94 protein-coding genes, 1 other RNA gene, 5 pseudogenes and 2 riboswitches (2 of these 102 cut by a window edge) are annotated in these 115,343 nt (G+C 36.4%); of the genes and pseudogenes, 83 read left to right on the forward strand and 17 right to left on the reverse strand.

Translation table 11 applies throughout. From position 1 onward, the window contains the following. From GF867_RS02315 to GF867_RS02365, 11 genes and pseudogenes are all read left to right on the forward strand, one after another. A protein-coding gene (locus GF867_RS02315; RefSeq protein ID WP_153831512.1) for a GntR family transcriptional regulator crosses the window boundary here: on the forward strand, window positions 1-15 show its final stretch. Its footprint begins 699 nt before the window's first position; only the last 15 of its 714 coding nucleotides appear in the window; its start codon lies beyond the left edge, outside the window; its stop codon occupies window positions 13-15. Window positions 16-573: 558 nt separating this feature from the next. Next, complete coding sequence (locus tag GF867_RS02320) at window positions 574-1,116, forward strand: DUF948 domain-containing protein (RefSeq protein WP_153831513.1); 543 nt, start codon at window positions 574-576, stop codon at window positions 1,114-1,116. A gap of 15 nt (window positions 1,117-1,131) precedes the next feature. Beyond that, window positions 1,132-1,548 carry a YtxH domain-containing protein gene (locus tag GF867_RS02325; protein ID WP_153831514.1) on the forward strand — a complete coding sequence of 139 codons (417 nt, stop codon included), beginning with the start codon at window positions 1,132-1,134 and terminating at the stop codon, window positions 1,546-1,548. A gap of 282 nt (window positions 1,549-1,830) precedes the next feature. Continuing rightward, window positions 1,831-2,829: a catabolite control protein A gene (gene ccpA / locus GF867_RS02330; RefSeq protein WP_153831515.1), complete on the forward strand. Its 999-nt coding sequence runs from the start codon at window positions 1,831-1,833 to the stop codon at window positions 2,827-2,829. Between the two features lie 361 nt (window positions 2,830-3,190). Next, window positions 3,191-3,388 (forward strand): IS3 family transposase, encoded by a 198-nt coding sequence (locus tag GF867_RS14300; RefSeq protein ID WP_366927737.1) that lies wholly within the window; start codon window positions 3,191-3,193, stop codon window positions 3,386-3,388. Window positions 3,389-3,393: 5 nt separating this feature from the next. Next, a complete protein-coding gene (locus GF867_RS02340; protein ID WP_153831516.1) occupies window positions 3,394-3,630 on the forward strand; it encodes a hypothetical protein in 237 nt (78 codons plus the stop codon). An 8-nt stretch (window positions 3,631-3,638) separates the two neighbouring features. Then, window positions 3,639-3,827 carry an IS3 family transposase gene (locus GF867_RS02345; RefSeq protein WP_153831517.1) on the forward strand — a complete coding sequence of 63 codons (189 nt, stop codon included), beginning with the start codon at window positions 3,639-3,641 and terminating at the stop codon, window positions 3,825-3,827. 80 nt (window positions 3,828-3,907) lie between these two features. Further along, window positions 3,908-4,042 (forward strand): annotated as a pseudogene (locus GF867_RS13930) (adenine deaminase C-terminal domain-containing protein); the annotation flags it as partial. Next, window positions 4,039-5,352 (forward strand): annotated as a pseudogene (locus GF867_RS02355) (amidohydrolase). The pseudogenes GF867_RS13930 and GF867_RS02355, both read left to right, overlap by 4 nt. Window positions 5,353-6,074: 722 nt before the next feature. Further along, window positions 6,075-6,995: a peptidase U32 family protein gene (locus GF867_RS02360; protein ID WP_153831519.1), complete on the forward strand. Its 921-nt coding sequence runs from the start codon at window positions 6,075-6,077 to the stop codon at window positions 6,993-6,995. Between the two features lie 17 nt (window positions 6,996-7,012). Continuing rightward, the gene (locus tag GF867_RS02365; protein ID WP_253940704.1) at window positions 7,013-8,278 is read left to right on the forward strand and encodes a peptidase U32 family protein; all 1,266 of its coding nucleotides are present in this window, start codon (window positions 7,013-7,015) and stop codon (window positions 8,276-8,278) included. A 346-nt stretch (window positions 8,279-8,624) separates the two neighbouring features. Here GF867_RS02365 and GF867_RS02370 read toward each other — a convergent pair whose 3' ends face one another. Next, the gene (locus GF867_RS02370; RefSeq protein ID WP_253940705.1) at window positions 8,625-13,322 is read right to left on the reverse strand and encodes a transglycosylase domain-containing protein; all 4,698 of its coding nucleotides are present in this window, start codon (window positions 13,320-13,322) and stop codon (window positions 8,625-8,627) included. Window positions 13,323-13,356: 34 nt separating this feature from the next. Then, entirely contained in the window at window positions 13,357-14,328 is a 972-nt protein-coding gene (gene trhO / locus GF867_RS02375; protein ID WP_153831521.1) for an oxygen-dependent tRNA uridine(34) hydroxylase TrhO, read from the reverse strand. 246 nt (window positions 14,329-14,574) lie between these two features. Between trhO and GF867_RS02380 the strand changes: the two genes are divergently transcribed. Next, window positions 14,575-15,939: an MATE family efflux transporter gene (locus GF867_RS02380; protein WP_153831522.1), complete on the forward strand. Its 1,365-nt coding sequence runs from the start codon at window positions 14,575-14,577 to the stop codon at window positions 15,937-15,939. A gap of 206 nt (window positions 15,940-16,145) precedes the next feature. Here GF867_RS02380 and GF867_RS02385 read toward each other — a convergent pair whose 3' ends face one another. Then, window positions 16,146-16,703: a folate family ECF transporter S component gene (locus GF867_RS02385; RefSeq protein WP_153831523.1), complete on the reverse strand. Its 558-nt coding sequence runs from the start codon at window positions 16,701-16,703 to the stop codon at window positions 16,146-16,148. Window positions 16,704-16,739: 36 nt separating this feature from the next. Next, a riboswitch (THF riboswitch) is annotated at window positions 16,740-16,839 on the reverse strand. A gap of 43 nt (window positions 16,840-16,882) precedes the next feature. Then, window positions 16,883-17,446 (reverse strand): 5-formyltetrahydrofolate cyclo-ligase, encoded by a 564-nt coding sequence (locus tag GF867_RS02390; protein WP_153831524.1) that lies wholly within the window; start codon window positions 17,444-17,446, stop codon window positions 16,883-16,885. Between the two features lie 129 nt (window positions 17,447-17,575). On the opposite strand from GF867_RS02390, the gene GF867_RS02395 reads away from it, so the two are divergent. Both GF867_RS02395 and GF867_RS02400 read left to right on the forward strand, forming a co-directional pair. Beyond that, window positions 17,576-18,475 carry a diacylglycerol/lipid kinase family protein gene (locus GF867_RS02395; RefSeq protein WP_172973933.1) on the forward strand — a complete coding sequence of 300 codons (900 nt, stop codon included), beginning with the start codon at window positions 17,576-17,578 and terminating at the stop codon, window positions 18,473-18,475. A 90-nt stretch (window positions 18,476-18,565) separates the two neighbouring features. Beyond that, window positions 18,566-18,970 carry a DUF2187 family protein gene (locus GF867_RS02400; RefSeq protein ID WP_153831526.1) on the forward strand — a complete coding sequence of 135 codons (405 nt, stop codon included), beginning with the start codon at window positions 18,566-18,568 and terminating at the stop codon, window positions 18,968-18,970. A 127-nt stretch (window positions 18,971-19,097) separates the two neighbouring features. On the opposite strand, the gene GF867_RS02405 is transcribed toward GF867_RS02400, so the two are convergent. Beyond that, the gene (locus GF867_RS02405; RefSeq protein ID WP_153831527.1) at window positions 19,098-20,078 is read right to left on the reverse strand and encodes a hypothetical protein; all 981 of its coding nucleotides are present in this window, start codon (window positions 20,076-20,078) and stop codon (window positions 19,098-19,100) included. A 126-nt stretch (window positions 20,079-20,204) separates the two neighbouring features. Between GF867_RS02405 and GF867_RS02410 the strand changes: the two genes are divergently transcribed. The 5 genes from GF867_RS02410 to GF867_RS02430 all read left to right on the forward strand — a co-directional run bounded on the left by GF867_RS02410 (window position 20,205) and on the right by GF867_RS02430 (window position 26,405). Continuing rightward, the gene (locus tag GF867_RS02410) at window positions 20,205-20,624 is read left to right on the forward strand and encodes a ribonuclease HI family protein (RefSeq protein ID WP_153831528.1); all 420 of its coding nucleotides are present in this window, start codon (window positions 20,205-20,207) and stop codon (window positions 20,622-20,624) included. A gap of 494 nt (window positions 20,625-21,118) precedes the next feature. Further along, window positions 21,119-21,994: a prephenate dehydratase gene (locus tag GF867_RS02415; protein ID WP_172973934.1), complete on the forward strand. Its 876-nt coding sequence runs from the start codon at window positions 21,119-21,121 to the stop codon at window positions 21,992-21,994. Between the two features lie 28 nt (window positions 21,995-22,022). After that, window positions 22,023-22,910, forward strand: a complete 888-nt coding sequence (locus GF867_RS02420; RefSeq protein ID WP_153831530.1) for a prephenate dehydrogenase — start codon at window positions 22,023-22,025, stop codon at window positions 22,908-22,910. Between the two features lie 271 nt (window positions 22,911-23,181). Then, the gene (locus GF867_RS02425; protein WP_253940706.1) at window positions 23,182-25,647 is read left to right on the forward strand and encodes an ABC transporter substrate-binding protein/permease; all 2,466 of its coding nucleotides are present in this window, start codon (window positions 23,182-23,184) and stop codon (window positions 25,645-25,647) included. A 17-nt stretch (window positions 25,648-25,664) separates the two neighbouring features. Continuing rightward, entirely contained in the window at window positions 25,665-26,405 is a 741-nt protein-coding gene (locus GF867_RS02430; RefSeq protein WP_153831532.1) for an amino acid ABC transporter ATP-binding protein, read from the forward strand. 1,227 nt (window positions 26,406-27,632) lie between these two features. Here the strand turns inward: GF867_RS02430 and GF867_RS02435 are convergent. The 3 genes from GF867_RS02435 to gpsB form a co-directional block, all read right to left on the reverse strand. After that, the gene (locus GF867_RS02435) at window positions 27,633-28,760 is read right to left on the reverse strand and encodes a THUMP domain-containing class I SAM-dependent RNA methyltransferase (RefSeq protein WP_153831533.1); all 1,128 of its coding nucleotides are present in this window, start codon (window positions 28,758-28,760) and stop codon (window positions 27,633-27,635) included. Between the two features lie 119 nt (window positions 28,761-28,879). Continuing rightward, window positions 28,880-29,247, reverse strand: an RNA gene (rnpB, locus tag GF867_RS02440) — RNase P RNA component class B. Between the two features lie 19 nt (window positions 29,248-29,266). After that, window positions 29,267-29,623: a cell division regulator GpsB gene (gpsB, locus tag GF867_RS02445; protein WP_153831534.1), complete on the reverse strand. Its 357-nt coding sequence runs from the start codon at window positions 29,621-29,623 to the stop codon at window positions 29,267-29,269. Window positions 29,624-29,949: 326 nt separating this feature from the next. Here gpsB and GF867_RS02450 point away from each other — a divergent pair, with 326 nt between their 5' ends. The 6 genes from GF867_RS02450 (at window position 29,950) to dtd (ending at window position 36,066) form a co-directional block, all read left to right on the forward strand. Then, window positions 29,950-30,444, forward strand: a complete 495-nt coding sequence (locus tag GF867_RS02450; protein WP_153831535.1) for a DUF3013 family protein — start codon at window positions 29,950-29,952, stop codon at window positions 30,442-30,444. Between the two features lie 63 nt (window positions 30,445-30,507). Continuing rightward, complete coding sequence (gene prmA, locus GF867_RS02455; protein ID WP_153831536.1) at window positions 30,508-31,458, forward strand: 50S ribosomal protein L11 methyltransferase; 951 nt, start codon at window positions 30,508-30,510, stop codon at window positions 31,456-31,458. Beyond that, window positions 31,458-32,219 carry a 16S rRNA (uracil(1498)-N(3))-methyltransferase gene (locus tag GF867_RS02460; RefSeq protein ID WP_366927729.1) on the forward strand — a complete coding sequence of 254 codons (762 nt, stop codon included), beginning with the start codon at window positions 31,458-31,460 and terminating at the stop codon, window positions 32,217-32,219. The genes prmA and GF867_RS02460 overlap by 1 nt, the downstream gene beginning before the upstream one ends. Window positions 32,220-32,254: 35 nt before the next feature. Continuing rightward, complete coding sequence (gene deoC, locus GF867_RS02465) at window positions 32,255-32,932, forward strand: deoxyribose-phosphate aldolase (protein ID WP_153831537.1); 678 nt, start codon at window positions 32,255-32,257, stop codon at window positions 32,930-32,932. 480 nt (window positions 32,933-33,412) lie between these two features. Next, complete coding sequence (locus GF867_RS02470) at window positions 33,413-35,602, forward strand: RelA/SpoT family protein (RefSeq protein ID WP_153831538.1); 2,190 nt, start codon at window positions 33,413-33,415, stop codon at window positions 35,600-35,602. 17 nt (window positions 35,603-35,619) lie between these two features. Then, window positions 35,620-36,066, forward strand: coding sequence for a D-aminoacyl-tRNA deacylase (gene dtd, locus GF867_RS02475; RefSeq protein ID WP_153831539.1), 447 nt, complete (start codon window positions 35,620-35,622; stop codon window positions 36,064-36,066). 43 nt (window positions 36,067-36,109) lie between these two features. Here dtd and GF867_RS02480 read toward each other — a convergent pair whose 3' ends face one another. Then, window positions 36,110-37,522: an N-acetylmuramoyl-L-alanine amidase gene (locus GF867_RS02480; RefSeq protein WP_172973935.1), complete on the reverse strand. Its 1,413-nt coding sequence runs from the start codon at window positions 37,520-37,522 to the stop codon at window positions 36,110-36,112. Window positions 37,523-38,006: 484 nt separating this feature from the next. On the opposite strand from GF867_RS02480, the gene hisS reads away from it, so the two are divergent. The 3 genes from hisS (at window position 38,007) to GF867_RS02495 (ending at window position 42,453) form a co-directional block, all read left to right on the forward strand. Further along, window positions 38,007-39,332 carry a histidine--tRNA ligase gene (gene hisS, locus GF867_RS02485; protein ID WP_153831541.1) on the forward strand — a complete coding sequence of 442 codons (1,326 nt, stop codon included), beginning with the start codon at window positions 38,007-38,009 and terminating at the stop codon, window positions 39,330-39,332. Beyond that, window positions 39,332-41,113: an aspartate--tRNA ligase gene (gene aspS, locus GF867_RS02490; protein ID WP_153831542.1), complete on the forward strand. Its 1,782-nt coding sequence runs from the start codon at window positions 39,332-39,334 to the stop codon at window positions 41,111-41,113. The genes hisS and aspS overlap by 1 nt, the downstream gene beginning before the upstream one ends. Before the next feature lie 437 nt (window positions 41,114-41,550). Continuing rightward, window positions 41,551-42,453: a deoxyribonuclease IV gene (locus tag GF867_RS02495; protein WP_153831543.1), complete on the forward strand. Its 903-nt coding sequence runs from the start codon at window positions 41,551-41,553 to the stop codon at window positions 42,451-42,453. A gap of 45 nt (window positions 42,454-42,498) precedes the next feature. On the opposite strand, the gene GF867_RS02500 is transcribed toward GF867_RS02495, so the two are convergent. Then, complete coding sequence (locus GF867_RS02500; protein ID WP_153831544.1) at window positions 42,499-43,326, reverse strand: pyruvate, water dikinase regulatory protein; 828 nt, start codon at window positions 43,324-43,326, stop codon at window positions 42,499-42,501. A 59-nt stretch (window positions 43,327-43,385) separates the two neighbouring features. On the opposite strand from GF867_RS02500, the gene GF867_RS02505 reads away from it, so the two are divergent. The 19 genes from GF867_RS02505 (at window position 43,386) to GF867_RS02590 (ending at window position 62,455) form a co-directional block, all read left to right on the forward strand. Next, a complete protein-coding gene (locus GF867_RS02505) occupies window positions 43,386-43,844 on the forward strand; it encodes a Fur family transcriptional regulator (RefSeq protein WP_246167963.1) in 459 nt (152 codons plus the stop codon). A 203-nt stretch (window positions 43,845-44,047) separates the two neighbouring features. Continuing rightward, the gene (rpsU, locus tag GF867_RS02510; protein ID WP_006417488.1) at window positions 44,048-44,221 is read left to right on the forward strand and encodes a 30S ribosomal protein S21; all 174 of its coding nucleotides are present in this window, start codon (window positions 44,048-44,050) and stop codon (window positions 44,219-44,221) included. A gap of 53 nt (window positions 44,222-44,274) precedes the next feature. Further along, window positions 44,275-44,382, forward strand: coding sequence for a GatB/YqeY domain-containing protein (locus GF867_RS13935; protein ID WP_253940707.1), 108 nt, complete (start codon window positions 44,275-44,277; stop codon window positions 44,380-44,382). Window positions 44,383-44,399: 17 nt separating this feature from the next. Next, window positions 44,400-44,474, forward strand: coding sequence for a GatB/YqeY domain-containing protein (locus GF867_RS13940; RefSeq protein ID WP_253940715.1), 75 nt, complete (start codon window positions 44,400-44,402; stop codon window positions 44,472-44,474). Window positions 44,475-44,853: 379 nt separating this feature from the next. After that, window positions 44,854-45,813 (forward strand): PhoH family protein, encoded by a 960-nt coding sequence (locus tag GF867_RS02520; RefSeq protein WP_153831546.1) that lies wholly within the window; start codon window positions 44,854-44,856, stop codon window positions 45,811-45,813. Window positions 45,814-45,847: 34 nt separating this feature from the next. Further along, window positions 45,848-48,094, forward strand: coding sequence for an HD family phosphohydrolase (locus GF867_RS02525; RefSeq protein ID WP_153831547.1), 2,247 nt, complete (start codon window positions 45,848-45,850; stop codon window positions 48,092-48,094). A gap of 20 nt (window positions 48,095-48,114) precedes the next feature. Beyond that, the gene (gene ybeY, locus GF867_RS02530; RefSeq protein ID WP_153831548.1) at window positions 48,115-48,654 is read left to right on the forward strand and encodes an rRNA maturation RNase YbeY; all 540 of its coding nucleotides are present in this window, start codon (window positions 48,115-48,117) and stop codon (window positions 48,652-48,654) included. After that, complete coding sequence (locus GF867_RS02535; protein WP_153831549.1) at window positions 48,638-49,054, forward strand: diacylglycerol kinase family protein; 417 nt, start codon at window positions 48,638-48,640, stop codon at window positions 49,052-49,054. The genes ybeY and GF867_RS02535 overlap by 17 nt, the downstream gene beginning before the upstream one ends. A 70-nt stretch (window positions 49,055-49,124) precedes the next feature. Beyond that, window positions 49,125-50,033 (forward strand): GTPase Era, encoded by a 909-nt coding sequence (gene era / locus GF867_RS02540; protein WP_153831550.1) that lies wholly within the window; start codon window positions 49,125-49,127, stop codon window positions 50,031-50,033. A gap of 27 nt (window positions 50,034-50,060) precedes the next feature. Beyond that, window positions 50,061-50,852, forward strand: a complete 792-nt coding sequence (gene recO / locus GF867_RS02545; protein ID WP_153831551.1) for a DNA repair protein RecO — start codon at window positions 50,061-50,063, stop codon at window positions 50,850-50,852. Between the two features lie 364 nt (window positions 50,853-51,216). Next, on the forward strand, window positions 51,217-52,116 hold the full coding sequence (gene glyQ, locus GF867_RS02550) for a glycine--tRNA ligase subunit alpha (protein ID WP_311453576.1): 900 nt from the start codon (window positions 51,217-51,219) through the stop codon (window positions 52,114-52,116). 12 nt (window positions 52,117-52,128) lie between these two features. Beyond that, window positions 52,129-54,180 (forward strand): glycine--tRNA ligase subunit beta, encoded by a 2,052-nt coding sequence (gene glyS, locus GF867_RS02555; RefSeq protein ID WP_153831553.1) that lies wholly within the window; start codon window positions 52,129-52,131, stop codon window positions 54,178-54,180. Window positions 54,181-54,213: 33 nt separating this feature from the next. Beyond that, window positions 54,214-55,518, forward strand: a complete 1,305-nt coding sequence (obgE, locus tag GF867_RS02560; RefSeq protein ID WP_153831554.1) for a GTPase ObgE — start codon at window positions 54,214-54,216, stop codon at window positions 55,516-55,518. Window positions 55,519-55,529: 11 nt separating this feature from the next. Next, window positions 55,530-57,380 carry an acyltransferase family protein gene (locus tag GF867_RS02565; protein ID WP_253940708.1) on the forward strand — a complete coding sequence of 617 codons (1,851 nt, stop codon included), beginning with the start codon at window positions 55,530-55,532 and terminating at the stop codon, window positions 57,378-57,380. A gap of 137 nt (window positions 57,381-57,517) precedes the next feature. Further along, complete coding sequence (rnz, locus tag GF867_RS02570; RefSeq protein ID WP_153831556.1) at window positions 57,518-58,450, forward strand: ribonuclease Z; 933 nt, start codon at window positions 57,518-57,520, stop codon at window positions 58,448-58,450. A gap of 13 nt (window positions 58,451-58,463) precedes the next feature. Next, complete coding sequence (locus GF867_RS02575) at window positions 58,464-59,264, forward strand: SDR family NAD(P)-dependent oxidoreductase (RefSeq protein WP_153831557.1); 801 nt, start codon at window positions 58,464-58,466, stop codon at window positions 59,262-59,264. Continuing rightward, a complete protein-coding gene (locus GF867_RS02580) occupies window positions 59,261-59,557 on the forward strand; it encodes a LapA family protein (RefSeq protein WP_153831558.1) in 297 nt (98 codons plus the stop codon). The genes GF867_RS02575 and GF867_RS02580 overlap by 4 nt, the downstream gene beginning before the upstream one ends. Before the next feature lie 37 nt (window positions 59,558-59,594). Next, entirely contained in the window at window positions 59,595-61,946 is a 2,352-nt protein-coding gene (gene recJ, locus GF867_RS02585; protein ID WP_153831559.1) for a single-stranded-DNA-specific exonuclease RecJ, read from the forward strand. After that, on the forward strand, window positions 61,943-62,455 hold the full coding sequence (locus GF867_RS02590) for an adenine phosphoribosyltransferase (RefSeq protein WP_153831560.1): 513 nt from the start codon (window positions 61,943-61,945) through the stop codon (window positions 62,453-62,455). Before recJ ends, GF867_RS02590 begins: the two co-directional genes overlap by 4 nt. A gap of 171 nt (window positions 62,456-62,626) precedes the next feature. Here GF867_RS02590 and lexA read toward each other — a convergent pair whose 3' ends face one another. Beyond that, window positions 62,627-63,241, reverse strand: a complete 615-nt coding sequence (gene lexA / locus GF867_RS02595; RefSeq protein ID WP_153831561.1) for a transcriptional repressor LexA — start codon at window positions 63,239-63,241, stop codon at window positions 62,627-62,629. A gap of 89 nt (window positions 63,242-63,330) precedes the next feature. On the opposite strand from lexA, the gene GF867_RS02600 reads away from it, so the two are divergent. The 4 genes from GF867_RS02600 (at window position 63,331) to GF867_RS02615 (ending at window position 67,724) form a co-directional block, all read left to right on the forward strand. Then, window positions 63,331-63,606 (forward strand): DUF896 family protein, encoded by a 276-nt coding sequence (locus GF867_RS02600; protein WP_153831562.1) that lies wholly within the window; start codon window positions 63,331-63,333, stop codon window positions 63,604-63,606. Between the two features lie 101 nt (window positions 63,607-63,707). Then, window positions 63,708-63,920: a YneF family protein gene (locus GF867_RS02605; RefSeq protein ID WP_153831563.1), complete on the forward strand. Its 213-nt coding sequence runs from the start codon at window positions 63,708-63,710 to the stop codon at window positions 63,918-63,920. 262 nt (window positions 63,921-64,182) lie between these two features. Then, window positions 64,183-65,937: an ABC transporter ATP-binding protein gene (locus GF867_RS02610; protein WP_153831564.1), complete on the forward strand. Its 1,755-nt coding sequence runs from the start codon at window positions 64,183-64,185 to the stop codon at window positions 65,935-65,937. Beyond that, window positions 65,937-67,724 (forward strand): ABC transporter ATP-binding protein, encoded by a 1,788-nt coding sequence (locus GF867_RS02615; protein ID WP_153831565.1) that lies wholly within the window; start codon window positions 65,937-65,939, stop codon window positions 67,722-67,724. Before GF867_RS02610 ends, GF867_RS02615 begins: the two co-directional genes overlap by 1 nt. A 193-nt stretch (window positions 67,725-67,917) precedes the next feature. On the opposite strand, the gene GF867_RS02625 is transcribed toward GF867_RS02615, so the two are convergent. Then, entirely contained in the window at window positions 67,918-68,700 is a 783-nt protein-coding gene (locus GF867_RS02625) for a tyrosine-type recombinase/integrase (protein ID WP_153831566.1), read from the reverse strand. A 463-nt stretch (window positions 68,701-69,163) separates the two neighbouring features. Here GF867_RS02625 and GF867_RS02630 point away from each other — a divergent pair, with 463 nt between their 5' ends. From GF867_RS02630 to GF867_RS02645, 4 genes are all read left to right on the forward strand, one after another. Beyond that, entirely contained in the window at window positions 69,164-70,075 is a 912-nt protein-coding gene (locus GF867_RS02630) for a phage tail spike protein (protein WP_153831567.1), read from the forward strand. A gap of 3 nt (window positions 70,076-70,078) precedes the next feature. Further along, window positions 70,079-72,133 carry a glucosaminidase domain-containing protein gene (locus GF867_RS02635; RefSeq protein ID WP_153831568.1) on the forward strand — a complete coding sequence of 685 codons (2,055 nt, stop codon included), beginning with the start codon at window positions 70,079-70,081 and terminating at the stop codon, window positions 72,131-72,133. 15 nt (window positions 72,134-72,148) lie between these two features. Then, window positions 72,149-72,553, forward strand: coding sequence for a BppU family phage baseplate upper protein (locus GF867_RS02640; protein ID WP_153831569.1), 405 nt, complete (start codon window positions 72,149-72,151; stop codon window positions 72,551-72,553). Between the two features lie 138 nt (window positions 72,554-72,691). After that, entirely contained in the window at window positions 72,692-73,429 is a 738-nt protein-coding gene (locus GF867_RS02645; protein ID WP_153831685.1) for a reverse transcriptase domain-containing protein, read from the forward strand. Window positions 73,430-73,518: 89 nt separating this feature from the next. Here the strand turns inward: GF867_RS02645 and GF867_RS02650 are convergent, their stop codons facing one another. Further along, complete coding sequence (locus GF867_RS02650; protein ID WP_153831570.1) at window positions 73,519-74,220, reverse strand: ferredoxin--NADP reductase; 702 nt, start codon at window positions 74,218-74,220, stop codon at window positions 73,519-73,521. A 367-nt stretch (window positions 74,221-74,587) separates the two neighbouring features. Between GF867_RS02650 and purC the strand changes: the two genes are divergently transcribed. The 10 genes and pseudogenes from purC to GF867_RS02695 all read left to right on the forward strand — a co-directional run bounded on the left by purC (window position 74,588) and on the right by GF867_RS02695 (window position 84,117). Then, entirely contained in the window at window positions 74,588-75,310 is a 723-nt protein-coding gene (gene purC / locus GF867_RS02655) for a phosphoribosylaminoimidazolesuccinocarboxamide synthase (protein WP_153831571.1), read from the forward strand. Between the two features lie 3 nt (window positions 75,311-75,313). Further along, complete coding sequence (gene purS / locus GF867_RS02660) at window positions 75,314-75,574, forward strand: phosphoribosylformylglycinamidine synthase subunit PurS (protein ID WP_153831572.1); 261 nt, start codon at window positions 75,314-75,316, stop codon at window positions 75,572-75,574. Window positions 75,575-75,576: 2 nt separating this feature from the next. Further along, a complete protein-coding gene (purQ, locus tag GF867_RS02665; protein ID WP_153831573.1) occupies window positions 75,577-76,260 on the forward strand; it encodes a phosphoribosylformylglycinamidine synthase subunit PurQ in 684 nt (227 codons plus the stop codon). Continuing rightward, window positions 76,257-78,488 carry a phosphoribosylformylglycinamidine synthase subunit PurL gene (gene purL, locus GF867_RS02670; RefSeq protein WP_153831574.1) on the forward strand — a complete coding sequence of 744 codons (2,232 nt, stop codon included), beginning with the start codon at window positions 76,257-76,259 and terminating at the stop codon, window positions 78,486-78,488. Before purQ ends, purL begins: the two co-directional genes overlap by 4 nt. After that, entirely contained in the window at window positions 78,464-79,915 is a 1,452-nt protein-coding gene (gene purF, locus GF867_RS02675; RefSeq protein ID WP_153831575.1) for an amidophosphoribosyltransferase, read from the forward strand. Before purL ends, purF begins: the two co-directional genes overlap by 25 nt. Continuing rightward, window positions 79,914-80,018: pseudogene (locus tag GF867_RS13670) on the forward strand (hypothetical protein); the annotation flags it as partial. The gene purF and the pseudogene GF867_RS13670, both read left to right, overlap by 2 nt. Window positions 80,019-80,030: 12 nt before the next feature. Further along, a complete protein-coding gene (gene purB / locus GF867_RS02680; protein WP_153831576.1) occupies window positions 80,031-81,326 on the forward strand; it encodes an adenylosuccinate lyase in 1,296 nt (431 codons plus the stop codon). Between the two features lie 337 nt (window positions 81,327-81,663). Next, window positions 81,664-82,218: pseudogene (locus GF867_RS02685) on the forward strand (family 1 glycosylhydrolase); the annotation flags it as partial. Window positions 82,219-82,338: 120 nt separating this feature from the next. Beyond that, window positions 82,339-82,824 (forward strand): annotated as a pseudogene (locus GF867_RS02690) (aldo/keto reductase); the annotation flags it as partial. A 166-nt stretch (window positions 82,825-82,990) separates the two neighbouring features. Next, window positions 82,991-84,117 (forward strand): IS3 family transposase gene (locus tag GF867_RS02695; RefSeq protein ID WP_153831578.1). Its coding sequence is split into 2 segments (ribosomal slippage): window positions 82,991-83,240 and window positions 83,240-84,117, totalling 1,128 coding nucleotides; the frame shifts between segments, so codons are not numbered across the junction. 270 nt (window positions 84,118-84,387) lie between these two features. Here GF867_RS02695 and GF867_RS02700 read toward each other — a convergent pair. Beyond that, entirely contained in the window at window positions 84,388-85,029 is a 642-nt protein-coding gene (locus GF867_RS02700; protein WP_153831579.1) for a lysophospholipid acyltransferase family protein, read from the reverse strand. Between the two features lie 97 nt (window positions 85,030-85,126). On the opposite strand from GF867_RS02700, the gene GF867_RS02705 reads away from it, so the two are divergent. From GF867_RS02705 to GF867_RS02775, 15 genes are all read left to right on the forward strand, one after another. After that, complete coding sequence (locus GF867_RS02705; protein ID WP_153831580.1) at window positions 85,127-85,921, forward strand: glutaminyl-peptide cyclotransferase; 795 nt, start codon at window positions 85,127-85,129, stop codon at window positions 85,919-85,921. Window positions 85,922-85,973: 52 nt separating this feature from the next. Continuing rightward, window positions 85,974-87,119 carry a tRNA guanosine(34) transglycosylase Tgt gene (tgt, locus tag GF867_RS02710; RefSeq protein ID WP_153831581.1) on the forward strand — a complete coding sequence of 382 codons (1,146 nt, stop codon included), beginning with the start codon at window positions 85,974-85,976 and terminating at the stop codon, window positions 87,117-87,119. 97 nt (window positions 87,120-87,216) lie between these two features. Continuing rightward, complete coding sequence (gene yajC, locus GF867_RS02715; RefSeq protein WP_153831582.1) at window positions 87,217-87,558, forward strand: preprotein translocase subunit YajC; 342 nt, start codon at window positions 87,217-87,219, stop codon at window positions 87,556-87,558. 913 nt (window positions 87,559-88,471) lie between these two features. Then, window positions 88,472-91,099: a bifunctional acetaldehyde-CoA/alcohol dehydrogenase gene (adhE, locus tag GF867_RS02720; protein WP_366927738.1), complete on the forward strand. Its 2,628-nt coding sequence runs from the start codon at window positions 88,472-88,474 to the stop codon at window positions 91,097-91,099. Between the two features lie 254 nt (window positions 91,100-91,353). After that, a complete protein-coding gene (locus GF867_RS02725; protein WP_153831583.1) occupies window positions 91,354-92,574 on the forward strand; it encodes an ATP-binding protein in 1,221 nt (406 codons plus the stop codon). 62 nt (window positions 92,575-92,636) lie between these two features. Beyond that, window positions 92,637-95,315 carry a bifunctional acetaldehyde-CoA/alcohol dehydrogenase gene (gene adhE / locus GF867_RS02730; RefSeq protein WP_153831584.1) on the forward strand — a complete coding sequence of 893 codons (2,679 nt, stop codon included), beginning with the start codon at window positions 92,637-92,639 and terminating at the stop codon, window positions 95,313-95,315. A 41-nt stretch (window positions 95,316-95,356) separates the two neighbouring features. Then, window positions 95,357-95,436: riboswitch (Fluoride riboswitch) on the forward strand. A gap of 56 nt (window positions 95,437-95,492) precedes the next feature. Next, window positions 95,493-96,677, forward strand: coding sequence for a cation:proton antiporter (locus GF867_RS02735; RefSeq protein ID WP_153831585.1), 1,185 nt, complete (start codon window positions 95,493-95,495; stop codon window positions 96,675-96,677). Window positions 96,678-96,745: 68 nt separating this feature from the next. Then, on the forward strand, window positions 96,746-97,861 hold the full coding sequence (gene dinB, locus GF867_RS02740; protein WP_153831586.1) for a DNA polymerase IV: 1,116 nt from the start codon (window positions 96,746-96,748) through the stop codon (window positions 97,859-97,861). 4 nt (window positions 97,862-97,865) lie between these two features. Continuing rightward, window positions 97,866-98,681, forward strand: coding sequence for a ZIP family metal transporter (locus GF867_RS02745; protein WP_153831587.1), 816 nt, complete (start codon window positions 97,866-97,868; stop codon window positions 98,679-98,681). Window positions 98,682-99,579: 898 nt separating this feature from the next. Further along, window positions 99,580-100,695 (forward strand): glycine cleavage system aminomethyltransferase GcvT, encoded by a 1,116-nt coding sequence (gcvT, locus tag GF867_RS02750; RefSeq protein ID WP_153831588.1) that lies wholly within the window; start codon window positions 99,580-99,582, stop codon window positions 100,693-100,695. 15 nt (window positions 100,696-100,710) lie between these two features. Continuing rightward, the gene (gcvH, locus tag GF867_RS02755; protein ID WP_153831589.1) at window positions 100,711-101,094 is read left to right on the forward strand and encodes a glycine cleavage system protein GcvH; all 384 of its coding nucleotides are present in this window, start codon (window positions 100,711-100,713) and stop codon (window positions 101,092-101,094) included. Window positions 101,095-101,125: 31 nt separating this feature from the next. Then, complete coding sequence (gene gcvPA / locus GF867_RS02760) at window positions 101,126-102,475, forward strand: aminomethyl-transferring glycine dehydrogenase subunit GcvPA (protein WP_366927733.1); 1,350 nt, start codon at window positions 101,126-101,128, stop codon at window positions 102,473-102,475. After that, window positions 102,475-103,935, forward strand: coding sequence for an aminomethyl-transferring glycine dehydrogenase subunit GcvPB (gcvPB, locus tag GF867_RS02765; protein WP_153831590.1), 1,461 nt, complete (start codon window positions 102,475-102,477; stop codon window positions 103,933-103,935). Before gcvPA ends, gcvPB begins: the two co-directional genes overlap by 1 nt. A 123-nt stretch (window positions 103,936-104,058) precedes the next feature. Then, complete coding sequence (locus tag GF867_RS02770; protein ID WP_153831591.1) at window positions 104,059-105,387, forward strand: DRTGG domain-containing protein; 1,329 nt, start codon at window positions 104,059-104,061, stop codon at window positions 105,385-105,387. A gap of 13 nt (window positions 105,388-105,400) precedes the next feature. Beyond that, window positions 105,401-106,372: a DHH family phosphoesterase gene (locus GF867_RS02775; RefSeq protein WP_153831592.1), complete on the forward strand. Its 972-nt coding sequence runs from the start codon at window positions 105,401-105,403 to the stop codon at window positions 106,370-106,372. A 59-nt stretch (window positions 106,373-106,431) separates the two neighbouring features. Here the strand turns inward: GF867_RS02775 and zwf are convergent, their stop codons facing one another. Then, the gene (gene zwf / locus GF867_RS02780; protein ID WP_153831593.1) at window positions 106,432-107,868 is read right to left on the reverse strand and encodes a glucose-6-phosphate dehydrogenase; all 1,437 of its coding nucleotides are present in this window, start codon (window positions 107,866-107,868) and stop codon (window positions 106,432-106,434) included. A gap of 203 nt (window positions 107,869-108,071) precedes the next feature. Here zwf and GF867_RS02785 point away from each other — a divergent pair, with 203 nt between their 5' ends. Next, on the forward strand, window positions 108,072-109,400 hold the full coding sequence (locus tag GF867_RS02785) for an FAD-dependent oxidoreductase (RefSeq protein ID WP_153831594.1): 1,329 nt from the start codon (window positions 108,072-108,074) through the stop codon (window positions 109,398-109,400). 99 nt (window positions 109,401-109,499) lie between these two features. Further along, window positions 109,500-110,852: a DEAD/DEAH box helicase gene (locus GF867_RS02790; protein ID WP_153831595.1), complete on the forward strand. Its 1,353-nt coding sequence runs from the start codon at window positions 109,500-109,502 to the stop codon at window positions 110,850-110,852. A 24-nt stretch (window positions 110,853-110,876) separates the two neighbouring features. Here the strand turns inward: GF867_RS02790 and GF867_RS02795 are convergent, their stop codons facing one another. Beyond that, window positions 110,877-111,731 (reverse strand): DUF1189 family protein, encoded by an 855-nt coding sequence (locus GF867_RS02795; protein ID WP_253940716.1) that lies wholly within the window; start codon window positions 111,729-111,731, stop codon window positions 110,877-110,879. Window positions 111,732-111,815: 84 nt separating this feature from the next. After that, on the reverse strand, window positions 111,816-114,461 hold the full coding sequence (locus GF867_RS02800; RefSeq protein ID WP_153831597.1) for a YfhO family protein: 2,646 nt from the start codon (window positions 114,459-114,461) through the stop codon (window positions 111,816-111,818). Window positions 114,462-114,698: 237 nt separating this feature from the next. Here GF867_RS02800 and GF867_RS02805 point away from each other — a divergent pair, with 237 nt between their 5' ends. After that, window positions 114,699-115,343, forward strand: the 5' end (the start) of a protein-coding gene (locus GF867_RS02805) for a peptidoglycan D,D-transpeptidase FtsI family protein (RefSeq protein WP_153831598.1). It continues 1,473 nt past the right edge of the window; the window shows 645 of its 2,118 coding nt (coding positions 1-645); it begins with the start codon at window positions 114,699-114,701; its stop codon lies beyond the right edge, outside the window.

Below are 115,343 nucleotides of genomic sequence, written 5' to 3' on the forward strand. Positions count from 1 at the left end.
TTAACACGTGAATAATTATTATGAATTGCATAGAACATTAAACGTTGAAAGACCCAAAGGTAAGTAGTGCTATTATAAAGATATAGCTACTTACCTTTTTCTTTATTAAAGTGATCATAAATGTAAAAATTGATTAATTCAATTAAGAATATTCATAAACAACACAGAAAAAATTTACATTAATCACATAAGGAAGTATAAGTTTGATATTGATGCAGCAAACTTTATGCTTAGCTTAGTATTCAAAAAATGTCTGTATTATCAATTGAAACCGAGAAAAGGAATTTAATGGACTCGAATGTAATTCAGTTTTTGATGTACTAACAAAATATAAAACAAACGTATAGGATTATTATTTATATTAATAGCTAAAACATAGAGTAAGTAAGCATGATTTCAAAAAGTATGTTATTCTTGTAAACGTCTCAATTTTTCTGAGAATTAAAATTGACAGATGAATGATAAAACAAATTAAAGTCAATATAGAGTAGTATTTTGTCGATTATATTTGTGATAGTTAAATTTAAATGGTATATTTATATTATGAAAACAGTAAAGGAGTGATTTTCTAGCATGACTATTGGCGAAATTGCAGGCTTAATTGCTGCGTTATCTTTTGCTGTCTTAGTTGGCTTTATAAGTATCAATCTTTCACGTTTATCAAAGATCATGAAAGATATCAGTGATACAGTTCAAAGGTTAAACTCAACAATTGATATTGTGACTAAAGATGTCGACAATCTATCAATTGAAGTGGAAGGCTTGTTGAATAAAGCAAATACGTTAGTGGATGATGTTAATGGTAAACTAAGTAAAACGGATCCGTTGTTTACAGCAATTGGCGACCTGGGTGTGACAGTTTCTGATGTAAATCAATCAACGAAACAATTAACATCTAATTTAGTGAGTGGCGTAAGTAAGAAGAAAAGCTCACCTTTAGAACGTTTTATTAAATCTACTCGTACAAAAACTAAAACACAAACAAATAATAGTTCAAATGATACTGTACAAAATGAGACGAGCATAAATATTTCTGATGCAATTCAAGAATCTGATTTAGTTTCTTTAACAAAAACTAAACCATCTTCTACTGCTGGTGAAATTAGTTTAAAATAGAAAGGGTTGTTGAACTTGAGTAAAAATAATAGTGGATTTTTTTTAGGAGCACTATTTGGTGCGGCTGTAGCAGGCGTTACGGCACTATTGTATGCGCCTAAGTCAGGTAAAGAATTAAGAGCAGATTTACAAGATGAATTAGACACTTTATTAGAGCGTGCTTCAGACTATTCTGATTATGCTGTAGAACGTGGTGTTGAAATGTATGATGCAGCTTCAGAAGCCACAGAAGACATTAAAGTAAATCTAAAAGAATCAGCACAAAACTTTAAATCACAAATGAATGACTTATCTAAAGAAGCATCAGAAGAGTGGACTAAAGTTAAGGATGAGTTGAAAAATTCAAAAGAAGTTGCTGAAGAAGAAGCGGAAGATTTAGCAGAGACAGTATCAGAAGCAGTTGATAATGTAACAGACGAAATTAAAGATTAATTTTTTATTCTTTTATGATTAATCGTTGTAGCTTATTAAGTCTTCAACGATTAATCATTTTTATATTCTTTATTAAATCAAGCATTTTCTAAAGAGGAATTAGATAAGTTGCTATAAAAATGGCAACTTTTTATAAATAAATAGCAACGCGTTTTATAAAATAATATTTTCAAACAAACATTGTTAATTAAATGTTTAAATGTAACTAAAACGCTTGCAAAAAATAATTTACTATGATAAATTATTTTTGAATATATGATTTTCTGAAAGCGAGGATTAATTATGGAAAAACAAACCATCACAATTTATGATGTGGCCAGAGAAGCTGGCGTTTCAATGGCGACTGTTTCGCGTGTTGTGAATGGTAACCCAAATGTGAAGCCAAGTACACGAAAAAAAGTATCGGAAGTAATTGAACGATTAGACTACCGTCCTAACGCTGTTGCTCGTGGCTTAGCAAGTAAAAAAACTACAACAGTTGGTGTTATTATTCCAAACGTCACAAACTTATTTTTCTCTTCATTAGCAAGAGGGATTGATGATATTGCTTCAATGTATAAATATAATATCATCTTAGCAAACTCAGATGAAAACTCTGAAAAAGAATTACAAGTTTTTAATACATTATTATCAAAACAAGTGGATGGCATCATTTATATGGGGCATAACATTAGTGATGAAATGAAAAAAGAAGTTCAAAGAACAAACACACCGGTAGTTTTCGCGGGAACTGTATTAACTGAGGAAGATTTCTATACGGTTAATATTGATTATCGTGAAGCTGCAAAAGAAGTAGTAGGGGAATTACTAGAAAACAAACGTCGAGTTGCATTGGTAACAGGACCAAACGAATATGTTATTAACCGTAGTCATCGTAATGTAGGTTACCTTGATGCCTTGAAACAATACGGTCAAGAATTAGACGAAGATTTATTATTCCAGAAAACATATGCTTATAAAGACGGTGAAAAACTAGTTGATCAATTATTAGAAGTTGATGCAACGGCTGCGTTTGTATCGCAAGATGAAGTTGCTGTAGGAATTTTAAATGCTTTACAAGATCGTGGTATTAAAGTACCAGAAGAATTTGAGATTGTTGCAAGCAATAACTCACCGATTACTCAATATGTACGCCCACAATTAACGAGTATCCAATTTCCATTATACGATGTTGGTGCTGTGTCAATGCGTCTGTTAACTAAAATCATGAATAGTGAAGACATTGATGAAAAACAAATTATTTTACCTTACAAAATGATTAAACGAGGAACGACTAGATAAGAAGGGTGCGGATACCTGTGAAAAATACTTTACAAAAATTGCAAGTTTACTTTGCTTTGTTGGTACTTTTATACCAGGCTTTTCAATTAGTTAAGTCACTTCAACGTCAAACTCAAAATAAATAAAAAAAGTTCCTAGCTAATTTTAATTGGCTAGGAACTTTTTTACTATAAGGAATATTGTGTTTTATTTTGATTTATCAAGCGTTGATATGCTCCCCCTAAGTAGACATTAGTGTGGTCGATCTGGTTACTTTAAATGGTTGAACTGGAAACCAAGTCAAACACCAACCCGTCTATAGAAACTTATAACGCTCATTCAAGAAGTATATATGGATGAGGGCATCTAAGGTTACCGTCGCATAATTATCTGTTTAAATCACTATAAACAAGCAAACGTAAACCATAAATGTGTGTATCGTCTTATGAAGTTAACGGGACTACAGGCTGTTATCCGTCGTAAACGATACAATTATAAGAAGGGTCAATCCTACCATGTTCCGGCTAATAAATTAAATCGTAAATTTGATAAGGCTTACAAACCATGCATGTACTTTTAGCAGATATGGCAGAATTTAATTATGGGAAGGATCGTAAAGCTTATTTAAGTGCCATTCTTGACTATGGTCAAAACAAGATTGTTGGCTATCAGCTTTCGACGAGGCAAAAACAAGCACTCATTATAGACACTTTTGAGCAAGTTGTGAGTGATATCATTTCAGAATCACAATGGTTCATACCTACCGTGGATACCAATACACTTCCCGCTCTTTTAAACAATTCGTGGAGAATAAAAAATTAGAATAGAGTATGTCTCGCGCAGGAAAATGCATAGATAACGGCCCTATGGAGAATTTTTTTGGGGTGATTAAGGTCGAGATGTATTACCGTAAGCATTACAAGACCTTTGAAGATTTAGAAACTGAGATCAAGCGTTACAATATGTTTTACAACACTGAAAGAGTGACGCTTAAAATGGGATTGAAAATTCCAGCATAAATTACCTTGAGAGAATGAATCACGCATGGTACAAATTTTTTTGTTTATTTACCTGTCTAATTGACAGGGGGCAGTTCAGTTATAAGAATACAAATGGAACCATATCTTTTTCTACTTTATCCTTACCAGTTTCACCTCAAATAAAAATTACTGATTTTGGAATGATGGATGTTCATAATCATGAACTAATACCGATAGTGGAGCGATATTTATGAGAATATTAATTAAGAACGTATGGATTTTAACAATGGATTCAGTGTATAAAAATGGCTATCTTATAATTGAGGATAAAACAATTCTATCCTTAGGTGATATGAAGCAATGTCCTGACGTCCAAGTCGATAGAGTAATTGACGGTCAAGGGGGATTGTTAATGCCTGGTATGATTAATACACACACTCAGGCGGGGATGATACCTTTCAGGTCACTGGGAGATGACATACCCGACCGTTTAACGCGTTTTCTGTTTCCTTTAGAATCACAAGCAATGACGGCTGAACTTGCCTATCATAGTACGAAAGTTGCAATTGCAGAAATGCAATTAGCAGGAATTACTACTTTCTATGATATGTATTATTTCAAAGAGTCGGTAGCTCAAGCGACAGCAGAGATGAACTCCCGTGCGATATTAGCTGAGACAGTATTGGAAGATGGTTGTGATAGTGATGAGAAATTTAGCGGCTTAAAGATAGCGGAAGAATTTATAAAGAAATGGTCTCATCATTCACTGATTACGCAGGCGATTGCGCCACATACTCCTGACACAAAGTCGACTGAATCATTAAAAGAAGCGGTTAATTTATCGACTCAATATGGCGTTCCACTATCAATACATTTAAGTGAAATGATGTTTGAAATTGAGAAATATGCTCAAGAATATCAACAAACACCGGTTGAATACTTAGAAGCAATTGATTTTCTAAGTAATAAATTATTAGCAGCATATTTGATTTTTGTCAAAGACGAAGATTTAGATATTCTGGCCAAGTATAATGTTTCTGTTGCACATTGTATAGGCGCCAATACTAAATCAGCGAAAGGTGTAGCACCTTTGCAACAAATGATGGACAAAGGATTGAAGGTTGGTTTAGGAACAGATGGTCCAAGTAGTGGGAATACATTAGACTTATTTACACAAATGAAATTACTGGCCAATTTCCATAAAACCTATACACATAATCGATCGGCTTTTCCTTCTCGTGAAATCGTCCGTTTAGCAACATTTGGAGGAGCTGAAGCTCTTGGTATGGAAAAGCTAGTTGGATCTCTAGAAATAGGTAAAAAAGCTGATATTACGTTGATTAAGACTGATTCGATTAATATGTTTCCAATTCACGATCCGTATGCAGCAATTGTTTATTCAGCGAATGCCGCAAATGTTTGTGAGGTTTAGATTGATGACAAACATATCGTTAGTCAAAAGCGCCTTAATAATCACTATGAAGTGACACTTACGAAAAACCTCTCTGAAGCAATGACACTTTTCAAACAAAAAGCAGAAAACATCTTACAGAATATGGATTGAAATGAAGAGGCATGACAAAAATCTATGGAAGTTAATGCTAAGTTTAAATAACATTTAACAATTTCTCCAATAAAAAGGTGGGAAAATGTAGATAGAATCAGACATCTTATTCTAATCAAATATGAGCAATTCTTGTTGGAGAGGCATGAACCTAAAAAGGATGACTAGCAAACAGAATAGTTTGATTCAGAAAATCATGCAGTTGGATAAAAATAAAATCCAAGGACCACATGTGAAGACCAAAAGCCTAGGATAGGTGATGCAGATTCAATAGTAGTTGCCTATTTTGATTTGAACGGAGATAATTTAGAGCAATCAACTGAATCGATTGTCGAAAAAGATAGTAATGAAACAGTCTTATAAATTATTAAAATTCTATAACTGATGCAATATTCAGCTAGTAAACTATTATCAGCTGTATGGTTATATAGCTTTAGAGACAGATGATATTATCTCCTAAGAATTTGTGAAAATCATTTAACTGCTAAGTTAGAATTCTCAGAGGTAACTAGTTTGTTAATCGACAGCGTAATATGTACGTGCACTTATAAACTTGTTAGCGATATAAAACTTAGGAACACGAGCCAAATCGAAATGGGATATCAGACAATTTGTACTACTTTTTTTGCTTTATTAAGAATATTATTGTTATCCACTTGTGAAAATGAGATCAAAGAGATAAAATAATAGTTGAAATTTAAAGTAATGAAAGAGGTAAAAAAATGATTGAGTTGATTGCAACAGCTGAATCACTAACCCAAGGTATAGAGTTGCTCAAAAGTGGAGTAGATCGGGTAGTGGTGGGTGAAGAAGTATTTGGATTACGTGTTCCAGGCTATTTGTCTTTTGAAGAGATATTAGAATTGACGAATTTAGCGCACCGTTTAGAAAAGAAAATTATTGTAGCCGCAAATGCCATTTTACATAATGATAAAATTGACAAGGCGCGTCCTTTTTTAAGAAAACTTAAAGAAATCGGAGTAGACCAACTTTTAGTTGGTGACACCGGACTTATTCAAATCATGAAGGAAACGGAATATTATATTCCTTATATTTACGATGCTTCAGTCTTGGTAACGAGTCATGGCCAAATAAATTTTTGGAAAAATTATGGTGCTATTGAAGCAATGGTAGCTAGGGAAGTGCCTTATGTTGAGTTAGAAAAATTAGCACCAGAAGTACAAATTCCGATTATTGTTCAAGTTTATGGCGCGCAATGTATTCATCAAAGTAAACGTAATCTTCTTGATAATTACTTTAGATATATTGAAAAAGAGCCGATAGATTTCTCGAAACGTCATTTGTTTTTGTCAGAGCCTACAAAGAAACAGACACATTACTCGATTTATCAAGATAGTCATGGAACGCATGTCTTTGCAAATAATGACATTAATTTAATTAAACACTTAGATATGCTTTTCAATATAAAAGCTAATATTTGGTATCTTGATGGAATTTACACGCCAGGGAATAACTATGTAGAAATCGTTAAACAATATTTGAATGCTCGCGAGTTATTAGAAAATTATGAGTGGTCTGAGCATAAAGTTGAGCATCTATCTAATAGAATTAATGAACTACACCCTGTTAACAGGGAATTAGCTACGAATTTCTTCTTATATTCAGCGGAAAAAGTAAAGTAATGAAAGGAAATAATCTGATGTTAAAACAATTAAAAAAACCTGAATTATTGGCCCCAGCAGGTACTCTTGAAAAATTGAAAACAGCCATTCATTATGGGGCTGATGCGGTATATATTGGTGGCGATGCCTATGGTTTAAGAAGTAGGGCAGGGAATTTCTCGTTTGAGGAGATGGCTGAAGGAGTGGCTTTTGCACATGAAAGAGGTGCAAAAGTATATGTTGCAGCTAATATGGTTACGCATGAAGAAGATCAAATAGGTGCAGGTGAATTTTTCAGAACTATTCGTGACATAGGTATTGATGCAATCATTGTCTCTGACCCTACGCTAATGCAAATTGCTGCACTGGATGCACCAGGATTAGAAATACATCTATCAACTCAGCAGTCTGCAGTAAACTATGAGACGCTAAATTTTTGGCAAGAGGTTGGTTTAACACGTTGTGTATTGGGACGTGAAGTATCAATGGAAGAAGTTGCGGAGATCAGAAAGAAAACAACTGTAGAAATTGAAGCTTTTATTCATGGTGCGATGTGTATTTCTTACTCTGGACGTTGTACACTTTCCAATCATATGGCCTTTCGAGATGCTAATCGAGGGGGGTGTTGCCAATCATGTCGTTGGAAATATGGCTTATTTGAGATGACAGAGTTTGGAAATAAAACGATGGTTGGGGCAGGTGAAGAGGGGATTAATGAACCTTTCTCTATGAGTGCAGTCGACTTATCTATGATTGAACATATACCTGATATTATAGAAAATGGCATTGATTCTTTAAAAATTGAAGGACGTATGAAATCAATCCACTATGTGTCGACAGTATGTAACGTTTATCGTCAAGCCATTGATAGTTACTTAGCTGACCCTGAATCTTATGAATTAAAAGATGAGTGGTTAGACGAATTATGGAAGGTAGCACAAAGAGAATTAGCGACAGGCTTTTTTTATGGAGCACCAACTGATAAGGAACAATTATTTGGACCGCGTAGACGAATGCCGAAATATTCATTTGTTGGAGAGGTAATGGCATATAACCCAGATACTCAAATTGCAACAGTTCGTCAAAGAAACAAGTTTAAAGTGGGCGATACAATTGAATTTTATGGACCAGGTATGCGTCATCATGAAGAGAAATTAGAAGCTTTGTGGAATGAGGAGGGTGTGTCTATCGAAGTTGCTCCGCATGCAATGCAAATTATAACTATGGAAGTCTCACAAGCGGTACAAATAGGTGACATGATTCGTAAATCATTATTAAGTGTACCTAGAAAAGTTAAAATATAGTAAGTGCAAAATGGGCTATGTGCGAAAGATAATGGTCAATCCATCTTGGAAGTATTTCAAAGCCAAACAACGTATGCATTTCTCTAACACAGAATGTCAAGCCATGTATCAGCACATAAAAATAGATGGTGAAACATAAGAGGCAAAGAAAAAGTCAGTCAGGAGATTAGTATCGTTTTAATGGCATGAAACCTCCATAAGCTATCACTGAAGCTCAAAAAAATAAACTAACTAATGAAAAACAAAAGATCTAGCGATTAAGAAGATGTGATTGCCTTCTATCGTTAGATCTTTTGTTCTATATCATCTTATAAAAGGGACTTATGACACAGTCCCTTTTTAATAATTATGCAGCAGGCGGAGTATCTTCAGTAGTTGATTCGTCAGAATTTTCCTCAGATGTTTCATCGCTTGAACTTTCTTCTGATTCACTTGAACTAGAAGAACTTTCTTGCTGTTGTTGCTGTTGTTGCTGTTGTTGCTGAATTGCTTGAACAATGCCAGCCCAGAACGTTTGATGGTCTGAATCAGTTGCATTAAACATAAAGTTATAACTTAATGCAGGTGCAGGATTGGATGTTTTAAATAAATCCTCATAAGTTGGTGAGGTGATTTGATAAGTTCGGTTATTAACCTGAACACTACCTGGCAATGTACCTGTGGACTGTAAAACAGTTTGAGCTTGTACAGTTTCAGGTTGCGTGAAGGTTTGATCGATACCGAACATTTCAGGTCGTAAAGCATATAAGTCATTTACGATATTTCCCCAATAAGTTTGGCTTCGAACTGCTTCACGGTCAAAACCATCATTTAAGTCAAAAACATATTCTGCGTATTGACTATCGTAGCCAATCCAAGAGCCAACTGTAATGCTTGGTGTTGACCCCATAAACCAAATATCTTTGGAATTTTCACTAATACCTGATTTTGAAATCCAGTCACCACCAAAGTTAAGTGTAGCTGCTGCTGTTTGACCAGAACCACCATTCATTGTATCTCTTAACATATCGATCATTAAGTAGTTACTGTCCTGTGAGAAAACCTCAACCGGTGCTTCATCTTGTTGGAAAACGACATTTCCAAATACATCTTCAATTCGTTCAATATAATAACCATCAACATATTGACCATTATTAGCAAAAGTAGAGAATGCTCTTGTTTGTTCAAATACTGTTGGACCTGTCAGGACACCACCTAACGAGAAAGGTAAGTTCTGTGTATCAGATTCTGTATAGGAATCAACGGTATTAAAGCCCATTTTCTCTAAATAATCAATGATTGGCACTTTACGATTTAAAAGTTGTTCGTAAATTCTAACTGTCGGAATATTATCAGACTTCATTAATGCAGTTCGAGCTGAATAGAATGTACCACTGACAACACCACCATAGTTAGTAGGTGCATATTCATTTCCGTTACTTAAAGTGTAAACGTAAGCTGTATCTGGGATGATTGTCGATGGGTTGATTAAATTCTCTTGGATAGCAGGACCATATACAGCCAGAGGCTTAATGGTTGAACCAGGTTGACGTCTCATATTAAATGCATGGTCAATTTGATTATTCTCGAAATCTGTACCTGATACAAAACCAAGTACTTTACCAGTCGCATTCTCAATTACAACAATTCCTGTTTGAACATCCTCTATGTAATAAGTTTCTGCGCCTGTTTCTGGATTAACAAATACTCCGTCGTAAGTAGCCCCTAAATTAGAATTATGGGTAATAGCTGAAACTTGTAATTGATCATAGATTTCTTTATCAATAGTTGTATATACTTTGTAACCGCCAGTTCTTAATTGTTCTTCAGCTTCAAAGTAATACTCATTGTACCAATCGACATCTTCATAAACTTTCTTCCAGTCGAAGCTATCCTCTTGAATGTTTAATAACATTAATTGTTCGATAGCTCCGCCCATCATAGCGTTATATAAATAGGATTGTCTTTGTTCATCACGAGTTTCTTGTGGCATGAAATCTTGAGTAATATCATAAGCAATGGCTGCTTCATATTCATCTTTATTTATCTTTTCTTCACGGTACATTCTATACAATACTTCTTTCATACGCTCAATACCAGGTTCGAAATCTTCAACAAAATTCCCTGTCTGATCGTAAGGTGTGTAAGTGTATGGATCTTGTGGCAAACCTACTAAGAAGGCAGCTTGTGGTAATGAAACTTCACTAGGTTCAACCCCGAAAATTCCTTCGGCAGCTTTCATAATACCTGCTACATTATCCCCATTATTGTTTCGACCGAAAGGTGAAACGTTAAGATAAGCCGTAATAATTTGATCTTTGGTGAAATAATTTTCTAAGCGTAGAGCTAATAGAATTTCATTTGCTTTCCGGAAAAAAGTGACATCAGGACTTAACAATTGTTGCTTCACTAGCTGTTGAGTCAATGTAGAACCACCAGTACCATCACTAGTCAGAATTGTTTCGATTACAGCACGGAAAATTGCCTTAGGCATGACACCCGGATGATTATAAAAATCTTCATCTTCAGTTGCAACTAAGCCATCTATGATATAATTCGAAATTTCATCAATATTCGTAATAGTTCTGACAACATCTGCTCTTACGTTTGCAATGGGTTCACCACTCGCATAATAAAGCGTACTTTGTTGTTCTAAACGATTAATAGCAGAGGCCATATCTTCCTGGCTTGGTGGTTCTGTTTTAGACACTAAGTTTGCAAAGTAACCAAATCCAGCACCAGCTGCCATTGCACCACCAAGGACACCAATAAGAACAAGATATAGTATAAGGCGCTTCACGACGTTAAACGTTATATTGATACCAAAGAATACTTTTTCTTTTTTAGAGAAAGAGTCTAGAGAATAGATTTCTTTTTTTGTTTCTTTGTTTTTACGTTTATAAACAGGAATCACTTGTGGAACTGTACTTGACTTTGTTTCATCATTTAATTTAGTTACCGCTGATTCAACATCTACAGGTTCATGAATAACAGTGAAATGAGCATTTTCATTATCAGTTGCCATTACTTGAACTTCGCTTAATTCAATTGTCTCGCCTAAATCTGGTTTAGATTGATCAATTTCTTCAATAGTTGAATTCAAATTACTGATTTCGTGATCAGAATTTAAAGAAGCATCAATGAGTGTTTCCGCGTCAGCTTCAGTACCAGTAGGATTAATATTTAAACTTAAATCTTGAATGTTTTCATCTTCTGACGGAATATCCTCTGAAATTTCTTCATCGGGTTCAATCTGAACAGTTTCAACTAAACGATCTTCTTCTTGTGTTTCAACAAGGGAATTAACTGGTATATCTTCTACTAGTTTTTCGACCTTATTAATTTCATCAAGTTGTTCACCTGAAGAACTTGATTCAAATAGAGAAGGGGAAGTATCAAGAATAATTTCGTTCAAACGATTTTCATTTTCATGAATGTTATTTGGAACGGTGTGTTCAACTGAGCTATCGTCATCCATCTGAGCATTATCTTGAATTGTGTCCTCAAAAATCGGGTCATTTATATCTTCAATAATGGTGTTATCAATATTGTCATCAACCTGAATATCATCAGTCTCTGTATGAATGTCTGCTTCAATATTAGCGTCAGAATCTAAAGTATCTGTAAAAGAAATTTTATCGTTCGCTTGATAATTTTCAATATCTGAATCAGATTGAGTAGTTTTTTTACGATTAAAATCTTTTAACCAATCCGAATAACTTTGCTTATATGATTGCTCGACTTCTTCAGAACTTGTCATTTGTTCAAGTTCTTGCACACGCAAACGACGACGTCTTTCACGTTCTCTACGTATCTCTTCGGGAGAAGGTAAGTCACTTGAATATTGACGACTACGGCGAATTCTATCAGACTGAGAGTCTGTATTAAACATAAATTGATTTTCATGAATAGAATTATGATCAGCGATTTCGTCATTAACAGATAAAGGATTGATGGATTTGCTTAACGGAACATCAGGCGCAGTCTCTAATAAATCTGTGTCGTTATTTTGAGATGAAGCACCTTTAGGTGATTCATCAAAGGATATCGGCTCACTCATTTCAGCTGTAAACGCCTTTTGAATAGGCATCTGCTCATCAAAAGAAGTCGATTTGCGATTAAATGGATTTATTTTTTGATACCACTTAGAGTTAATTTCATCATTAGACTCTTTCGAGTTTATCTGAACTTCGACATCACTTGCTCCTGATTCTGGTGTCGTTTGAGGTTGCTCTTCTTTTTCTACAAAAGTAGGGGAGAGTAATTCGTCCGACACAGGAGTAACAGTATTTGTTTCCACTTCAGTAAGCTCTGATATAAAGTCTGATTGAACTGAGCTAGGTGTTGTAAATATATTTTTTAATGCATTAACACCTGTTAAATCATCTGAAACTAAATTAGGATCAATTTCTTTAGAAGAAAGTTCAGACTTATCTTTACTCCAAGGTTGAGTACGTATGCTTTCTCTCTGATTCGTATCTAGAACATCGTTTTTCGTTGAATTTTCAAAAGAATGTGTCAGATAATCACGCTTATCAACGGGTGTTGATGAGCGATCAAGCTTAGTCGACTTAATCTTCTCAATCTGTTCAGCATCTTGATAAACGCCAGCTTTCTGATTGAATTTCTTTGTCGCATCTGATTTGTAAGGATTAGCGACAGGCGCTTCAAAATTATCAAAATCAGCAAAAAGCGAGCGAACACGTCGAATTGAGCGGTCTAACATGAGTGAAGATTTGGCTGCTTCACCTTGAATGGCTTCTTCAGAATTTTCTTCAAGATCATCCAGTTCTGTTTGACGACTAATTTTTGCTAACTCTTCTTGTTCTCGCTTAGCACGTTCAAAATTTGCTTCTTGTTCTTCTTTAAACTTATCGTAGAAACCCTCCCATTTAGAAGGACTCTCACTAATATCTTTATCTTGTTGATTGCTTGTTGCTTTTGGCGATGAATGACTATCGTCATTATTACCAACGGGCAAATCAAAAGAAACATCGTAAAAAGAATCGTCTTGCTTGTCTGGGTATTGCTTATCTTTATCATTAGAAGAATATTTTTTAGTCATTCATTCACCTCCTTTGACTTAATAATAGGGTAGATTATGCAGTTTCGATATCAGTTAATGATTCACCGATTGAGCTTAAACGTAATTCCCATTCTTCAGTTGAGAGGTTATTTTCTGCAATATAACGATTGCGTGGGTGGCGACGACATTCAGGTGAACAACCACGAACATATTTAGCTTCGTTTTCTTCAGATGCTAAAATTTGCTCATTACATTCAGGATTGCCACAGTTAACATAACGTTCACATGGAGTACCATCGAACCAATCTTTACCAACGATTGTTGGATCTTTATGGTTAATGTCTACAGCAATACGTTCGTCAAATACGTACATTTTACCATCCCATAATTCTCCTTGAATTTCAGGGTCTTTACCGTATGTTGCGATTCCGCCGTGTAATTGACCAACATCCTTGAAGCCTTCGCGAACTAACCAACCAGAGAATTTCTCACAACGAATCCCACCAGTACAGTAAACAACAACTCGTTTTTCCATGAATTTCTCTTTGTTATCAATTACCCACTGTGGTAATTCACGGAAGTTACGAATGTCAGGACGTACAGCGCCACGGAAGTGACCTAAGTCATATTCGTAGTCATTGCGTGTATCTAATACAATTGTATCATCGTCTAATAAAGCTTCTTTAAATGCTTTAGGGTCAAGATACTCACCAGTAGTTTCTAGAGGATTGATATCTTCTTCTAAATCTAAGCTAACGATTTCTTCACGGGGACGAACGAAGATTTTTTTGAAAGCCATGATATCTTCTTCATCTTCCTTAAACCATAAATCTTCAAAGCCAGGTAATGAATGAACGTAATCTTTATAAGCTTCAGTTTGTTCAACCGTACCTGAAACAGTTCCATTAATTCCTTCTTTCCCAACTAATATACGGCCTTTGATACCGATACGCTTACAGTTGGCTAAGTGTTCCTGTGAGAAAGCGACTGGATCTTCAATGTTTGTGTACTTATAGTAAAGTAATACTCTAAAAGGTTTTGACATAATAAAATTCCTCCTTGTAGTTGCATGCTACAATTATTTAAAATCTAACTCTAATATTATACTTAAAAACTCTAAAAGTCTCAATAGACGAGCTTTTTTCATCAAAATTTAAAGAACAGAACACAATTCATTAATATAATAATTTTATTACCAGGATATGACAAAAGATTGTGCTTGCATTATTGTGTTTTAGGCATTGATAGCTTATACTGTTCTTTGTTTACCAAATAAGAAAGTGGGTGTTTTATGAAAGGTATGACTAAAGGTTCGCCATTAAAAAATATTGTGCTTTTTTCAATTCCTTTAATCATCGGAAATTTTTTCCAGCTATTATATAATATGGTCGATTCCTTCATTGTAGGTCGTACACTTGGCGTTAATGCGCTTGCAGGTTTAGGCGCCTCTGGAAGTTTAATGTTTTTTATATTAGGTTTTTCGCAAGGTTTCACATCTGGTTTATCGATTCCAACTGCTCAAGCATTTGGTGCAGAAGATTATCCAAAAGTTAAACGGAGTGTTTTTATTAATTGGTTGTCTTCTATTTTGATTGGTTTAATTTTAACCTGTATCAGCACTTATTTTTTAAGAGATATCTTGCTTTTCATGAATACACCTACCGAAATTATTGACTATACCTATGATTATTTAAAAATAATCTTCGGCGGTATGTTGATGACGATTCTATATAATATGCTAAGTAATTTAATGAGAGCATTAGGCGATAGCCGTACACCGCTTTACTTCTTGGTAGTCGCGATGTTAACCAATATCGTATTAGATTATATCTTTATTGTATACTTCCATTGGGGGACGTTTGGTGCTGGCGTTGCGACAATAATTTCACAAGGCGTTTCAGTTGTATTGTTAATGTGGACAATAAGACGAAAATGGCCCCTCTTACAAATCGATTGGAAGCATCTTAAAGTCGAGAAAGAAGAGTTGGTGCATCACTGGAAAATTGGCTTGCCGATGGCTTTTCAAGCTTCAATTATTGCCATTGGATCTTTATCCGTTACCTTTGCATTGAATCAATTGGGTCCTTTAGCAGTAGCAGGATTTACAGCTTCGCAAAAAATTGACCAAGTGGTTAACTTAAGTCTTATGTCTTTTGGAGTTGCGATGGCAACATATGTTGGTCAAAACTATGGAGCACATCAGTTTGATCGAATTAAACAGGGCGTTCGTTCCGTAACATTTTTAACTTTAACTGTCGCAATTTTCGCAGGGATTTTCTTAATTTTCTTTGGAGGTAACTTAGTAACTATTTTTGCTGATGGGAATTCTCAAGCTGATATTTATGCATATGGCCAGCAATATTTCCGATTTACAGCACCATTTTACTGGTTATTGAGTTTATTGTTTATCTATCGTTACACTTTACAAGGATTAGGTGATAGTTTTATTCCAACTGTCGCCGGTATAATGGAATTGATTATGCGTGTTATCGCAGCCTTTGTGCTCAGTCAATTTATGGGATTCAATGGTATCGTATTAGCAAATCCGCTCGCTTGGCTAGGGGCACTATTGCCATTATCTTTTGCCTATCATAAACGCAAGAATAGACTGGCTGAACAAGCTCAAAAAGATATTGTTCAATTACAAGAGTCATAATAGAGTGAGTATTTAATGAAAAGACCTTTCGAGCCAATGTCAAATCGGCTTGAAAGGTCTTTTGAATTTGATAGATGAATAAGATATATGTTGATTTTAAAACCATTTTTGTGAATTTCGGCAATTAAACGATTGAAAATGTAGTGATTAAAAATAAGCTATAAGGGCCTAAGAGATAGTTCAAGCCCTTTTAGCCTTTTGAATTGTTAAAATTGATATTTTTGAAGTAATTTTTTGATAGTAGGGTTCATCAAGATTAAACCTAATAAAATCGTGTTTAATGGTAATGATACAAGGTTCTTAACGACTCTTAAAGGTAGAAACGCCATCCATGCGCGATCAAACATTATTTTAATCCATAATGAGTTAAGGCCTAAGTTAATAATGATTGTGACTAATAGCACTGCAATGAAAATTCTTTTCCTTGAGATGGTTTGACGCCACAAAACTTTGCCGTAAAAATAACCACCCAAAGCAGCACTTAAGACGAAGCCCAGAAAGAAATTTTGACCATGTAGTAGGGAAGTGATTAAGTCATTAGCGACTGAGACAATTAAAGCATACCAAGGACCAAACAATATACCACTTATGGCGGTTCCGATAAATCCAAAACCAATTTCGGCATAGGAACCAAACTTCATTGAAGGCACATAACTTAATACGATTCTTGCTGCTAACACAATTGCTAGCAAAGTTAATTGATGCGTTTGCAATTTACCAGGCTTAGTATAGCGAATCGACGGACGACTAGTGTTGTTATTCATTTTTTACTCTCCTTAGACACGAGAGCTACATTAATATGCAGCGAATGCAAAGATTAATCGCAAGTCCTTACCGAGACTTTTCGTTCGCTAGCAACATTCCATCTAGCAACACTTTACGCAAATCTTCTACTCTGTCAATTATTATTTGAATCTATTATAAAACTAATCCTAAGAATAATCTAGGTTAGCTTTATTGAATATAGATTATTTTCAGTAATTATACATGGTATCACTTGATCGTATTGATTCATAGGAATATCATTCACCATCAACTTTTCAAAATACGGCAATATTTTGACAGCAGAAGTTTTCGCTAAGAAGCGATCATAAAAACCACCACCATAACCTAAACGATGTCCCTGTGCATTACAGGTAACACACGGAACAATAATCAAGTCTATTTCTGAGGGAGCCATTTCAGGACTTGTGGCCAAAGGTTCAGGAATACCAAACGAACTTACTGTCATTTGATCACCATGATTATAATAATGAGCACGCATATCACCTTTGCCATGAATGCGTGGAAGGGCAATTTTTTTATTCTGACGAAATGCTTCAGAGATAATCTTACTCGTATCTAATTCACGATTGACACCATGGTAGATAAATATGTTGTTCGCCGCGTGGAAAGCTTCGCAATTTATAACTTTATCAACAATGCTTTTATTAGCAGCTAATAAGTATTCTGTTGATAAACTTTCTCTTCTTTTGAATATATCGTGTCGTAATGTCTTTTTATCCACTCTGATTGCCTCCTTAATTCTTTCTTTCTCTCATAATAGCCCTTTGTTATCAAAAAATCAAAAAGTCGTGCAACATCTGCAAAATATGCTACTATTAAGTTAATGAAAGTTATAATTGGGGGTGCCAACATGTTAAATAATGTTTTAATTATACCGAATCCAGGCTCAGGAAAAGGAAAAGCTGTTGAATATGCTGAAAAATTAAGTAAGCTTTTAGAGGAGACTTATCAATCTCAAACAACGGTTAAACCGACTACAGAGGTAGGGGATGCACGAAATTGGGCTGCTAATGCAATAGCAGATGGATTCGATACAGTAATATGTTTAGGTGGAGACGGAACGGTTAATGAAACAGTTGATGGACTTTTACAAAATGAAGAAGTTCCTCTCTTCGGCTTTGTACCTTTGGGAACGGTCAATGATTTGGGACGTGTGTTAGGCTATGATATGCAACCTGAAAAAGCAATTGAACAATATCGAAAAGTTAAGACTGTTCCATTAGATGTTGGTCAAATAAATGAGACGACACATTTTATTAACGTTATTGCGATTGGTGCTTTACCTGAATCTGTCATGCATACGGACTCTCAAGATAAAAACAAACTTGGCGTCTTGGCTTACGTCCGTGATGGCGTGAAAGCTTATTTCAAAAAAGATCTCTATCAGCTCGAAATTACAGATTCATCAGGTAATAAACGCGAACTTGAAACAGATTTAGTGCTAGTTGCTTTAACAAATAGTGTTGCTGGTGTTGAGAGTATGATTCCCCATGCTAGTTATGATGATGGACTCATTCATTTATTGGCACCAAAAGAAAATTTAGCAGTGACAACATTTTACACTTTATTTGAAGGGGGCATTCAACCTGAAGAGACTGACAGTATGTTTGTATTTTCTGACAATCGCATTCAAATTAAAGATTTAATAGGTAAAAAAATTGAGAGTAATGTGGATGGGGATCAAGGCCCTAATTTGCCTCTTGATATTAAAGTTTTAAAACATCGTTTACAGGTTATTGTACCGGAATAGTTGGTATAATGCGTATTGTTTCACTTGATGAATGGAAGTATGATATAATGATACATGTAGCGTATAAGCCAACAGAAAAGAGGGGAAGCGATGGCAGCGAAGCTATCTAAGGATCAACGTGCCTTAATTGAAAAAGAATTAAGACGTGGAACGAGTAAATCAAGAATTGCGACCTTATTAAACGTTGATTATGACGAAGGGTTGGAAATGATTGAGAAAGTTAAAGCCTCAATTCGACCAGACATTGGAGATAAAATTACATTTACTTTCCGCGGGATGGATATGACTGGAATAATTGTTAAATTATTAACCAATAGTGCTGTTGTTGAGATTTATTGGGATAAATCAGATAAAACTCTCCATGACATCATTGAAGAAAGAACAATTGTCAATTTCAAAGATATTATTGATTTTGTGACTTTACCACCTCAAGATGAGGATGAAGGACTTATTTTAGATTCACAACCAATTGTAAGCGATATTGACGAAGCATAGGAATAAATTAATACTGAAATAAATAATACATAATACATAATAAATAATAAATAATAAATAATAAATAATAAATAAGAAGAGTGTATCTAGTCGACAATAGTTGTTACCGGATACACTCTGTTTTTGTTTAATGACTAGGCGGTGTGAGTAGCACGAATAATTCTTCGTTGGCTAATTGATAATAGTCGAAGAGTGTTTCGTCTAAAGTAGCTGTGTCTGCTTCTTCTTCAAGTCCGTTTTGAACTAAGAAAATATCTAACCATTTTGAAGCTGAAGAAATAACTTCCTTTAAAAATGGATAATAAATCATGACATGCATCGTGAATTGTTGACTAATATCATTTACCAAATGAGGATTGTGTGTATCACAATATTGTTGAATGGCCCATAAGCCTTTTTGGTAAGTGGAATCTTCGCGATAGGGCTTTAAATCGGGTATTGAAAATGAAAAATCTTTTCCAAACCAACGATATTCAAATGTATCCTCAATTTTCTGATTAATTAAGTAATGTAATAAGTCGGATTTAATATAGTGTAAAACTTGATCACTCTTTAATAGTGTACGAACCAACATCTCAATGTCGACGTAAGGCATGTCGTAAAGAACTTTGATTCGTGATAAAAGATAAAAACTACCTTTTTCTAACAACTGATCTAAAAGTTGTTCGCTAGTTTGTTTATCAACCGCTTTACGAACAGAATTTTCAAATAAATTTTGATCGTTTAATTCATTAATGGATTTAATCAAATGTTCTGTAGCCCAACCTGATTGATGCGCAATTTCTTTAAGTTGATATAATGCTAAGAGTGCAGTTTGGCTCTCATATATTACCGGAAGCGATAAGCCGTAGAGAAAACTTAATTCCTCATCAACATAAATATCCTCTTGATTAGGATAATAACTTTCCCATAGAGTTTGGAGTTTATCTTTAATCTTAAAGGATAAATAGAGTTTGACTAATTCATTGAAGACGATAAAATTAGGTTGAAGCTGATAACTTTTTTCCAATAAATCTGCAGCTTGTAGATACTCTTTTTGTTCGATTAAATTTTGAGCTTTACGATAATAACTTTCTGCATTATTAGGCATTTCAAATACATCAGACATTTAGATGCCCCCCTTTATAAAATATACACGTAAATCTTCAAATAGTTCGCATCCAAGGCGTCACAAGAAAGACTATTTGAATCACAATTAATCATACCATAATAAAAAAAGGATGGAGATAAAATATTGCTTAAAATTTATATTGATGCGGCATTTCAGTCAAAAACTCGAACAGCGGGCCTTGCAATTATCATCAATGACGATGGCCAACAAACCCCTTACAAAATAAGAATTGAAGATGTTTACGACAACCACCAAGCTGAATTTTTTGCTTTGGATCAGGTTTTGAAACTGTTAGAAGTTAATGAACAGTTAGATGAAACTCTGTTTATACATAGTGATAGTAAAATTGTAGTGCAATCAGTCCAGAAGTCGTATGTAAAGGAAGAACATTATCGTGAAATACTGAAAAGAATTCTTATGAGTCTTGAAAAAGCACCTTTAGCCTTTGTTAAATGGATTCCCGAAAAAGAAAATCGTGGTGCTGATCAGTTAGCTAAACAAGCCTTACATCAACAAGGAAAGTTAATGAGTTGGATAGAGTAAATTGTGGTGATTTCAATGTTAGATAACACATTATAAGTAAAGTCATTTACGCTAAATCGATAGCCCCTCTAGTACAGTTACTAAATTAGTAACTGTACTAGAGGGATTTTTTATATTGTAAGGGATTAAACGTTTATATTATTTTACCAAGCTCTGTGCTTCGCCAAACTTATTGTTTTCTTAGGTGGTGGTCGCTTTCTTTATTAATAGTCAGAGCAAGCTATGCCGATTGCCTTTTATACCACTGTGAAAACAATTCTCTGAGTTACGTTGAGTATTCCAACAAAAGCAAAGCGATATAATCAAATAAAAACTACTAACCGGAATTTGATGTACTCGGACTCGTCCTAGGTTGTCTGATACTTATTGAGACGAAGAAAAATGTAATATAAAAGTTGCAATAGCTAGCCTAATACAAAAAAAAATGTTAAAGTATCAAATGTTAATGAAATTTTAATCTAAATATTATTATTCTAATTTTAAGGAGTAAAATGATGAAAATTGGTATTCAAGGAATTGCAGGCTCATATAGTGAAATGACTGCAAGGGATTATATAAATACTCTATTAACTAAGCAATTACATACAAATTGTGACTTGGAAAATGACTTCGAAGTAGTCATGTATTCAAATTTTTGCGAGACGACTCAAGCGCTAGTTGATGAAGATGTAGATTTAATCGTGGTACCGGTTGAAAACTCAACAACAGGTGCTATCACAAAATTATTGGATCAACTTCGATATAAACCAGTAATGGGAATTGCTGAAGCTTATCAACCTGTCAGCCATAATCTCTGGGGAGTCGCTGGTAGTACGATTGAAGAATTGACAACTGTATATTCTCATCCGGAGGCATTGTCTCAATGCACCAGTTTTTTTGAACAACATCCATATATTGAAGCTAAAGCGCATGATGATACCGCAAGAGCTTCATTACATGTTCAAGAATTAAAAAATCCTAAGGTGGCAGCTATTTCGAGTGCGAGAGCTGGAGAATTATACGGCTTGACGCCATTATTAAAAGATTTTCAAGATGAGAAAAGTAATATGACACGTTTTTATACTTTAGAAAAGTATCAAACGAGTAAACGTTATGAGGGAAATGTATTAGCTTTTTATATTGAAACTCGTCATGAGCCAGGAGCCTTATTAAAATTGTTACAAGTTTTTGATATTTATAATGGAAATTTACTAAGTCTAACCGCTCGTCCAATCCAGAATCAACCTTTTACGTATGGATTCTTTTTGGAAGTTACCGCAGATAAAATGATAGTAAGTAACGAAATTTTGATTCAAACACTTAAGCAAGTGGCAGAACATGTACAGTTATTGGCACAATTTGATCAGGTTAAACGACCGAATCGTACTTAGTGCATATGAACTAAAAAAGGAGTAGATTATGAAACAAATTGCGATTGTTGGTTTAGGTATTATTGGTGGATCATTTGCTAAAGCATTAGCTAATCGTTTGCCAGGGCGTTATCAGGTGTCGGCAATTGACATTAACCAAGACACTTTAGACGAAGCTAAAAAATTGGGCTTTATTGAAAAAGGAGAAACAACTAATAAAAGCATCCTACAGAATGCAGATATTGTGATTATTGCGCTTTATCCTAATTTGGTGACTGAATTTGTAGTAACTCACCAAGAAGATTTTAAAGAGGGAGCTTTAATTGTTGAAACCTCTGGCATCAAAAAAAGCATTATGCAAGAATTATTGCCACTTATTCCTGAGCAAGTAGAATTCATTTTTGGTCATCCAATGGCAGGACGTGAAAGTCAAGGCTTTGCCTTTGCTGATGATCGTGTCTTTCTGCATGCTAATTATGTCATAACGCCTTCTGATAAAAATAAGGCAGCATCCATCGAGTTTTTCAGTCAATTATTGAAAGATCTAGGCTTTGGTAGAATTACCATCTCTTCACCTAAAACTCATGATTTGATGATTGCCTATACGAGTCAATTAACCCATTTGATTGCTGCAGCTTTAATTAATAGTGATAGTACAGGGCAAAACACGGTTGAGTTTATTGGAGATAGTTTTAGAGAATTAACACGTATTGCCAAAATGAATGAAAAACTTTGGTCTGAGCTGATGTTGAATAATCGCGAACCTTTGTTGGAAGTGATTGAGTCTTTTGAGAAGCAATTAGCTAATTTAAAACAAGCTATTTTGACAAATGACAAAGAAGCACTTGAACAAGAATTTATTCATTCGACTCAGAAACGTTTAGCTTTGGAATCAGCGGATCAAGCACATGAATTTGCAAAAGAACGCGGCAAATAATTATAAAGTGAGATCATCAATATTTTATACATACAAGAAAAAGAGGTTATGACTATGCCATGGAATAATCAAACAAGTAAAAAAAACGTTGTATAGCTTTTATAGATAGAATTTATATCTATGAAGGCAATCGTTTTGTGCGCGCCCATAGATTTTCAATGCAATCTAAGTGGCCTAAATAACCTTTGAAGGAGCCAGTTAGATAGGACTAATGGCTCTTTTTTGGTTTGAGGAAATACTTAAGAATAATAACTCTGAAAGAAGGATAACAATGAGAATGAAGCATAAATTACGGTTCAGTATAAACATGGTCTTTTTAACGATTTTAATTTTAATGGGTGGCTCTGGTTTTGGGAATCATCGGGTAAATGCTCAAGAAACCGTTAAAGTTGGGGTTTCAGCACAATCAAAACCCTATAATTATTACGATGAAAATAATCAATTAACTGGGTTTGAAATTGAACTTTTGGAAGAAATAGACCAACGACTTGAAGAGTATGTATTTGAATACAGTACGACAGAATTTGCCTCACTTTTTGCGGGCTTAGATGCAGGAACATTTGATATTATTACGAATAATATTGGTGAAAAGACTGAGAGACGTGACAAATATCTTTTCTCTAAATATCCTTATTTAATTACGCATAATGTGATTATCACTAGACCGGATGAGGGGGAAGTCGTGACTTTGGCCGACTTAGCAGGCAAATCAATCGGATTAGTGGCAGGGTCTTCTCAAGCTATTTTCTTAGAACAATATAATGCTGAACACCCTGATCAACTCATTAAATTAGAATATATTGATGCCGATGCTTCTACGATTATTCGAGAAGTTGAGTCTGGTCGCTATGATGCGACCATTTATTCAACAACTTATCTAAACGATGTAAAAGATACATTTGGAATTAACTTAAGTGGACACCCCATTGAGGATGAAGATGCGATACAACCCCCTGGCACATATGCTTTATACCGTGATGATGCAAAAAGTTTAACCCTTAGAAATGCAATTGATGAAGTTTTGGCAGAAATGCGTGAAGATGGCTTTTTAGCTACATTAAGCGAGAAGTATTTCGGTCAAGATGACACAAAATTAACGACAGACATTCTTGAAAAGAATGATTTGATTGAAGCAGAAAGAGTAGCACTTAATGGAGAGAATTCGGATGAAGTAGAAAAGAACTATGTTGTCGGAACATCAGGGCAAACAAAACCCTTGAATTTCTTCAATGATAACAACGAATTGGTAGGTTTGGAAATTGACATCATTCAAGAAATTGATAGAAGATTAGATGACGTGAGTTTTAGCTTTGAATTAACAGAATTTGCATCGCTTTTCGCTGGTTTAGACGCTGGAAGTTTTGATTTGCTAGCGAACAATTTAGGGGAAAGCGGTGATCGTCGAGAACGATTTTTATTCTCGCTATACCCGTATGTTATCACGCACAATGTAATCATTACTGGGCAAGATGCTGACGATGATTTAAAGATTGAAGATTTCGCCGGTAAAAGTTTTGGTGTTGTGCCTGCATCGCCTCAATCTTTATTCTTAGAAGCATGGAATGAAACTAATCCAGAATCAGCAGTTAAAATTGAATATGTGGATTCGGATCCCTCAACCATTATTCGAGATGTATACAATGGTCGATTTGATGCGACAATTTATGCAACGACATATTTATATGATGTAGAGCAAACGTTTGGCATTCAGTTAAAAGCCCATCCAATTGAGAATGAAGACGAAATACGACCACCAGGCTCATACTTTATCTATCGTACAACGGATGTTGAACTAAGAGATATGATGGATGAAGTTCTAGCAGAAATGCGTGAAGATGGCACTTTAGCGACCATTAGTGAGAAGTATTTAGGTCAAGATGATACTCAACTAACAGAAATAATTCTCGATAAAAATAATGAGATTGAAGCCGAAAGATTAGAACAAGCAGTTAAAGAAAATGATGAAATCATTGAAGAGAATACGAACTCATCGAATGGGAAAATATTTGCACCAGAAGTCATTCCGCAAATAATACCTGCTATTCTCGATAAATTGCCAATTACGTTGTTAATGACAGTTGTTTCTGCGTTCATTGGCTTAGTACTTGGCTTTGCCATAGCTTTAGTTAAAATTCGCGAAATCCCTATTTTGTCTCAAATTTTTAGTGTCTTCGTTTCCTTTATGCGTGGAACGCCTCAATTAGTGCAACTATTCTTAGCTTTCTATGGATTTCCGCTTATTGTTCGTTGGTTAAATCAACAAATGGGTTGGGGAATCGATGTAAATGGCATTCCGGCCTTACTATACGTATTTGTGGCATTAGGGCTAAATGAAGCAGCTTATAATTCAGAAACATTCCGTGCGGCTATCCTGTCAGTCAATAAAATTGAAATCGAAGCAGCGAAGTCGATTGGATTAACAAATGGTCAAACGATGCGTCGTATTATTCTGCCTTCTGCTTTAATCGTGGCGATTCCAAACTTAGGAAACAGCTTAATTAGCTTACTAAAAGGGACATCATTAGCCTTTACTGTGACAGTTATTGATATCATGGGACAAGCGCGAATTATTGCAGGATCAAATCTACGTTTCTTTGAGGCATATATAGCAGTAGCGCTCATTTATTGGTTGATTTGTATTGTTATTGAGCAACTCATCAAGCGATTAGAAAAGCGCCTTAATGTAGATCAAAAAGAAGTAGAACATATTGAGACAATTCAAACTGAAAACAGATAAGAGAAGGGGGTAACACGATGCTGAAATTAGAAAACTGGTCAAAATCATTTAACCAAAATACTGTATTAAATAATATCAATTTAGAAGTACCAACTGGCAATGTTCTGTCGATTATTGGTTCAAGTGGATCTGGAAAGTCAACCTTATTGAGAACTGTGAATTTCTTAGAACCTGCTGATCAAGGAATCATTCAAATTGGCACAACTACCAAAGATGTAGCAGAAATTAATCAGCAAGAAATATTAGCTTTAAGAAGACAAACAGCGATGGTCTTTCAAAACTATGCCTTATTCTCTAAAAAAACTGCATTAGAGAACGTTATGGAGAACTTGTTAATGGTAAAGCGTATGACTTTATCAGAAGCTAAACCTATTGCAGAACATTATTTAGAAATAGTAGGGATGAAAGATCGCATGAATTACTATCCTAATAAACTATCTGGTGGACAACAACAAAGGGTTGGGATTGCGAGAGCACTAGCGATTGAGCCGGAAGTAATTTTGTTTGATGAGCCGACATCAGCTTTAGATCCAGAGCTTGTTGGAGGAATATTAGATTTAATTATGAAAGTTGCTCATGAAAAAACAACGATGTTATTAGTAACACATGAAATGAACTTTGCTAAACAAGTATCTGACCATGTTATCTTTTTAGATAAAGGAAATATTGCTGAGGAAGGAACACCTACACAGATTTTTGATCATCCACAAAACGAAAGAACTCGTCAATTTATTAGAGGATTCGACTCAATTCAATAACTTAAAAAAACTTTCGGGCCATTCTTTAAGAATTGTTCGAAAGTTTTTTTGTATAAGGTTTTATAAGTTTTATGTTGATTTACCAATCTTTGTATTTCGCTCAGCTGATTGTTTTCCAAGGCGGAGGTCGCTTCCAAAGCCTCACTGACGTTCGTGCTTTTCCAGCTCAATCGGCTAGGCTCTGTCTAATTCGCTTTGCTCATAGACAGAGCAAGCTACGCCGATTGCCCCTTGTACCGCTATGGAAAACAATTCGCTGAGCTACGTTAAGTATTCCAACAAAAGTAAAGCGATATAATCAAGTTATACTGCTAAACAGAATTTAAAGTCCTCGGACTCGCCCGAGGTTTTCTAATTGTAGTATATGAGGTTATAAGGTTTTTGTTGATTTGTCACGCTTTGATATGCTTCGCTCAGCTTATTGTTTTGTAAGGCGGTGGTCGCTTTTAAAGTCTCACTGACGTTCGTGCTTTTCAGCTCAATCGACTAGGAACTGTCTAACTCGCTTCGCTCATAGTCAGAGCAGCTGCGCCGATTGACCTTTAAACCGCTAACTCGCTGAACTACGCATAGTGTTCCAACAAAAGTAACGCTTTATTATCAAGCTGATGCTATTAAACGAAATATAAAGACTTCAAACTAGTCTGAGGATTCCTTATTTACTTGTTGCTTTACTTATAAATTAGGAGGAAGAAGTGTCTAGGGAGATGATTGCGAAAATAAAATCATGTTGGTGGGGAATTTAAAAATTGTGAGAGTGAGCGGAATGTTGAAGGTGCTAAGTTGCGGGTATCCAGTTTGTAGCGAACCAAGTTAAAAGGATTATCGACCAACTAACCTCGATTGTATTCGAAGTTTCATTATGGGGTGATTGAAGCTGTTAGTTTCTGCATAATCTATTTGATAGAGCAAATATGGGGAAAACAAGTATTTGGTCATTGGTGGCTCCTCGCTGATTGAACGACGTGCTTTTAAGGTGGAGAAAGTCCCATACACGAAAAACGAGGGTCAAAAGTCGCTAAAATAGCTATTTTCCTTCTTTTTTTATTTTTCTTGTTTCGGTTAGCAAATGAAGAAACGTCAAATAAATATGATTGAAAAAACGGAAAGCAGATAAAAAGTGCCCCTTATTTAAACAGGGCACTTTAATTATTTTATATAGCTTGTAGTAACTTTTGATCAAAGATAAGCCTTGATAAAGCAACGTTTTCACGCGTTAGTATTTATCTATTTACGTTTTCCCCAGTATTGGTAATAGTCTACTTTTAATGCACCATTATAAAGCTTACGTTTTTTGGTTGCACGTTCACCGTAGTACTCTTCGAAGTTTTCATCACTTGTTAGAATGTACTTACTCCAAGTAGGCATTTTGCGATAGACTTCACCCATTTGACGGTAAAGCTCATGAACTTTTTCTTCGTCCAACAAACGGTCACCGTAAGGTGGATTTGAAATTAAAATTCCGAAATCTTTAGTTGGGACATAGTCACTTAATTGCATTTGTTTAAATGTGATGCTGTCGTGAACGCCAGCTTCTAGTGCATTCGTTTTAGCAATTTCAATCATGCGGTGATCAATATCAGTGCCGTATAAATCAAGCTCAACATCGTAATCTGCAGCTTCTTCAGCTTCATTACGTACTGTTTGCCATACTTCGGGGTGTAACATGTGCCATTCTTCAGCCGCGAAAGAACGGTTGAATCCAGGGGCAATGTTATGTCCGATGAGTGCAGCTTCGATTAGAATTGTACCAGAACCACAAGTAGGGTCATAAAGAGGGCGATCTGGATGCCAAGTGGTCAGTTTAATTAATGCAGCAGCCATATTTTCTTTTAATGGAGCGCCACCTTTATCAACCCGATAACCACGTTTAAATAAACTTGAACCACTAGTATCTAATGATAAGATGACGTGGTCTTTTAAAATGGAAACTTCGATTGGATATTTGGCGCCTGTTTCTGGTAAGTTTTGACGACGGTGATAGTAATCCATTAAACGTTTTGAAATTGCTTTTTTTACAATTCGTTGACAGTTAGGCACACTGTATAAAGTTGATTTAACGGATTTGCCACTAACTGGGAATTCAGCATCTAAGGGTAGAATATCTTCCCAAGGTAGGGCGTAAGTTTGATCAAATAGAGATTCAAATGTTTTTGCTTTGAATTCACCGTAAGATATTTTGATACGGTCAGCAGTTCTTAACCATAAGTTAGTAAACGCAATATCGCGTGCATCTCCTTCGAAACGAACACGACCGTTCTCCGTTTGAGTTTGATAACCATGATCTTTTAATTCGCTTGCTACTAATGATTCGATACCAGCAGCAGCAGTTGCGATTAGAGAATATTTCTTCATATAGCTTCCTTTCATTTGGGAATAAATAGTAATGTCTTTTAAAATAGTTTGCGTTATATATCGTTAAAAGTCCAATAAAAAAGACTCTTTTTCAGAGTCTAAAAGCCTATGTAGTGAGTTTCGATAAGCCATGTTTTGTCAATTGTTAAGAATAGGCAGCTTAACAAAAGGGTAATCATCTATCTACAATTACTTGTCTCTTTCTCTGTTAAATTCCATTGAAAAAGTGCCCCTACCGAATGTTTGGGTTGCTCGCTCGAGGGGTTTACCCGTTCCACCTTAATGTTTCCATTAAGAATCGTCACTGTGGCACCTTAGGAAGTACTCCATCATAGCTTGCGCCTTAGATGTTTTCTTCGCCGTTAGCATCTCAAGGATACTACCTCAGCTTATTGTTTCGCTGAGCACGAACACTACAAGCATCTCAGCTTGTGCGAGCATGGACTTTCCTCAGCTAAATCTAGTTTAGCCGCGATTACCTGAAACTCACTAATTGATTATTTAACTTAATATTTTGTTACTTCTGAATAGTCGATTGTATTATCTGTGTTGTTGATTTTTGAACCAAAAACATGTTTTTCTAAATTTGATAAACGTTTTAGGATATCAAAGTTAGTGACGCCACTTCCAGGAGTGGTTGGTACATTTTTCTTAGCAAGGGCTAATTGTTTTGTTAACTCGTCCACTTTACTAATTAATCGTTCGTTCTCGTTTTTTAAGTAAACAACGTCTTTTTGGTAAGAGTCGTAATCGCGAATAATGTTATCTAAATACTCATCCACCTCAGCGGTATTATAACCACGCATTGTTTTAGTGAATTCTTTTTGTAAAATATCTTTTGCTGTTAGGTTTTTTTCAGCCATTTTGGTCACCTCATAAATTTTATTCTATGTTATGAAAAATATTCATCATCTATATAATCAATTTGTTTCTATTATGCCCTGATGGCAACTATTACAGTGTACTACCATTCTCAACAAATATCAAAAGAAATTATGATAATTAAGAGCTTTTTAACAATTTACTTTGTATATTTCATTATGACACGCTAGGAAATATTTTTAAAGCGAATGGATGTTCTAAATATAGTGTACTATATTTTGTTAGAGAATCTGAAGTCGTTAGGAGTTTTAATTGAATTTTATTAATTACTCCTTCATAATATGATTGCAAAGTAGGTGAAGATATTATGGAAAGAAATAACTTGTTAGTTGTTGTAGATAAATTAATCAAAGAAAATTATTTTCATTGTGAATGGGGAATCGAATGGCGCGAACAACGTCATTATTTAGAGCTTATTTTTCAATTTAATCTACCCAATCCCAACCATTTTGAATTAATTGATATTTATGGTAATCAATACAATCAAAATCCAGTCCCATTTGAAGTAAGAGCGATTATTTATGACGAGGAATTGATTAAAGTTGAGGGGAAACACTATTTAAAGACGGTTCCGGTTAGTCGTGATACTGGGATTATGTATGGAGAGTTGTTTGCCTTAATACGTTATTTAAAAGTCCTTACTGCGGAGGTTCCGTTGAAATGGACTGAGTATTTAGCGAACATCCCAACTACTCGCTTCTCGATAGAATGGCGTGAAGATGAATTTCAGAAAATGAGAGAAACTTTAGTGAACACATCTCGATATAGTGAAAGCCAAGTATTCTTTCCACAATTTAATTAACTACAGCTAGAATCTAAATATAAATAGTCTGAAAAAAAGACAACTTGAAAAGGGGAGAATGCTTTGACTGAAATTTTATGGCAAAAGGTTATTGTATCGGTTGATACGGTAGATACACAATTAATTGATTGGATTAGTTATTTATTATTAGAGCAAGAAGCACAGGGGACAGAAGTGAACTACGCGTATGGTTATTTAGAAAATCATCCGGACTTATTTGGTGAAATGCCTCAAGAAATTTCAGATGAAATGCTAAAAAAAGATACTGAAATTATTGGATACTATTCTGAAGAGCAAGTAATCGACTTAGAAACGTTAGACAAAGCTATTAAAGATGCTTTGTCAGAAGTGCAATATTCAATTAAATTAGAGTCTTTTGAAAACGAAAACTGGCAAAAAAATTGGATGCAACATTATCATGTACAACGTGTAAGTCGTTTTATTACGATAGCGCCTATTTGGGAAAAGTATGAAGGAAGTAAAGACGAAAAAGTGATTCGATTAGATCCAGGTTTAGCTTTTGGAACTGGAACGCACCCCACAACACAGTTAGGTGTTCAAGGGTTAGAGATGTATATACGTGGTGGTGAAACGGTTTTAGATGTAGGAACGGGTTCGGGAATATTAGCTTTTGCTGCAGTGGCATTGGGAGCAGAAAAAGTTGATGGCTTTGATTTAGATCCGCAAGCGGTCGAAAGTGCAATTCAGAATAAAGATTTTCAAGCAGATATTGATATTTCTAATGTAAACTTTGCGGTTAATGATTTATTAGTTGGTGTGACCCAAGAAGCAGATTTAATTGTCGCGAATATTTTGCCACATATATTGGTTAATATGTTTGAGGATGCGAGAAAATTACTTAAAGACGATGGTTATCTGTTGTTAGGCGGAATTATTGAAGATCAAGCTACTAAATTAGAAGCTTCACTTAAAGAGCATGGCTGGAAAGTCGTTCAAAAGAATATTCTTAATGGATGGGTTGGTTATGTAACTGAAAAGGAACGTGATGAATAGTGCAACAATATTTTATCGACAAATTAGAAGTGTCTTTAAAAGAACGCATACCTTTATCTGAATTAGATAGTCATCATTTTCTTAATGTAATGAGAGCTAAAATAGGTACAGAAATAAAAGTAGTTGATAGAAAAGGTTTTGCCTATGTGGCACAGTTGGTCGAAATTAACGAACAAATAGCTTTACTTGAGATTGTTCGGTCTGTTGAAGCCATTTCAATCGAATTGCCAGTTAATGTGACGATTGCTTGTGGTTTATCGAAAAACGATAAAGTAGACACGATTGTGCAGAAAGCTACAGAATGTGGGATGAATGTATTTATCCCTTTAGCGTTGAAACGTGACGTAGTGAAATGGACAGGGAACAAAGTTAAGGCTAAAGTGGATCGTTTGGCAAAAATATCTAAGGCAGCTGCTGAACAGAGTCATCGTCTTGTAGTACCAGAAGTAAGTGATTTACAAACGTTGGATCAATTGATAAAAACAGCAGATAGTTTTGATGTAAAGCTTATAGCTTATGAAGAAACGGCTAAAGAAGGCCTCCACTCTCAATTAGCAGAAGTCTTTCGCCAATTGGAACCTAGTCAGAAAGTATTGATGGTATTCGGTTCTGAAGGTGGTTTGGAGAGCAAAGAAGTAGAAAAGTTAGAGGCCGCTGGTTTCTTAGCGTGTAGTTTAGGACCCAGAATTTTACGTGCCGAAACTGCACCAATTTATTTCTTAAGTGCCTTGAGTTTTGCTTTAGAATTAGTTAAGGTATAATAGCAATATAATATTTATATGGAAGAGGTATTTTTATGGAATTAAGTAAATATATTGATCATACTTTGTTGAAAGCAGATGCGACAGTTGATCAAATCAAAACATTATGTGAAGAAGCGGCTGAATACAATTTTATGTCTGTATGTATTAATCCAGTTCATATTCCACTGGCTAAAGAGTTATTAGCGGATAGCGATGTAAAAGTTTGTACAGTAATTGGCTTCCCTCTAGGAGCTAATGCTACTGCAGTTAAAGCTTTTGAAGCTAAAACGGCTGTAGAAGACGGTGCAGATGAAGTTGATATGGTCATCAATATTGGCGCAGCAAAAGCTGGTGACTGGGAAACTGTTGAAAAAGATGTGCGTGCAGTTGTTGAAGCAGTACCAGAAGAAGTGGTTGTTAAAGTGATTATTGAAACTTCTTTATTAAATGATGAAGAAAAAACATTAGCTTCACAAGCAGCTCAACGAGGCGGAACAGACTTCGTTAAAACTTCAACAGGCTTTTCAACTGGTGGAGCAACATTAGAAGACGTTACCTTAATGCGTCAAGCTGTAGGACCTGATTTGGGTGTTAAAGCAAGTGGAGGCGTATCTAACTATGCTGAAGCAATGGCAATGATTGAAGTAGGGGCAACACGTATTGGAGCTTCTAAAGGTATCGCAATCGTAACGCAAAAACCAGCAGAAGTTACTTCAGACGATAACTATTAATTAATTTAAAAGATACAATAAGAAAGACAGTCTAACTGAAATAGTTGGGCTGTCTTTTTCATAGTATAAGGTTTTATAAGTTTTATGTTGATTTATCAAGCTTTATACTACGTTCAGCTGATGGTTTTCCAAGGCGGTGGTCGCTTTCAAAGCCTTCGCTAGCGCTTCATACTTTTCCAGCTCAATCGGCTAGGGTGTGTCTAATTCGCTGCGCTCAAAGTCACACCAAGCTACGCCGATTGCCCTTTATACCGCTATGGAAAACAATTAGCTGATCTACGTTAAATATTCCAACAAAAGTAAAGCGATATAATCAAATTATACTGCTAATCAGAATTTAAAATCTTTGGACTTGTCCGAGGTTTTCTTATTTCCTATTTTATCTTGATGATCCTATTGATTGATAAGAACAATGTTTGTATTTAAAAAGCAATATAGTGTATAATAATTCTAATTAATTGTAGTAAAGGATGAAAGCTAATGGCTCGCAATCAAGAATTAACAGCACAAGAAGTAATTGATATTTGTGCAAGTTATATGAACGAAAAGAATACTAATTATGTTAAGAAAGCACTCGACTTTGCTACTATGGCGCATGAAGGTCAAGTTCGACTTTCTGGAGAAGAATATATTAACCATCCCATTCAAGTGGCGGGTATCCTTGCTCAACTTCAAATGGACCCTGATACTGTTGCAACTGGTTTTCTTCATGATGTTGTTGAAGATACAGAGTATACCTTAAAAGATATTACCAATGAATTTTCAGAAACCGTTGCATTATTAGTGGATGGTGTAACAAAATTAGGGAAATTTAAATTTCAAAGTAAAGAAGAAGCCTTAGCTGAAAATCATCGGAAAATGCTGTTAGCCATGGCTAAAGATATTCGAATTGTGATGGTTAAATTAGCTGACCGTTTGCATAACATGCGTACGTTAAAGTACCAAAAGGAAAGTAAACAAATTGAGAAATCTCAAGAAGCGATTGAGATTTACGCGCCATTAGCTGATCGTATCGGTATGAACTTAATTAAATGGGAATTGGAAGATATTGCCTTGCGTTATATTAATCCAAGCGAGTATTATCGAATTGTCCGTCTTATGGATAGCAAACGTGACGAACGTGAGAAATATATACAAGAAGCGATTGTCGATATCAACGATGCGGTGGAAGAATTAGAGATTACCGCAGAAGTCTATGGTAGACCGAAACATATTTATTCAATTTATCGCAAAATGGTTGATCAGAATAAAGACTTTGACAATATATATGACTTGTTAGCAATTCGTGTCTTGGTTAGTACCATTAAAGATTGTTATGCCGTTTTGGGTGCCATTCATACTAAGTGGAAACCAATGCCAGGCCGTTTCAAAGATTATATTGCGATGCCGAAAGCCAACATGTATCAATCCATTCATACGACTGTGATAGGACCTTATGGTAAACCAGTTGAGATTCAAATTAGAACGTTCCAAATGCACGAAGTTGCTGAGTACGGGGTGGCAGCTCACTGGGCTTATAAGGAAGGTAAAACTGAAAAAGTTAATACTCAAGATAATATTCAGAAACAGTTGAACTGGTTTAGAGATTTAGTAGAACTTCAAGATGAAGCCCAAGACGCGAGTGAATTCATGAATTTTGTTAAAGAAGATATCTTTAAAGACCAAGTTTACATCTTTACGCCCAAAGGCGATGTGTATGAATTACCAAATGGTTCAGGCCCTATAGACTTTGCTTACCATATTCACTCTGAGATTGGGAATAAAACGATTGGTGCTAAGATTAATGGGAATATTGCTCCTTTGAATTATAAATTAAAAAATGGCGATATCGTTGAAATTTTGACAAACCCAAGTTCAAACGGACCTAGTCGAGATTGGTTAAGCTTCACTCAGACTAGTAAAGCGCGGAACCGTATTAAACGATTCTTTAAACTAAAAGATCGTGATCAGAACTCAGAACGTGGACAACAATTAATCGAAAAAGAACTCAAAGAGAGTAATAATAGTATTAAGTTAATTACCAAAAAACAAAATGAAAAAAATCTACTTGAAAGATTTAATTTTAATAGTTTAACTGATTTATATGCAGCCGTTGGTTTAGGGGAGTTATCTGTTTCGGCAGTATTGAATTTCCTAGGTATACTCCCAGAAAGAGAACCAGAGAAAATACCGACGCAAAATGAATCCCATCAGGCACAACGCAGTAGAACTGTTCATGAAAGTGGAGTGGTAGTTGAAGGTGTAGATAACTTGATGATTCGTTTGAGTAGATGTTGTAGTCCGGTGCCGGGTGATGAAATTGTTGGTTATATCACACGAGGACGAGGGATTTCTGTTCACCGAGCAGACTGTGCAAACTTACAAAACGAACCCGATTTAAAACAAAGAACGATCCATGTAGAGTGGGATATTGCTGATGAGTTAAGTACAGAGTATGAAACAGAATTATCTATTACAGGTTTTGATCGAACGGGATTAATCAATGACGTCCTACATGTTGTCAATCATACGGTTAAAAATCTTCGTAACGTGAATGGAAAAGTTGACGCTAATAGTACAGAGGTAGTTGTCATTAAAGTTGCGATTTCAAATGTTAATCAACTAGAAAACTTAATGACAAAATTAAAAAATATTCCAGATGTATACGAAGTATCCCGAGTTAAATCTTAATCTGAAAGGGCGTTTATATGCGAGTTGTTATTCAAAAAAGTCTTGAAAGTTCTGTTATCATTGATAAGCAAATGGTAGGGAAAATTGACAAAGGCTTTGTCTTGTTAGTAGGTGTGACACACGAAGATACTCAGGCGGATGCAGAATATTGTGCGCGAAAAATTGCTAAAATGCGTTTGTTTGAAGATGAGAATGATAAAATGAATTTATCATTGGCTGAGGTAGAAGGGCAAATTCTGTCAATTAGCCAGTTCACGCTGTTTGCTAATACTAAAAAAGGGAATCGTCCAAGTTATACTGAGGCTGCACGACCAGAGTTAGCAGAAGAATTATATGATTATTTCAATGAACAATTAAGAGGTCATGGATTTGAAGTTGAAACAGGAAGATTCGGAGCTATGATGCAGGTGTCGATTTTAAACGACGGCCCCGTAACAGTTTTAATTGATTCAAAAAATCCATAATATACAAAAACGCCAACTTATCGTTGGCGTTTTTTATATGTTGTTATCTAAGTTGTGAAACTTGATCAAAGTAATTGATTAAGCCTTGTGTGATTGCTTGTGCAATATTTTGGTGATAATTATCATTAAAGATATATTGAAGATCATATTGATTACTCATATAACCAAGCTCTAATAGAATGCTTGGTCGAGTATTCTCACGTAGAACATAATAATTTCCAAACAAAATACCAATGTTTTCTAAAGGCAATGGGGCAATCTGATCATTGACTGACTGAGCAAGTAACTCATCAGATTCATGGTAATAATAAGTTGTTGTACCACTCCAAGTGGTGTCTTCAGATCCATCAAAATGTAAACTAATAAAGGCATCGACTTGATTCAAGTTGCTAGCAGTTACTCGATCTTCTAATTCGATAAATTGATCATCAGGTCGAGTTAACATTACGGTTGCGCCTTGAGCTTCTAAAGCTGCTTTAAGCGCCATAGCAGTATCAAATGTTGCATCTTTCTCGAAGGAATCATTAATACTAATGGCTCCCGAATCTTCACCACCGTGTCCAGGGTCAATCATGATCGTCGCTTCTGACAAGCTGTTTGCACTTGGTAAGCCGATATGTCCTATTGAATATGTAGAGATTGAAACTCTTGTTGAATCAACGTAAGCTCTAATTCCAGTACTGTCCTCAACTAAGTAGAACTCATTACCTAAATCATCTTCAGCCGAGTCAATTAATGTGAGTTGTTCGCCATAAATTGCATAAGCAATTGGCTCAGCATAAAAACTTGGACTGTCTAGCAGTGGTTCTTCATTAGAACGAATACTTACAACAGCCTCAGCCTCAGCTCTTTGTCGCTCGATCTCATTCTTGTCATATGGGGCTTCTTCTTCAATCTCTTCTTCTGAATCAGGTACTACACTTTCCGAAACCAAATTAACTAAACGTGTCGGAATGTAACCATAGACCCCATCAAAAGTAACACTTAACCAACCATTATCTTCAGCTTGAACATGTAAATATGAACCCGGTTCAATATTCTGAATAACTTTTGAAGATTCATCGGTTGAAGAATAGAGTGGGGTGTTAATTAAAATTTGAGCAGCTAAATCTTGGTCGTTTTCCAAAGTTGTATTCTCTAATAACCATTTGGGAATCCAGCCTTCAGTTTTACCGTTTACTCTGACCTTATACCAACCATTTTGTTCTTGTTTTAAATTAACTTCGATGCCTTGATCAAGTTGAATAATTGCTTGAGCATTCGTTGCAGGTCTAGTTCGTAAAATGACATTTTCTCGTTCGATTGAGAGTGTACTGTCAGTTAGTAGAAAAGTTATACATAATGCACTAACTGAAAGAATTACGAATGTCATAAATGGAGGGAAAAACTTGCGAGAAAATAATAATTCAAAAATACGACGAACTGATTGTATATAAATCCCTCCTTCGTTTAACATTTTTATAAAAAACATAAACTTATTATATAAACTTATGACTATTAATTCAAACCTGTTTATCATCTGTTATCTAACAGTAATATAACTGAGAAGTAGATGATATAAAAAGTTTTTTACCTTTAATAGTAGTGTGCACATCAAGCCGAAATATTAGTCCTAAATTTCCTATAAATACGAATGATTAAAATTCACTGAGAAAAAACACTTGACTTTAGGCGTGAAAATCAGTAATCTATACACAGTTAATAGTTCATTCGATGAAGTAGACAAGTAATTAAGACATTTTTAGAGAGCTAACCCCTTAGGCTGAAAGGGCGCAAGACTTAATGAAGACACTACCGAGAAGAGTAATGCAAAGTTACTCCGTTTACCGCGTTAAGGTTTGAGGTAATGTAAATTACAAAAATAGGTGGTACCACGCAAATTCCGCGTCCTATGACAATTATTTGTCATAGGCGCTTTTTTTATATCCAGGAGGGAAATTATGACAATTCAAAAAATGAAAGGGACAGAAGATATTCTGCCTCAAAATTCATATAAATGGCAATTTGTAGAAGATTCAGCAAGGGCTGTATTTGATACGTATCAATTTAAAGAAATCCGCACACCGATGTTTGAAGCATATGAGCTGTTTAGTCGTTCTGTCGGCGACACAACTGATATTGTGTCGAAAGAAATGTATGATTTTAAAGATAAGGGTGATCGTCGTTTAGCACTTAGACCTGAGGGAACAGCGCCAGTTGTTAGATCTTATGTTGAGAACAAATTATTTGGACCTGAGCATCCGCAACCATTAAAAGTATATTATATGGGGCCAATGTTCCGCTATGAAAGACCTCAAGCGGGTCGTCAACGTCAATTTAATCAAATTGGTATTGAGGTTTTTGGGAGTACAAATCCAGCTACCGATGCTGAGGGTATCGCACTAGCTTGGGATTTCCTACAGGAATTAGGGCTTGAAAAATTATCAATTCAATTAAACTCATTAGGTAGACCAGAAGCAAGAGCTGCTTATCGCCAAGCATTAGTTGAATACTTTACACCATTGCAAGATCAATTAAGTGCCGATTCTCAAAGACGTCTGACTGATAATCCATTAAGAATCATTGATAGTAAAGATCCTAAAGATAAAGAGTTGGCTAAAAACGCACCAATTATTTTGGACTTCTTAAGTGAAGAAAGCAAACAACACTTTGAGCAAGTTCAGGCAATGCTAACAGCTTTGGATATTCCATTTGAAATTAACCCAACAATTGTTCGTGGCTTAGACTACTATCAAGATACTATCTTTGAGATTGTAGTAGAAGATGAAACAATCGGTTCACAGTCAACTGTATGTGGTGGTGGACGTTACGATGGATTGGTAGAACAATTAGGCGGACCTCAAGCACCAGGTTTTGGCTTTGGTATGGGAGTAGAACGATTAATGTTGTTACTTGAAGATCAAGAAGTAGAAATCCCAGCTGAGGAACCAGTAGACGTTTATGTTATGGGCTTAGGTGAAGCGAGTAATATTATGGCTTTACAAATTGTTCAAGCAGCACGTTCTGAAGGATACTTGGCTGATAGAGATTACATGGGGCGTAGTATGAAGTCTCAGTTTAAAACAGCTGCTAAATTAAATGCAAAATTGATTATGACCGTTGGTGACAACGAAGTTGAGCAACAAGTGGTTCAAGTGAAGAATCAAGAAAATGGTAAAAAATCAACCGTTAAATTATCGGAAGTTTTGGATGATTTTGTTGGGGTATACCGTCGAGCAACGGTAGATACAAGTGAAATTGATAAGTATTTTGGAGGAGAATTTTAATGAGTAAACAACGAACAGTTTATTGTGGCTTAGTTAATGACGAATTAGTCGGCCAAACAATTACGTTAAAAGGTTGGGTTCAAAAGCGTCGTGACTTAGGTGGCGTAATTTTTGCTGATGTCCGTGACCGTGAGGGCTTTTGTCAAGTTGTCTTTAATGCTGAAAACCTAAGTGCAGAAGAAATGGAAATGGCAGATAAATTACGTAGTGAATATGTTGTTGAAGTGACAGGTGTACTAAACGAACGTGATGGTGCACAAATCAATCCAAAAATACCAACTGGTCGTTTTGAATTGTTTGCTGAATCTTTAACGGTATTAGCAAAATCTAAAACTCCACCAATTTATATTGAAGATGATTTAGATGCAGATGAAGAAGTGCGTTTACGCAATCGTGTATTAGATTTGCGTCGTCCGAAAATGTTTAACAACTTTAAATTAAGACATCAAGTAACGCGTTCAATCCGAAACTACTTAGATAACTTAGAGTTTATTGATGTTGAAACACCTTATTTAACTAAATCTACACCCGAAGGAGCACGTGATTATTTAGTTCCGACAAGACGTGAAGCAGGAAAATTCTATGCTTTACCACAATCGCCACAACTTTTTAAACAATTATTAATGGGTGCTGGCTTTGACCGTTATTACCAAATCGTACGTTGTTTCCGTGATGAAGATTTACGTGGTGACCGCCAACCTGAATTTACTCAAGTCGACTTAGAAACGAGTTTCTTAAATCAATCGGAGATTCAAGCAATCACTGAAGAAATGTTGAAGGAAGTTGTAAAAGCGACTAAAGGGATTCAAATTGAAGAAGCTTTTCCTACTATGACATATGCTCAAGCTATAAATGAATACGGAGTAGATAAACCTGACATTCGTTTTGAAATGAAATTAGTAGATTTTACAGACTTTGCTTCAGAATCTGAGTTTGGCGTATTTAAATCTGCTGTTAGCAATGGTGGGCAAGTAAAAGCGATTAACTTAAAAGGTCAAGCAGATGCTTATACGCGTAAAACGGCTGATGCATTGATTGATGTTGTGAAGCCCTATGGCGCAAAAGGTTTAGCTTGGATGAAGGTTACTTCAGAAGGCTTTAATGGACCAATTGCCAAATTCTTCGCTGATGATAACTCATCAAACGTTATTTCAGAACGTTTAAACGCTGAAGAAGGCGATATCTTGTTCTTTGTTGCAGATAAAGCGGATGTTGTTGCAGCATCATTAGGAGAATTACGTGTTAATTTAGCTAAGCAACATCAATTATTTGATCCAAATGCTTTAGCTTTTGTATGGATTACAGATTGGCCAATGTTTGAATATGATGAAGAAGAAGGACGCTATGTTGCAATGCACCATATGTTTACGGCGCCTCAGAATGCTACTCCAGAAGAGGTTAAAGCGAACCCTGCTGAAGCACTCGCTCAAGCTTATGATATTGTGTTAAATGGTTATGAAATTGGAGGCGGAAGTATACGTATTAATAACTTAGACATGCAAGAACAAATTTTTGATTTAGTAGGCTTTACAAAAGAACAGGCTGAAGAGCAATTTGGCTTCTTATTAAATGCTTTAGAATATGGTTTCCCTCCACATGGTGGTTTGGCATTAGGTTTAGATCGTCTTGTAATGCTTTTAGCTCAAGAACCTAACATTCGTGAAGTAATCGCCTTTCCAAAAACAGGTCGCGGAATTGATTTATTATCAAATGCTCCAGGCTATGTAGAGAACGCGCAATTAAGTGAATTACATTTAAATATACGTAGTCAAAAAGACTAAAATAAATCGCCTAGCTAGTATAAAAACTAGTTGGGCTTTTGTTAAAATATAAGGTTTTATAAGTTTTATGTTGATTTACCAAGCTTTGTACTTCGCTCAACTTATTATTTTCCAAGGCGGTGGTCGCTTTCAAAGCTTTATTGATGAGCATGACGTTCGAGCTATTCAAGCCCAATCGGCTAGCCACTGTCTACTACGCTTTTTTTATTCATAGATAGACCAAGTTATTCTGTTAGTAACGATGGATTGTCCTTTATACCGCTATTGAAAACAAGTCGCTGATCTACGTTAAGCATTCCAACAAAAGTAAAGCGATATAATCAAGTTAAAACTGCTAAACGGAATCTAAAATCCTTGGACTCGCCCGAGGTTTTCTCAAATTTAGCTGTACTATTACATAGTAGAAATGTTGTAATGACTAAAAGACTTTAAGGAGAATGATAAAATTGTTTTTAGGTTCACATGTATCCATGAGTGGGAAAGAAATGTTACTAGGTTCAGCGCAAGAAGCTGCTTCTTATGGTGCCAATATTTTTATGATTTATACTGGAGCGCCACAGAATACTCGACGTAAGGAAGTTTCAGCTTTTCGTCTTGAAGAGGCAAGTGTTTTCATGCAAGAAAATGGCATTGAATTTTTAACAGTGCACGCACCTTATATTATAAATTTAGGTAATACAACGAAAGAAGGTTATTTTGAATTTGCAACTGAATTTCTTGCGAAAGAAATTGAGCGTGTTGAATATCTTGGTGCTAAGCAGATGACGATGCACCCTGGAGCTCACGTAGGAGCAGGGGTTGATGTTGGCTTAGCGCAAATTATACGAGGTTTAAATGAAGTGATTACGCCACATCAACATTCACAAATAGCTCTAGAAACAATGGCGGGCAAAGGGACTGAATTAGGTCGTACTTTTGAAGAATTAGCCATTATTATTGATGGGGTGACCCATAATGAAAAGCTAAGTGTTACTTTGGATACTTGCCATATATATGATGCTGGTTATGATATAGTGAATGACTTAGATGGAGTTCTAAATGAATTCGATAAAGTGATTGGTTTAGAACGCTTGAAGGTTCTTCATATTAATGATTCAAAGAATCCAATTAAGAGTCATAAGGATAGACATGCTAACATAGGACAAGGGAGTATTGGGTTTGAAACATTGGATAAAATTGTTCATCATCCTCAATTAATAAGTGTCCCAAAAATTCTTGAAACACCGTGGGTTGAAGTAGGGGAGAAGAAAAAAGTTGCTCCTTATAAACATGAGATTAACATGTTACGTAAGAGAACATTCAATCAGAATTTAATGCTAGATATAATTGAAAACAACTAAAAAAAATCACTTGTCTTAGTTAAAAGGGCAAGTGATTTTTGATTTTTAAAATGCATGCGGTGTTAATTTCATGATTTCAGAAATGATATGAGCGGTTTCTTCAATGCTGCGATCTGCAACATTAATTACTGGGCATCCAAGAGTACGATATACTTCATCTGCATAATCTAATTCTTGTTTAACACGATTTTCAGAAGCGTAGCGTGAACCTTTAGGAATGCCATACTCTAGCATTCTTATTTCTCTGTGTTTATTGACGACTTCGATATTATTGGTTAAACCAATTATTTTGTTTTTATTAATTTCAAACACAATGCTTGGCAAATCATTTTCTGGAATTAAAGGTAAATTACAAACTTTATAGCCTAAAGTCGCAAGATACATACTCAAAGGTGTTTTACCAGTACGAGAAATTCCTAATAGGACAATCTCAGCTTCTCCAATCCCTTTAGGATCTTTGCCATCATCATATTTCATACAAAATTCCATTGCTTCAATACGATCGAAATACTCATCAGAAAGCTCATGTTGTGCTCCCGCCAGTGAAGTAGGATTGACACCTAGTCGGCGTTCAATCTCTAAGGTAAAGGGTTGAATTAAATTATAACAAACAAGGCCGGTTTCGATACATTTTGCTTCTACATAGCTAGCTAATTCTGAATTTGCGATTGTCATAAATAATAAACCGTCATATTTAACCGCATCATGAATAATCTCGTCAATTTTTTCTGTGTTTGAAATAAATGTGTATTTATGTAATACTGTTTTTGCTGAAGGGAAATGCACCAAGGCAGCGCGAGCTACTTTCTGTGCAGTTTCTCCAATTGAATCAGAGAGAATAAAGTAGTGCAAGGTTTGATTCTTTTTCTCCATGTCAATCCACCTCTTTCTATTCACACATCATAGCATAAAATTCGAAAGGAGTAATGAAGTTGGGACAAAATAATCAAATTCAAGAGCTTGTTGCAGCGGGAATTGAAAAATTAAAAGAAGCAGGTTTTAAATCTACAAAAAAACGTCAAGAAATTATTGAGCTATTCGCTGAAAATCAAAGGTATCTAAATGCCGCGTTTATTCATCAAGAAATGAGTGAACGTTACCCAACAATGAGTTACAATACGACCTATCGTAATATTTATGATTTTGTTGAGGTTGGTTTACTAGAAGCCACTGAATTTAATCAGGAACAACTTTTTAGAATTAATTGTCATATACTTGATCAACACTCACATCACGATCATCATCATCACTTTATTTGTCGCAATTGTGGATTAACACTTTTGTTAGACGCGTGTCCGATGCAACAAGTTACCACTGACTTATCAGAAGTAGTGATTGAATCTCATCGTTTTGAAGTGTTTGGTTTATGCAAAAATTGTGCTAGAAAATAATTTTTTAGTTAGTTTACATTCGCTAAAGTAGCTAACTAACTACATTCTTTGATGAATATTTACTTTTTTGATGAAATTTTGTTTTTTTGTTAGTCAAAATGGCTTGAAAACAATGTGTTTTTTGCTATAATATTAAAAGGACTTTATTTAGAAATTTAATTTCTAATGAAGGGTTACTATTAGCTCGGAGGGAGGGGAACCATATGTCAAAAACAGTAGTTCGTGATAACGAATCATTGGATGACGCTCTTCGTCGCTTTAAGCGTAACGTTTCAAAAACAGGTACTTTAAGAGAGGCTCGTAAACGCGAGTTTTATGAAAAACCAAGTGTTAAACGTAAAAAGAAATCAGAAGCAGCTCGTAAAAGAAAGTTTTAATATCTGTTAATTTGTAATGTAATTTACAAGAAAAACAGGACGTTAAGCAAGCGATGAAAGCTAAAGACAAGGCAACCTTGAAAGTCATTCGAATGCTGAAAGCAGCACTGCAAAATGAACAGATACTTAATCTGCTCCCTTATCTACCGAACAGGAGATAACCAAGATTGCGCGCGAAATGAAGCAGCGAAGAGATTCTTTGGCTGAATTTGAAAAAGCTAATCTGTTAGATTTGTTGAATCAAATTCTATAAGAAATACCTATCGTGGAACGATACTTACTAAAAATTAATTGGAAAAGATATTTCAATTGTTAATCAAATAACTATTGATGGAATTGAACCTACTGAAACAGTTGATTTAAGTACAGCTATGGGCAAGCGATGTCAAAACTTAAAGGACAAGCAGATAGAAACATTGTGAACTGCACTACGCAATCACTATTGAGCTAAATGCTGCTTTTATAAGAAGGCACCTCTTTGGAGGTGCCTTCTTTGATTTATAGACAAGTCATTGAGGAGAGTATATCAAATACACATTGAAAAATATGGAAACTATTAAACGTATTTTGTTCAATTTTAAGCTTAATTGTGCTATTGTTAGGATATTGAAAACTAAAAAGGAGTCTACTATTTGAGCGAAATAAGAGAGTTTTCCAGTCAACTAATTGTAAGTAATCCTAATTGGTTAGTTGCATTATTGGGAACACAAGACAAATATGTTAATTTAATAGAAGAGAATTTTCCAGTTATCATTGCTAATCGCGGTGAAGTGATTAATATTTCTGGAGATAATGAAAATGAAGTCGAAAAGGTTCGTCAGGTCTTATTGAATTTACTTCAATTACTCGAAAGAAGCATTACACCTCGAACTATGGACGTAATGACTGCCATAAAAATGGCCCAGAATAATACACTTGAATTTTTTATTACTTTATATGATGAAGTAGTCGGACGAGCTGCAGATGGCAAGGCGATTCGAGTTAAGAACTTTGGTCAGTTACAATATGTTAAAGCAGTTGAAAAACATGACGTTGTATTCGGGATTGGACCAGCGGGTACGGGGAAAACGTTCTTAGCTGTCGTATTAGCTGTTCAAGCTTTACGAGAAGGGACGGTTAAGAAAATAATATTAACTCGACCAGCAGTTGAAGCGGGTGAAAATTTAGGTTTCTTACCGGGTGATTTAAAAGAGAAAGTAGATCCATATTTGCGCCCTATATATGACGCGCTTTATACGATTTATGGTACTGAGCAAACAAATCGTTTGATGGAAAGAGGCATCATTGAAATTGCACCACTTGCCTATATGCGTGGTAGAACGTTAGATGATGCGTATGTAATTCTTGATGAAGCTCAGAATACCACAATTGCACAAATGAAAATGTTCTTAACTCGTCTAGGATTTGGCTCTAAAATGATTATCAATGGAGATAAAACTCAAATTGATTTACCTACAGGTGTAAAATCAGGTCTAATCGATGCAGAATTTAAATTGAACAACGTACGTCGAATCTCTTTCGTTGAATTTGATGAATTTGATGTCGTACGCCACCCAGTGGTAGCTGATATTATTAGAGCATACAGTAAATAGGATAGTTTGATGTAAATGGGAATGGAGGAATGTTATGAACCGTAAATTGCAGCGCTTTCAAGCTTTGCTCGGCAATTATTATATTCCACTAATTAGTTTTATATTATCAATTGCGATTATTATGTTAGGTTACTCAAATGTACAACCACGAGAGTATGATTTTCAGCTTAATCAGGTGGCTCAAGATACTATTTTAGCACCTATGACAATTGAGGATACTGAGCAAACAGAATTAAACAAGCAACGTGCACGCGATGCCGTCAATGATGTTTATTTATTTCAAGGGGATATCAGAACACAACAATTAACTTTAATCGAGCAGTACTTTAGTTTTATCCGTCAACTGAAAAATGAATCTTACTCCAAAAATTCGATTCAGACATTAATTGACAAACATACTGACCTTGTGGAATCAGGTGAGATTGAACAAAGTTTATTAAATCAATTTGATAATGTTGATCGCTTGGATGGTCAAGAACTCACCTTTGTCCAGCTAGAAACAGTTGAGCAACTCTTACTTTATGAAATTTTGTTATCAGAACAAACAGATGCCATAAAGTATTTGGGTAATAACATCGGCACGACAACCTTGACCCATGTTCTTTCGATTGATCCAGAGACCTTATCAGAATTTCAAAATAAGCTAACAGAGTTAATATCTACTGCTTTAGAGCAGGAAATTCAAGCGAATAATATTGAGAGCTTTATTTCATCTGTAGAACAAACAATTAGCAATATGCCTTATAGCTTAGATGCTAGACGATCTTTAATTGATTTATCCAATCGACTGATTGTCCCAACGATGACTTATAGTGAGACTGAGACTGAACGACGTAGAGAGGAAGCAGCAGACTCAGTTCAAACAAGTTATATATTACAAGGTCAAGTGATTATTCAAGAAGGGCATATCATTGGTGTAGATGCCAAGCGTCAATTAGATTTATATGGATTCTTGGATCTATCCTCACAGAAAACATTAGCCTACGCATTCTATGCAACGGTTTTATTTCATGGTATTGTGATGATTGCCGTATTTTCCAAATTTTTAAATAAGTCTAGCGAAGAACTTGGTCAAAGAAGTATGCAAGCAACAGCCTATGCTTTAGTGATGTTTTTTGGATTTTCATTATTGAAACTGTTCCATCTAATGCAAACTAGTGGTTTGTCCTATTCAACCTTAGTTTTGCCAGTGTTTTTGATACCTTATATGATCATTCCGAGAACTAATGCTAGAGTGGGAACAATTGCGGTGTTATTTTTCAATTTATTAGCGTTGTTCGTAATAAATAGTTATGATAATATGACGGTCATCACATTAACGACATTGTTCTATTTCTTTAGTAGTATACTAGGCGTTATGTTTGTATTACGTCAAGAAATGCATCGTTACAGTATTAAAGAATTTTTCGTACCATTATTTTTTTGGCATATAACAATCGTTATACCACTATTACTAAGTTTAAATGTTAATATACTGTCTGAACAAGGCTTACATATAATTTTATTAATCATTGGCAACTTGTTATTAGTTAATATGATATTATTTTTCGTGACACCTTATTGGGAACAATTATTGATCGATAAGGCAGCTTTAACACTCAATCAATTAGGAAATTTAAATCATCCTTTATTGAAATTACTAATTGAAAAATCACCAGGGACTTACCATCATAGTATTCTAGTTGCAAATCTTAGTGCAAATGCTGTAGAAGCAATCGGGGGAGACTCTTTATTAACAAGAGTAGCTGCTTATTATCATGACATTGGGAAAACAATTCATCCACGATTCTTCACAGAAAATGTGGCATCTGGTATGGAATCACCACATCAAATGATTACCGAGCTTGAAAGTGCGAGGATTATTATGGGACATGTGTCTGAAGGGGCACGTATTCTAGAAGAGCATTGCTTACCTAAAAGTATTATTGATATTTGCATGCAGCACCATGGCACTACACTTGTAAAGTATTTCTATTATCAAGCTAAGGCTAAGAATCCAACGCTTAACGAAGCCGATTACCGCTATCCAGGACCGAAACCTCAAACTAAAGAGGCAGCAATCATTATGATTGCTGATTCTGTTGAAGCTGCTTCTAGAACATTAAAAGAGTATAACCAAGCTTCGATAGAAAAATTGATTGATGCGATTATTGCAGATAAAACGAATGATAATCAATTTTCAGAGTGTGATTTAACGGTTCATGATTTAAAAATAGTTAGACGCTCCTTAATCGCAGGAGTTGCTGGCATGTACCATACTCGAGTAGAGTATCCTAAATAATTTAATTCGGAGGAATAAGGATGATTATTGATATAATTGATGAAGATAGCTATTTAACTGTAGAACAAAGTAAATTAATAGAAGATGTTGTGAGTCTTACAGCCAGTTATCTCGGATTTAAAGATGAAGCAGAAGTTGATATTTCTATAGTTTCTAACGAAGAAATTCATCAATTGAATTTAGAGTACCGTCAAATTGATCGTCCAACGGATGTATTAAGCTTTGCATTGGAAGAAGTTGCTAGTGAATTCGATTTACCTGACCTAGCATCCTTTATGGCAGAGTTTAATCAAAATAAGGATTCGGATTCAGATGAGGATAATTCAGATGTTGAAGAAGTACAAGGACTAGCTCGTCACTTGGGCGATATCATTATTTCTTTTCAAAGAGCTCAAGAACAAGCTGAGGATTATGGTCATTCGTTTGAAAGAGAGTTAGCATTTTTAGCCGTTCATGGTTTTTTACATTTGAACGGTTTCGATCACCAAACTGAAGAAGAAGAGGCACAAATGTTTGGTATTCAAGAAGAGGTGTTGAGTCAATATGGTCTCACTCGATAAGAAAAACAATCGTACAAAACGAGCGTTGTTTTCATCATTTAAAGACGCCTTTTCTGGAGTTAAATTTACATTTAAAAATGAACGAAACTTTAGAATCCACACTGTCGTAACTCTCTTAGTTGTTACGGCAGGTTTTGTTCTAAAAATCAGCCTTTTTGAATGGACAATTATAGTTCTGTGTATTGGACTAGTTTTGGCAATGGAATTGGTTAATACAGCAATTGAGCAGACTGTTGACTTAATTGTTGGTGAGTCCTTCCACGAACTTGCACGAAATGCTAAGGACGCTGCAGCGGGAGCTGTTGTATTGTCCGCGGGTATATCCGTGATAATAGGATTAATTATATTCCTTCCGTACGTATGGGATCTGTTCATGAAGTTAATTGAGTCAATTATTTAACCAATAAAGATAAAATGACTGGCTAAAGGTAATCTTACTACAAGATGTAGTTGAATAAAAAGGAGATAAAATGAAAGAATCAAAACAATTTAAATCAGGCTTTGTTGCAATAATTGGTCGACCGAATGTTGGAAAATCAACACTATTAAATAGAATAGTCGGCCAAAAGATTGCAATTATGTCGGATAAAGCACAAACAACACGTAATAAGATACAAGGTGTTTATACAGATAATGAAACTCAAATTATCTTTATTGATACACCTGGTATCCATAAACCGAAACATGCTTTGGGAGACTTTATGTTAAAAACAGCGTTCAGTGCACTAAAAGGTGTCGATGCAGTTTTAGTCGTGGTGAATGCTAGTGAAAAAATTGGACCTGGAGACCGTTTGGTTATTGAGAAAGCTAAACATAGCACAGTACCTGTTTACTTGTTAATTAATAAGATTGACTTAGTTCATCCAGATGAGCTTTTAGCGATTATAGATTCGTTTAAAGTAGAACATGATTTCGATGAAATATTCCCAATTAGTGCCAAAGAAGGTAGTAATGTTCCGGAATTACTAAATGATTTAAAGAGCAAGATGCCAGAAGGACCACAATATTATCCTGCAGATCAAGTAATGGATCATCCAGAGTACTTTGTTGTGGCAGAGTTTATACGTGAAAAGATTTTGATTTTAACTCGCGAAGAGATTCCACATTCAGTTGCGGTTCAGGTTCAAAGTATGCAAAGAAATGAGAATGATAAAATAGAAGTTCAAGCGACAATAATAGTTGAACGAAAGAGTCAAAAAGGTATGATCATTGGTGCGCAAGGTAGTATGATTAAAAAAATTGGTCAAATGGCTCGAAGAGACATCGAATTATTGTTAGATGATAAAGTGTATTTAGACTTATGGGTTAAAGTTCAAAAGAATTGGCGTGACCGTCAGTCTGACTTAATGGAGTACGGTTACCGACCTGATAATTACTAATCGTTAATTAATTTGGAGGGCTTGCCAATGAGAGAGCGATTTGAAGGTATTGTCTTATTTAAACGTAAGCACCGAGAACACGATGCATTGGTGAAGATATTTACAGCTGCTTACGGGACTAAAATGTTTTTCATTAAGCGATTAGAAAAACCTAATCATCCAATGGGAAGTCAGTTGATTCCGCTAACGATGAATGAGTATATTGGAACGATTAATCAAGAAGGGTTATCTTTCTTAACAGAGGCTTCAACTATTCAATTTAATCGATTAGTACAAAGTGATTATACCGTTCAAGCTTATGCGGCTTATATTTCGCAGCTTGTAGATTCGGTAGTCGATGATAATGTACCCAATTTACTTGTCTACGAACTATTTAAGCTGGCTTTAGCATTACTAAATGAAGGGAAGTCTCCGGAAATAATCGCGACTTATATTGAAATTTATCTTTTAAAAGGATTCGGTGTCCAACTTAAATGGGATGCCTGTGTAATATGTGGGGCTAAGCAACAACCTTTTGATTTCAGCATTCGTCAACATGGAGTCCTCTGTCAACAACATTTTTCTGAAGATGAATTTAGATTACATATTTCTCCTAAAGCGATGTATATTACTAGCTTGTTAGCACAAATTAAGCTAGAACAAGTTCAAACCGTGAATGTTTCTCAAGAAACATTAGCTGAAATCCGGCGTTTGATGGATGAAATTTATAAAGAATATGTTGGAATACGTCTGAAAAGTAAAAGTTATTTAGACCAAATGTTAGAAAATGATCGTAAATTTATTCAAATACTTAAAAGAGACAAGCCGACAGAAGAGTGATACACCAATCGATTTTTAAATAGAAATAGCTGTTCTTTTGATTGACTTTTGAAAGTGAAGTTAGTAAAATGTATATCATATCAAAAACTATATAAAAGATAGTAAAGCGACTCTAGGATGGTGAAAGCTAGGGCAGTTTCGAGGCAGTTTTTGAATCAGTTTAATCTTCTAAATTAAGTGCTAGTATATGCTAGAATTAGGGTGGAACCGCGAAGATAATTCGTCCCTATGATTAACAGTGAAGTTTTTCTCTGTTAATCATAGGGATATTTTTGTGGTTTTTATTAGGTAATTAAAAGTACTATGTTGCTTAATCAAGTGAAGATGAAGTTGTTAATCTTATATTGAAGATAAGGAGTATATAATAATGAAAAAAAGAACCGTTCAATCGATAATTTTAACTTTACAACAATTTTGGGCTGAACAAGGATGTTTAATTCTCCAAAGTTATGATACTGAAAAAGGTGCTGGAACAATGAGTCCATATACTTTCTTACGTGCAGTAGGACCAGAGCCTTGGAATGCTGCTTATGTAGAACCGTCAAGAAGACCAGCTGATGGTCGTTATGGTGAAAATCCAAACCGTTTGTATCAACATCATCAATTTCAAGTAGTCATGAAACCTTCACCACTAAACATTCAAGAATTGTATTTAGAGAGTTTAGTAGCGATTGGTATTGATCCACTAGCACATGATATTCGCTTTGTAGAAGATAACTGGGAAAATCCATCTTTAGGTTGTGCTGGTTTAGGTTGGGAAGTATGGATTGATGGAATGGAAATTACACAATTTACTTACTTCCAACAAGTTGGTGGATTAAAGTGTGATCCGGTAACAAGTGAATTAACCTATGGATTAGAAAGATTAGCGATGTATATTCTCGATGTAGAGAATGTTTATGATCTAGACTGGGTTGAGGGCGTTAAGTACGGTGATATCTTCTTACAACCAGAGCGCGAACATTCAACATATTCTTTTGAACACAGTAACGTTGAAATGTTAATTAATCAATTTGAAGCGTATGAACAAGAGGCTTTAAAACTAATTGAGTTAAAATTGGTTCATCCAGCTTACGACTATATTTTGAAATGTTCTCATACGTTTAACTTGTTAGATGCAAGAGGTAGAATTTCTGTTTCGGATCGTCCGGGTTACTTAGGTAGAATCCGTAAAATGGCACGTAGTATTGCTCAAGCTTTTGTGGAAGAGAGAGAAGCGTTAGGCTTTCCTTTACTACATGACAATCAATTGGACGCAGAATAAGGAGGAAATGAGATGGCAAAACAATATTTATTAGAAGTTGGGCTAGAGGAAATACCAGCTCGTTTTCTATTGAACTTAAGTCAACAATTGAAAGAAAGAGTAGAGAATTTTCTGAGTGAAGAACGCATAGCGTTCGAGGCTGTAAATGCTTATTCCACACCAAGAAGATTGGCTGTAATTGTAGATGGCTTATCAGATAGACAAAGTGATTTAAATGAACGAGTGAAAGGTCCATCTCTAAAAGTTGCGAAAGACGATCAAGGTGAATGGAGTAAAGCTGCGCAAGGTTTTGCTCGAGGACAAAAAGCAAGCACTGACGATTTGATTATTGATGGTGAATACGTATACTTAGATAAACACATTGAAGGTTTAGCGACTAAGGAAGTCCTGACTAAGATTGTCGATGTGGTTTCTCAGATGACATTCCCGGTTGCTATGCACTGGAGTAATGTTGCTACACCTTATATTCGTCCAATCCATTGGATTGTTTCTTTATTAGAAAATGAAATTGTTCCTTTCACTTTCGTAGGTGTTGACGCAAGTAATGTTACAAAGGGGCATCGCTTCTTAGGGAATGATGCGACAATTATTCATCCGAATGAGTACGTTAAACAATTAAAAGAACAATTTGTACTTGTTGATTTTGAGGAAAGACAGGCAATTATTCGCAAACAAATTGAAACAATTGCTGAAGAACACAATTGGAATGTACCAATCAATGAAGATTTGCTGGAAGAGGTTACTTCAATTGTCGAATGGCCAAATGCTTTCTATGGTGAATTTGAGGAAGAGTACTTAGATGTTCCTGAAAGTGTATTGATCACCGCAATGAGAGATCACCAAAGATACTTTTATGCTTTGGCAAAAGACACAGAAAAATTATTACCTGTATTTATTTCAGTACGAAATGGTAATGCGGATCATATTGAGAATGTCATAAAAGGTAACCGCAAAGTACTTAAAGCACGTTTAGAAGATGCCTTGTTCTTCTACCGCGAGGATTTAAGCCATGAACTATCGTATTATTTAGATAAGTTGGCGACGGTGAAGGAACATGTAAAGATAGGTTCATTCTCAGAAAAACAAGCGCGAGTAGAACAAGGAATTAAACTAGTTGCGAAGCAATTAGTTCCAGCTCAACTTGAAACATCTGACGTAGCAATTGCTGAAAGAGCCGCTCAACTCTATAAGTTTGATTTGTTAACTCAAACAGTTGGTGAATTTGATGAATTACAAGGACAGATGGGGCAAATTTATGCAGAGTACTACGGTGAAAGTGCTGAAGTTGCTAAAGCCATTGGTACTCAATATTTGCCAGTAACTAGTGGTGGAACATTACCAGATACTAAAGCAGGTGCTTTGCTTGCTTTGGTTGACAAATTAGATACACTTGCTAACTACTTTAATATCAAGTTAATTCCAACAGGTTCAAACGACCCTCACGCCTTAAGACGTAAAGCATTGGGAATTGTTGAAATAATTTTAGACCAAGCTTGGGACTTTGACTTATTGGATATCTTAGATGCGATTGTATTACAAGAAGAATCATCTGAATGGTCAGACCTTAAAGAAAAATTAGGGAACTTCATCCAAGCGCGAGTGCAACAGCATTTAGAAATAGATAGCATTGATCATGATATCATTCAAGCTGTTTCAAATGTGGAGCATTTAAATGTATACTATATTGTAAAGAGTGCGCATGAGTTACAACAATTTAAACAAGCGCAGTCTAGTGAATATCGTGCAATGGTCGAAGCGATCACTCGTGTTGTGAACTTGGGAGCTAAAGTATCAAAAGTTGAAGCAATTGATTTAACAATCCTTGAAACAGAATCGGAAAAAGCTTTAGTAGAAAAGATTGAAGGATTAACTTCAGGTAGTCCCAAAGAAGTAATTCAACAATTGCTTGATTTAGTAGAAGTCATTAATGCATATTTCGAGAATAATATGGTAAACGCTGATGATGAAGCGATTAAACGCAATCGTCAAGCAACAATGAAATTGTTGACTATTTTTGTAACTGAAATGGTTGACCCACGTGAATTAATTAGTAAATTTGATTAAGATAAAAATAATATTAAGAAGGGAGTGGAGAGTATGTCTACATTCTTAGATCGTGCGAAAGTTGATGTTAAAGCCGGTAAAGGCGGCGATGGCATGGTAGCTTTTAGACGCGAAAAATATGTACCAGACGGTGGTCCGGCTGGTGGTGATGGAGGAAAAGGCGGTAGTGTTATTTTCCGAGTTGACGAAGGCCTAAGAACATTAATGGATTTTCGTTATAATCGCCACTTTAAGGCAGATAATGGACAAAATGGGATGAGTAAGAGTAAATATGGCGCGAGTGCTGAAGATTTAGTCGTGAAAATTCCACCAGGAACAATTATTAAAAACGTTGAGACTGATGAAGTCTTAGGAGATTTAGTCGATCATGGACAGGAACTCGTTGTTGCTAAAGGAGGCCGTGGAGGTCGAGGTAATATTAAGTTTGCTACTCATAAAAATCCAGCTCCATCCATTGCAGAAAATGGAGAGCCAGGAGAAGAAGTAGAGTTATCATTAGAATTGAAAGTATTAGCAGATGTAGGACTAATTGGATATCCAAGTGTTGGGAAATCTACGTTATTATCTGTTATCAGCAATGCGAAACCTAAGGTCGCAGATTATCAATTTACAACCTTAGTCCCTAACTTAGGTGTGGTTAAGTTGAAAGTTGACCAAGAATTTGTCGTGGCCGATATGCCAGGACTAATTGAAGGTGCATCAGAAGGTGTGGGGTTAGGGATTAACTTCTTACGTCATATCGAAAGAACGAAAGTATTACTTCATGTTCTGGATGTTGCGCAAACACATGGCCGTGATGTATTCCAAGACTTCTTAGATATCATGCATGAATTAGCGAATTATAATGAAAAATTATTATTAAGACCTATGATTATCGTTGCTAATAAGATGGATGAAGCAGTAGCTGAAGAAAACTTAGTAACTTTAAAGGAAAAATTAGCAGAGTATTATGCTAATTTAGATCGCGATGTACCGGAGATTTTCGAAATTAGTGCATGGCAAAACAAAGGCATTAAGCCATTGTTACAAAGAGCTTATGACCTTGTACAAAACTCAGAATTTATTTCATTACATGATGAAGTTGAGGAGAAAGTTCATTATACGTTGGAAGAAGAAACACCATTTGAAATTGAAGAAATTCAACCTGGTCATTGGTTAATTAGTGGAAGTAAAATCGAGAAGCTTTATGCCATGACGAATATGGTTCATGATGAAAGTATCGCTCGATTTGCTAGACAATTACGTGGTATGGGTATAGACGAACAGTTGCGTAAATTAGGAGCTGAAAGCGGCGATACAGTTCAATTATCAGATTACTTCTTCGAATTTATGGATTAGGTGGCTTCATGATGGAAAATAAAGTTAAAGCACCCGTTAAAAGACTTGCAGTTTTTGATGGTTTAAAAGGTGTGTCAATACTAACTATTATTGGTTATTATTTCTTTGAGCATATTGTGCCAGGTGGTTTTCTAGCCGTTAACTTGTTTCTATTCATTGCTGGATTTTTAAATTTCCGTAGCCTATATACTGCTAGCGTTCGAGGAAAATCAGTAAAACTTTGGGAGTTTTACCGCGGGCGTTTTTCACGCCTGTTTTTCCCAATGCTAGCGATGATATCAATAACCATTACCTATATATTACTGTTCGCTCGAGATTATTTATTTAATATTCGAAACATGGCGATTTCAGCATTGTTATTTTTCAATAACTATTATCAAATTGCTAATGAACAGTCTTATTTTGTTCAGGCAGCGAATCCGAGTCCTTTTACACATTTGTGGTACGTTGCAATATATGGCCAGTTAATTATATTAGTACCGCTTATGATGAAATTATTCTATTCATGGCATAAGAAACCAGGGATAACGACTAATATTTTGTTAATCGTTTCTTTATTGTCAGCTGTACTATTAGGTTATTTATACAAGGCTGGAGAAGATCCAACTAGAATTTATTATGGTTTATTGACAAGAGCGTTCGCATTTACTTTTGGTGGAGCAATCGGTTTACTTTATCCAATCAAACTTCAACCTAAACCAATGCAAACTAAAGCCAGAATAATCTTTAATGTCACGGGATTAATTTCGTTAGTTTTGGCCTTTTTTATGATTAAGTTTATGTATGGGACGCATGCATTTGCTTATCAATTTGGAATGGCTTTGTTTACCTTAGTCTGTGCCGTACTTGTCATGTGTGCAATGCACCCTGCAACAATTTGGCATAAAGTATTTAGTTTTAGATTATTTACCTTTTTTGGTAAAAGAAGTTATTCTTACTATTTATGGTATTATCCTGTATATTTAATTATTTCGAAAAATTTAGTTGTGTTTAAAACAAACATTTATTTAAACTTTGCACTTCAGTTTTTAGTCATTATGATATTAAGTGAGATTACTTATCGATTATTTGAAATTAAACAATGGAGTTTGCCAATCGGGCAAGATTTTAATTGGAAGAAAACAAAACATCAGTTTGCTTACTTAAGAGATAATCCGAAAAGTTTAAAAGTGATTAAGACACTGACAGGTGTGTATGCATTTGTTCTCATAATGGGTTTGGTTGGTGTAATCGCATCACCTGAACAACGAAGTGAAACAGCACAAATTTTACAACAAACGATTGAAGAGAATAAAAAATTAGCACAAGATACTCAGACACAAGAGACTGAGACTGTTAAAGTTGTCAACAATATTGAAGGTTTAAGTCAGCAAGAATTACTATTTGCGAATGGCTTAGATATTAGTTTTATTGGAGATTCAGTTTTACTAGCAAGTGCAAGTGAAATTCAAAGTGTATTTCCAAAAGCGGTAGTAGACGGTTCAGTAGGTCGTCAACTTTACAATAGTTATTCGGTCGTTCAAGCGATGCAACTTAATGGCACTTTAAAACCAACAGTTGTAACGATACTTGGTTCAAACGGAACTTTTACTGCAGCACAATTGAATGATTATATTGAGGCAGTGGGAACGGATAAAGATCAATATTTCCTATCTGTTCATGTCGATCGAGCTTGGACGAATAATGCAAACACTCAACTATTTGCAGCTGCCCAAAGATATGGTAATGTAAAAATAATTGACTGGGCTGGTTTTGCGAATGATCATCCTGAGTGGTACTCTGATGATGAGGTTCATCCTAATGCTGAGGGAGCACTGGAATTAGCGAAATTTATTGCGCAAGAAATCTACAGACAACGTTAAGCGTAAACCAATAAAGGTGATGATTAATCCGGACTTTTATGATAATAGACTTGATTGCATGCCAATCATCTATTTATCTAGAGTCCGGTTTTGTTTTTACCCCAATTAGTAACAATTGAATAGAAAGGGTTAAACATATGAAATTACAATTTTTAGGCACTGGTGCAGGTGTGCCAGGTCGAATTCGTAATGTTAGTGCTTTAGTACTAAAATTATTAGATGAAATAAATGAAATTTGGTTATTTGACTGTGGTGAAGCCACACAACATCAAATTCTTAAAACAACCATAAAACCTAGAAAAATTACCAATGTGTTTATTACACATATGCACGGTGACCATATTTATGGTTTGCCTGGCTTTTTAAGTAGCCGTTCTTTTCAGGGAGGCGAAGGTCCGCTTACAATTTATGGGCCTCCAGGAATTCGTCAATTTGTCCAAATGACCTTAAAACTCTCTAAAACAAAGCTGTTGTACAAACTTAAAATTGTCGAGTTAGATCCAAATGGTGGTAGTATCAATTTAGACAAAGGATGGAAAGTTGATTATTTACCATTGGAACATGGTGTTTTATCATTTGGTTATAGAATTACAGAACCGGATTCAGTCGGAGAATTACTTGTTGATCGATTAGCAGAATATAAAATCCCAAATGGTCCAATATTCGGCCAAATAAAACGAGGGGAACAAGTTACATTGGCTGATGGAACTGTACTGAATGGGAAAGATTTTGTTGCTCCAGACCATAAGGGGAAAGTAGTGACGATTCTTGGCGATACACGACAATGCAATAATATTCATCAATTAGCTCAAGGAGCAAATGTTTTAGTCCATGAAGCAACTCATGATAGTAGTGAAGAGAAAATGGCTCATGCTTATTTTCACTCAACTAATCAGCAAGCTGCAAAAGTTGCACTAAAAGCTGGTGTCGAACAGCTCTACTTGAATCATATTAGTGCAAGATATTTAGGACAAGATGTGAAAGAGCTAGAGAAAGGTGCACAATCTATCTTTAAGCAAAGTAAAGTGGTCTTTGATTTGGAAGAATATGATTTAAACTCATTGAATTAGGAGGAAAAAGTCAATGAAGTTAAACAATAAAGTGGTCATAGTTACGGGTGCAACAAGTGGCATCGGTAAAGAAATTGCGTATCAACTCGCTAATAAAGGAGCTCATTTGGTTTTAGTAGCGCGCCGCCGTTCATTGCTTAAAGAATTAACACAAGATTTACATGAACGATTTAATGTTCAAGTGCTGATAGTGGTAGCAGATTTAAGTGAAACGAAACAAATCGAACGTTTAGTTGTTAAAGCTAAGAAATATTTTGGCCGCATTGATTATTTAATTAACTCTGCTGGGTATGGTGAATTTAAGCCCGCAGTTGAATTTTCGTATGAAGAAATTCAAGAAATGTTTAAAATTAATACCTTTGCGATGATGTACTTGAGCCAATTAGTAGCTCTGGAGATGCTAGAGCAAGCATCCGGTCAAATCGTGTTTATTTCATCAATATCCGGTAAGTTATCGTCGCATTCTTCAAGTGTGTATTCAGCTAGCAAATCTGCTATAATCGGTTATGCTGATGCACTTAGATTAGAATTAAAGAAATATGGTATTGGTGTTACAACCATCAATCCTGGCCCAGTAAAAACGCCATTTTTCACGCGCAATGACACTTTACAAGCTTACTATAAACGTATTGAGTTGTTTGCATTGGAGACTGAAACTGTAGCAAAACGAGTAATCGATGCTATGGTTAAAGGAAAACGAGAGGTTAATATGCCATTCATGCTAAAAACGGCAGCTATCATTTCGCCTTTGGTCCCTCATATTAGTGATTTCTTAAATACTAATCTCTTTAACTTTAAGGAGGAGTCAAGATGAAAGGTCCATGGAAAATATTAATTTCTTTATTCAGTTTAATTTTTGTCGTTATCTTTGCGATTCAAAATACTGCGAATGTAACGGTGAACTTATTTTTGACCAAAATTACGGTGCCGATTGTTATGGTGATTCTAATCACTTTAATTATTGGCGTGATTATTGGTTTACTTGTTTCATTTGCCTCTGTAAGCAGAGCTAGACGCAATACGAAAAAAGTTGAACAAGAACTATCAGATTTAAAACGGAAGCAAACGACTAATGTTCAAGCAAAGGAATCTAAACTAGTTAACTAGTAGCATATGAAAATAGAATGTAAGTTGAGGTTTTAAAATGAATTTAGCAAAATATAATTGGGAATTACCAACTCATTCTCAAGAAGAAACAAAATTAATTGAAGAATTACAAATGGCAGGATTGAAATATTCACCTGCTTTTTTGCGTTTGTGTATTGAACGAGGTTTTACTAGTAAGGACCAAGTTGAACAAGCCATCAATCAAACACCACAATTGTATCATGACCCATTTAATTTATACCAAATGGATATTGCAGTTGAACGATTGCAAGAAGCCGTTGCTAATGGAGAACAGATACTAATCTACGGAGATTATGATGCAGATGGTATCACGAGTACCTTAATATTGTTTGAAACATTAGAAACAATCGGAGCCAATGTTGACTATTATTTGCCAAATCGTATAACAGATGGTTATGGGCCAAATGTCGCAAGATATGAGGAATTTATTGCGAATGGTGTGCAGTTGATTTTAACCTGTGATAATGGAATTGCTGGGCACGAGGCAATTGCACGAGCTAAAGAATTAGGCGTTGATGTGATTGTCTCAGACCATCATGAAATGCAAGCAACACCCCCAAATGCGTATGCCATTATTCATCCTAAACATCCAGAAGGAGATTATCCATTTGCAGAGTTAAGTGGTGCAGGAGTCGCATTAAAAATTTCCCATGCACTTTTAGATGAAATTATGCCAGAAGTAGTTGAGTTAGCAGCAATTGGGACTCTATGTGATATGGTGTCACTCACTGATGAAAATCGTACGATTGTTTTAGGTGGCTTGCAATTTCTAAAAGATACTCAACGTTTAGGATTAAGGCTGTTATTAGAAACCCAACAAGTAGAATTTGATAAAATTGATGTTGATACGGTTGGATTCGTTATTGGGCCTCGATTAAACGCAATTGGTCGCTTAGGAGATCCAACACCAGCTTTAAAGCTATTACAAACTTTTGATGAGGAAATGGCCCAACAGCTAGTAGTATTAATCAATGAGAAGAATAGTGAGCGTCAAGCTATTGTCAAACAAATTCAACAAGAAGTGGAAGCTCGAATTGATTTGTTACCTGAATTACCCAATGTGATTGTTGAATCGGGTACAGATTGGCATGCGGGCGTATTAGGAATCGTCGCCAGTCGACTTAAAGAGAAATACAACCGCCCAACTATTTTATTTCAACATTTGCTTGATAAGCAAGAATTGAAAGGGAGCGGGCGAAGTGTCGATCAAGTAAATATCTTTGAGTGGCTTCAATCAATTGACCAACACATTAGTTACTATGGTGGTCATAGTCAAGCGGCTGGTTTAACTGTAAATGAAAATTCTTGGGAAAATTTCAAAGAAGCGTTACATAGTCTTGCGAATAAACATGAAGACAAAATTAATCAACCAGAAAGCTTAAAAATTGATGCTGTCCTTCCAGTCTCTGAAATTGAAGTCGATTTTATAGAGGAAGTTGAATTGTTAGGGCCATTTGGTATGGATAATCCAAGACCATTATTTGTTTTTGAAGATGTACTCGTTAAGAATATACGTTTAATTGGTGCAGATAAAACACATGTTAAATTGTCTGTCTCTGAGAATCAGCATGCTGACACTATATTAGACTGTGTTGCGTTTTCAAAGGCGACTCAGTTTGAAGGCATACAGAACGAAGATACACTGTCGCTTGTTGGAACTTTGTCTCTTAATGAATGGCGTAATAAAGTCAGTCCGCAAGTCATGGTGACTGATATGGGTATTGCTAGAACGCAATGGTTAGATTATCGATCAAGTAGAATCGCACCGGAATTATTACAAGAAACAGCTGCTATTTATGTTTTCCGACATTCAAAATTAGCTGCTTATTTCAGTGAACGCATTCCTAGTAGTAGTCAAGTTATGCTATACCAGGAAGTTAATCAAGAGAGTTTAGAGACTAATACCAAAGAAAAATTAATCATAATGGAACCACCACAAGATATAGAATCACTAGAGTTCTTAATTAAGCAAACTGAATGGAGCAAAATATACCTAGGATCTTTTGTCCAAGAGTCCAAATATACGGCTGGCGAACCAACCAGACAAGAATTTGCAGTTTTATATCGCTGGTTGTCTCAACAATCAAGTTTTCATTTTAGACAAAGTCTGTCTAAGATGAGTGAAGTATTAAAAATTCATCAAACTAGATTAAAATTGATGATTGTTGTGTTTTTTGAGGCAGAATTTGTTACAATAAAAGATGGCTTTGTTTCGTTTAATACGGCACACTCAAAAGAGGCAGTAGATTTATTTGCACTACCTGCAATTGAAAAGTATCGAAGAGAAATGCAAACAGAAGCATTATTGAATTATCAGACAATATCTGAAATAGAGAGATATTTCGAGGAGAATGAGGTAAAATCATGAATTTAAAAGATTATATTGCAAAAGTAGATAATTATCCAGAAGAAGGTATTATTTTCCGTGACATTACGCCATTAATGGCTAATGGTGAAGCCTTCAAAGAAGCGACACAACAAATTGTTAATTACGCTAAAGAATTAGGTGCAGACGTTGTTGTTGGACCTGAAGCACGTGGCTTTATCGTAGGGTGTCCAGTTGCTTACGCTTTAGAAATTGGTTTTGTACCAGTACGTAAAAAAGGTAAATTACCACGTGAAATAATTGAAGTTGACTATTCATTAGAGTATGGAAGCAACACTTTAACGATGCACAAAGATGCTTTGATCCCAGGTCAAAAAGTTTTAATTACTGACGACTTATTAGCTACAGGTGGAACAATTAAAGCAACAATTGATTTAGTTGAAGCTTTAGGTGGTGTAGTGGTAGGGTGTGCTTTCTTAATTGAATTAGAAGACTTAAACGGTCGCGATAAAATTGCAGGCTACGACATTAAAACTTTAATGACGTACTAATCACTAACTAGTTGTATGTGAAGAATTTTTAATTTTTCGCATTAAAAATAATACAGTAACGTCTGTTCAATAACTGATAAAAGAAAAAACGAACAAAGCTGTTGTAGCTATCAACTTAGAAGGTTGATTACTACGTGCTTTGTTCGTTCTTTAAAAATGTAGGGAAAAAGCTTAAAAACGACGGAATAAACTGACAACTTTACCAAGTAAAGTGACTGATTTTAGGACAATGTCCTCCATATAGTCATTTTCAGGTTTTAGTATAAAGTGATCGGATTTTTTGAAAAAAGTCTTACAAGTTACTTCATCATCATCGGTCATTGCGATGACAATTTCGCCATTATCTGCTGTTGTTTGACGGCGTACAGTGATGATATCACCATCCATAATACCAACATTCACCATACTATCACCTTTTACTTCTAGCATAATAAGTTCGCTAGGATCGTAATTTAATTCTGGTGGTACTGGATAGAAAGCAGTAGCATCTTCTATTGCTAAGATAGGTGAACCAGCGGCTACTTTACCTAACAAGGGCACTTCAACGGGGCCAACACCTAGTAAATCGATGGCTAGTTGAGTTAGCTCTAAAGCACGTGTTTTACTCGAATCTTTAATTAAGTAACCGCCTTTTTCTAAGCGAGATAAATGCCCATGAACGGTTGAGGTAGAAGATAGACCAACTACAGATCCAATTTCACGCACTGTTGGTGGATATCCGTTTGCTTCGATGTTATCATAAATACATTGGAGAATCGTCAATTGTTTAGTTGACAATTTAGCCATTGGAATCAACTCATTTCATTTAGTATTAAGCTTATTATATCAGATATAATAAGCGAAAACAAACAAACGTTCGCAAAGGAGGACATAAAATGTTAGAGAAAGACAAAATTGAACGAATTAATCAATTAGCCCGCAAAAAGAAAGCTGAAGGTTTAAATGAAGCTGAATTAGCAGAACAAAAAGCTCTAAGAGAAGAGTATATTGAAAATCTACGCTTTGGTATGCGTAATCATATCGAAGGCATTAAAGTAGTCGATGAAGATGGTACAGACGTCACTCCGGATAAAGTTAAAAATATCCAAAAAGATCGTAAATTACACGGTCGTCATCTTCAACATTACTTCTATCAAAATAAAAAAGACTAGAATTTTCTATTATTTTGCAAGACTTCAAAAAATTGCTATGAAAAACTATTAAATTTTAGTAAACTAATACTACATGAAATTAGAAAGTGAGGTATATATATATGCCAACAATAGCTTGGATTTTTATTGTTTTATTAGCACTAGTTGCTGGTGCAGTAGGTGGATTCTTTCTTGCGCGTCGTTACATGATGAAATACTTTAAAGAAAATCCACCAATTGATGAAAGAATGATCACGCAAATGATGGCCCAAATGGGACAAAAACCATCTAAGAAGAAAGTTGAACAAATTATGCGTTCAATGAAAGGTCAATAGATTTTTTTACAGGAGATTTACCATATTTTGGTAGTCTCCTGTTTTGTATCTCTCTAAGAAATAGCTATTATAGAGTATACACTTACAACATTTTCTTAGCGTATGCCGGATAAGATTTAAAAAAGATTATTGACACGATATAAAATATAAGTGTTGTATTTATAAATGATTTACTTTGTTTAGTTTTCGAAATAATGATAGACTTTATAGTGGACTTATTTAACAGGTTTAAATTTGTAAGTATTAAGAAAGGGTGAATAATTTGGATATATTTTCACGACTATCCTGGTTTTTTAAGCAAGAGAAACGCGCCTATATATTAGGGGCCTCTATGTTAATTCTTGTTGGTTTATTAGCGGGTATAGTTCCGATGATTATTGCAAGAGTGATTGACGAGATGACTAATGGAACCTTAACGTATTCTGCTTTGCTGTTTTGGGTAGCAGTGGTAGCAGGGATTTCGTTATTACAATATGCGATGCGCTATGTATGGCGTACTAACATATTTGGAACATCCGCAAAATTAGAAAAGATTTTACGACAACGTTTGTTTAATCATTTTACTAAAATGGATTCTGTATTCTATCAAAAATACAGAACAGGCGACTTAATGGCTCATGCCACTAATGACTTGGGATCAATTCGTATGGTTGCAGGTGGTGGAATCTTAACTATGGTCGACTCGCTTACTCAAGGAATTATCACATTATTTATGATGTTCTGGGCAGTCGATTGGCAATTAAGTTTGATGGTGATTATTCCTTTACCAGTTTTAGCGATTGCGATTCGCTTTATTGGTAAGAAAATGCATTTTCACTTTAGACGAGCGCAAGAGGCTTTCTCTTCGTTAAATGATAAAGTTCAAGAAAGTGTGACAGGTATTAAGGTAATTAAAACATTCGGCGAGGAAGAATTGGACACGATTGATTTCAATAAAATGACTGCCAATGTTGTTAAGAAGAATCAGTCAGTTTATTTCTATGACGCGTTATTCCGTCCGACAATCCAAACGATTATGGGAATTTGTACCGTTATCGGTTTGTTCTATGGTGGTTTCTTAGTATTAGAAGGACAAATTACGGTTGGTTTGTTAGTAGCATTTCTAAATTATATTACACGTATGTCTTGGCCGATGGTTGCGATTGGGCGCTTACTGAATATTATTGAACGAGGGTCTGCAAGTTATGATCGTATCATGGATATTCTTAAAGAAGAGTCGAATATTCTGGAAGCAGAGAACCCAGTTACAACACCAATAGATGGTGATATTCAATTTGAAATTGATAGTTTTACTTATCCGCAGACTTCAGAAGTCATGTTGAAAAATGTAAAATTTACTTTACCTCAAGGCAATACCTTAGGTGTGGTCGGTAAAACTGGTTCAGGTAAAACATCAATCTTTAAATTGTTGATGCGAGACTATGACCAGTATCAAGGTCGTATTAGTTTTAATGGTGTCGATATGAAGGCTTATTCGTTAGATACCTTATTAGGTTCTATCGGTTATGTTCCTCAAGATAACTTCTTGTTCTCGACAACTGTTCGAGATAATATTCGCTTTGGTAATCCGAGTGCTAGTCAAGAAATTGTGGAAGAAGTTGCACGTTTAACGAGCGTTCATGAAGATATTATTGGTTTTCCTGAAGGTTATGACACAATGGTAGGTGAGCGAGGTGTTGCACTATCTGGAGGACAAAAACAAAGAATTTCAATGGCAAGAGCTATTATTAATTCTCCTTCTTTATTAATCTTGGATGATTCTTTATCAGCAGTTGATGCAAAGACTGAAGAGGCTATATTAGAAGGAATCAAAACGAATCGACAAGATAAAACAACCATTATTTCAGCACACCGAATCAGTAGTGTTATGCACGCTGATGAAATTATTGTGTTAGATAATGGAGAAATTATTGAAAGAGGTACCCACTACGAATTATTAGAACAAAATGGTTGGTACAAACAAATGTATGAAAAACAACAGTTAGAAGCATTATTGGAAGGTGGGGGTGAGCAATAATGGCAGAAGCAAAAGATTATCAATCAGCATGGACACGTAAGATAACATTAAAAGAGCAATATCACGTGACGAAACGGATTATGAAATATGCGAAACCCTACTGGAAAGAATTTTTGCTTGCGCTTATTTTCTCTGGTGGGCAAATTATTGCAACAGTCTATATGCCACAAGTCATTCAGTCTTATATTGACGATTATTTGGCAACTGCCTCTGCAACTGTTCAATCAGCAGCGATGTTCACTGCTTTATATGCATTCTTATTAATTATCCAAGCGTTATCGAATTATTTTTCAACGTATATATTTAATATGGCAGCAGAAAAAACAGTCGAAAACATTCGAAATGTAATTTTTGATAAAGTGATTCATCTTGGCATGCGCTATTTTGACCAAACTCCAGGTGGTTCAATTGTGTCACGTGTAACGAACGACACGGAAACAATTAAACAATTCTGGAACGTGTTTTTCGCTATATTTGAGGGCTTTGCGACAATCATTGCAGTATTTGTTGGGATGTATAGTTTAAACCGTACAATGGCCTTATACTTCTTGTTATTTGTACCATTGATGATTTTTGCGATTTGGCTGTATCAAAATTATAGTACACGAATTTACCGTACTTTGCGTGAAAATTTAAGTCGATTGAATACTAAAATTAATGAATCGATCTTAGGCATGTCTGTTATTCAGCATTTTAGACAAGAGAAACGTACAATGGATGAATTTGAAGCTCAAAACGAAGAACAATATGCAGGGCATTTAGCGATGGTTAAAATGAATGCACTCTTACTGAATACTGTAATTAGTTTGCTTGAAGGTTTATCGATAGCGTTAGTTTTCTATGTGTTAGGTAATCAATATTTTGATGGATTAATTGAAGTTGGAATTGTTTATGCATTTACTCAGTATTCTGCGAACTTCTTTAGACCGATGGGGATGATGATGGATAACTTGTCATTCTTACAAGATGGTGTAGTATCGAGTTCGCGTATTCTTAGAGTATTGGATCATGATGAACATGTTCCAGAGCAAATTGTCATGAAGGATGCAGAAATTTCGGATGCTAAAATTGAATTTAAAAACTTATCTTTTTCCTATGACGGTGAAATTGATGTGTTGAAAGATATCAGTTTTACAGTGAATCCTGGCGAAACCGTTGCTTTGGTTGGGCATACTGGTAGTGGTAAGAGTTCAATTATTAATGTTCTAATGCGCTTTTACGAATACCATTCGGGTGATGTCTTGATTGACGGTCACAGTATTAGAGAGTTTGATTATGAAACGTTAAGGGAACAAGTTGGTCTTGTTTTACAAGATTCATTCTTATTCTACGGAGACGTTTCAAGAAATATTCGACTGCTAGACAAAACTATTTCGGATTATACCGTAAGAGAAGCGGCACGTTTTGTTAATGCGGATACGTTCATTGAAGTTGACCCAGCTGGCTATGGAAAACGAGTCATTGAGCGTGGAGCGAGTTATTCAAGTGGTCAGAAACAATTGATTTCCTTTGCACGTACGATGGCACGTGAACCTAAAATCTTAATTTTAGATGAAGCAACGGCTAATATCGATACAGAGACAGAAGAATATATTCAAAATAGTTTACAAAAAATGCGTAAAAACAGAACGACCATTGCGATTGCTCACCGTTTAAGTACAATTCGTGATGCTAATCAAATTATTGTTCTCGATAAAGGAAGGATTATTGAAAAAGGTACTCATGATGAATTGATTGCCTTAGGTGGAACTTACTTCCAAATGTATCAACTACAAAGTATGAATTAAAAATTAATAGCTTAACATCAATGTTTGTTTGACTTCTTCAAGTCATCAAAAGTCTAAAAGGGGCAATAAAGGGGCAACTAGAATAAATCATCTAGCCTTTCTGCCCCTTTATTTTTTAATTTCTCAGTAACATGATTGTAAATTTTTAATGTTGTTTCTGGGTCGGTGTGACCAACTCGGTGCATGATATACCTTAAAGGAAATTCCTGTTCAGCGAGTAAACTGATGTGTGTGTGTGACGCATGACGTGGGAAGAGTAGTTAGGATTAACTTTTTTTAATTTCTTGTTTAAATTTGAGTGTGCTATAGGCACGTTATTTCTCGTGACAAAAACAAAGTTGCTTTCGTCAACAAATAAAACCCTGTTTAAATTTATTCGCCTACTTAATATCTCATTAAGCCGATCGCTGCTATCGATAATTCTATGAGAAGAAGTATTCTTGGTAGATTTAACCTTGCGTTTATCCGATGAGTCAATCGACTTGTTAATGGAAATTTTGTTTTCCTTAACTAACCAATCTTTTTCAGTAATAGCGGTAGCTTCACCAAATCTCATTCCTGTGTGTATTTGGAATTCCATTAAGTCAGCTTCAACCTCATTTAATAACTTACGCATTTTTACTATCTCATCTTTTATCACTTCTGAATCGATATACCCATCAAACGACTTGGGGGCCTTATCCTTAAATTCTAACAATCTAAAATCAATTGGTGTAATAAACTTATATTCTTTTTTAGCAAAAAACATTACAGAAACTATTAGGTTTTTGATACCCAGGGCGGTACGCTGTGACAAGTTCTTTTCAAATTGCGCTATATCCACTAGAGTTTGAACGTCTTTTAGATCAATAGCTGTCAGCAGATACTTTCTAAAATCATAAGGTTCAATGTGATTACGGTAAGTACTTTGCGCTGAGATAGCAGTTGCATTAGCCCAACGTACCTGCTTAAATTTGTAATAAGCATTATAAGCCATTTCGAAAGTGACACCTTTGGCTTCAACAACTTTCCCATTTAGTTCCGCAATCCTTTTATTCAATATCTGAGTTGCTTTTTTTTGGCTTGCGGGCTATTAGCATTGAGAGTAGTCGACGTCTTTCTGTATTTACCAGTTTTTTTATCGAGATATCGTTCAACATATTTATAACCTGTTATTACTTCTTTGCCATCGACCTTCTTTTTTGCGGTTCAATCCACATATAAAACATCTCCTATTTTATGATAATTTGTGCTAAAATAGGGTATAACAAATACCGCTATTAAAGCGTGTTTGTTCAGAGCTCACTCTTATTAGCTTGCCGGCGATAGAGTGGGCTTATTTTATTAATCTAAGAACGCTGGGTGCCAACTGTAGGCATCAGCTAAGTTTTTTAAATTGTTATAATTAAAATTTGTGAAGTTGATTTTGTCTATCTCGTCTTTTACTATTTCCATTTTTAATGTCAATTAAGCATATTGTCGATAACCGAAATGAAAAATCAGTCTATGCTGAAGATGTGTCAATCAGCTTGATTAACTCAGTAATAGACGGTATGGAGACACCAACCGAACCTCAATTAATTGAATACTACTTAACGCCTGTCTTAGATAAGACGGGTTTTTTAATTGGAAATAACGAATCAATAGATAAGAAGATATTGGAGCTATCAGGCTATCAGAATGCATTGGAGCGTGTGAGATATATCATTCACAGTTTCGAGATGGAGTTTTATTTCAGGGTAGAATTTACGGACTTAAAAGACCCGAAATTCTATATTCACATCGTGCAGCAACGTTTGGAAGGTGATTTAGGCTTTAGAATATCATCCGATGATGTAGTTAGAGGTATTGAACGAACTGTTAATACCGACAATATTATTATTAAACTGATTGTAAGAGGGCGAGCTAAAGAAGTTGAATCAACTGAAGTTGAGGAAGAAGCCGAAGTTGAAGAACCTAAGAATAACTATGTTGAAGCTGTAATCACTGAAGCGATGCGCATTAGAGATATGCGACTGCCTTATAAATGGGGTGGGAATGGTTTAACGGGATTTGACTGCTCCGGCTTTGTCAACTGGTGTTTCAGAACTGCAAACTATCCAGGTTATCCAACAGCGGGCCGATCATACACTAATAGCATGTGGGACCAAGGCGGCGCTCATGCACATTACTTTAATCGTATAAGTCGAGCAGAGGTAAAACGTGGCGATATTGTATTTTGGGATACAGGCTATACCTACCCGAATGACGCCAACCATGTAGGTATCGCATTAGATAACGAGCAATGTATTCACAGCGGAAATCCTAATGGCTTAATTCAAAAAATAAATTCAATGAAATTTATCGGAGCTGTTCGAGTGAAAGGAGGCTAATATATGACGTTTATCTCAAAAGTAAAGCAAGGCGCAATTAACGGATGGCATACACATCAAATATTGCCTTCTATCTCGATTGCACAAGCGATTTTAGAATCTGCATCGGGCGCATCACCGCTAGGCGCTAAATATAATAACTTATTTGGTATCAAAGCAAGTGAGGATTGGACCGGAAAGGTCATTAATTTACCAACTCGTGACTATGGCGCTAATGGCTCTTATCAAACTAATGCGAATTTCAGATGGTATGACAGCTGGAATGACTCAATGCTAGACCATGCAGCGTTTTTCACCAATACACCATGGCGTGAAATTAATTACGCAGCGGTAGTAGGAGAAAAAGATTATAAGAAAGCAGCTCAGGCACTACAGTCTGCTGGCTATGCTACTGACCCACAATATGCGACTAAATTGATACAAAGAATTGAACAGAATAATCTCACGCAATATGATACCGAAGCGTTTAATGGACAACCATCGAATGTAGGAGTAATCAAGAAAACGGTAGGTGGCACGCTCACAGAACTCGCTAAATCAGCGGTTAAGCAGTACGATGTAACACTGATTGGTGATTCGCTTGGTGTAGGCACTCAACCTAAATTAGCAGGTGCTTTTAAGTCATTTACGCATGATGTACTTGGTAGCAGACAGATTACACATGCTACTAACAGCTTAAACGGCACGTATGTCTTGCAATCGCTAAAAGATTATGGCCAGCTTAAAGATATCGTGGTGGTCATTCTTGGAACTAACCGAGGTGTTACAGATACTGAAATTGATAACTTTGTGGCCATCGCAGGCAATCGCAAGGTTATTTTTGTTGATACAAATTCCAATGTTGCACACCGTCAATCAGTATCAGACGCTTACAGAAGAGCGTCTGAACGTCATAATAATGCATATTTTGCTAACTGGATGGCTCACTCAAGCAGTCTAAGAAGTCGCTATTTTGGTAGTGACGATATCCATATGACTAATGAAGGTTATCAGGCTCATGCTAACTTTATTAAAATGGCAGTGTATGAAGCTGGTGTTGGCGTTAAAACCACATCGGGAACCATCGGAACACTAACTGAGTACATAGGCATTGAAGATATTGATTATAAAGGTGGTAACTTGGTTAGTCCAAAAGGTGAATCGGTTATTTATAATCATCCAGCTAATGAATTGTGGGGAAGCAAGACCGGCGAAAGAGTTATCTGGATTGAATCTATTTTAGAGGTTGATTCCGATGACCCGCAATTTATCCTAGAAACCGCTGTGAAAGTCATGAAGGAAAATGGCCAACCTGCAGCTCAATACGTCGTGGACTTAGCTGAATTACCTGATGATGTTTCAATCGGTGAATGGGGCCTTGTTTTAGATCATGAATTTAATCCGCCTCTTTATATCCATGCTAGGGTGTTGGAGATCATCACATCTGAGACTGATATAAATGCCAATAAAGCAGTCATTGGAAACGTGACCGAAGTCTTTCCTGCAGATAAATCAGATATTAAGTTGATTCAAGCAGAACTAAAAAAAACTCGAACTGAACTAATGGGTGAGTGGAGACAAAGCATTGAGACTACAGCTGTGATGTCAGCCACTAATGGATTTATTCTCAGTGATTACATCCAAGAAACGCAATTAGTCGTATCAATACCAAGTACATCTCAGATGCCTGCTTATTATACATGGGAACGAGTGTCCGAAGATTCAATTGCTGATAGGGAGTTTAATGACATACTTGAAAATACTGAAGAAACAAACAGGTTGACGCTCTATTTAAAAGATGTCGTTGGAGATGAGAGCATGTTCATTTGTATTGCTTTAGATACGAAAAGAAAAGTAATAAACATAGCAACTACAATGGTTAGATATCAGCTTCAGGGCTTATCAGAAGCTGACAAAAGCGAAATTCAAAATGGCACCGTTAATAACTTAAAACGTGGAGAGGTCGTCACAGAAATCAACAATAACAATGCATTTAATATAACTAACAATGGCATTAGCATAGGTGGAGTGGAGCTAACAAGCGTTCAATTGCATCAGTTATTAGAATTGTTAAATTAAGAGAGGAGAATTTATTTGTTAGAAAATTTTAGAAAAACTCAACTGATTTGGGATAAAGCGTCGACCAAAATAAAGGATTATCTAAGAGCGAACTCGTCGGACAATCACGGTAGAAAACTAAGCGTCACAGTAACAGATGATGGTAGAGTCGTTGATTTAACAGGGGTTTCTTTGATGCTATACCGGGAATCGCAAGATAAAAAAGTAAATGGATTAGATTCATTTACTGCGGTTCACGCACAGACTGGACAATTTGAAATTTATTACACACCTGAGCTACTAAGCAATGTAGGTGATCTAAATGCACAGCTAGTATTGATTGTGGTTCAGGTCGAGTGGCTAGTGAAACTTTTGAAATTCGAATTTTTAAAGGTGTTGATGATGGGGCTGTTGTTGGACAGGCTAGTTTTACTGCGTTGACAGTCGCATTATTAAACGCTCAGAATCTTGAAGAAAACTATGCACCAAGATTAAATGTGGTAGAGATTAACAAAGCTGATAAGTCAGAAGTGAATAACCTTACCGCGCAGTTGGTTCTTACAGAGCGGTGTCATAGATCTGTCTGGCGAATTCGTAGAAAGTAACACAGGCGCACCACAAGGTGGCGTGATTTCGCCCCTACTCTGTAACGTATACTTACATGAACTGGATAAAGAAGTGAAGCAGAGAGGACACCGTTTCGTCCGGTTCGCTGATGACTTCGTCATCTTTGTGAAGTCAAAACGAGCCAGTGAACGTGTGCTCCAAAGTATCACTCGCTTCATTGAAAAACACCTGAAACTAACTGTCAACCAAGAGAAAAGTAAAGTGGGTTCCCCAACGCGTTTAAAGTTCTTGGGTTGTCTGATAACCACAGTGAATGGGGTCTGTCGCTACAGACCTTCGAACGAAGCCAAAGCGAAATTCATTCGCACCTTGAAACGCTTGACCAAACGTAAGCGAGCAGGGACATTTGATGAGATTGTCAAAGAGATAAACAGCCGAACAAGAGGCTGGGTAAATTATTTTGGCACAGGTTTCATCAAAACCTTCGTAACTAAAGTAGAGCAATGGCTCCATCACCGAATCAGGCAACTAATTTTAAAGAGATGGAAAAATCCACGTACTAAGATTAGCAGATTAATGCGTTTAGGTCTAAATATGGACAGTGCTAAACGCATTGGTTACTCCAGAAAGAAATACTGGAGACTGTCAAAAACACCTGAGGTTCATTGGGTTCTTACAACGAAAAGACTCTACCGGTGGAACGTAGTTTCACTACGTAACCTGGCAGAGTCTGCTTACTTAAGATATTGAACCGCCGTATACGGAACCGTACGTACGGTGGTGTGAGAGGACGGTAAATAAATTAATTATTTACCTCCTACTCGATTTTTTAGACCTGCTCAGCTAAGAAAATCTGAACGAAACCGTTCATGCTTATCGATTGTGATATGCTCACCAGAAATCCCGTATTCACGCAGGGTGGCGATGGTTTCTCTAAGGAAGTCATCGCTGCCGACGATATAGAAGAAGGCGTTAGTATCAACAGCCAGTCTGTTCACTTCCTGATAGTAAGCCGGACGGTCAGTGACGTACTGAGCTGTCAGAGACGGATCTGACTCTTGTTCAAACAAACTAGAGAAGAGTTGCTCACCAGACGAGTCGATATTTAGAGAATGAAGCGAATCTATTCTGTTAGAATCATTTAAGTACTGCAGAATGAGAGGTCTGAATGAAGCGATGCCGACCCCGCATGACAACAGGTAAATGGGTCTGTCTTCTCGCTTCAATGGGATATTTGTATGTGTCTTGAACAGGGCAACTGAGCTTCCGCTTTTAAGTTCAGCCAGATGAATCTTGTATCTTGAGCGCTCTGCTCTAAGGCGAGTCGTGATGCCGATTGTGTTTTCTTCTGGAAGAGTTGCGATCGACATATGCCGGACCAGCCCTTTGTCAGGTTTTTCTTCGCTATTGAATCCTTCCAGTGCCAGGTGAGTGTGCGCGCCTTCTTCCCAGGTGAAGCCCTCTGGGAGGTCGAGGTAGAATGTTTTTGTGTCTGTGGCCTCATCAATGACGTCTACAAGGGTTGTCCAGTATATCTGCATGTGAATCATCTCCTAAGTGTGAGTCTGTCAGCGAATTGTGTTTATTTAAGTATAATTTAATTGAGAATTATTCTCAATTAAATTTTGCGAATAGTTTTACGAACTCTGATCTTAAAATCACTATTCAAGGATAAATAGTCAGCAATGTTCGTTAATTACAAAACATTAGAATATTTTAATCTTTAAATTCAGCTTTATAAACATGAAACACGAACATTATACAAAATGTCAATCATAAATAGACGCTCAAAGATGGACTCTATTCCTTAGACAATTTATGATAAGGCTATATCGATAAATTGGAACGATTGAAAGTATAGGTGTGTTTAATGTTCGTGTTTAACCAAGTCCTGAAAGGGGTATTCAGTTGATAAAGAAAGACCTGTTATATGAAGGCAAGGCAAAACAATTATATGAGACCAGTGAACCCAACATCCTTTGGGTCACGTATAAAGATCAGGCCACAGCTGGGAATGGAGCCAAGAAAGAAGCCATAGCCGGTAAAGGGCAGCTGAATAACCAGATTACCAGCATGATCTTCAAAAAGCTGAAGGAGAAGGATATTCCAAGTCACTTCATCATGGAAGTGTCTGAAACGGATCAGCTGATTGAAAAAGTGGATATGTTCGATCTTGAGGTTGTCGTCAGAAATGTCGCTGCTGGAAGCTTTTCCAGACGCCTCGGTGTAGACGAGGGGACGGAGCTGGCCTTTCCGGTTCTGGAATTTTACCTCAAGGATGACGGACTGAACGATCCGCTCATTAATGATGATCATGTGCTTGCACTTAATCTGGCTGACCAGAAAGAAATTGACGAAATTAAAAGACAGGCTCACAACATCAACCAGTCGCTGATTGAGATTTACAGTGAGGCCGGCATCAGATTGATCGACTTCAAGCTGGAATTTGGAAAGGCTGCGAAAGAACAAATCGTTCTGGCAGATGAAATTTCACCGGACACATGCCGTCTATGGGATGAAAAGACGAACGATCGTCTGGACAAGGATGTCTTCAGACAGGATCTCGGCGACATTATCCCACTATATCAGGAAGTACTCGACCGTCTGACGAGAGATCAAAAGGAGAAGTGACTCATGTATAACGTAAAAGTATATGTAACCTATAAAGAATCAATTCTGGATCCTCAGGGAGAAGCGGTAAGAGGAGCCGTTCACCGTATGGGCTTCGATGAAATTGAAGATATTCGTATCGGGAAGTATTTTGAAATCAAAGTGTCAGATACTGCCGACCGTTCAGTTGAAGAAGTCATAGAAATGATCTGCGACAAGCTTCTGGCAAATGTCGTGATGGAAAGCTATCGCTATGAAATCGAACGAGTAAAGGAGACGGTCTAAGCATGAGATTTGCAGTGATCCAGTTTCCAGGTTCCAATTGCGATGTCGATCTGCTTCATGCAATCAGAGACGGTGTAGGAGAAGCAGCTGAATACGTGCCTCACACTGCAGAAAGTCTGGACGGCTTTGATGGTGTCCTGCTTCCTGGAGGTTTTTCGTATGGTGATTACTTAAGAAGTGGTGCCATCTCCCGCTTTTCAAATGTGATGAGTGAAGTGACTCGCTTTGCAGAGGAAGGCAAGCCAGTCTTTGGTACCTGCAACGGATTCCAGATTTTAGTTGAAGCAGGACTTCTGCCTGGGGCTTTGCAGCGTAACGAAAACCTTCATTTTATCTGTAAGACAGTGGAACTGGAAGTGGTCAATAACCGGACGAAATTTACCTCTGAATATGACAAGCAGGAACTCCTCACCATACCCGTCGCTCATGGCGAAGGGAATTATTACTGTGATGAAGAGACACTTGCGGAACTGAAAGCCAACAATCAGATCGTATTCACCTATGCGTCAGACAATCCGAACGGCTCAGTTGAAAATATCGCAGGGATTATAAACAAACAAGGCAATGTTCTGGGTATGATGCCGCATCCTGAGCGGGCAGTCGAAGATCTTTTAGGCTCAAGTGACGGGCTGCGCTTTTTCGAATCGATGGTCAAGAACTTTATAAAGGAGACTGCAGAGGTATGAAGACATTACATGAACCGACGGCCGAACAGATCAGAGATCAGAAAATCTATGCTCAGTGGGGACTGACGGATGAAGAATACCGCATGATTTCCGAGGACATAATCAAACGTCTGCCTAACTATACGGAAACTGGCCTGTTTTCAGTTATGTGGAGCGAGCACTGCTCGTATAAAAACTCCAAACCGGTGTTGAGAAAATTCCCGACAGAGGGACCTCAAGTGCTTCAAGGTCCTGGTGAGGGTGCCGGAATCGTTGATATTGGAGACGGTCAGGCCGTTGTGTTTAAAGCGGAAAGTCATAACCATCCATCCGCTGTTGAACCTTATGAAGGGGCGGCGACAGGTGTCGGAGGCATCATTCGTGATATTTTCAGTATGGGTGCCCGTCCGATTGCGATGCTGGATTCTTTACGGTTCGGTGAACTCGACAACGAACGGACAAAGTATCTGCTTGAAGAAGTCGTGGCAGGAATCGGCGGCTACGGCAACTGTATCGGGATTCCGACAGTCGGCGGAGAAATTGCCTTTGATCCCGTCTACAGAGGGAACCCGCTGGTTAATGCCATGTGTGTCGGTCTGATCGACCATGAGGATATTCAAAAAGGCCAGGCTAAAGGGATCGGTAATACGATCATGTATGTCGGAGCCAAAACAGGTCGTGACGGCATTCACGGCGCAACCTTTGCTTCGGAAGAATTCAGTGATGAAGAAGAGGCTGAGCGTTCAGCTGTACAAGTTGGCGATCCGTTTATGGAAAAACTTCTGATGGAAGCATGCCTGGAACTGATCCAGGACCACAGCGATATTCTCGTCGGTATACAGGATATGGGAGCCGCGGGACTGGTCTCATCCAGTTCAGAAATGGCATCAAAAGCGGGAAGTGGACTGATCCTTAATCTGGACGATGTGCCGCAACGTGAAGCAGGCATGACGTCCTATGAAATGATGCTCTCGGAGTCTCAGGAACGGATGCTGATCTGTGTGACGAAAGGCTCTGAAGATCGTGTTAAAGAGCTGTTCTCACGTTATGAACTGGATGCAGTAACTATTGGAGAAGTGACTGGTGACGGGCAGTATCGTCTGTACCATGAAGGAAGACTGGTCGCTGACTTACCGGTAGACGCATTGGCGGAAGAAGCACCTGTCTATCATAAACCATACACTGAGCCGGAACGTATTCAGGCATTTAAAAAGCTTGATCCATATAAACCGGACATCACTGATACAGAAGAAACATTGAAACAACTCATGCAGCAGCCTACAGTTGCTTCAAAAAAATCGATTTTTGAAACATATGATTCAATGGTCAGAACAAACACCGTGGTCGGTCCAGGAAGCGATGCGGCAGTTCTGCGCATCAGAGGGACCCGCAAGGCGCTTGCCATGACGACTGACTGTAATGCCCGCTACCTTTATCTCGATCCGGAGAAAGGTGGACAGATGGCTGTAGCAGAAGCTGCAAGAAATATCGTGGCAAGCGGGGGCGAGCCACTGGCAATAACGGACTGTCTGAACTACGGGAATCCCGATAAGCCTGAAGTGTTCTGGGAGCTGTGGACATCCGCGGATGGGATTGCCAAAGCCTGTACGACATTAAATACACCTGTCATTTCAGGAAACGTATCGCTATACAACGAAACAAATGGGGAAGCGATCTATCCGACACCTATGATTGGCATGGTCGGACTGGTCAAGGATCTAGATCATGTGACAACATCAGAATTTAAACAGGCTGGGGATAAAATTTTCGTCATTGGGGAAACAGAAGCTGACTTTAACGGATCTGAACTGCAGAAAATGCAACTGGGGAGAATTGAAGGAGAGCTTTTCGATTTTGATATAGATAAAGAAAAAATGATTCAGGATAAAGTTCTGCAGGCGATTCGTGAAGGACTTATTCAAAGTGCGCATGACTGTTCTGAAGGTGGACTGGCCGTGGCGCTGATGGAATCAGCCTTTGGGAATGAGCTGGGGCTGTCTGCGACACTAGATATGCCCTCAGAGTGGCTGTTTTCAGAATCGCCGTCCCGTTTTGTTCTATCTGTCAGACCTGAAAACGCCGAAGCAGTCAAAGAAGTATTTGGACAAGATGCCGTTGAAATCGGTGAAGTAAAAGATACACGAATCGCTGAAATCCGTACGCAGACGGAAGAGCTGACTATTGATGTTAAAGAATTGAAAGACTTATGGGAAGGAGCCATTCCTTGGTTGCTGAAATCAAAAGCTTAAATGAAGAATGTGGCGTATTCGGTGTGTGGGGACACCCGGATGCAGCTCAGCTGAATTTTTTCGGTCTGCATAGCCTGCAGCACCGCGGTCAGGAAGGCGCAGGGATTGTGACCAATCGCAATGGGCGTCTGAAAGGACACCGTGACTTGGGACTTTTATCTGAAGTGTTTAAAGATGAACGTGAACTGATCCGCCTGTCGGGAGAAGCTGGGATTGGACATGTCCGTTACAGCACTGCCGGTAGCAACAGTATCTTAAACATTCAACCGTTCCTGTTCAAGTTTCACGATGAGGAGCTGGCGCTGGCCCATAATGGGAATTTGATCAATGCAGTGAGTCTGCGCCAGGAACTCGAGCAGGCTGGGGCGATTTTTCATTCAAACTCGGATACTGAAATCCTGATGCACCTGATCCGTAAAAGCAAGCAGGATACACTGATCGACCGAATCAAAGAAAGTCTGAATACCGTAAAAGGTGCGTTTGCTTATGTCATGCTGACGCCTGATGCATTGATCGGTGCACTGGATCCGAACGGTTTCCGTCCTTTATCCATTGGACAGATGGAAAATGGTGCCTACGTACTTGCAAGTGAAACCTGTGCCCTTGATGTTGTCGGAGCAGAATTTGTCCGTGCCGTTCAGCCGGGTGAACTGGTTATTATCGATGATTCGGGTTACCGAATCGAAACCTATACTGACCAGACACTGCTTCAGATCTGCTCCATGGAATTTATCTACTTTGCTCGCCCGGATTCAAATATTGCTGGAGTCAATGTCCATACTGCACGTAAGAATATGGGCAAACGTCTGGCTGAAGAAGCACCGGTCGATGCAGATATGGTTATCGGTGTCCCTAACTCATCTTTGTCCGCAGCTAGCGGGTATGCAGAAGCGAGTGGGATCCCTTATGAAATGGGACTAGTCAAGAACCAGTATGTTGCACGCACATTCATCCAGCCGACTCAGGAACTGAGAGAACGAGGTGTAAGAATGAAACTCTCTGCTGTTCGAGGTGTGGTGGCCGGTAAGAAAGTGATCATGGTGGATGATTCCATCGTTCGCGGCACGACTAGCCGACGCATCGTTCAGTTATTGAAAGAAGCTGGAGCAGCGGAGGTACATGTCCGCATTTCATCTCCACCTTTGAAATACCCATGTTTCTACGGAATCGATATTCAGAACCAGAAAGAACTGATTGCTGCAGATTATTCAGTGGAAGAAATCCGAGTGAAAATCGGTGCAGACAGTCTGTCATTTTTAAGTGTCGAAGGGACAGTGGACTCGATCGGACTGAAGTTCGATGCGCCACATAATGGTCTGTGTATGTCTTACTTTACTGGAGACTACCCGACACCTTTATATGACTATGAAACAGACTATTTGAATACTCTGGCTAAACTCAGAGAAAGCAAGCCGTTAAGGGTATAAAAAACAAGACAAGACCGGGCGAAAGATGGGGCACGTGACCATACTGACGGCTGATACCGAGAAGACACTGAAAGACATTGAAGAAACGAAAATCTGGAATTAGGAGACTGGTATAATGATCGAACGCTACACGCGACCTGAAATGAAAGAATTATGGTCAGAGGAGAACCGCTACAAGTCATGGCTGGAAGTTGAGATCCTAGCTGATGAAGCCTGGGCCGAACTGGGAGAGATTCCTAAAGAAGACGTTCAGAAGATCCGAGCGCATGCCTCTTTTGATATTGCCCGTATTCTGGAAATCGAAAAAGAAACGAAACATGACGTGGTCGCTTTCACACGAGCCGTTTCTGAAACGTTGGGAGACGAAAAGAAATGGGTCCACTACGGATTAACCAGTACAGATGTCGTTGATACAGCTTACGGTTACCAGCTGAAACAGGTCAATGATGTACTCAGAAAAGACCTTCAGCAGCTGCTTGAAGTTATCGGTGAAAAAGCGAAAGAGCATAAGCATACGGTGACCATGGGACGCACGCACGGTGTTCACGCTGAACCGACTACCTTTGGTCTGAAGCTGGCGCTCTGGTATTCAGAAATGAAACGCCACATCGAACGGTTCGAACACGCAGCTAAAGGCGTAGAAGCCGGAAAAATCAGTGGAGCAGTTGGAACGTTTGCCAATATCCCGCCATTTGTTGAAAAGTATGTCTGCGATAAACTGGGAACGCGTCCTCAGGAAATTTCGACCCAGGTTCTGCCGCGCGATCTGCATGCGGAATATATTAGCACCATTGCCCTTATTGCAACCAGCGTTGAAAAGTTTGCGACCGAAATCAGAGGCCTGCAGAAGTCGGAAACTAGAGAAGTGGAAGAAGGTTTTGCTAAAGGTCAGAAAGGCTCCTCAGCAATGCCTCACAAACGTAACCCGATCGGATCTGAGAATATGGCCGGACTGGCGCGTGTGATCAGAGGGCACATGGTGACAGCTTACGAGAACGTCAGCTTATGGCATGAGCGTGATATTTCGCACTCATCTGCGGAACGCATTATTTTGCCTGACAGCACGACCCTGCTAAACTACATGCTGAACCGAATTGCCAATATCGTCTGCAATCTGATCGTGTTCCCTGAGAACATGAAACGCAATATGGATGCAACACTTGGTCTGATCTACAGCCAGCGTGTATTGCTGAAGCTGATCGATAAAGGCCTCAGCCGGGAAGAAGCTTACGACCTGGTTCAGCCCAAAACTGCCATTGCTTGGGATGAACAGACAGCATTCCGACCACTGCTTGAAGAGGACGAGAAGATTATGTCCATTCTGAATGCTGAAGATATCGAAGATGCTTTTGACTATAACTACCATCTGAAAAATGTAGATGAAATATTTGAACGTGTTGGACTGAATTAATTAAAGCACCTGTCGGGACAGTAAAAGGGATTGTTTCGGCAGGTGTTGTTTTTGTTGCGGATTGACTGGAATAATTATGACTCTATCTAAGAATAAAAAGGTGTTCAAATCAGGTAATGCAAAACCATTCCAAAAAAACGCTTACAGGTTTTTTTCTCACATGGTATAGTTTATTCAAAGTTAAATATCTGGAGCATAACTGGATTGTTACTGATCTGAATTTAGATGCAGGCAAAACCTGAATTGATCCGAGAGCTTTACTTTGAGACGACTATGTCTTTCAGTAGATATCTGGGATGAGTTTAGGTTTATTTTTTTGGATAAGTCGATCAAAATGGAAGACGGGGATCTGGAGATTATTCAAGAAGGAACAGTTGACTTCATTTCGTTCAGCTACTACATGTCACTTACCGATAAGAAAGAGAAAACACCTGAGGAACTGGGTCAGGGCAATCTGATCGGCGGAGTGAAGAATCCGTTTCTTGAAGCCAGTGACTGGGGATGGGAAATCGATCCAGTCGGCCTGCGCCTTGCATTGAACGAACTTTACGGACGCTACCAGGTGCCTTTGATGGTCGTTGAAAACGGTCTGGGTGCACATGACAAGTTTGAAGAAGATGGATCGATTCAAGATGACTACCGTATTGACTACCTGCGTGAGCACATCCGAGAAATGGGCGAAGCCGTCAAAGATGGTGTTGATCTGATCGGGTACACCAGCTGGGGCTGTATTGATCTAGTCAGTGCATCAACAGGAGAGTACTCCAAACGATACGGGTTCATCTATGTCGACAAGCATGATGACGGATCCGGAACTATGGAAAGAAGAAAGAAAAAATCGTTCGACTGGTATAAACAAGTCATCGAATCCAACGGAACTAAGTTGGATTAATTAATTTAGCATTAAGCGGAGAAGAGGTGTAGGTGCCTTCTCCGTTTTTTCTGTATTTGCTTGACTTAAAGTCGACTTTAAGGGGTAAAGTTAACCTATCAATTGAAGGAGAGGGTACAAATGGAAACAGTAAAATTTGGTCGAACAGGGTTGGATGTCAGCCCAATCTGTCTTGGAGCAATGAGCTTTGGGGATCCCGAAAACTGGATACATGACTGGGTCCTCAATGAAGAAGACAGCCGTCAGATCATCCGGGAATCACTGGATCTAGGGATTGATACAGCCAACATTTATTCTAAAGGTGAGAGTGAACGTATTCTTGGACGTGCACTGAAGGATTTTGCTGACCGGGAAGACATCGTTGTAGCGACTAAACTTTTTTCATCAATGCGCGACAGGCCGAATGGTAGAGGATTGTCCAGAAAAGCAATCATGCATGAAATCGATCAGTCTTTTGACCGCCTGGGGATGGATTATGTCGATTTCTACATTATTCACAGATGGGATTATAACACGCCTATAGAGGAGACTATGGAAGCTCTCCATGATGTAGTGAAATCAGGAAAAGCCAGATATATTGGAGCTTCGGCCATGTATGCTTGGCAAGAGAGTGGTCAGTAGAAACAGAACGGTCAAGAACCGATAAGATACAGGAAATGAAATACGGGAAAACGGAAGAACAGGATAAAATAGTGGATAGGTTACACTAAGTTGGACAGATTTATTAAGGTCAGTTAAGATTGAGTCATTAACTGCTCTTAGGAGAGAAAACATGACAAAAAGAAAACGACGAACATTTTCTAAAACATTTAAAGAACAGGTGGTTCAACTTTATTTATCAGGCAAACCAAGTGCTGAAGTCATCAAAGAATATGACCTTACGGCCTCGGCATTTGATAAGTGGGTACGCCAGCATAAAGAAAGTGGTTCATTTGAAGAAAAGGACAATCGTACACCAGAACAAGAGGAGCTTATCCGCCTCAGAAAACAGAATCAACAACTTGCCATGGAAAATGATATTTTAAAGCAAGCAGCGCTGATCATGGGACGAAAATAAATGTGATCAGAAATAACCGTCACAAGTATTCGGTATCAGCAATGTGTAGATGTCTACAGGTCCCTCGAAGTACGTATTATTATGAAGCAAAAAAGCGTGATCATCAGGATAAAGAAATAACGAAACAAATCATTAAAATCTTTAAGGATAGTCGCCGAATTTATGGACAAAGAAAAATAAAAGAAAAATTAAAGGATTTAGGCTTTATTGTCTCGCGACGGCGCATCGGGCGAATCATGGCAGAACAAGGACTTGTATCAAAGTATACAATTGTCCAGTATAAACCAATGAAAACAGTCGTTAATGAAGAGAAAATAAGTAACAGATTAAAGCGTGAATTTGATGAAAAAGATGAACTAGAAGTCGTCGTCAGTGATCTGACTTATGTAAGAGTCGGTCGACGTTGGCACTATATTTGTGTACTGGTTGATTTATTTAATCGTGAAATCATTGGTTATAGTGCTGGTCCTCACAAGACAGCCGAATTAGTAAAACGCGCTTTTGCGTCTGTGCCATATAATCTAAATCGACTCAAATTATTTCATACCGATCGCGGAAGCGAGTTTAAGAATAAAAGTATTGACCAGTCTCTTGAGGCTTTCGGCATTGAACGTTCATTAAGTGTCAAAGGGACACCGTATGACAACGCTGTAGCAGAATCAACATTTAAGACACTAAAGACCGAATTTATTTTTGGTGAGCATTTTGAAACACAAGAAGGCTTGGATTTAGGATTATTTGATTATGTCAATTGGTACAATAATGTACGTATCCATGGATCGTTAGGATACATGACCCCCAAGGAAAATAAGAAATTTAAAGCGATTCTCACAGCATCATGAAGTGCCGTGCACTTTACTTGGAGACGCGAGTATGCCAGCCTGTGTGGCGGAGCCAGATATATTTATTAGCTGGCTTCTCGGCTCAGAAGCATACGAGCAAAGGGTCCAAGTCAAGTGACAATGAGTTATCACTGTTTAGATTAGAATTTAAAAATAAATGAGCGAGATTGACAACTGAACACCTTATAAAAATTGTACAGTTTAGTGTTGACATACCATTAAGCCAAAATAATATCCCAGTCGTTGGTTTGACTGGGATATTTATTATACTTATTTATCTTTTTTAATAGGTGGTATATACTGGTAATTAGGCGTCAATTGCTGATCTAATTGATCAAAACGTTCTGCAATTAAACGATCCACTTCAGCTAGTTTTTCTTTATCATATGTCATCGTTTCATCGTATTCAATTGGTGTTCCGAAAGCAACTTTGATCGTTTTTCGTTTTAAAAATTGACCAATTGATAAAGTTGGTTGAATAGCGACTGGCACAATATCATTTTTACTTAGGCGTTGGATGAAAGCCGTCCCGCCTTTAATTTCAGTTGAATAGCGTGTACCTGAAGGGAAGATACCTAGATTAATCTGATCTTCATTCATTACTTTCACCGCGTGTTTAATGACTCTGGGTGAAGTTTTCTCACGATTTACTGGAAATACATTTAATTTAGGCAGAATATAAGCCATAAATTTATTTTTAAATAATGTGTCTTTTGCCATAAATGCTACCTTTTTGTTAAAAGGATAAACCGCAAAAGCTAAATAGATTGGGTCAAGCAGTGAGCGGTGTGTGGCCGCAAAGATAACTATTTTATCCTCAGGTATATTCTCTAAACCCTCATAATGTGGTTTACCATTAAAGATATAAAAAACTATGCGAACCAATTTTAAAACAATATCATAAAATGTCATTCGTTTGTTCCTTTCGTCATTACATTAGTCTAATTTTACCAATTTTTAGAGGATTAGCCAATAGTTATCATTGGTTTCATATTGAGGAGTTATTATTATGTTTTATAAAAAGTATATAATTAAGGTAACGGCGTTGTTAATACTTGGGATATTCTTTGTTCAAACACAAGTAAGTGCAGAAACAGAGGTTAAGTTGATTGAACTATACCCGAGTGATTCAGAAGCTTTTACGCAAGGCTTTGAGTTGTCTACAGAAACTAAGGAGCTAATTTTAGCAACAGGTTTATATGGTAAATCGAGTATTGGTTTATTAGATTTGGAAACGGGTGAATATTCTATTAAGGCTAACTTATCTGAGGAATACTTTGGCGAAGGAATTACTATTGTAGATGATTTCATTTGGCAATTAACTTGGAAAGAAGGCAAAGCATTTAAGCGAGACTTAGAGAGTTTCGAAATAATTGCTGAACAAGCATATCAGGGTGAAGGTTGGGGGCTAGCCTATGATGCGACGGCTGATGTTATGTGGATGTCGAATGGAACATCTGTACTTCAACAACGTGATCCACAAGATTTTACTAAAAGGGGCGAAATAGAAGTGACTTATAATGGTCAACCGGTTGTTAATCTTAATGAATTAGAATTTGCGAATAATCTAATCTATGCCAATATTTGGTATAGTGATAAAATTATTGCAATCAATCCGACTAACGGTGAGATTGAATATGTCTACGATTTGGGAGAATTATTACAACGTGTTGACAATGAAATTGCTGATGAGCTCGGTGATCAAAAGGATGTATTAAATGGAATTGCACATATTGAGGGCGATCAATTCTATCTCACTGGAAAAAGATATCCTTATGTTTTGGAAGTTGAATTAAACCGATAAGTTTACTATAATAATACGTTGAGTAATATTGGAGTTAGAGAAAGGAACTATTATGACTGAATCACCAATTCGTTATGAGTTAATTAAAGAAGAAAAGAACACTGGCGCACGATTAGGAATCTTGCATACTCCTCACGGGAGCTTCGAGACACCTATTTACATGCCGGTTGGAACATTAGCAACAGTTAAAGGGTTAGCACCGGAAGAATTAAAAGATATGGGTGCAGAAATTGTTTTAAGTAATACGTATCACCTATGGTTACGACCGGGTGAAGATATTGTAGAAGAAGCGGGCGGTTTACATAAATTTATGAATTGGGACCGAGGAATTCTAACCGATTCGGGTGGTTTCCAAGTCTTTTCGTTAAGTGATATACGTCGGATTGAAGAAGAAGGCGTTCATTTCCGTAACCATATTAGTGGGGAGAAATTATTCTTGTCACCAGAAAAAGCGATTCACATCGAGAATGCTTTAGGTGCGGATATTATTATGAGTTTTGACGAATGTCCACCATTTAATGAATCGTACGACTATGTGAAGAAGTCGATTGAACGAACAACACGTTGGGCTGAGCGTGGGCTTAAAGCGCATAAAAACCAATCAACACAAGCCTTATTTGGTATTATGCAAGGTGCAGGGTATAAAGATTTACGTATTCAACACGCACGTGATTTAGCTTCAATGGATTTCCCTGGATATTCAATTGGTGGTCTTTCAGTAGGAGAGACTAAGCAAGAGATGAACGATGTTTTAGACTATTTAACACCTGAAATGCCTAAACATAAACCACGTTACTTGATGGGTGTAGGTTCACCTGATGCATTAATTGATGGAGTAATTCGTGGTGTGGATATGTTTGACTGTGTGCTTGCCACACGGATTGCTAGAAACGGTACATGTATGACTTCTACAGGCCGATTAGTTGTTAAAAACGCTCAATACGCTCGTGATTTTAGACCGATTGATGAACATTGTAATTGTTATACTTGTCGCAACTATACACGTGCATATGTGCGTCATCTAATTAAGACGGATGAAATTTTCGGTATGCGATTAGCATCGATTCACAATGTTCACTTCTTATTACAATTAATGAAAGATGTTCGTGAGAATATTAAAAATGATTCACTATTAGAATTTAGACAAGATTTCTTTGAACGCTACGGATACAATAAAGAAAACGCTCGTAACTTCTAGACTAAATTTAGTGATAATTCTTAATAACTAATAGCAACTATGCTTGATTTTTGTTAGACTATTGAAGTAAGCAATTTTATTGAAAGTAGGTGAAGATATGGACCTAATCTTAAGTTTGTTACCAATGATTGTACTTTTTGCTGTGATGTATTTCTTGATGATCCGTCCACAGAAAAAACAAGCAGACAAAAAACGTGATATGCTTGATGCAATGAAACGCGGTGATGGAGTTGTTACAATCGGTGGATTACACGGTATTATTGACGAAGTAAATCATGCGGATCGTACAGTAGTTTTAGATTGCGAAGGTATTTATTTAACTTTTGAATTGAGCGCAATTGCATCTGTTAAAGTAAGCACGCCAACTAGTGAAGAAACAATCGAAGTATTAGAAGAAGACTATGCTAACTCAGATGAATTAGCAGAAGAAGGTAACTAATACCTATTTGATAGCGTCCTTTGGGCGCTTTTTTTATTCTTATAAGGGATTATAAGTTTAGGTTGATTTATCAAGTTTTGTTCTTCGCTCAGGCGTTTGTGTTACAAGTAGAAGGTCGTTTTCAATGCCTCACAGACATTCGTGGCGCTCTGGATTTACCAACTATTTGCCGAGACTATAATTGAAGAATAGGCTACGATCATAATCAGAGCAATCTAATCTCTTATAATAATCCAATGTAATGAATAGTATAATGTTGAATCAATATAATGAGTGATTGTATATTAAGTTTTAATGGGAGCATTCTAATCCGCAGTATTTTTCTAAAAAGAATATATTTAGACTGATGGTTAAAATGTTTGTACTTGGAGTGAAAAAATAGTGTCTTGACAGGGTGATGTGTTGCATATTTATTCGAAATTATGCAGGAATTACATTGGATTAACTCTAATTTACAAAACTTTGACCGAGTTGTCACAATGTAGATAAATATACAGTTTAACAAAAACTTATCGTTTTGTTCTCTTGAAATTGTCATTGGAACTCATACTTATGAGCTTTAATTGTTGAAACACGAACACAATAAATTTGGCAATCAAAGAGTGTATGTTCGAATTATAAAGACTATAGATTTATATGTGCAGTTTTAAACATGAAATCGAACAGACTTTTCATTTGAAGTGTAAACATGTAAGTTATTTCATCCACTCTTGTAATATACGTAAAAACTCTAGTTGATATTTTATTTCTCATAAACTGTTCATTTATTAGAAAATTTGACAGTTTTTGTTTTCATCAGTACTATGCAAATCATAAAGAAAGCGCTTCTTTAAAGAGAAATAAATTTAATATAATAGGGGGTATTCAAGTGGTGAAAAAAGATACTCAGTCAAATGTTGTTTTAGAAGAAAAGATTGATGTTGTGGGAAATAACGTTCAAGAAACTATCGATAATCTTGTAGGGAAAGCGCAAGGAGCTCTAGAAAAATTCTTGTTACTTGATCAGGAAGCAGTTGATTACATTGTAACTAAAGCAGCGACAGCTGCTGTAGATCAACATGGTCCATTAGCAGTTTTAGCTCAGGAAGAAACACAAAAGGGTGTATTTGAAGATAAGGCGATTAAGAACCTTTTTGCTGCAGAGTATGTTACAAATAACATGATTAATACAAAAACTGTCGGTGTGATTAATGAAGATCCAATGACTGGCATAACTGAAATTGCGGAGCCAGTAGGCGTTATTGCGGCTTTAACTCCTACAACTAACCCAACATCAACTGTCATTTTTAAAGCGTTAATTGCGTTAAAAACTCGCAATCCAATTATCTTTAGTGTCCATCCGAAAGCTGAAAAGGCTTCACAGGAAGCAGCACGTGTACTATATGAAGCAGCCGTTTTAGCAGGAGCACCCGAAAATTGTATTCAATGGATTGAAAGTCCATCATTAGAGAAAACAGATGCTTTAATGAATCATCCGGGTGTTGCGACTATTCTAGCTACGGGTGGTAGTGGAATGGTAAAGGCAGCTTACTCTTGTGGTAAACCTGCTTTAGGTGTAGGACCCGGAAATGTTCCAGCGTATGTGGATCATACCGCAAATATCAAGCGAAGTGCATACGATATTGTTTTATCTAAGGCTTTTGATAATGGAATGATTTGTGCTTCTGAACAAGCGGTTATTTTAGATAAATCAATCCATGATAATTTTATTAAAGAAATGGAACGTTATCATACTTATGTTGCAACGGATCGCGAAAAAGAACTTCTAGAACAATATTTCTTTGGTGATAAAAAATCAGATGGTACGCGTGGTGGCTTAAATGCAGCAGCAGTAGGGCAACCAGCAGCGAAAATTGCAGCTAATGCTGGTTTTGAAGTGCCTGAAGATACAGTTGTAATTGCTGTCCATTGTTCGCATGTAGGTTATGATGAACCCTTAACGAGAGAGAAATTAGCACCAGTGTTAGCTGTTCTAAAAGCGAACAATCGCGAAGAAGGAGTATCTCTAGCAGCACAGATGGTTGAGTTAAATGGATTGGGTCACTCAGCATCTGTCCATTCTGAAGACGAAGCATTTGTCAAAGAATACAGCAGTCGGGTAAAAGCAATGCGAGTTATTTGGAACGCGCCTTCAACATTTGGTGGTATTGGAGATGTTTATAATGCCTTTATTCCTTCCTTAACATTAGGTTGTGGCTCTTATGGTGCGAACTCTACTTCGGATAACATTAGCGCCAACAATTTACTTAATATTAAACGAATCGGAAGGAGAAATAACAATATGCAATGGTTTAAGATTCCACCGAAAATCTACTTTGAACCTAACTCAGTCCATTATTTGGCTGAAATTGATAAGATGAGTCGAGTTGTCATTATCACAGATGAAATGATGGTTAAGCTAGGATACGTTCAAAGAGTCTTAGACGTATTACATGTACGTCCAGACAAACCAATTATTGAAGTTATTTCAAATATTCTCCCAGATCCAACAGTCGAAATGGTAATTGATGGTGCAGAACGCTTGCGAGAAATTCAACCTGATACAATTATTGCATTAGGTGGGGGTTCTCCAATGGATGCCGCCAAGGTAATGTGGTTATTATATGAACACCCTGAAGCAAACTTTGATGATTTAAAACAGAAATTTATGGATATTCGTAAACGTACAGTTAAATTCCCTAAACTAGGTTCAAAAGCACAAATGATTGCGATTCCTACTACTTCAGGAACGGGTTCCGAAGTTACTCCGTTCGCTGTCATAACGGATAAGAGTGTGAATAAGAAATATCCATTAGCTGATTATTCACTCACACCAAATGTTGCGATCATTGATCCAGAGTTCGTACTAAACTTACCAGCAAGAGGTACTGCTGATACAGGATTAGATGTATTAACACATGCGGTGGAAGCCTTTGTATCGATAATGGCAAATGATTATACAGATGGTTTAGCGTTACAAGCTATTAAGTTAGTGTTCAAGTATTTACCAAGAGCTTACAAACTAGGTTCAAAAGATCCTGAAGCTAGAGCAAAAATGCATAATGCTTCTGCGATGGCAGCGATGGCCTTCTCAAACGCCTTTTTAGGAATTAACCACTCCTTAGCGCATAAGATTGGTGGTATGTTTGGAACAGTCCATGGTAGAACAAATGCTATTTTAATGCCACATGTTATACGTTATAACGGTACGGTGCCCGGTAAATTGCACATTTGGCCTAAATATGAAAGTTATGTTGCGGATGAAAGATATCAAGAAATCGCTCAAATGTTAGGCTTACCAGCTTCTTCACCCGCGGAAGGAGTAGAATCATTTGCTCAAGCATGTATTGATTTAGCAATTGAATGTGACGTTGAGATGAACTTGAAATCATTTGGAGTAGATGAACAAGCGTTTATGGATAACTTGAATTTACTAGCAATGAATGCCTATGAGGATCAATGTTCACCTGTAAACCCTCGTCAACCATTGATTAAAGATTTAGAGCAAATATTATTTAATGCTTATTATGGTATTAACACACCGCATGATGTTTCTGAATAATAATTAAGATTAGTTCATACTGTTTATTAATCCTATCATCGAAATTTCGGTGATAGGATTGTTTATTATTTTGGCCATGTTTTAGAATGTATTTGTACTTTACAACAATATGGTGTGTAAGTCAGGATGTAAAACTGGTATAATTTTTATGAATTACCGTTTTAGTCTATCTAGTTATTGAGAATTTTTTGCTTCACAATTAAGCCTTTCATAACCAGAACAGTGGGTGAAAATAAGTTTGGAGGATGTGAAAGATGACACATAGGTATGTAGCAAGGCCAAATGAACTATCATTCTTGATTAAGAATATGAATCAGCCAGTCATAAAAGTGATTAGTGGTGTTAGGAGGTCTGGAAAATCAACATTATTGCTACTTTTTCAAGATTATTTGATTGAACAAGGCGTTATGCCAGAACAAATTATTTCAGTAAATTTTGATGATTTTCATTTCCATGATTTATTAAACCCGTACGAATTACATCAATATCTACTTAAGAGAATTCGATCAAATCAAATGAATTATTTATTTTTAGATGAAATTCATTTAGTACCAGATTTTGAAAAATTACTTGATTCCTTACTGTATCGTGGGGATACGGACATATACATTGTTGGTTCCAATGAGTACTTTATAAAGAAACTAGCCAACTCTCCTTTGGAGGGGAAATATATTTGCAATAATATGTTACCGCTTTCTTTTAAGAGTTATCAAAATTGGCATAAACTTCATAAGCATTTTGCGACTCAACAGCATTTATTTAATCGATATTGTCAGAACAGTTTTCCTTTTACACTTTTCTTTGATACTGACTTTGAGAGGGTCCATTATCTTGAGGGCGTTTATTCGACGGTGGTATTAAATGATATTGTCAAACGTCTTCAGGTTCAAGATGTAAGAGTGCTGGAAAGGTTAATCGAAGCATTAGTTTCTTCAATTGGAAATTTAGTCACGATCAATAAATTAAAAAATAAGTTAAAACAACTGAATACGCCTATCGCTAACAATACGATTGATCGTTACATAACTGGAATTCTTGAAAGTAATATTATGTATCGGGCCCGTCGATTCGATATCCCTTCAATGAAAATTCTCAGTACGCAAGAGAAATATTATATGGTAGATCCAGGACTTCAATATTTGGTACTAAATGGTCAAGTGGATAATATTCAAAGTATTATTGAGAATGTTGTTTATTTGGAATTATTAAGAAGAGGTTTCGATGTCTACATAGGTAAGTCTAATCAATATATGGTTGATTTTGTAGCGATTGATGCAGATTATGAATACACTTATTATCAAGTTGTAGAGTCAACCTTAGATGACAAGGTATTAAAGGGTGAGCTTAAGTGTCTTCAATCGATTCATGACTACTATCCAAAATATCTCATAACATTAGATGATGTCCCGCAGAAAACCAGTTACGGTGGTATAAAAAAGATGAACTTATTAGATTGGTTAGTAAATGATGACTAGTCCAGTTATGATTGTTAGAGTTAAAGAAAATCAAAAGTTAATAGTAAAACGGAGGTGTTCGCATGGTTAAGCGTGACGATTTTAATAGCGAAAATGGAAATAAAGCAAAAGAATTGAGTCATGAATATATTAAGCAATTAGTAAGTAACTCACAAAAAGCTTCACAAGAATTTTCAGTGTTTACCCAAGAAGAGGTGGATGAAATTGTCGCAGCAGCTGCTATATCTGCTTCTAAAGCAGCTTTCTTGTTGGCTCAAGAAGCGGTCGAAGAGACCAAGCGTGGAATAGTAGAGGATAAAGATTTAAAAAACAGATTTGCGACAGAAAATATATATAATTTAATTAAACATGAGAAGACAGTAGGGATTATTAGTCAGAATAAAACAACAGGCCAAGTTAAAATAGCATCACCATTGGGGGTTTTAGCTGGAATCGTGCCAGTAACGAATCCAACTTCGACGACTATATTTAAAGCTTTATTGACTTTGAAAACAAGAAATACAATTATTTTTGCTTTTCATCCACAAGCTCAAGCTTGTAGTAGACATGCTGCTGAAATAATATATAAAGCAGCAGTAGCAGCAGGTGCACCAGAGAATGTGATTCAGTGGATTGAAGTGCCAACAATAGAGAACACTAATTTATTAATGGAGAATCCTGATATTTCATCAATAATTGCAACTGGGGGTCCTGATATGGTGCACGCTGCACTAAATTCAGGAAATGTTTCACTAGGCGTAGGTCCAGGTAACGGAGTTGTTTTTGTTGATCACACAGCCTACTTGCACAGAGCAACAGAGGACTTACTATTATCCAAAAGATTTGATAATGGAATGGTTTGTGTGGCAGAAAACTCAGCTGTAGTAGAAGAGAGCATTTATGATGAATGGTTAGCGTTACTACTTGAAAAGGGGGCTTATCTGGTACCGAAATCTGATCATGAAATATTGGCGAACTTTGTTTTTAATGAGAAACATGGAGTGAACGGCAAAGTTGCAGGTATGTCAGCGCGATGGATAGCTGATAACGCGGGCGTTTATTTACCTGAAGATAAGGATGTAATGCTTTTTGAATTGGATGAAGCAAATATTGGCGAAAAACTCTCATCAGAAAAATTAACGCCACTTTTATCTATCTATAAAGTAGCAAATCGACAAGAGGGAATAAAAGTAGTCGATAAATTATTAAGCTATCAAGGTACTGGCCACAATGCAGGCATTCAAATTGGTTTACACAATGACCCTTTTGTTAATGAGTTTAGCGATAAAACTAAAGCCGCGAGAGTCTTAGTCAATCAACCCGATTCGTTAGGTGGCTTGGGGGATATTTATACTGATGCATTGCGCGCTAGTTTAACATTAGGAACAGGATCATGGGGGAAGAATAGTTTGTCACATAATCTAACTACAAATGATTTTTTAAATATTAAAACAGTTGCAAAACGACGCCATAGACCTCAATGGATTCGCTTGCCAGAGAAAATATATTATGAACAAAATGCTATTTCATACTTACAAGAAACTGAAGAAGATATTCAACGTGCTTTTATCGTGGCTGATCCGGGAATGGTTCAATATGGATTTGTTGATTTAGTATACAGTCAACTAAGCTTTAGAGATGGGAATGTGACCACTACAATCTATGGAACAGTTCGTCCAGACCCAACTTTAAGTCAAACCATCGAAATCGCAAGACAAATTCAAGACTTTCAACCAGATACAATCATCGCCATTGGTGGGGGTTCAGCATTAGACGCAGCTAAAATAGCGCGTTATATATACGAGTATTCAATTGATCAAGAAGATGGCTTTTTAGAAGATTATGACAAAATTCAGCATTTATTTAATGATTTACAGCAAAAATTTATGGATATTCGCAAAAAAATCACACGTTTCCATCGTCAAACTCAAACAAGATTAATTGCCATTCCAACCACTTCCGGAACTGGATCGGAAGTAACGCCTTTTGCTGTCATTACAGATGATGTTAATCACGTGAAATATCCTTTGAATGATTATGAATTAACACCACAAGTTGCGATTGTGGATCCGGAGTTTGTGTTGACTGTTCCGAAAAGAACCGTAGCTTTATCAGGCATTGATACTCTGGCTCATGCGATTGAAGCTTATGTATCGGTTATGTCCTCAGAATTTACTAGACCTTGGGCTCTACAAGCGATTGAATTAGTGATGAATAATTTAGAAGAGTCATTCAAATATGATGCGAAACACCCTACGTTAGCGGGTGAAAATGCTCGAACGAATATGCATTATGCTGCTACTTTAAGTGGAATGGCATTTGCAAATGCTAATCTAGGATTAAATCATTCTATCGCCCATAAAACAGGTGGAGAATTTGGATTGCCTCACGGTTTAGCAATTGCTCTATCATTAATCGAAGTCATTCGTTTCAATGTAAGTCCTGGGCCAATTAAACGAACGCCATTCCCGAGATACGAAGTATATCGCGCACATCAAGACTATGCTGAAATAGCTAGAACACTGAAATTACCAGGTGAATCTGATGAGGAGTTAATAGAATCACTCTGTCAAAAAATTAGTGAATTAATGAAATCAGTAGAGATAGAACCCAAATTATCAGCAAATGGTGTGACACGTGCACAATTTGACCGTAATTTAGATAAATTAATTGAGTTGATTTATAATGATCAATGTACAGCTACCAATCCAAGACAACCAACATTAGATGATATACGAAATTTATTAGAAGTGCATTTTTAAGTATAATAAAGTTTGAAAGTTTATGATAATATGCTATTATATAAGCAATAGGGAATGAAGTTCTCCCAGTGCTAGCAATAGCCGAACCGCTTAAAAAAAAGCTGATGACTTCTGCAATTATTATTTAATTGCGGGAGTGTCAGCTTTTTTTCATTCTCGCGCAAAGGAGAAGATAAAATGTTAGAAAGTTTAGCCCTTATGGTTTTGTGTAGTATATTATTAAGTTCGCTAATGCAAAAATTAAAGCTGCCTGGTTTAATCGGTATGCTTTTGACGGGGATTATACTGGGTCCTTATGTATTGAATCTAATAGCCCCTCAAATATTAACAATTTCTACTGATTTAAGACAAATTGCCTTAATCATTATACTAACGCGTGCAGGCTTGGCTTTAGATATAAGCGACTTAAAGAAGGTAGGTCGACCAGCTTTCTTAATGTGTTTTTTACCAGCCAGTTTTGAGATCATTGCGACGACCTTATTAGCGCCGATGTTTTTTGAAATGAGTTATTTAGAAGCGGCCATTCTAGGGACAGTAATTGGGGCTGTTTCACCTGCGGTAGTTGTTCCTAAGATGCTTCATCTGATGGAAAAAGGTTACGGAAGAAAAGCGGGCATACCGCAACTCATTATGGCTAGTGCATCAGTTGATGATATTTATGTCATTGTGTTGTTCACTTCTTTTTTAGGTATGTACCAAGGCGAAGCATTTAATGTTACTAGTTTAATCAAAATACCAGTATCAATCCTATTAGGCGTATTGCTAGGTTGGTTAGTTGGAAAGGGATGTGTTGCCTTTTTTAAAAGGAATCATTTAAGAGATACTGTTAAGATATTAGTTATTATCTCTCTCGCTTTTCTATTTGTAACTTTAGAGAATAGAATGGTAGCCTACGTTCCGATTTCTGGTTTGATTTCGGTAATGGCGATGGGAGCAACGATTTACCAAGATTATTCCATCTTGGCCAATCGATTATCACACAAATTTTCCAAAATATGGGTAGCAGCAGAATTGATATTATTTATTTTAGTAGGAGCAACTGTAGATTTAAATAATCTTGCTAACGCAGGGATACTAGCGTTAGTATTGATTGGCTTAGTGTTAAGTGCTAGATTTATAGGCGTGTTTGTCGCTTTACTTCATACTCCGTTGAGTATAAAAGAAAGATTGTTCTGTGCCATTGCTTATTTACCTAAAGCAACGGTACAAGCAGCAATTGGCGGTATTCCATTAGCCGCAGGTGTTGAAGCAGGTAATACAATTTTAACCATATCAGTTCTTGCGATTATATTAACGGCACCTCTTGGAGCATTAGGAATTGATCTAACATACCAAAAAATCTTGAATACATCAAATGAGTGACCTAGAACTAAAAGACTCACTTGATAATGCGAACTAACGTTTGTATAATTGAGGGGGAGGTGAGCTGGATGCAATATGGAATACTAAATTTCACAGAACCAGAACCAGATACATCAAGAAAAATTCTCCATGTTGATATGGATGCTTTCTATGCAAGTATTGAAATGCGAGATAATCCTAAATTAGCAAATCAACCAGTTGTCATTGCAAAACACCCTAATCTAACAGAAGGGCGAGGCATTGTCTCTACTTGTAATTATATTGCGAGACAGTATGGCATTCATTCAGCCATGTCATCTTTAGAAGCATATAAAAGATGTCCTCATGCAGTTTTTATTCATGGCAATATGGCTCATTATATAGAAGTCTCTGAACAAATAAGACAAATCTTCTATCAATATACGGATAGTGTAGAACCATTATCTTTGGATGAAGCCTACTTAGATGTTACGCATAATAAAAAAGACATCAAAAGCGCGATAAAAATAGCTCACTTAATTCAACAACAGATTTTGGACGAAATCGGACTGACATGTTCGATTGGCGTTTCCTACAATAAATTTATAGCAAAAATTGCTTCAGACTTTCATAAACCGTTTGGTATTACATTAGTAACTCCCGAGGAAGCAGTGGAGTTTTTAAAGCAATTACCGATTGAAGATTTTTATGGTGTTGGGCGAAAATCTGTTCCGGCATTTCATGCTTTGAAAATTATGAATGGCGCAGATTTATTCGAATGGAACCTTGATGATTTGATTCAACGATTCGGAAAGATGGGGCATTCTCTTTATTTTAAAGTTAGAGGTATTCATAATTCACCCGTTAAATCAATACGAGAGCGTAAATCTATCGGTACTGAGACGACCTTTGCTAAATTTTTAGATAATGAAGCGGATGTCCTAACATTTTTTGAGCGTCTCACTTTGAAAGTAGTTCAAAAGTTGAAGTTAAAAAACTTGAAAGCCCAAACCATAACAATTAAAATTAGGTTTGACGATTTTGAAACAATTACACGACAATTGCAGTTGTCAAAACCGTCAAATGATTTCGAAGAATATTATGCTGTCGTTCAAAAATTATGGCATAAACATGGTAATTTAGAACGAAATATTCGTTTGTTGGGAGTTTCTGTGTCAAAATTTGAAGACTTAAAGTATTCAACAATACAGTTAGATTTGGAGTGATTTAATGGAGTTTTTTGCAGAGTTACATCCTATATATCAAGCTCTGATTGGAGGGATTTTTACTTGGCTATGTACGTTGATTGGTTCAGCAACTGTTTTCTTAACAAAAGAAGTTAATGAACGTTTATTAGCCATTATGCAAGGTTTTGCAGCTGGAGTTATGATTGCTGCATCATTTTGGTCATTGTTGTCACCAGCACTTAATTTTGCTGAAGTAAGTGACTCGAATTTTCCAGCTTGGGTGCCTGTGACCATCGGTTTTATAGCCGGAGGTTTGTTTTTAAGGTTATTAGATTTAGTAGTCCCTCATATTCACTTGTCGGGTGATCATGGCGATACCAATCCTCGTGAAAATAATTTAACACGAACTACGATGTTATATTTAGCCATGACTATTCATAATATTCCTGAAGGTCTCTCAATTGGTGTAGCATACGCAGCAGCCTTCTTAGATTTAAATGGCGCAACTTTAGCGAGTGCAATTGCTTTAACAATTGGTATTGGAATTCAGAATATACCAGAAGGTTCAGCCTTATCCATGCCAATTAGAGCAGAAGGAAAGAGTCAAAAACGAGCTTTTAATTTAGGACAATCATCTGCACTTGTTGAACCAGTTGCTGCTGTAATTGGTGCAGCTGCTGTTCTTACAGTTACGGCATTATTACCTTATGCTTTAGCATTTGCGGCTGGTGCTATGATTTTCGTGGTAGTAGAAGATTTGATTCCAGAGTCACAAACATCTAATCATACTGATCAAGCAACGTTGGCATTGATGGTCGGATTTTGTGTAATGATGATCCTTGATGTAGCATTAGGTTAGTTTGAAAAAAGCCCTTAGGGGCTTTTTTTAATAATATAAGGTTTTATAAGTATTATGTGATTTATCAAGCTTTATACTACGCTCAGCTTATAGTTTACCAAGGCGGTGGTCGCTTTCAAAGCCTCACTGAAGTTCTTGCTTTTCCAGCTCAATCGGCTAGGCTCTGTCTATGAGCAAAGCGAAATAGACAGAGCAAGCTACGCCAATTGCCCCTTGTACCGCTATGGAAAACAATTAGCTGATCTACCTTAAATATTCCAACAAAAATAAAGCGATATAATCAAATTATACTGCTAAACAGAATTTAAAGTCCTTGGACTTGTCCGATGGTTCTTAATGTAGGCGATTATAATCTTAGTATTGGGTTATTATTGTTTGTTTTCTTGCTTGAATGATAGCTGTCAGGCATACTGTTGCCCTCGCTAATTGAGCGAGGTTCCAAAGTTCCAGTAAAAGAACTTCACACCAAAAACGAGGAAGCGTTATCCAAAAAATTCAGTTTATACGTTATACGCAAAAAAACTAAACAAATTTTAAAGGGCTTCAAATAAAGTTCAAGCTTTTTTATTAAAAATAATTAACTAAAAACGACTTTAAAATGAAAATGTTCGTGTTTAATGGGTTTTTCTTGGGATTTAAACTGAAAACATTAATAGGATAGGCATCCTAAGGGGTTTTTGCGAACAATAATAGTGGGAAAGTAAAATTTGTTAACGATTGGTCGAGAAAGTTTAAAAGTCATTAGAACAATGAAGTAAGCGTGTTCTCTAAAATAAAGCTAGCAATTATAAAAAAAACAACATAGAAAATGATGAGCTGTGAAAACCCTTCCAAACCGCTATTAAAAAATATCCTTTCATGTTAAACTAAAATTAAGATTTATATGAGGAGGGATTTAATGTCACAAGTTGACGGGTTAAAACCAACACCTTTGTTTGATTATTATCAAGAACAAGGCGTTATCATCAATGATTTTCATGGTTGGGCACTTCCGATTCAGTTCACCAAAATTCAAGAAGAGCATGAAGCTGTACGCGAAAACGTTGGTGTATTTGAAACATCCCACATGGGAGAAATCTTAGTTACAGGTTCTGATGCGGAGTCGTTTATAAATTCAGTGATTACGAACGATATTCGTTTAATCGAAATTGGGCAAGCACAATATACGACTATTGTTAATGAAGATGGTGGGATTTTAGACGATTTAATTATTTATAAGTTGTCTTCTGACCGTTTCATGTTTACACCTAATGCTTCGAATTCTGATAAGATAAATTCATGGTTAAACAACCACAAAAAGGATTATCAGGTTGAAATTCAAGATATATCCAATAAAGTTGGTCTAATTGCAATTCAGGGACCTAATTCAGCTGCGGTATTAGAAAAAATTACGAACGTTCCTTTACAAGATATTAAAGGCTATCATTTTGTTGATAATGTTCAAGTTGGTACTGTAGGAAATATTTTATTATCTAGAACGGGCTACACTGGAGAAGATGGATTTGAGCTGTATTGTGATTGGGCAGATACAACAACATTATGGCTTGAATTGTTAGCTGCTGGATCTAGCTTTAAAATACAACAATGTGGCTTGGGAGCACGAGATACACTTCGATTAGAAGCTGGCATGTCGCTTTATGGTCAAGAATTAAATGAGGAAATTAATCCAATTGAAGCTGGTTTATCTTTTGCAGTAAAACTTAACAAAGATGTACCTTTTATTGGACAGAAAGCTTTACAAGTAATTAAAACTTCCGATAATCAGAGAATTTCTCGAGGGTTTGAATTGCTAGAAAGAGGAATTGCACGTCAAGACTATCTTGTGTTTAATCAAGAAGGAGACGAGATTGGCTTCGTTACATCTGGAACACAATCCCCGACATTCAAAAAGTCGATTGGTTTAATGTTAATCGATAAAAAATATGCTGCTTTTGATACAGAGGTTTTTGTTCAAGTTAGAAAAAAGAAAATATCAGCATTAATAACAAAAAAAGATTGGCTAAAAAGAAAATAATTAGGAGTGAATAATATGGTAAACAAAAATGAATTATTTTATACAGAAGAACACGAATGGATTGCAGTTTTAGATGATAATACTATCAGAGTAGGTATTACAGAATTTGCAGTCGATCAATTAGGCGATATTGTTTATGTTGAATTACCAGCAGTCGACGATAAATTAGATGCGGAGGAAGAATTCGCAACTGTTGAATCTGTAAAATCAACTTCTGGAATTTATGCACCTGTTGCGGGTGTTGTGTCTGATATTAACGAAGCCTTGGAAGATGAACCTGAGTTATTAAACGAAGCACCATTAGAATCAGGCTGGTTAGTTGAAATTAAAACAGAAGGTGCGATCGACACTTCTCACTTATTATCTTTAGCAGCTTATGAAGCATTAATCGAAGACTAATTATTATACTTAATTGAAGGAGTGAAGTTTAGTGACAAAACAGCATCGTTATTTACCATTAACCCCAACAGATAGACAAGAAATGTTAGAAGTTATTGGTGTTTCAGAAATGGAAGCATTATTAACTGATATTCCAGCAGAAGTTAGATTAACTACTGCGTTAGATATACCCGAGGCTTTGAGTGAATTAGAATTAACAAAGCAAATGTCCTCATTAGCTGCTAAGAATATTTCTACAAATGAAGCTAGTTTATTTTTAGGTGCTGGGACATATGATCATTTTATTCCAAGTGTAGTTAATCATGTTTTGTTACGTTCTGAGTTTATGACCGCTTATGTGCCATATCAGCCAGAAGCTAGTCAGGGTGAATTGCAAGCCTTGTTTGAATTTCAATCAATGGTTTGTGAGTTAACTGGAATGGATGTTGCCAACTCAAGTTTATATGATGCTTTTACCTCTTTAGGTGAAGCTTGTAACTTAGCAATTGGTCATACTAAGAAGGGTCGTATTCTAATGTCGGAAGCGGTTCATCCACAAGCTCGCGAAGTGGTAGATACCTATGCTTATGGTATGGAATACGATGTTGAAACGATTGGACTCAAAGATTTATCAACTGATTTAGAGTCTTTAAAAACTCAAATTGATGATGATACTGCTGCTGTTGTGGTTCAATACCCTAACTTCTTTGGTTCAATTGAAGATTTAAAAGAAATTAAGTCTTTACTTGAAGGGAAGAAGGCTTTACTAATTGTAGTAGCGAATCCATTAGCACTAGCTTTACTTGAAACACCAGGTAACTTAGGCGCGGATATTGTTGTAGGAGATATGCAGCCTTTAGGAATTCCAATGTCTTATGGTGGCCCTCATTGTGGATATTTCGCAGCAAAGAAAGCCTATATGCGTAAATTACCTAGTCGTATCGTAGGAGAAACCGTTGATTCGGACGGTAAACGAGGCTATGTGATGACGCTTCAAACGCGTGAACAACATATCCGTCGTGAGAAAGCGACAAGTAATATGAGTTCTAACCAAGCCCTTTTTGCTTTGGGATCTGCCGTATTTATGACAGCGATTGGTAAAGAAGGTATTCGTGAAATGGCTGAACAAAACTTGTCCAAAGCTCACTATTTATCACGTAACTTGAAGGAAGCTGGCTTTGAAATTTTGAGCAATAATAACTTCTTCAATGAGTTTGTTGTGAAGTTTGCTAAGCCAGTAGTAGAAGTTAATAAACAATTATTAGCTCATAATATTATCGGTGGCTATGACGTTTCAGAATTATTAGCTACTGAAAATGCGATGTTGATCTGTGTAACTGAAAAACGAACTAAAGCCGAAATAGACCAATTAGTTAAATGTTTAGTGGAGGTGGCAATCTAATGAATAAATTAACCGATCAATTAATTTTTGAAGTTTCTCGTCCTGGAAGACGAGCCTATAGTTTGCCAACTAATGACGTAGAAACCGTTAGTTTAGAAGGAATTGTGCCGACTCATTTAATCAGACAAAAGGCTGCTGAACTCCCTGAAGTTTCTGAACTTCAATTAATGAGACATTATACAAATCTTTCAAACAAAAACTTTGGCTTAGAGACTGGGTTTTATCCATTAGGCTCTTGTACGATGAAGTATAATCCAAAAGTGAACGAGGATATTGCCAGATATTCTGGTTTTGCGAATATCCATCCGCTTCAAAGTCCTGAAACGACTCAAGGTGCGTTGGAATTATTATATGATTTACAAGAATATTTAAAGGCAGTCTCTGGAATGGATGCTGTTTCATTACAACCGGCAGCAGGCGCTCAAGGTGAGTGGACCGCTTTACTTTTATTCAAGCAATATCATGAACAAAACGGTGATGGACAGACCCGCCGTAAGATTTTAATTCCGGACTCAGCTCATGGAACTAACCCAGCAACTGCCGCGATTTGTGGATTTGAAATTGTTGAGATTAAGTCGAATGAAGATGGAACAGTTAGTGTGGACGCATTGAAAGAAGTTGTCGGTCCAGACACTGCGGGAATGATGATGACAAACCCGAATACATTAGGATTATTTGAACAAAATATTAAACAAATTGCTGAAATTGTTCATGAAGCTGGTGGTTTAATGTATTGTGATGGTGCAAACTCTAATGCAATTCTCGGTTTATCTCAGCCTAGCACTATGGGCTTTGATGCCGTTCATTTTAATTTGCATAAAACGTTTAGTACACCTCATGGTGGTGGTGGGCCAGGATCAGGTCCTGTTGCGGTTAAAGAGTTCTTAAGACCCTATTTACCAGTTCCACATATTGAAAAAGAAGATGACAAGTATGTCTTAAACAGCAACTATCCTCAAACAATTGGTCGTGTGAAGGGATATTTTGGTAATTTTGGTGTTAATGTTAGAGCTTATGCGTATATTCGTTCGATGGGTCCAGATGGTCTGCGTCAAGTATCGGAAGATGCAATCTTAAATGCGAACTACTTGAAGGCGCGTTTAGAACCATACTACGATACGCCTTATCCTCAAGTATGTAAGCATGAATTTGTACTTAGTGGTACACGTCAAAAGAAACTAGGTGCAAATACAAAAGATATGGCGAAGCGTTTATTAGATTATGGCTTCTATGCTCCAACTGTGTACTTCCCATTAATCGTGGCCGAAGCTTTAATGATTGAGCCAACTGAAACAGAAGCGAAAGAAACGTTAGATGCTTTTGCGGATGCCATGATTGAGATTGCACAAACTGCAGAAGAGAATCCAGCGTTATTGAATGAAGCGCCACATTCTACTCCAGTTAAACGTTTAGATGAAACAACTGCAGCCAGAAAGCCAATTGTTAAATTTGAACGTTAAATAAATCACGAAAAGTTGCTAGTACAGCCGAAACAAGCTAGCCGACAAATACAAAAACTGTTATACTATTTTGTGTAACAGTTTTTTGCTGTATAAAAGTAGATTTGAAATTGAGGTGTAAAGATGGCGACGAAGCATGAACAAATTATTCAATATATCGAAACATTGCCTGTCGGAGAAAAAATCTCAGTTCGAGGCATTGCGAAACAATTAAATATGAGCGAAGGAACAGCCTATCGCGCAATAAAAGATGCAGAAATCAATGGTTTAGTCTCAACAATTGAGCGTGTTGGAACAATTAGGATAGAGAAGAAAACTGAATATATTCCGGATATGTTGACTTTTCGGGAAGTAGCACGTGTCACAGATGGCGAAATATTAGGTGGAGAGAATGGTTTAGATCATCCATTATCTAAATTTATTATTGGAGCGATGACGGTAGATGCAATGGAGCGATATTTCTCCAAGAATACTTTAATTATCGTTGGTAACCGTGAAGATGTTCAAAAACTAGCTTTAGAAAATGGAATTGCTGTATTAGTAACGGGGGGCTTGAAGACAAGTCAAGATGTGATTGATTTAGCAAATAAGAAAGAATTACCTATAATTTCAACGACACATGACACGTTTACAGTTGCGACTATCATTAACCGTTCAATGACAGAGCAATTAATTAAGAAAGAAATTATTACCATTAAGGATATTTATACCCCAATTGAACAGACAAAGGCACTGAGTCCGCAAGATACGATTAAAGTATTCCATGACTTATCGAATGAAACTGGTTTATCTCGCTTCCCAGTGGTGTATAATAATCGTTTAACGGGTGTTGTGACTGCCAAAGATTTAATTGGTAGAAGCGAGTCTGTTCCAATTGAGCGAGTGATGACGAAAGAAACGGTAACAGTGAAAACGCATATGAGTGTCGCTAACGTTTCTCACCGCATGGTATGGGAAGATATTGAAATGATTCCAGTTGTGGCAGATAATTTACAATTACTTGGAGTGGTTACTCGACAAGATATTATGAAAGCTATCCAGACAATGCAACAACAACCACAAATTGTGAATACGTATGAAGATGACGTTGTGGTACACCTTGAAGAATATCATTCTGATGGCGAGGATCAAAGATACCAATATGCCTTCAGTGTTCAACCTCAAATGATTAATAATTTGGGAACAATTTCTTACGGAGTATTGTGTGAGTTAATTAGTCAGGTAGCTTATCGTCGAATTTATGAGACAACTGGCTTAAATAATATTATTGAATCACTGAATTTTAATTACTTCAACTTAGTTCAGATGGGAAATGATATTCAGTTTAGTGTCGAAATTGTCAATCAAAATCGCCGTTCAGCTCTGAGTCAAGTAGATATATTCCATGAGAATACTTTAGTTGCTAGAGCATTAGTTACAAGTCAAATTATTGGCAGAAATTATACGAAATAGAAGGTAGGAAATTATGTATTTAGATGCTACTCAAATAGAAACTCTTTATTCAAAAATTCAAGAATATGATCGAATTATTATCCATCGTCATGTTCGACCGGATCCAGATGCATTAGGTTCTCAATATGGTTTGAAATATTTAATTGAAGGTAAATTTCCTAATAAGCAAGTTAAAGCAGCTGGGACTGTCTCAAAAGGCTTAAGTTGGTTAGCTTCGACAGAGGAAGTGACGGAAGCAGATTATTCTGGGTCATTAGTCATTATTGTTGATACAGCAAATTCACCTAGAATTGATGGCAAATATTATGCTTCCGGAGCTGAGATGATAAAGATTGACCATCATCCTGAAGTAGAAAACTTTGGAACATTGGAAATCGTTCATACTGAAGCTAGTTCTTGTAGTGAAATAATTGCAGAAATTAGCCATTATTTAGGTGGGCGTTTACCAATGAATCAGGCAGCTGCAAAAATCCTTTACGCGGGTATTGTTGGTGATACAGGTCGTTTTCTATTCAATTCGACCACTAGCATCACATTCAATGCTGCAGCGCGTTTGTTGGCCTTTGATTTTAATGCATTTGAAATCAGTGATCGCTTCCAAACAATGTCAGCTAAAGAAGCTAAATTTCAAGGGCATACGATGAATAATATGACAGTGACAGAATATGGTGTTGCAAGTGTCATGATTACAAGACAAGATTTGCTTGATTTTGATATTACAGAAGAACAGACCAATAGCATTGTCGGTCTTCCGGGTCAAATTGAAGGCGTGGTTACTTGGGTGATTTTCGTAGAACAAGAAGGTGCCAACGAAAGTTACCGTTGTCGTATCCGTTCAAAAGGCCCATCAATTAATGAAATTGCAGCTAATCATTATGGAGGCGGACACCCTAAAGCAAGTGGTGCCAAAGCATACAGTTATAAAGAAGTTGAAGCAATACTTGCTGAATTAAAAGAAGCTAGCATCGCTTACAAATCTAACTAAAAAAAGTCGCTCGTGAATATTGTTCACGGGCGACTTTTATCTTTAAATTGTTTAATAGGTTATACCCATTTGGTATTGCCACGTTTTAATAGTTTGTCAGAGGCTTCAGGTCCCCAACTATTTGCTTTGTAATTAGGGAAGTTTGGTTCAGGCATTTGCTCCCAAAGATCGATGATGTTATCGACGAATTTCCAAGCATTTGCTACTTCTAACCAATGAGTAAAGTTACTTACATTACCTTGAATACACTCGAAGATTAAGCGTTCATAGTCAGCAGGCATTTCATTTAACTGTTGATCACTATAATAGTAACTTAATGGCACTAATTCAGCGTCTAAGTCATAACCAACTTGTTTTTGGTTAATATAAATACGGTAAGCTGTACGAGGTCCGATTTCAATTTTGAAACGGTTTGGTTCTAAATTTGGACCAGTAGGCTTAAAGAGAATATTTATTTCTGTATGTTTATCTGCCATACGTTTTCCAGAACGAATGTAGAAGGGAACTCCTTCCCATTGTGGTAAGTTTACTTCTACTTTCGCTGCAAAAAATGTTGATGTATCTGAATCGTTAGCTACGTTATTTTCGTCGCGATAAGCTGGTAAAGTACCATCTTCACTCGCAGCATATTGTCCACGCACAACGTTTTCAAGAATATCATCAGTAGATGTGTAGTGACGTAAGTTTTCGAGAACTTTAATTTTTTCTTGACGAATTGCTTCAGGACTATTACTTGATGGTTTTTCCATCGCAATTAATGCGAGTAACTGAAGGGCATGATTTTGAATCATATCTTTAGCTACACCAAAACTTTCGTAGTATTCGCCACGATCTTCCACACCTACTTCTTCAGAAAGTGAGATTTGAATATTATCGATCGCATCTTTATTCCATACGTGTTTCATTAACATGTTATCGAAGCGTAAATTATATATGGAGTGAACAATACCTTTACCTAAATAATGGTCGATACGATAAATCTGTTCCTCATCGAAAGCTTTTTCTAATTGGGCTTGTAGTTCACAAGCAGAATCATAATCATTCCCAAATGGTTTTTCGATAATTAATCGATTATAACCATTATCGGTTAATAGATTTTCACCTTTTAAATGTCCAGTAATAACTGGGAATAGAGCAGGTGATAAGGAAATATAGAAAATACGATTTCCACATGCAGCATATTCTTTATCAAGTTTGTCTGCTAAATTGCGTAGTTTAACATAATGTTCAGCATCATGAACGTCGTGTGGTTGATAGTAAAAATGCGTCACAAATTCCTCAGCGTGTTTAGGGTCTTCAATTTCGGATTGAATACTCTCTAAGACCATTTGACGGAAATAATCATCCGACCACTCACGGCGAGCAGTACCAATTAAGGCAAAGTTTTCAGATATTTGTTTACTTTTATATAGGCGATAAAATGCTGGGTAAAGTTTTCGAGCAGCTAAATCACCTGATGCACCAAATAAGGTAACAACTAATTTATTTCTATTCATATGGATCCCTCCGTTTTCACAAGTTTTATTATATATGATTTAGAAAAAATACACAATTGGTTAAATTTAAATGAGAACATTCTTTTATTATTATTTATTTAATGAAATAACAACTTTATGGCTTAAAACAAATTGTTGTTAAGCATGAAAACTTGTATACTAATAGATGGAATGCTTCATTAAAGAAAGTGGAGGAATATCAAATGAATATTGTTATTATTGGTGGATCTTTTGCTGGCATTAGTTGTGCGATGGAAACACGTAAATTACACCCAAAAGCGAATATTTATATCTTAGAAAAGCAATCAACAATTGGATTTATTCCTAGTGGATTAAATTTAACATTAAATGAAGAAATTGAAGATATTACACAGGCCTATTTCGTTACTGAGTCTGATGTGAGACGTGCAAACATTAAATTACATTTAGATTCAGAAGTGACTGCCATTAAAGCAGACGAACAAAAAATTACCTACTATGACCATGTGAATCAAGAACATAAGATAATGGCCTATGACAAATTGGTTTTAGCGATGGGTTCAAGACAAGAATCATCTATACTTCATGATTGGTCACATCCACAATTAGTCACAACGAAAGAATTACAGAATGCAGCTAATGGATATGCTAAAATCGATAAAGCACAACACATTGCTGTAATCGGTGGGGGACAAATCGGGATTGAAGTAACGGAGGCTCTAGTAAATGCTAATAAACAAGTTACTTTAATAGAAGCAGAAACTTCATTACTTTCGAGATACTTCGATCAAGATGTTGTCGATTCAGTTCAAGAAGCAATAGAAATTGTTGGTGTTGATATATTATTAGATGAAAAAGTAATGGATATTAGCGGTAAATCACTTAAAGTAACAACAACTAAACGCACTTTGAACCCTGATTTAGTGATATTAGGTGTCAATTTAAGTCCTCAAAGTCATCTGGTAGCAGATTTATTACCACTAAACGAAGATGGAACAATTGTTGTCAACGATTATCTAGAAACAGCTATTACGAACATCTATGCTGTGGGTGACTTAGTTCAAACACCTACATTTGAAGAGGAGCAGGCATTTATAGCTTTAGTAAATAATGCGGTGAGATCTGGACAAATCGCTGCGTTTAATTTATTTGAGCCCCGGGTAAAACATCAACAATCCTTAAGACTCATTGGTTCACGAGTGTTTAGTCAATACATTACAAGTGTTGGACAAACTGAAATTGAAGCGAGCCAGCATTATGAAGTTAGCACTGTAAATGTTGAAACCCCTTATTCGATAACAATTAGTGATCCCGTAAAATTAAAATTGATTACTGATTCTAAAACAGGTAAAATACTAGGAGCGCAAATCCGTTCGGAACAAGATATTCTATCAATGGCTGACACCATTGCGATTGCAATATCAAATAATTTAACGGATCAGGAATTGGCCTTCCAAGACAGACTATATTATGCTAGATTTACATCTACTCAACCAATCATTTATCTTGCAGCTCTACGTAGCTTTGAAAATCGTCTACGTAATACTAAATAAATAATGGTTAAATAGTCAATGAGGACCAGTTCTCCGCCATGCAGATGGAATATTAACTGAATTTGTTAATACGTTGAGCAAAGAATTTAGGAGAAAAAAATGACATTATATAAAGATTTAAGCTTGAAACCATTTATTCAGAGAGCTTTAAAAGAATTGAGATTTGAAACTTTAACCCCAGTTCAAGAAGAAGTAATTGAACCAGCACTAGCGGGTAACAATTTAATTGTTCAATCTCAGACAGGATCAGGAAAGACACATAGTTTTTTAATTCCTATGTTTAATAATTTGGATCCTGCCAAAAAAGAAGTACAAGTAGTTATAACAGCACCAAGTCGTGAGTTAGCAACTCAATTATATGATTTTGCAAAGCAAATGGCTTCTCATTCAGAAAATGAAATTTCAATTGTTAAATATATCGGTGGAACAGATAAAGTTAAACAAATTGAGAAATTAAAAAACAGTGGCCAACCGCAAATTGTAATCGGAACACCTGGACGTATCTTTGACTTAATGTCTGAGAATGCTCTATGGGTCCAAACTGCTCATACTATGATTATTGATGAAGCTGATATGACAATGGATTTAGGCTTCTTAGAAACAGTTGATGAAATTGCCTCACGTATGCCAAAAGACTTACAAATGATGGTATTCTCAGCAACTATTCCACAACAACTTCAAGTATTCTTGAATAAATATATGGCTTCACCAAAAGAAATTAAAATTGAACCTAAAACAGTTTTAGCGGATAAAATTGATAATTTCTTAATAAACACACATGGACGCGACCGAAAAGAGTTGGTCTACCAATTATTGACAATGGGGCACCCTTATTTAGCATTAGTCTTCTGTAATACAAGACAGTATGCTGACGAAGTAAGCGACTATTTAAAACAACAAGGTATGAAAGTTGCGAAGATTCATGGAGGAGTACAACCGAGAGAACGTAAACGTTTGATGCGTCAAATTCGTGATTTGGATTATCAATATGTTGTGGCGTCAGATTTAGCAGCACGTGGTATTGATATTCCAGGTATTTCTATGGTAATTAATACTGAAGTACCTAAAGAATTGGAATTCTTTGTTCACCGTGTTGGTCGTACTGGGCGTAATCAATTAGCGGGAACAGCTTATACTTTTGTAACACCGGATGATGATCGTTCAATTGCAGAATTAGAGAAAAAAGGGATCGAGTTTACTTCTGTTGAAATTACCAAAGGTGAGATTAAAGAAGTGAAATCACGTCATGCTCGTTTAGAACGTGAGGATTCTAAGAAAGATTCTGATGATCCAGTGGTAAAAGGGATGATTAACCGAAATAATAAACGCAAAGTAAAACCTGGATACAAACGTAAATTGAATGAACAAATCAAACAACACCGACGTTCTGAAGCTAAAAAAGCCGGACGTGTTCAGAGAAAAGAAATTAGAAATCGCAATAAAAATAAATAAACCAAAAAAAGAAGAATCCTAAGCTTAGCGCTGGGATTCTTCTTCGTTTTTATCTAGCTCTTTTTTATTGATTTTTTGCATCAGATTTCGAATGAACTCTGTATGGTTTTTAAAAGCCAAATAGATAATATATAGAGTGATAAACATTAACATAAAATAACTCGAACGGAAAAAGGGTAAAATTGCATCCATTAATTGAAGCAATATTAAGGGAACAAAAGATACGATAATACTTAGTTTTAGACGCATTTTAAATAAGATTTTTTGTGTTAAGCGAGCATTAAACCATCCAGCAACTGCCGCAATCAATAGCATTTGAAACCAGTAGATAAAGAAACTAAATATGAACGCAGTAATGAAAACACTCGTTAACATCGTTGCCTTTTGACTATCGATACTTTGTAGTAAAGTAATTAATGAATCGTGATTACTAAACAAATGATAATAGTCAGGAATGCGATAAAAGTTTCCCGCGATAATCACAATTGTTTGATCTTGTAGCACCAGTAAATTTAGTAATGTATCGGTAGAAAGCTTATTTGCTTTAGTTGTATCAATTGGAATGTAATTTTGCATTCCACGACTGCTAACCGTATCATCAATCACTAATTGGAAAAAATTAGATTGATAATATAATGATTTTTCGTTGTCTTCAAGTTTTAATAACCCATCTTCAAATTGAAATTCTGGGACATGATCAACAGCTGCCGTGACATCATTTGAAATTGAATCAATTAAAGGTAAAGTCTGAACAACGATACTACCTGATAAAGCTAGCATTGCTAACAAACTCAAAACAAATAGATTTTTCCATTTAAGATTTAAGGCTTCAATGTAAAATCTTGGATTTTTTAAGCCTAATTTCAGTAATTTAAACATATATTTCAATTTCAACTTCCTTTGCATCGTGTGATTAGAGAGACACACTTAATTTATTCATCATAGCGAAGTTTTTAAGCAATTTCAATCATTTTTCTTTTTTTGCCTTGAAATATAGAATTCACTACCGATAAATAGCATAAGTCCTGTAATACTATTTGCTAAGCCGAACCAAATTGAACGCGGGAAGTATTTAAGACTGATGTTATGCTTTCCAGCAGTAATGGGAATAGCCATTAACGTATCATTAAGCACTGCTTCAGGTTCTACATTCTTACCATTAACCGTTATTTCCCATTGGCTATCAAAGGGAATTGTAAACAATAGATAACCCTCATCTTGAATGGTTGTTATGGTTCCCTCAATATAATTTTGCGAGAAGAAGCTCACTTCAAATAACTGATCTTGTTTCGAAGCAACTAAATCATTGAAACGATTTTCATCAAATTCATACAGCGAAACTAAGTTAGCACTCAGGCTATCTTCAAGTAGTTTAACTCTTAATACTTGTGAATCATCAATTGTTTGATAACTAGCATTTGTGATTTGGCGACGACGAAATGGTGTATAGAATCGATACCGTTGACCATTCAAACTCAACGAAACATTTTCATCATCATATTGACTAGGGAGGGTGAAATAATATGGATTTTCACTATCCGTCGCAAATTCAAATTCAAAATAAGCTTCATCAATCGTTGGATCAATTACTTCATAAGTCAAGTAATCGCCATCACCTACACTAGTCACTTCCACATTGTGATAAGAGCCGTCCTTAAGTTCTCTCTCTTCAAAATATGCATCGCCAGAACCTTGGAAATCAATTAATTTAAGTAATAATTCTTGATTGTAAATAGGCTGATGTTGAACAAAAGAGTCGATTGTGTCCGAAATTGAAGGGCTTACTTCAATCGCTAATCCGAATCGTTCTTCATTTTCTCTAATTAAGTAACGATTATTCTGTGTATAGATAGGGTAAGACTTGTTGTCTAAATCAGTTGCACGGGGATATAAGACATATTCATGATCGAGTGTATGATTAGCAGAATCATCAGTTGGCTCGATATGATATTTAACATTAAAAAAATCATCCGTGAACAAAGTTCCATTAGTATAGGTAACGAAACCATTTCCATCAGGCAAACCTAAATAGCCAAACAATTCTGGAACATGTGCTTCGATTGTTGAACCAAAATGGTCAAGACCATTATAGTGTGTAAACATTGCTTCATCTTTTGTACGTTGGAAAGTTTTGTTAATTCGATAAAAATCATCATTTCCATGACGGATATTAGTCAAAGAATCATCTAAAGTTGTCACATAATCACGGAATTTTGAATCAACTACATAATTTAGATCACCTAAAATTAAGGTCGCATTTGCCGTTAATTCGACTGTTACAATTGCTAACAAAAGTGTATAACGTAGACTTTTATCTAAGAAATCTAATTGGATGACGATAATCAAGGTTAAAACGACTAAAAGAGAAACAAAAATATTGATAGAATTTAAAAACTCATACTCATTATATAAGTAATAATAGATTGAAAAAGCGAAAATTGTTATGCATGCAAGGACTAGTTGGTAAGTTGGGATTAATTTTGGTTGTAACTTAAATGCTTTAACAGCTAACATCAGTAGAAAGAAACTAGTTACGAATGAGAATCTGAAATGATACCAAATCGGGAATTGCCCGCCATGCCAAAGTTTATCAAGAATTTCAAAATGGAAAGATAGGTAAAAAATTAGGAATATACTTAAACTAACTAGTTTATCAATTAGTTTAATTTTTTTGTTAAAAAAGTACAACAGTACCATTAAGAATACAATCATACCTGCATATAAATTGGGAGAACCAGATGACATCTCGTCAAATGAAAAACTCCCAATAAATAATTTTGATGCAATATCTTTCAAACTATGGGCAGTTTCCCAGTTGATTTCAAAGGTCATATAGCTCCCTTTATTTTGAGTTAAAGAGTAAAAAGTAGGGAGTAAGACAACACCAGCAATTAGAGCTGCAATGATAGAATTTTTTAAGAACAATAAATACTTAATGAGACTTTCTTTTAAATTAACTTTCTCTTGCGTCTCGACAATCTCATATATTGTATAAAATGCTAAGAAGATACAGACCATATAACCGATATAATAATTTGCCATTAATAATAGGGCCAAAGACATAATATAAAGTTTATTTTGCTTTCTCATAATACTTTTATTTAGGCCTAGAACAATTAAAGGTAATAATACTAAGCCATCGAGCCACATGATATTGAGTAAATACACCATAGAATAACTCATAAATGTGTAACATTGACTAAATAGCATTGCTGGAATAGATTCTATTTGATACTTTTGACGAATTAAGTATAAGAAACTGGTGCTAGCAGCAATTAGCTTTAAGTAAGAAATTAAGGTGACGGCTAAACCTAGTTCAGATTCAGGGAACAAGAGAAAAATTAAATTGAATGGACTTAATAAATAATAAGCCCATAAGCCAAGCATTTCACCGCCAAATGCTTTTTCGAAGCTATAAAATAATTGACTGGGATCATTGAAAACTGTATCCCGGAATAAACTATAAAAGTCTATATATTGTTGTCCCAAGTCAATGGTTAACATCGTATTGTCTCCGAAGGGGATAAAACCCATTACTAGAGAAATGGCGATGAAAACACTTGAGGTTAATGCTATATTGAGTAAATAAATTTTACCTGAAGAACGCATATTGTTGACTCCTTTTTCTAATATAGTCTTTCATTTCTCTCTGTGAATGATAAGCTATATTTACAACTTATAGTTAATCATAGCAAAACATTTCAGATTGTTCATCCTAAAAGGTGTAATCCTTTGAAGAAAAAAATATGAATATTTTATTAAATTTGTAAAAGAGTTTGGTCCGTGACTAGTTATTTGATATAATGTCTAACGTACCTGTAATAAATTATAGAATTGAGTGTATGTATGGCGAAATATAAAATTAAAAGTAAAAAAAATCGTTCACATATTCCACAACGATTAAATTTGCTGTTTTTTATAACGTTTTTGGCGTTTACAGCGTTATTCGTACGATTGGGATATTTGCAACTCTATCAAGGCGAAACTTTAACCAATATGGTTCAAAGAACTGAGTCAACTCAGTCAACAGGTTCTGTTCCTCGTGGTGTAATCTATGACAGTCAAGGAAGAATATTGGTTGGGAATCAACCTGAACTAGCAATTCTTTATACTCGTGATCGTGCGTCTCGTGTTGATGCGTTAGATATTGTGAATGTAGCTAAAGAATTAGCTTCGTTAATCGATATTCCAGTCTCAGACTTAACAGAACGTGATAAGAAAGATTATTTTATCGTAGTGAATACGAGTGAAGTCAATAATCGATTAACGGATGAACAGAAATTACTAAGTGGTTCTGCAGCGTACGAGGCTCAACTTGCCGCGGTTACCTCAGACGATTTAGAGTTTTCACAAGGTGAACTGAAAATCATTGCTCTATTCAAAAAAATGAATAGCGCGTATGAGTTATCGACTGTAACTGTAAAAAATAAAAATGTTACAGAAGCTGAAGTTGCGCGTGTTAGTGAGCAATTAGGAAGTCTGCCTGGTATT

It is taken from the genome of Fundicoccus ignavus (genome assembly GCF_009659375.1).
GTDB classification, from domain to species: domain Bacteria; phylum Bacillota; class Bacilli; order Lactobacillales; family Aerococcaceae; genus Fundicoccus; species Fundicoccus ignavus.

What these genes read in the sequence shown, in the direction of transcription:
- rnz (WP_153831556.1), top strand. Translation starts at nt 57,518, where the DNA reads ATGAAATTACAATTTTTAGGCACTGGTGCAGGTGTGCCAGGTCGAATT.
- GF867_RS02430 (WP_153831532.1), top strand. Translation starts at nt 25,665, where the DNA reads ATGCTGAAATTAGAAAACTGGTCAAAATCATTTAACCAAAATACTGTA.
- GF867_RS02395 (WP_172973933.1), top strand. Translation starts at nt 17,576, where the DNA reads ATGTTAAATAATGTTTTAATTATACCGAATCCAGGCTCAGGAAAAGGA.
- GF867_RS02790 (WP_153831595.1), top strand. Translation starts at nt 109,500, where the DNA reads ATGACATTATATAAAGATTTAAGCTTGAAACCATTTATTCAGAGAGCT.
- gpsB (WP_153831534.1), bottom strand. Translation starts at nt 29,623, where the DNA reads ATGGCTGAAAAAAACCTAACAGCAAAAGATATTTTACAAAAAGAATTC.
- GF867_RS02365 (WP_253940704.1), top strand. Translation starts at nt 7,013, where the DNA reads ATGTTAAAACAATTAAAAAAACCTGAATTATTGGCCCCAGCAGGTACT.
- rpsU (WP_006417488.1), top strand. Translation starts at nt 44,048, where the DNA reads ATGTCAAAAACAGTAGTTCGTGATAACGAATCATTGGATGACGCTCTT.
- GF867_RS02400 (WP_153831526.1), top strand. Translation starts at nt 18,566, where the DNA reads ATGGCAGCGAAGCTATCTAAGGATCAACGTGCCTTAATTGAAAAAGAA.
- dtd (WP_153831539.1), top strand. Translation starts at nt 35,620, where the DNA reads ATGCGAGTTGTTATTCAAAAAAGTCTTGAAAGTTCTGTTATCATTGAT.
- GF867_RS02500 (WP_153831544.1), bottom strand. Translation starts at nt 43,326, where the DNA reads ATGGAGAAAAAGAATCAAACCTTGCACTACTTTATTCTCTCTGATTCA.
- yajC (WP_153831582.1), top strand. Translation starts at nt 87,217, where the DNA reads ATGGACCTAATCTTAAGTTTGTTACCAATGATTGTACTTTTTGCTGTG.
- GF867_RS02700 (WP_153831579.1), bottom strand. Translation starts at nt 85,029, where the DNA reads ATGACATTTTATGATATTGTTTTAAAATTGGTTCGCATAGTTTTTTAT.
- purL (WP_153831574.1), top strand. Translation starts at nt 76,257, where the DNA reads ATGAAGACATTACATGAACCGACGGCCGAACAGATCAGAGATCAGAAA.
- zwf (WP_153831593.1), bottom strand. Translation starts at nt 107,868, where the DNA reads ATGAATAGAAATAAATTAGTTGTTACCTTATTTGGTGCATCAGGTGAT.
- GF867_RS02770 (WP_153831591.1), top strand. Translation starts at nt 104,059, where the DNA reads ATGGCGACGAAGCATGAACAAATTATTCAATATATCGAAACATTGCCT.
- GF867_RS02615 (WP_153831565.1), top strand. Translation starts at nt 65,937, where the DNA reads ATGGCAGAAGCAAAAGATTATCAATCAGCATGGACACGTAAGATAACA.
- GF867_RS02565 (WP_253940708.1), top strand. Translation starts at nt 55,530, where the DNA reads ATGGAAAATAAAGTTAAAGCACCCGTTAAAAGACTTGCAGTTTTTGAT.
- gcvH (WP_153831589.1), top strand. Translation starts at nt 100,711, where the DNA reads ATGGTAAACAAAAATGAATTATTTTATACAGAAGAACACGAATGGATT.
- GF867_RS02340 (WP_153831516.1), top strand. Translation starts at nt 3,394, where the DNA reads ATGGCAGAATTTAATTATGGGAAGGATCGTAAAGCTTATTTAAGTGCC.
- GF867_RS02725 (WP_153831583.1), top strand. Translation starts at nt 91,354, where the DNA reads ATGACACATAGGTATGTAGCAAGGCCAAATGAACTATCATTCTTGATT.
- tgt (WP_153831581.1), top strand. Translation starts at nt 85,974, where the DNA reads ATGACTGAATCACCAATTCGTTATGAGTTAATTAAAGAAGAAAAGAAC.
- GF867_RS02590 (WP_153831560.1), top strand. Translation starts at nt 61,943, where the DNA reads ATGAATTTAAAAGATTATATTGCAAAAGTAGATAATTATCCAGAAGAA.
- gcvT (WP_153831588.1), top strand. Translation starts at nt 99,580, where the DNA reads ATGTCACAAGTTGACGGGTTAAAACCAACACCTTTGTTTGATTATTAT.
- GF867_RS02380 (WP_153831522.1), top strand. Translation starts at nt 14,575, where the DNA reads ATGAAAGGTATGACTAAAGGTTCGCCATTAAAAAATATTGTGCTTTTT.
- GF867_RS02420 (WP_153831530.1), top strand. Translation starts at nt 22,023, where the DNA reads ATGAAACAAATTGCGATTGTTGGTTTAGGTATTATTGGTGGATCATTT.
- GF867_RS02495 (WP_153831543.1), top strand. Translation starts at nt 41,551, where the DNA reads ATGATAAAATTGTTTTTAGGTTCACATGTATCCATGAGTGGGAAAGAA.
- hisS (WP_153831541.1), top strand. Translation starts at nt 38,007, where the DNA reads ATGACAATTCAAAAAATGAAAGGGACAGAAGATATTCTGCCTCAAAAT.
- GF867_RS02470 (WP_153831538.1), top strand. Translation starts at nt 33,413, where the DNA reads ATGGCTCGCAATCAAGAATTAACAGCACAAGAAGTAATTGATATTTGT.
- GF867_RS02625 (WP_153831566.1), bottom strand. Translation starts at nt 68,700, where the DNA reads ATGGCTTATAATGCTTATTACAAATTTAAGCAGGTACGTTGGGCTAAT.
- GF867_RS02345 (WP_153831517.1), top strand. Translation starts at nt 3,639, where the DNA reads ATGTCTCGCGCAGGAAAATGCATAGATAACGGCCCTATGGAGAATTTT.
- GF867_RS02635 (WP_153831568.1), top strand. Translation starts at nt 70,079, where the DNA reads ATGACGTTTATCTCAAAAGTAAAGCAAGGCGCAATTAACGGATGGCAT.
- GF867_RS02580 (WP_153831558.1), top strand. Translation starts at nt 59,261, where the DNA reads ATGAAAGGTCCATGGAAAATATTAATTTCTTTATTCAGTTTAATTTTT.
- aspS (WP_153831542.1), top strand. Translation starts at nt 39,332, where the DNA reads ATGAGTAAACAACGAACAGTTTATTGTGGCTTAGTTAATGACGAATTA.
- dinB (WP_153831586.1), top strand. Translation starts at nt 96,746, where the DNA reads ATGCAATATGGAATACTAAATTTCACAGAACCAGAACCAGATACATCA.
- GF867_RS02800 (WP_153831597.1), bottom strand. Translation starts at nt 114,461, where the DNA reads ATGCGTTCTTCAGGTAAAATTTATTTACTCAATATAGCATTAACCTCA.
- GF867_RS02370 (WP_253940705.1), bottom strand. Translation starts at nt 13,322, where the DNA reads ATGACTAAAAAATATTCTTCTAATGATAAAGATAAGCAATACCCAGAC.
- trhO (WP_153831521.1), bottom strand. Translation starts at nt 14,328, where the DNA reads ATGTCAAAACCTTTTAGAGTATTACTTTACTATAAGTACACAAACATT.
- purQ (WP_153831573.1), top strand. Translation starts at nt 75,577, where the DNA reads ATGAGATTTGCAGTGATCCAGTTTCCAGGTTCCAATTGCGATGTCGAT.
- GF867_RS02450 (WP_153831535.1), top strand. Translation starts at nt 29,950, where the DNA reads ATGGAAAGAAATAACTTGTTAGTTGTTGTAGATAAATTAATCAAAGAA.
- GF867_RS02425 (WP_253940706.1), top strand. Translation starts at nt 23,182, where the DNA reads ATGAGAATGAAGCATAAATTACGGTTCAGTATAAACATGGTCTTTTTA.
- GF867_RS02600 (WP_153831562.1), top strand. Translation starts at nt 63,331, where the DNA reads ATGTTAGAGAAAGACAAAATTGAACGAATTAATCAATTAGCCCGCAAA.
- GF867_RS02480 (WP_172973935.1), bottom strand. Translation starts at nt 37,522, where the DNA reads ATGTTAAACGAAGGAGGGATTTATATACAATCAGTTCGTCGTATTTTT.
- GF867_RS02650 (WP_153831570.1), bottom strand. Translation starts at nt 74,220, where the DNA reads ATGCAGATATACTGGACAACCCTTGTAGACGTCATTGATGAGGCCACA.
- gcvPB (WP_153831590.1), top strand. Translation starts at nt 102,475, where the DNA reads ATGAATAAATTAACCGATCAATTAATTTTTGAAGTTTCTCGTCCTGGA.
- GF867_RS02605 (WP_153831563.1), top strand. Translation starts at nt 63,708, where the DNA reads ATGCCAACAATAGCTTGGATTTTTATTGTTTTATTAGCACTAGTTGCT.
- GF867_RS02535 (WP_153831549.1), top strand. Translation starts at nt 48,638, where the DNA reads ATGGTCTCACTCGATAAGAAAAACAATCGTACAAAACGAGCGTTGTTT.
- GF867_RS02525 (WP_153831547.1), top strand. Translation starts at nt 45,848, where the DNA reads ATGAACCGTAAATTGCAGCGCTTTCAAGCTTTGCTCGGCAATTATTAT.
- deoC (WP_153831537.1), top strand. Translation starts at nt 32,255, where the DNA reads ATGGAATTAAGTAAATATATTGATCATACTTTGTTGAAAGCAGATGCG.
- purS (WP_153831572.1), top strand. Translation starts at nt 75,314, where the DNA reads ATGTATAACGTAAAAGTATATGTAACCTATAAAGAATCAATTCTGGAT.
- GF867_RS02415 (WP_172973934.1), top strand. Translation starts at nt 21,119, where the DNA reads ATGAAAATTGGTATTCAAGGAATTGCAGGCTCATATAGTGAAATGACT.
- GF867_RS13935 (WP_253940707.1), top strand. Translation starts at nt 44,275, where the DNA reads ATGAAAGCTAAAGACAAGGCAACCTTGAAAGTCATTCGAATGCTGAAA.
- GF867_RS02775 (WP_153831592.1), top strand. Translation starts at nt 105,401, where the DNA reads ATGTATTTAGATGCTACTCAAATAGAAACTCTTTATTCAAAAATTCAA.
- glyS (WP_153831553.1), top strand. Translation starts at nt 52,129, where the DNA reads ATGGCAAAACAATATTTATTAGAAGTTGGGCTAGAGGAAATACCAGCT.
- recJ (WP_153831559.1), top strand. Translation starts at nt 59,595, where the DNA reads ATGAATTTAGCAAAATATAATTGGGAATTACCAACTCATTCTCAAGAA.
- GF867_RS02360 (WP_153831519.1), top strand. Translation starts at nt 6,075, where the DNA reads ATGATTGAGTTGATTGCAACAGCTGAATCACTAACCCAAGGTATAGAG.
- GF867_RS02795 (WP_253940716.1), bottom strand. Translation starts at nt 111,731, where the DNA reads ATGTTTAAATTACTGAAATTAGGCTTAAAAAATCCAAGATTTTACATT.
- era (WP_153831550.1), top strand. Translation starts at nt 49,125, where the DNA reads ATGAAAGAATCAAAACAATTTAAATCAGGCTTTGTTGCAATAATTGGT.
- ybeY (WP_153831548.1), top strand. Translation starts at nt 48,115, where the DNA reads ATGATTATTGATATAATTGATGAAGATAGCTATTTAACTGTAGAACAA.
- GF867_RS02705 (WP_153831580.1), top strand. Translation starts at nt 85,127, where the DNA reads ATGTTTTATAAAAAGTATATAATTAAGGTAACGGCGTTGTTAATACTT.
- GF867_RS02405 (WP_153831527.1), bottom strand. Translation starts at nt 20,078, where the DNA reads ATGTCTGATGTATTTGAAATGCCTAATAATGCAGAAAGTTATTATCGT.
- obgE (WP_153831554.1), top strand. Translation starts at nt 54,214, where the DNA reads ATGTCTACATTCTTAGATCGTGCGAAAGTTGATGTTAAAGCCGGTAAA.
- recO (WP_153831551.1), top strand. Translation starts at nt 50,061, where the DNA reads ATGAGAGAGCGATTTGAAGGTATTGTCTTATTTAAACGTAAGCACCGA.
- lexA (WP_153831561.1), bottom strand. Translation starts at nt 63,241, where the DNA reads ATGGCTAAATTGTCAACTAAACAATTGACGATTCTCCAATGTATTTAT.
- GF867_RS02575 (WP_153831557.1), top strand. Translation starts at nt 58,464, where the DNA reads ATGAAGTTAAACAATAAAGTGGTCATAGTTACGGGTGCAACAAGTGGC.
- GF867_RS02630 (WP_153831567.1), top strand. Translation starts at nt 69,164, where the DNA reads ATGTCAATTAAGCATATTGTCGATAACCGAAATGAAAAATCAGTCTAT.
- GF867_RS02435 (WP_153831533.1), bottom strand. Translation starts at nt 28,760, where the DNA reads ATGAAGAAATATTCTCTAATCGCAACTGCTGCTGCTGGTATCGAATCA.
- GF867_RS02385 (WP_153831523.1), bottom strand. Translation starts at nt 16,703, where the DNA reads ATGAATAACAACACTAGTCGTCCGTCGATTCGCTATACTAAGCCTGGT.
- adhE (WP_153831584.1), top strand. Translation starts at nt 92,637, where the DNA reads ATGGTTAAGCGTGACGATTTTAATAGCGAAAATGGAAATAAAGCAAAA.
- GF867_RS02735 (WP_153831585.1), top strand. Translation starts at nt 95,493, where the DNA reads ATGTTAGAAAGTTTAGCCCTTATGGTTTTGTGTAGTATATTATTAAGT.
- purB (WP_153831576.1), top strand. Translation starts at nt 80,031, where the DNA reads ATGATCGAACGCTACACGCGACCTGAAATGAAAGAATTATGGTCAGAG.
- ccpA (WP_153831515.1), top strand. Translation starts at nt 1,831, where the DNA reads ATGGAAAAACAAACCATCACAATTTATGATGTGGCCAGAGAAGCTGGC.
- GF867_RS02785 (WP_153831594.1), top strand. Translation starts at nt 108,072, where the DNA reads ATGAATATTGTTATTATTGGTGGATCTTTTGCTGGCATTAGTTGTGCG.
- GF867_RS02320 (WP_153831513.1), top strand. Translation starts at nt 574, where the DNA reads ATGACTATTGGCGAAATTGCAGGCTTAATTGCTGCGTTATCTTTTGCT.
- GF867_RS02745 (WP_153831587.1), top strand. Translation starts at nt 97,866, where the DNA reads ATGGAGTTTTTTGCAGAGTTACATCCTATATATCAAGCTCTGATTGGA.